We start from the raw sequence: 112733 nt of genomic DNA, 5'->3' as shown, positions 1-112733 counted from the left end.
CCTTCTGCGCCAGGCAGCCGCCGACGGCGATCTGCATGTCGGGGTCGGCCTGCTTGCGCGGTGCGAGGTGACTGAGGTTGCCGTACAGCTTGTTGTCGGCGTTTTCGCGAACCGCGCAAGTGTTGAACACCACGACGTCGGCATCAGTTCCGTCGGCCGCGCGCTCGTAACCTGCGGCTTCCAGCAACCCGGCCAGCCGTTCGGAGTCATGCACATTCATCTGGCAGCCGTAGGTGCGGACCTGATACGTGCGCGCCTGCTGGCGAACAGCGTCAGCCGCTGCCGCCTTCCGCGTCACCATCGAAGTCACGGCCCCATGGTACGGACGCACCAATTGCGCCACTCGAACGGATTCCCAAGTTCCGGGCAAGCTGAGCGTTCCCTGGGTAAGGTCTGCACCCATGGGGACGCCCGGTGGTGCGCCGATGATTTCAATGGAGGCGGTCAACAAACACTTCGGCGCCCTGCACGTACTCAAGGACATCAACCTGAAGGTGGACCGCGGGCAGGTGATCGTGGTGCTCGGTCCGTCGGGTTCGGGCAAGTCGACGTTATGCCGCACCATCAATCGACTCGAGACCATCGATTCGGGGACGATTGCGATTGACGGGGTGGTGCTCCCGTCCGAGGGACGCAAGCTCGCACAACTGCGCTCAGATGTCGGGATGGTCTTCCAGTCGTTCAATCTGTTCGCGCACAAGACAATTCTGCAGAACGTCATGCTCGCCCCGACGACAGTGCGCAAGGTGTCCAAGGACAAGGCCCGCGCAAGGGCGATGGAGCTACTCGAGCGGGTCGGCGTGGCCAACCAGGCCGACAAATATCCGGCGCAGCTGTCTGGTGGTCAACAGCAACGCGTGGCGATCGCCCGGTCGCTTGCGATGGACCCCAAGGTGATGTTGTTCGACGAACCGACCAGCGCGCTGGACCCGGAGATGATCAGCGAGGTGCTGAACGTCATGACCGGCCTCGCGAAGGACGGGATGACCATGGTGGTGGTCACCCACGAAATGGGTTTCGCGAGGGGTGCGGCGAACCGCGTCGTCTTCATGGCCGACGGCGCCATCGTCGAGGACGCCGAACCCCTTCAATTCTTCGACAACCCGCAGTCCGACCGCGCCAAAGACTTCCTCGGCAAGATTCTCCGTCACTAACGCTCCGGCGAAAGGAAACGACCAATGTCGTCCATGAAAGTGCGTGTCGTAGGTGCCATCGCGCTCGCCATCGCGCTGCCGTTCGCGGCGACCGCCTGCGGCGGCGGTGGCGGGGGTGGCGACACCATCGTCATCGGAACGAAGTTCGATCAGCCGGGCCTCGGCCTGAAGAATCCCGACGGGACCATGAGCGGCTTTGACGTCGACGTCGCAAAGTATGTCGCCAAGCAACTCGGTTACGCCGAAGACAAGATCGAATGGAAGGAATCGCCGTCCGGCCAGCGTGAGACGCTGATCCAAAACGACCAGGTGAAGTTCATCGCCGCGACGTATTCGATCACCGACACCCGCAAGCAGAAGGTCGACTTCGCCGGGCCGTATCTGATCACCGGACAAAGCCTGCTGGTCAAGGCGGACAACACCGACATCACCGGCCCCGATTCGCTGCAGAACAACAAGAAGTTGTGCTCGGTGTCGGGCTCGACGCCGGCGCAGCGCATCAAGGACAAGTATCCCGGCGTCCAGTTGCAGCAGTACGACACCTATTCGGCCTGCGTCGAGGCGCTGAAGAACGGTGCCATCGACGCGGTGACCACCGATGAGGTGATCCTGGCCGGTTACGCCGCCCAGTCCCCCGGTGCGTTCAAGATCGTTGGCAAGCCGTTCTCCGAAGAGCGTTACGGCATCGGCCTGAAGAAGGGCGACACCGACCTGCGGACCAAGATCAACGACGCGATCACCAAGATGGAGCAGGACGGCGCGTGGAAGGCCGCGTGGGACAAGAACCTTGGCCCCGCGGGCATTGCGGCACCGGCGCCGCCACCGGTCGACAAGTAACCGAGTCGCGCCGACGTGCTGCACTTTGGTGATAGGGCCTACGACGTCCTCGGGGCGTTCTGGACCACTATTCAGCTGACTGCGCTCTCGGCCGTCGGCGCACTCATCCTGGGCACGCTGCTGGCCGCGATGCGACTCTCGCCGGTGCCGATGCTGAACTGGATCGGGACGACCTACGTCAACGTGGTGCGCAACACCCCGTTGACACTGATCATCCTGTTCTGCTCGTTCGGACTGGCGCAGACGCTCGGCATCACGCTGGTGGATTCGAAGTCGTCGACCTCGATCGACGACAGCAACTTCCGGCTGGCGATACTCGGGTTCACCGTCTATACGGCGGCGTTCGTGTGCGAGACAGTGCGGTCAGGCGTCAACACGGTGCCGCTGGGCCAGGCGGAGGCGGCACGCTCCCTTGGCCTGACGTTCGCCCAAAACCTGCGCATCGTCCTGCTGCCCCAGGCATTTCGCGCTGTGATCAATCCGCTGGGTTCGGTGTTGATCGCGTTGACCAAGAACACCACGATCGCGTCGGCGATCGGTGTGTCGGAAGCGGCGCTGTTGATGAAGACGATGACCGAAAACGAGGCAGCGCTGATCTACATCGGCGCCATCTTCATGGCCGGGTTCGTCATCTTGACGCTGCCGATGGGGCTGTTCTTCGGGTGGCTCGGCAAGCGGCTGGCGGTGGCGCGGTAATGGCGGGTTCGGTTCTGTTCGACGCGCCGGGACCGCGGGCACTGGTGCGCAACCGCATCTTCAACGTCGTCACGGCACTCGTCATCGCGCTGGTGGCCTGGGTGGTGTACGCGCAGCTGAACGCGAAGGGTCAGTTGACCGCCGCGAAGTGGGAACCGTTCCTCACGGCCAACCTGTGGAAGACGTACATCCTGCCCGGTGTGCAGGGCACGCTGACCGCCGCTGCGGTATCGATCGTGCTGGCGCTGGCGCTGGGTTTCCTTCTCGGCGTCGGCAGGCTTTCCACCCACCCCGCGATCCGCTGGCCGTCCGCGGTGTTCGTCGAGTTCTTCCGCGCGGTGCCGGTGCTGATCATGATGATCTTCGCGTACTTCTTGTACGCGCTGTACGACGTCTTCCCGTCCAAGCACCTGGCGCTGGCGGGCGTCATCACCGCCTTGACTCTGTACAACGGTGCTGTCATCGCCGAGATCGTCCGCGCAGGCGTTCTTGCGCTGCCCCGCGGACAATCGGAAGCGGCGTCAGCGCTCGGTCTGCGGTGGGGCCAGACCATGCGGTCGATCCTGCTGCCGCAGGCCGTCACGTCGATGTTGCCGGTGCTGGTCTCGCAGATGGTGGTCGTTCTGAAGGACACCGCGATCGGCTACCAGATCACCTTCCTGGAGATGGTGCGCCAGGGCACCCAGGTCGGCGCGTCGTACGGCAACTACGTGCCCGCTCTGATCGTCATCGCGGTGTTGATGATCAGTGTGAACTTCACGCTGTCCTGGTTCGCGACGTGGCTGGAGGGCCGCATGCGTCGTTCCAGCCGCGGTCCCGAACCCATGCACATCCAACCCGTCACCCAGGGTTCGTTCGGCGCGGGTGCCGGCGGCTCGATCTAGCCGACCGGAGCCGAGAAGTGGTGGCGCCGAACTAGACCCGTCGACGTTCCCGCTCGCCGGCCAGTTCATTCTTGACGACGTCGAACGCCATCGACTGGCTGTAGCCCCTGCGGGCCAGCATCCCGACGAGCCGGCGCGCGACTTTGGTGTCGTCGTCGTCGTCGACAAACTTTTCGCGTCGCAGCTTGTCGCGGACCAACTCCTCAGCGCGCCGCCGCTCGGCCGCGACGTCGATGTCTGCGAGCACCGTGGTGATCACGTCGTTGTCGACGCCCTTGTTCCGAAGCTCAGCGGCCAAGGCGCGCTTGCCTTTTCCGGCGTTCGCCCGACGAGACTGCACCCACTGCTCGGCGAAGTCGACGTCGTCGATCAAACCAACCTGAGCCAACCGGTCGAGCACGCGACCGCTGACGTCTTCGGGATATCCCCGCTTGGTCAGCTGGCCTTCGAGTTCGGCACGGGTCCTGGCCCTTACGGTGAGCAGACGCAGGCACAGATCCCGCGCCTGCTCCTCGCGTTTGGGTTCAGCCGCCGGAGAAGACTCAGAAGTCGACGGGGGCGGGCAGGACTTCGTCATTGGCCACCTCAGCAGTCACCACGGCACCGATGCCGAGCTTCTCCTTGATCTTCTTCTCGATCTCGTTGGCCACGTCGGCGTTTTCCAGCAGGAAGTTGCGGGCGTTCTCCTTGCCCTGTCCCAGCTGTTCACCTTCGTAGGTGAACCAGGAACCGGACTTGCGGATGAAGCCCTGCTCGACACCCATGTCGATGAGCGAGCCTTCCTTGCTGATGCCCTTGCCGTAGAGGATGTCGAACTCGGCCTGCTTGAACGGCGGCGACACCTTGTTCTTGACGACCTTGACGCGGGTCCGGTTGCCGACCGCGTCGGTGCCGTCCTTGAGCGTCTCGATTCGCCTGACGTCCAAGCGAACCGAGGCGTAGAACTTCAATGCCTTTCCGCCCGTTGTGGTTTCGGGCGAGCCGAACATCACGCCGATCTTCTCGCGGAGCTGGTTGATGAAGATCGCGGTGGTGCCCGAATTGTTCAGTGCGCCAGTCATCTTCCGCAGCGCCTGGCTCATCAGCCGGGCCTGCAGGCCGACGTGGCTGTCCCCCATCTCGCCTTCGATCTCGGCGCGCGGCACCAGTGCGGCCACCGAGTCGATGACCAGGATGTCCAGCGCGCCGGAGCGGATCAGCATGTCGGCGATCTCCAGCGCCTGCTCCCCGGTGTCGGGCTGGGACACCAGCAGCGAATCGGTGTCCACACCGAGCTTCTGGGCGTAGTCCGGATCCAGCGCGTGCTCGGCGTCGATGAACGCCGCGATGCCGCCTGCGGCCTGAGCATTGGCGACCGCGTGCAACGCGACGGTGGTCTTACCGGAGGATTCCGGACCGTAGATCTCGACGACCCGGCCGCGCGGCAGTCCGCCGATGCCGAGCGCCACGTCCAGGGCGATCGAGCCCGTGGGGATGACGGAGATCGGCTGGCGCACCTCTTCGCCGAGCCGCATCACCGAGCCTTTGCCGAAGTTCTTGTCGATCTGTGCGAGCGCCAGCTCAAGGGCCTTCTCGCGGTCGGGTGCCTGACTCATGGGGTGGTCTCCGTCCTGGTGGGTGATCGGTTTTCGATCGGTTGGCCGTGACGCTAGCCAGAGGGTCTGACAAGTCGTGTCGCCCACAGTAGACGAACACCTGTTCGATTCAAGTAGACACGCCGTGCGATTCTTCCGCGCACCTTTTCCGCGCCACTCTGCGCGCGACTGCAAGACTGTTTTGACCGAGCGACAGGGAGGTACGTGATGTCAGGCGCCACCAGGGGAAGCCGGCTACGGGCGGCGGCAGTGGCATCGGTAGCGGGCTGGGTGTTGATGACGGGCGCAGGTCCCGCGCTGGCCGACCCGGCCCCCGGCGATCCCGGGATCGTCGCGGGTCCCGATGCCGGCCAGGACCCGACACCGTTCATCGGCACGGCGCCGTTCGGGCCGCCGAGGTTCTTTCCTGCCAATGGTGCGACGGTCGGTGTGGCCCAGCCGATCATCATCAACTTCCCCGGCCTCGTCGATGACTCTGCTGCGGCCGAAAGCGCCGTGCACGTTTCTTCGGTCCCGCCGGTTGCAGGCAAGTTCTATTGGATGACGCCCACGCAGCTGCGCTGGCGTCCGCTGAGCTTCTGGCCCGCGCACACGACGGTGACGATCGATGCCGGTGGCACGGTGTCCAGCTTCCAGACCGGTGATGCGTTGGTTGCCACGGCCGACGACGCCACACATCAGTTGACCGTCACGCGAAATGGCAACGTGGAGAAGACCATTCCGATGTCGATGGGTATGACCGCCGGCGGTCACCAAACCCCCAACGGCACTTACTACGTCCAGGAGAAGATGCCCTCGGTGGTGATGGACTCCTCGACCTACGGTGTCCCGGTCAACTCGCCGTACGGATATCGGACGACGGTGGAACTAGCCGTCCGCTTCGACGACAGCGGTGACTTCGTCCACAGCGCTCCGTGGTCGGTGGACGACCAGGGCAAGCGCGACGTCAGTCACGGTTGCATCAATATCAGCCCGAGCAATGCGAAATGGTTCTTCGACAACTTCAATGCCGGTGATCCGATCGTGGTGAAGAACTCCAGCGGCGGCACCTACTCCCGGCACGACGGCTCCAACGACTGGCAGCTCTGACCACAATCGCCAGAAACGGCGAGTGCCGATCTGCCTCTTCTCGGCCATCGCATGCGACGCCGACCTATCGTGGGATCCATCCGGCAGAACGGACCGACATGCACGAGATGGCGATCACGCAGAGCGTTGTCGACGCGGTGTGCGAACACGCCGCGGGCCGCCACGTGCAGAGCGTCAAGGTGGAGGTCGGTGCGCTGTGCGCCGTCGTACCCGACGCCATGCAGTTCTGTTTCGAGCTCGCCACCGAGGGCACGCTCGCTGACGGCGCTCGCCTCGACCTGAACGTGCAGCCCGGTTCGGCGCGCTGCCGCGGCTGCGGTGAGAACTTCGAACTGCTCGACCTGATCCTGTTATGCCCGTGCGGAAGCGCGGATGTCGAAGTGCTGACCGGACGGGACCTTCGGATCCTGTCGATGGAAGTGAGCTAGCGATGTGCGCGACCTGTGGATGCGGCGACAACACTACGACGATCACGGTCGCCGGTGACGACCATCCCCACTCGAAAAGCATCACGCTCGAACAGAAGGTGCTCGCGAAAAACGATCAGATCGCCGAGCACAACCGCCAGTCGTTGGTCGAGCGCGGCATCCTGGCTCTCAATGTGACGAGTTCGCCGGGAGCCGGGAAGACGACGCTGCTCGAGCGCACAATCCGCGAGCTCGGCGACGACCTGCCTGTCGCAGTCATCGAGGGCGACCAGGAAACACTGCTCGACGCCAAGCGAATCCAGGCGGCTGGGGCCCGCGCGGTGCAGGTGAACACCGGCGCCGGCTGCCATCTGGACGCGGATATGGTGCATCGCGCTCTTCACGCCTTGGATCCGGAGCCCAAGTCCGTGCTGTTCATCGAAAACGTCGGCAACCTGGTGTGCCCGGCGCTGTTCGATCTGGGTGAGCACACCAAAGTGGTGGTGATCTCGGTGACTGAGGGTCAGGACAAGCCCCTGAAGTACCCGCACATGTTCGCGGCAGCAGGGCTGGTGCTGATCAACAAGATCGATCTTGTTCCGTACGTAAACTTTGATCTTGAAACATGTTTCGGCTACGCGCGGTCGGTGAACCCCGGCGTTCGCATCCTGCCGATCTCGGCGACGCGTGGCGATGGACTTGAAGCATGGTACGACTGGATCCGCGCCGAAATCGGCATACCGGCAAACTCCGCCTAATGTCGCTAAGACTCGTTGACAAGACATATCGCCCGGAGTAAACCGAGAACCAGCGCTTAAGAAGCGGGCGCAAGCATATTCCTGCGAGAGGGGCTGCGAGCCCGGCCCCAGAGAGCTGTTACGCATGCCAAGCGAAGCAGCAGTCAAAGCGGAAGAGGCGTTGATCCATGTTCTTTGGATCAATGCGGGATTAAGTTGTGACGGCGATTCGGTGGCGTTGACTGCCGCTACCCAACCCAGCATCGAGGAGATCGCGCTTGGCGCGCTTCCCGGGCTGCCGAAAATCGCCGTCCACTGGCCCCTAATAGATTTCGAGTGCGGACCCAACGGGGGCGCAGACGATTTCCTGGAGTGGTTCTTCAAGGCCGAACGTGGGGAATTGGAGCCGTTCGTCCTCGTTGTCGAGGGGTCCATTCCAAACGAGCAGCTCAAGGATGAGGGCTATTGGTGCGGGTTCGGCAACAACCCCGCGACCGGGCAGCCGATGACCACGAGTGAATGGCTGGACCGGCTCACCCCGAAAGCCACCGCGGTCGTCGCGGTCGGAACATGCGCCACCTACGGCGGAATCCATGCGATGGCAGGCAACCCGACCGGCGCGATGGGCGTCCCCGACTACCTCGGCTGGGACTGGAAGAGCAAGGCGGGCATCCCGATTGTTTGTGTGCCCGGCTGTCCTATCCATCCGGACAATCTTGCCGAGACACTGACATATCTGCTCTACATGGCGACCGACCAGGCGCCGATGATTCCGCTTGATGACGCGTTGCGGCCCAAGTGGCTGTTCGGCGCGACTGTGCACGAGGGCTGCGATCGCGCTGGGTATTACGAGCAGGGTGACTTCGCTACCGAATACGGCTCACCGAAATGCATTGTGAAGCTTGGCTGTTGGGGCCCCGTTGTGAAATGCAACGTCCCCAAGCGGGGTTGGATCAACGGCATCGGCGGCTGCCCGAACGTCGGCGGCATCTGCATCGGCTGCACGATGCCCGGCTTCCCCGACAAGTTCATGCCGTTCATGGACGAGCCGCCCGGCGGCAAGGTCTCGACGACGGCCTCAGGCCTGTACGGCTCGGTCATCCGCAGCCTTCGCCACGTCACTGGGCGCACGGTGGACAAAGAACCGAAGTGGCGGCATCCCGGCACAAAACTCGAAACCGGAGCTACCCGCACCTGGTAGGTGCGGGCTCTTCGGCGCTGCTGGGCGTGCATTTCGCGATCGCCGAAATCCCTTGTGGCGCTGCCCACTAGACGAAAGAGAAGAGTTCGATGACAACGATCATCCCCGAGCCGTCACATGTGAAGCGAGATCCCGGTCAACTGGTGGAGATGGCGTGGGATCCCATCACCCGCATCGTCGGCAGCCTCGGTATCTACACGAAGATCGACTTCGAGAACAGAGAGGTCGTCGAGTGCCACAGCACCTCGTCGATCTTCCGTGGCTATTCGATCTTCATGAAGGGCAAGGATCCTCGCGACGCCCACTTCATCACCAGCCGCATCTGCGGCATCTGCGGCGACAACCACGCCACCTGTTCGTGCTACTGCCAGAACATGGCCTACGGGGTGAAGCCGCCGCATCTCGGAGAGTGGCTCATCAACCTTGGTGAGGCCGCGGAATACATGTTCGACCACAACATCTTCCAAGAGAATCTGGTCGGCGTGGATTACTGCGAGAAGATGGTGTCGGAAACCAATCCGAGTGTGCTGGCCAAGGCCGAGAACACCCAGGCGCCGCACGCCGACATGCACGGCTACCGGACGATCGCCGACATCATGCGGGCACTCAACCCGTTCACCGGTGAGTTCTACCGGGAGGCGCTACAGGTCAGCCGGTGGACGCGAGAGATGTTCTGCCTCATGGAAGGCCGCCATGTGCACCCGTCCACGCTCTACCCGGGCGGCATCGGCACCACCGCCACCGTGCAGCTGATGACGGACTACATGACCCGGCTGATGCGCTACGTGGAGTTCATGAAGTCCGTCCTGCCCATGCACGACGACCTCTTCGACTTCTTCTACGAGGCGCTGCCCGGCTACGACCAGGTGGGGTTGCGGCGTACGCTGCTGGGCTGCTGGGGTTCTTTCCAGGATCCCGAGGTGTGCAACTTCGAATACAAGGACATGGAGCGCTGGGGCGACGCCATGTTCGTCACGCCCGGCGTCGTGATCGACGGCAAGCTGCACACCCACTCGCTGGTCGACATCAACCTCGGCATCCGAATCCTGTTGGGCCACAGCTACTACGATGACTGGACCGACCAGGAGATGTTCGTCAAGACCGATCCGCTCGGCAACCCGGTCGACCGCAGGCATCCGTGGAATCAGCACACCAACCCGCGGCCGCAGAAGCGCGACTTCGAAGGCAATTACAGCTGGGTGATGGCGCCGCGGTGGTTCGACGGCACCGACCACTTGGCGCTGGACACCGGCGGCGGTCCGCTGGCCCGGCTGTGGTCGACCGCGCTCGCCGGCCTTGTCGACATCGGCTACGTGAAGGCCACCGGCACCAGCGTGCAGATCAACCTGCCCAAGACAGCCCTCAAGGGTCCGGTGTCGTTCGAGTGGAAAGTGCCGCACTACGGCAGCAACACGCTCGAACGCAATCGCGCCAGGACCTACTTCCAGGCCTACGCGGCGGCATGCGCGCTGCACTTCGCCGAGAAGGCGCTCGTGGAGATCCGCGCTGGCCGCACCAAGACCTGGGAGAAGTTCGAGGTGCCCGACGAAGGCATCGGCTGTGGCTTCACCGAGGCGGTGCGCGGAGTCCTGTCTCACCACATGGTGATTCGCGACGGCAAGATCGCGAACTATCACCCGTATCCGCCGACGCCGTGGAACGCCAATCCGCGCGACAGCTACGGCACGCCTGGTCCGTACGAGGATGCGGTACAGGGCCAACCGATCTTCGAGGAGAACGACAGGGAGCACTTCAAGGGCATCGACGTCATGCGCACGGTGCGCAGCTTCGATCCGTGTCTGCCCTGCGGGGTGCACATGTACCTCGGTAAGGGCAAGTCATTGGATCTGCTGCACTCCCCCACCCAATCGCTCACCGGGGAATAGCGTATGGCCCCGCCGACACTGCCAGGCCTTCCGGATTCCCAGGACGACGCGCAGTGGCGCACGGCGGGCGAGCGAATACAGAACCTGCTCGACGCGTCGTCATCGGGTGGCGCCGTCGCGAGGGAACGCGCCGAACTACTCGTCCGTGAGGTGACCGACCTCTACGGAGCGGCGCTGATGCGGATGATGCAGATGGCGTTGGCCGCGGATCCGGGTCTCGCCAACCGGTTCGCGGCCGACGACCTCGTCGCCAGCCTCCTGCTGGTGCACGGGTTGCATCCGCACGACGTCGAGCGACGGGTGTCGGACGCACTGGACAGCGTGCGGCCCTACCTCGGCTCGCACGGCGGAGACGTGTCGCTGCTCGGCGTCGTCGACGGTGTGGTCCGACTGCAGTTCCAGGGCAGTTGTAAGAGCTGTCCGTCGTCGTCGGTGACCTTGGAGTTGGCGGTCGAGGATGCGGTGCGGGCCGCGGCGCCGGAGATCGAATCGATCGAAGTGGTTGCGGCGGAGAATGTCTCGACGCCGAGTGTGATTCCCGCCGCGTCACTGATGCGTCGCGTGCACACCAACGGCCACCACTGGCAGCCGGTGCCGGAGCTCGCCGAATTGGCCGACGGTGAAGTCGGCGGGTTCCGCGTCGAAGGCGTCACCGCGCTGGTCTGCCGGGTGAGCGGCGAACTCTACGCGTACCGCGACAGATGCCCCAGTTGTCTTGGCACCTTGGCGGGTGCAGGGTTGCGCGGCACAGTGCTGCAGTGTCCGGCGTGCGGCGCCGGTTTCGACGCCGTGCACGCCGGTGCGGGCGTGGGCGGCGACAGCCACCTGGAGCCGCTACCGGTTCTGGTGCGCGACGGCGTGCTGTCGATGGCAGTCCCTGAGGAGGTGGCGTAGTGGAGGGTGCTTTCGACGTGCTGGCGCGCATACGTGCCAATCGCGGCGCGCCACAGCCGGCTGGCGAGCGCTGCGAGATGTGCGCGGAGGCCATTGCCGATGAGCACCAGCACGTGGTGAATCTCGAAGGCCGACAACTGATGTGTGTCTGCCGCGGGTGCTATCTGCTGTTCACCGACACCGATGCCCAGTTACGCTACCGCGCCGTTCCGGACCGCTACCTCGTCTTCAATGACTTCGCGTTGGATCGCCGTGCATGGGAGGGGCTGCAGATTCCGGTCGGACTGGCGTTCTTCTTCCACAACTCGAGCCTCGACCGCACCGTGGCCTTTTATCCCGGGCCGGCCGGCGCCACCGAGTCCGAACTGGACCTCGTGGCGTGGAACGACATCCGCACCGCCGATCCACGCGTTGACACCGTCGCCGCGGATACAGAGGCGCTGCTGGTTCGGGTGCCCGACGACGAAACAGCTTCTACCCGAGCATATTTGGTTCCGATCGACGCCTGTTACGAGTTCGTCGGCCGGCTGCGCATGATGTGGCGCGGATTCGACGGCGGCCAGGACGCCCGCACTTACATCGAGAGCTTCTTCGATCAGCTCGACAACCGGAGCAGACTGGTTGACCGCGCATGACCGACATCACGTTCGCCGTCCTCGATGTGGCACCGGAACCGTATGCGGTGACACCGATTCTGATGGCGCGGGTAGGCATCGCGTCGGTCGCCGAGGAACCGGTGCACGCCGTCGCACTGCGTTGTCAGGTGCGTATCGAGCCCTCGCGACGTCAGTATTCCGATGACGAAGCCGCCGCACTCGTCGATCTGTTCGGGCCGCGGGACCGCTGGGCGGCGACACAACACTCATTCCTGTGGCAGCACGCGACCGCCATGGTGCCGGGATTCACCGGGACCACGCAGGTGCACATGCCCTTGGAGTGCACCTATGACTTCGAGGTCGCGGCCGCGAAGTACCTGCAGGCGCTCGGTGACGGCACCATTCCCCTGCAGTTTCTGTTCAGCGGAACAGTTTTCGGCCGCGGTTCGAACGGCTTTACCGTCCAACAGGTGCCATGGGACCGCGAGGAGCGTTACGACATGCCGGTTTCGGTGTGGCGTGACCTGATCCAGCAGCACTTCCCTAACACCGGCTGGGTGCGACTAGACCGCGAAACCATCGACGCGCTGGCGGCGTACCGCTCCGCGCGCGGCCTACTCGGATTCGACCAGGCAATCACCGCACTGCTGGCGGAGATCTCGGCGACGCGGGAAAGCTCATGACCGCCCCCTGGGACCACGCCCGTGCCGTCGCCGACGCGGTGCTCTACGAGGGCTATCTGCTCTACCCGTATCGCGCCACCTCGGGAAAGAACCAGTCACGCTGGCAGTTCGGAGTGTTGGGTCCCCAGGGCGCTGCTGACGCGGGCATCGGTGAGCAGGACTCGCTGGCCGCGCAGGTGTTGGTTGCCTCGAATGCGGTTCCCTCGCTGTCTGGCGTAGTGCGTTTTCTGCAGTTGCAACACCGCGCGGCCGAGCGGGACGTCGGCGGTCGTTTTCAGCCGACCGAAGAACTGTCCACCGGCTCCGCCAGCTGGCTCACGTGGGACGAGGCCGTCGAGTGCGAGATCGCGATAGAACGGTTCGCTGTCACGAGTTTGCCACGCACACTTGATATCTCGGTGCCGGCGGGCAGCGACATCGAGATGCTGGACGGCGGCCGGCTGGTGCGCACGCGGCGCGGCCTGCACGGTCGACTCGACATCTCCGCCGAACGCGACGGTGACCACTTACGGGTGTCGTTCGAGGTACGCAATGTCGCCCCGCCCGCCGCGGACAAGGACGAGGCGATTGCCACCTCCCTGATCGGCACACATCTGTTGATCGAGGTCACCGACGGCGAATTCGTTTCGCTTCTGGAGCCGCCGGACGTCGCGGCGGCAGCGGTCGACCGGTGCTCGCACCACCGCTGCTTCCCGGTGCTCGCCGGCCCTCCCGGGGTCAATGATCTGGTGCTGGTGTCACCGATCATCCTCTACGACCATCCCGAGATCGCAGAACAGAGCAAGGGCGCGCTCTACGACTCCACCGAGATAGACGAAATCCTCACGCTACGGATCATGACGATGACCGACGAGGAGAAGGCGCAGGCCCGCGCCACCGACCCGTTGGCCGCCCAGATCATCGACCGCTGCGACACGATGTCGCCCGAGGCCATGCTCGATCTGCACGGTGTGCTGCGCAATCCGCATGCGCCGACAGCAGATCCGGGGTTGATACCGGAAGTCCCCGCCGACGTCGACTGGTGGGATCCGACTGCAGACACCGCAGTGCGGCCTGACGTCGATGCGATCCTCGTCAATGGCACCCGCGTGGCGCGCGGCACTCGGGTCCGCCTGCACCCGTCGCGCCGGGCCGACGCGCAGGACCTCTTCTACACCGACATGGTCGCGCGCGTCACGTCGGTGCACGAAGACGTCGACGGCGACCAGCACGTCGGCGTCGTCCTCGAGGATGATCCGGCGGCCGACCTGCACGACTGGTACGGCCGCTATTTGTATTTCGCACCCGACGAGGTCGAACCACTCATCGAAAGGGGTTAGAAGATGGAAATAGTGGGTTGGATTGCCGTGGTCATCGCAGCATTGGTCGCCCTCGTGGCGGTTGCGCTGGGGGTCAGGTCGGTTCCTGATGCCATGCGGTACATGAAGATTCGACGGATGTAGCGGGTGCGATCACGTCAACAATCCTGGTAGCCGGGATCGGCAACATCTTCCTCGGTGACGACGGCTTCGGCCCCGAGGTGATTCGCCATGCCCCACAGCGAGTCACCGATCCACGAGTTCGACTGGTGGACTACGGCATCCGGGGCATGCATCTGGCCTACGACCTGCTGGACGGCTGCGAGGCGCTGGTCCTGATCGACGCCATCCCCAGCCGCGGATCGCCGGGCGCTGTTCATGTCTTCGAGGCCGACCATGAAAGCTTGACCGCTGCAACCGGTCTGGATGCCCATGCGATGGACCCGACAGCGGTGTTCGCCAGCCTGAACGCCCTCGGCGGCACCCCGCCCTACACGGTGGTCATCGGCTGTGAGGCCGCCGACGTCGACGAAGGCATAGGGCTCTCGCCTGCGGTCGCCGCCGCGATACCCGAGGCGGTTCGCGCGCTCGAGGACGTCATCGCCCGGCTGCTCCAGCCGGTGAAGGGAGGCTGACCATGTGTCTTGGCATCCCCGGGCAAGTCATCCACATGCTGCAGGGCTACGGCGATCAGCTCGCGCTTGTCGACGTCGCGGGCGAACAGCGCAAGGTGAACGTCGGGATGCTGCCCGAGGAGACCTTTTCGCCCGGCGACTGGGTCATCATCCACATGGGCTTCGTCGTGGAGAAGACCGACAAGGCCGGCGCCGATGCGGCGATGGAAGGCCTCGAGCTAATGGGCCGAGGACGCGACACCGAGGCCTCACCATGACAGCCATGACGACACGGCGCAGATTGCGTGTCTGCGTACAGGGCGTGGTCCAAGGCGTTGGCTTTCGCCCGTTCGTCTACGCATGCGCGGCCGCATTCGGGTTGTCCGGGGCAGTACGCAATGACACTGCAGGCGCCCTCATCGAGGTCGAAGGCGATCCCGAAGAGCTCGATCGATTCCTCGCCCGCTTGCGTGAGCAGCCGCCACCGCTGGCAGTCATCGAATCTGTTGACACGCAGGACATCCCGGTTGTGGGCGGCACCGGATTTGTCATCGCGGACACGATGCGGTCCGACGGCGGTCGCACGCTGGCCTCCCCCGACGTGGCGATGTGCACGGAATGTGTTGCCGAACAACGCGACCCCTCGAACAGGCGCTACCGCCACGCGTTCGTCAACTGCACCAACTGCGGGCCGCGCTTCACGATCGTCGCCAGCCTGCCCTACGACCGCGCCTCGACCACGATGGCGGCGTTCCCGATGTGCGCCGATTGCGCCCGCGAATACGCCGACCCGGCCGACCGGCGCTTCCACGCCCAACCCGTGTGCTGCCCACGCTGCGGGCCAACGCTCAGTTATCGCGACGACGACGGCGCGACCGACGGCGACGATGCGCTGGCACTGGCCAGGCGGTTGCTGCGGGACGGTGGCATCCTCGCGGTCAAGGGCATCGGCGGCTACCACTTGGCGTGCGACGCCAGCAACGAGCGGGCCGTCAGCGAACTGCGCGACCGAAAGCGCCGGGGCGACAAGCCATTCGCGGTCATGGTGCCGGACCTGTCCACGGCATACGCAATCGCAAGAGTTGATGACCCGTCGGCTCGGCTCCTCACGGGTCCGCAGCGACCGATCGTGCTGATGCCTCGACGGGCCGATGCACGGATCGCCGACGCGGTGGCGCCGCACAACCCTGATCTCGGGGTCATGCTCGCCTACACGCCGCTGCATGCGTTGCTGTTCGGTCTGCCGGGCGATTCGCCGAGCCCGCCCGTGCTGGTGATGACGTCCGGCAACCTGGGCGGCGAACCCATCTGCTTCGCCGACGACGATGCGCTCGAACGGCTTTCGCACCTGGCCGATGGTTGGCTGATGCACGACCGCGACATCTTGGTGCCGTGTGACGACTCGGTGATCCGGATGGTCGATGACGTTGAGCTGCCGATCCGGCGGTCGCGCGGATACGCGCCGCTACCTATCGCGCTGCCGGTATCGGTGCCGCCGACGTTGGCGGTCGGCGCCGATCTGAAGAACACGATGGCGGTGGCGGACGGCAAGTACGCCTGGCTGAGCCAGCACATCGGCGACATGGACGACCTCGCAACGCTGTCGGCGTTCGACGCCGCCCAACAACACCTGTGCGAGTTGACTGCCGTAGCGCCCGAAGTACTCGTGGCCGACGCACATCCGCTGTACCGGTCGACGGCGTGGGCGCATCGCAATGCCCGTGGGCGGCCCGTCCGAGCCGTGCAGCACCACCACGCACACATCGCTGCGGTGATGGCCGAGCATGGCCTGGACGGGTCTCAGCAGGTGCTCGGTTTCGCGTTCGACGGGACGGGTTACGGATCCGACGAGGCGATCTGGGGTGGCGAGGTGCTGCTCGCGAACTACAAGGGCTACCAACGCCTCGCGCAATTGTCCTACGTGCCGCTCGCAGGCGGCGACATCAGCGTGCTTCGGCCGTACCGGATGGCGCTAGCGCACCTGTGGGCGGCCGGCATCGCATGGGAGCCCGATCTGCCGCCCGTGGCGGCGTGCCCCGCCGACGAACAACGGGTGTTGCGACGGCAACTCGAAACCGGGATCGGCTGTGTGCCAACGTCCAGCATGGGCCGGCTTTTCGATGCGGTGTCCGCGCTCGCCGGTGTCCGCCACGTGGTGGCTTACGAGGCGCAGGCCGCCATCGAGTTGGAGGGGCTGGCACGCAACGCCGACTGTGAGGATCTCGCCTACGCCTTCGGGGTGCAGGACGGACTGATCGATCCAACTCCGCTGATAGACAGCGTGGTCCGAGACCAGCGCGGTGGCGTGCCCTCAGGCACGATCGGCGCACGGTTCCACCAGGCGGTCGCCGATCTGATCGTCGACATTGCGGATCGAAGTCGCGACGCAGCCCAGCTCGTCGCGCTTTCGGGCGGCGTCTTCCAGAATGCGCTGCTGCTGCGTCTGACGCTGAAAGGCCTGCGCGCCAAAGGAATACCGGCGATCACGCATCGCGCGGTGCCGCCGAACGATGGTGGTGTCGCGTTGGGTCAGCTGATGGTGGGTAACTGCGGATGACCCTGTTCGATCAGTACGCCTATCCGCCGAACGAGCTCGGCTACTGCGGGCCGACCGATGGCGGGGGCGCGTTCGGACTTGCCGCCCACGCCAAGGAGTTCGACGGCGCATGGCCATATCTGGCAGCCATTGCCGAGGCGCTCGGCGCCTCGGATCCGCTGGACGAGGAGGTCGTCAGCAGCTACTGGGTGGGCGGGCCCGCGCTGGCCAAGGTCGATCCGGCCGCGCTACTAACCCGGCTGCGAACATCCTTCACCGGCCAGGTCACCGGACTGCTCGACGCGGTTGTCCCGGGCCCGGACGTTTTGGCCCACCACAGTTTCCACGTCTTCGTCGTCTACCCCTGGGTCCGCTTCCTCGACCGCGATGCGGCGACGGCGCTGGGCGTCATGCAGGACTGCCGGATCCGCTGGGGCACCGTCGAATCGATCGACGGCGAGCACGCCGTGATCACGTCACCCCCGCTGGGGCTCGCCGGTGGCGAGCTGATACTCGGCGACCCCCGGCCCGAGCGGGTGCAGTGGAAGAAGGGTGAACTCTCGCTGGCGCCCGCCCCGAGCCCGGGTTCCATCGTTGCGGCGCACTGGAACTGGGTGTGCGAGCAGTTGGAAGCCGATCAACTCACGGCACTCGAAGCCGCCACCCAGTCAACGCTCGATCTGGTCAATACCTTGAGGGGAGGTCGACTATGACGACCACCGCGCAACTCGGGGGCTCCTACATCGACGTGGAGTTGTCCGCCGATCTGGCTGCCGCCGCGCTGGACCTGGCTCGCAGATTCCACGACGGCGCCACGCTGTGGGTGATCTCCCCCCAGTGGGAGCCGCACGCGCACCACGTCGCCGTTGAGTTCGTCCATCCGGTGGTGATGGGGAAACGGGCGCTGCCCTCCGTCGCGCTCGTCGAACCGGATCCTGTCGCACAGGCGCGGGTCGCCAGTCAGCCCGGTGATCTGCTGATCGCCGTATCGTCCGCCGACGAGCCCGCCGTCGTCGAAGCCATGCGACGCGCGCCCGCCTGGGGGGTGCTGACGCTGTGGATCGGTTCCGGGCCGCGGCCGCCTGCCGGTGCGGCCAACCACATCCTGTGGATCGACTCCGACGACCCGATGGTGCCCGCCACCGGAACGTTCGTGCTGATGTATCACCTGCTGTGGGAACTCACCCACGTCTGCTTCGAACACCCCGGACTGCTCAAGCCGCCCGCCGAGGAATGCGCCGAGGACGTGTGCGTGACGTGTAGTGACGAGGGCCGCCTCGCTGAGGTCGTGCTCGAGCCGGCAGACGGTCAGGCGCTCGTGCGAACGGCCAGGGGCGAGGAATGGGTGGACACCACAATCCTCGACGACGTCGGCGTCAACGACTTGGTTCTGGTGCACGCCGGAGCGGCGATCACACGTCTGGAGGCGATGTCATGACAACCCGGCACGAACCCGAAAGCACCGGCTTCCTCTACCCGTTCATCGAATCCGAGGAGACGGACGCCACCAGTCTCCTCGATGATCTGGCCGCCTCGGCGCGCGGTAAGGCGACCGAAAGCGCACGGCTGCAACAAGAATCGCTCGACGAGTACGCGTCGGCCGTGACCGCGGCCGGAACCCAGATGGCCGAACGGTTCCTGCGCGGAGGCAGGCTCTACACGCTCGGCAACGGTGGCAGCTCGACCGACGCCGCCACCCTGGCGACGCTGTTCAGTCGGCCCGCGCGGGGAAGGCCGGTGGCGGCGTGGTCGCTGGCCGCCGACGAAGCGGTGGTGACCGCACTCGGCAACGACGTGGGGTTCGACCTGATCTTCAAACGCCAGATCATCGCTCACGCAAGGGATCGCGACGTCGCGATCGCGTTGTCGACATCGGGCAACTCCGAAGACCTGATGTCGGCGATCACCGAAGCCAAGCAGCGGGGTCTGCTCACCGTCGGGTTCTCAGGGCATGACGGGGGCAGGATGGCCGTCGCCGAGGATCTCGACTTCTGCTTCACTGTGCACTCGCAGAGCATCCACCGCATCCAGGAGAGCCACGCGATGCTCGGATACCGATTGTGGTCGGTGACGCAGGAACACATGGCACGGCCGATGTCTCAGGCCCGAGCATGAGCACCACCGCCGACCGCGAAGACCGGGTGCTGGAACGCATCGACAAGTTCCGGCAGCGCAGGCCGCGACTGCTCGACGACGTGGTGACGCTCGCGCACGGAGCGGGCGGCAAGTCTTCGGCGGCGCTCGTCGACGCGGTGTTCCTCGAGGCGTTCCGCAATGACGAACTCGAGCAACTCGGCGATGCCGCCGTACTGCGCACCGCATCGGGTGAACGGCTCGCGTTCTCGACCGACTCGTATGTCGTTTCGCCGCGCCGCTTTCCGGGCGGATCGATCGGCCACGTCGCAGTGCACGGGACCATCAACGACCTTGCCGTGTCAGGCGCCCGCCCGCAGTGGTTGTCGGCGGCGTTCGTCATCGAAGAGGGGTTCGGTATCGTCGAACTCCGCGAAATCGTCGCCGACATGAGCGAAGCCGCCGCCAACGCCGGCGTACAGATCGTCACCGGGGACACGAAGGTGGTTGGCAAGGGCGCCGCCGACGGCGTCTACATCTCGACCGCAGGCGTCGGTGTGATCCCCGAGGGCAGGCGGCTGTCCCGCGACCTCGTCCAGCCCGGCGACAAGGTGCTGTTGTCCGGCACCATCGGCGAGCACGGCATGGCCGTCATGCTGGCCCGCGGCGACCTGGCCATCGACGCGGACATCGAGTCGGACACGGCACCCGTGCACGAACTGGTCGAAATCCTGCTTGCCGCAGCGCCGTCGACGCGCTGGATGCGCGATGCCACCCGCGGCGGCGTCGGCACCGTCGCCAACGAACTCGTGAAGGACTCGCCGTTCGCACTGATCCTCGACGAGGCGCGGCTGCCGGTGCAGCCGCAGGTGCTCGGCGCCTGCGACATGCTGGGCATCGACCCGCTGTATGTGGCGAACGAGGGCAAGTTCGTCGCCATCGTCGCAGCCGACGAAGCCGATGCCGCCGTCGCGGCCCTGCACGAGCATCCACAAGGCGCCGATGCCGCCGTTGTCGGTGAGATCGTTCCCGAACCGCACGGAATCGTGGCGCTACGAACGTCATTCGGCGGCAGCCGGATTGTCGACATGCTCGTCGGTGACCCGCTGCCGCGGATCTGCTGAGAGGAGACCGACCATGTGTCTAGGGATACCGGGCCAAGTCGTCGAGATCGTCGACGCCGAACAGTCGCTGGCCAAGGTCGACGTCAACGGTGTTCGCAGGAACATCAGCGTGCGGCTGCTGGCCGACGACAACCTGCAAGTCGGTGACTGGGTGCTCGTGCACGTCGGCTTCGCGATGGCCAAGATCGACGAGCACGAGGCCGCCATGACGCTGAGCCAGGTCGAGAAGATGGGCGCCGACTACGTCAATGAGATCGAAGCATTCAACGCGTCCGAAATCGCCTGAGAGGCCAGACAAATGAAGTTCGTAGACGAATTCCGCGACCCGGCGGCCGCACGCGCGCTGGTCAAGTCCATCACCGAGCTGGCGGGTACCGACCATTTCAAATTCATGGAGGTCTGCGGCGGTCACACGCACACCATCTACCGGCACGGCATCGAGCACCTGCTGCCCGAGTCCGTCGAATTGGTGCACGGGCCGGGCTGTCCGGTGTGCGTGATACCGATGGGCCGAGTGGATGACGCGATGTGGCTGGCCGAGCAGCCAGGCGTCATCTTCACGACGTTCGGCGACATGATGCGGGTGCCGGGATCGAAGGGCAACCTGATAGAGGCGAAGGCCAGAGGCGCCGACGTGCGCTTCGTGTACTCCCCACTCGACGCGCTCAAGGTCGCGATCGACAATCCCGACCGCCACGTGGTGTTCTTCGCGGTCGGCTTCGAGACCACTGCGCCCTCCACCGCGGTGACGCTGGTGCGGGCACGCTCACTTGGCGTGCAGAACTTCAGCGTGTTCTGCAACCACGTCACGATCGTGCCGCCCATCAAGGCGATCCTCGAGTCACCGGATCTGCGGCTGTCAGGGTTCCTCGGCCCCGGCCACGTCTCCACGGTGGTCGGGATACGGCCCTACCGGTTCGTTTCGGAGGTTTACGGAAAGCCCATGGTGGTCGCGGGTTTCGAGCCGCTGGACATCCTCGCGTCGGTGCACATGCTGCTGCAGCAGATCCGCGAGGGTCGGTGCGAGATCGAGAATCAGTACACCCGGGTGGTGCGCCCAGAAGGAAACACCCAAGCGCTGAAGCTGATGTCCGAGACCTTCGAGCTGCGGCCGCACTTCGAGTGGCGCGGTTTGGGATTCATCTCGCAGAGCGCGTTGAAGGTGCATCCCGATTACGCCGAGTTCGACGCCGAGCGCAAGTTCGACATGCCGGGCGTACGGGTTGCCGATCCGAAGGCATGCCAATGCGGCGAGGTGCTCAAGGGCGTGATCAAGCCGTGGGAGTGCAAGGTGTTCGGGACCGCGTGCACCCCCGAGACGCCGATCGGCACCTGCATGGTGTCACCGGAGGGCGCCTGTGCGGCGTACTACAACTTCGGCAGGCTGCACCGCGAGACCGCACAGTTGTTGGGTCAGCGCTAGTCAGCGGGTTCAGATGGCCACGCGTTGGTTGGCTGTCCCGTGCCACGCGTCGACGGCATCCTGCAGAGGCAGGCCGAGCGCATTGCAGAGTCCTATGACGGTGCCGAAGCTCGGACTCGGCATCCTTCCGACCTCGAGTTTGCGCAGCGTCTCGGGTGAGATGCCGGCCTCACGCGCGACCAACTCGGGATCGCGGCCTGCACGAGTGGTCCTGATCAGCGCGCCGAGCCGTTGGCCTGCTTTCACCTGTTCCGGACTCAGCGGTACGCGCACCATGACGCTCAGCATAGCCGGTATTCAAATACCGGTGCTGGTAGGGTCGGTATAAAAATACCGATAGCCGATGGGTGTGCAAGATGATCGAACTCAAGACTGCCGGCGAGATCGACAAGATGGCGGTCACGGGTCAATTCGTGGCGGAAACACTGGCGACGTTGTCGATCGAGGCGCAGCCAGGCGTGAATTTGATGCAGCTCGAGCACCATGCCCGTGAGCTGATCGACGCTCGCGGGGCGACGTCGTGCTATTGGGATTACGCGCCGTCATTCGGTCGCGGTCCGTTTCGCAATGTCATCTGCCTGTCGGTCAATGATGCTGTGCTGCATGGCATGCCGCGCGACTACGTGCTCCGCGACGGCGACGTGTTGAGTCTGGACTTCGCGGTGTCGATCGACGGATGGGTGGCCGATTCTGCCGTGACGGTCATCGTCGGTCGGGCCGCCGACCCCGCTGACGAAGCGCTGATCGACTCGACGCAACGAGCGCTCGCCGCGGGTATCGCTGCCGCGGTGCCCGGTGGGCGACTCGGCGACATCTCGGCCGCCATCGGCGAAGTCGCCACCGAAGCCGGCTATCGCGTCAACACCGAATTCGGCGGGCATGGGCTGGGTCGCACCATGCACGAGGATCCGCACATCCCCAATCGCGGACGGCACGGCCGCGGGTTGCTTCTCCGGCCGGGCATGACGTTCGCGCTCGAGCCGTGGTGGGCACGCGGCAGCGATCGTCTGGTGATGGACGCCGACGGCTGGACGCTGCGCTCGGCGGACGGGTCGAGGACTGCGCATTCCGAGCACACCATCGCGATCACCGAAGCGGGCCCGCGGATCCTCACCCTGTCCGGGGTTGACAGGGTTGTGTCGGGGCCGCCGCGGGTAGCCAGCAACTAGCTTCGTCGCAGTGCGTGCGGCGGGCTGTGAGGAGTTGCCATGACCAAGCCAGACGAACGAGGCTCACGCGACACCGGATCGGATTTGCCCTCAGGCGGGCCCGCTGACCGGCCGTCCGGGGCGTACAAGGGCGACGAGTCCGTTCCCGAACATGGCGAAGCCGAGAAGCCCGACTTCGAAACGGGCTTCACGACAGAACCACCGCGCGACGTGAAACCCGAGGTGCCGCCTTACGAGGGTCGTCAGACGACGGCCAAGCCGGACAGCGGTCAGGGTGATGAGGGCGGCGCACGCACCGGCGGTGCGGTGAAACCGACGAGCGAGGCCAGCTCGAAGGACTCTTCGGCCAGCGGCGGAACCACCTCACCCGCGCAGGAACAGCCGGCGTCGCAGGCCCCGGAGACAGGTCGCAGCGACGACGGTGTCGATGCGCCTGCACATACGCCGGGGACCGGGCGCGCCGAGAACAAGCGTTAGCGATTAGTGCACGAAAGTCGGCGCTCAGCGCGGATTTTCGTGCACAAGTCACCACTGATCACGCGGGACGTCGAAGTCGGCGCACAGCGCCCGCCAGACGTCGCGGGGGTCAACGCCGTCCTCGATAGCCTGCGCGGCGGTCCGTCCGCCGAGCCCACTGAGCACGTGGTCGACGAGCAGGGAGGCGCCGCGCACCGAGCCGAACTGGCCGGCGACGAGTTCCTGGAATTCGGTCAGCCGCACGCACCCAACTTACGCTGAGCTCGCGAGCGCTTCATGGCACACCCGTACCGGATCTGCGACATCCGCGGCGCTGGCACCGGCGGCTCGGGCTGCCTCGCGATAGCTCGGCTTCGACAACACCTCGCCGACGGCAGCCGCCAGCGTTTCCGAAGTCAACGGTCGCACCAGCTGTGCACTGCCTTGTCGCACAAGGCGATTCGCGATCTCCCACTGATCCCCTCCGCCGGGCACCACCACCATCGGCACACCGGCGAGCAGCGCCTTGGCCACCAGCCCGTGCCCTCCGCCGCAAATCACCAGATCTGCATTGGTCAGCAGTTCGTCCTGTCGGCCAAGGCCGACCACGGCCCACGGCGGCACCGAGATGTCGGCCCAGCCAAGCCGGGACACCACCACGCGGGCGCCGTCGGGCAGCGTCTCCCCCGGCCGTAGCGCCTCGAGCGCCAACTCCGCCATGCCGACGGCGCCGGTCACTGCCGTCGACGGTGCGACGACCACGACCGGCCCCGACCCGGGCGGTATCTCCAGCACCGTCTCTGTCGGTTCGAAGTGCAGCGGACCGACGACCACCGCCTCCTGCGGCCAGTCGGGGCGCGGCACTTCGAGAGCGGGCAGCGTCGCGATGAGACGCCGTTGCGGCCCGGGATCGCTTGCGGGTAAACCGATTTCGACTCTGGCCGCCGACCGCTCGCGCAGCCCCTGCCGCCATGACCGACCCGACAGCGCCCGCAATGCAAAGTCACGCAGCCGGCCCCGCAGCCCGACACCCGGCGCCAGCCCGCTGCCAAGCGGCGGCAATCCCTTCGACGGCCGGTACAACGGGGAAGGGCTGAGCTCGACCCACGGCAGTCCCATCAACTCGGCCGCCAACCCGCCGCAGGCGGTGATCACATCGGAGACCACGAGGTCCGGCGCCAGCCCGCGCAGTCGCGGCACGTTGAGCACCGCCATGCGCGCTGCGCGTTGATGGATCTTCGCACCGGCGTCGGCGTCGTCGTCGGCGGCGGTGGGGTCGAGTCCGGCGAGCTCGACAGCGCCCAGCCCGGCCTGCCGCGCGGTGTCGAGCCATCGGGTTCCGGTCAGCAGCGTCGGGGTGTCCCCTGCAGCGAGAAACCGAAGACACAACGCAATGGCCGGAAGGGCGTGCCCGGGATCCGGCCCGGCAACCACGGCGACCCGCACTGGCCTACCCTGCCACAACCCCCGACGACTACTCTGGCGGCCATGACTGACCAGGTTTCCGCGGTTGGCTCGGACGTCGACAACGCCCGTACCGTCGAGAATTTTCTCTACGCCGTCCAGGACGAAGACTTCGATACAGCCGATTCCCTGCTTGCCGACCACATCGTGTGGCAGAACGTCGGTCTGCCGACCTTGAGGGGCCGTCAGCGGATCGTGAAGCTCATGCGCCAGGGACAAGGCCGACTCGGCTTCGAGGTGAAGATCCACCGCATCGCAGCACAGGGAAACGTCGTGCTGACTGAGCGCACGGACGCGTTGATCGTCGGGCCGGTCCGGCTCCAGTTCTGGGTCTGCGGAACCTTCGAAGTGCACGGCGGCCGAATCACGCTGTGGCGCGACTACTTCGATATGTTCGACATCTTCGTCAAGGCGCCACTGCGAGCGATCGCGGGATTGGTGGTGCCGTCATTGAAGCCGTCGTTCTAGTGGCCGAAAACCCTTCCCGCACCAAGCCGAACCTGTGGCAGTACATCGGCTACTGCTACGGCCGCCGCCTGCCGGATCCGATGCGGGACTGGGTACGCGAGGACCTTGCGGGCAAGGGCGCGACTGCCAGGACGATGGTGCGCGCGGCGATACCCGCGCTCATTGTGCTCTCGCCGTTCTGGTTCATCCCGATGTCGCTGTATCTCCATCTGAGCACGACGCTGCCGATCTTCATCCCGTTCGTGCTGTTCTCCCATGCGCTGAACAAGGTGTACCGCCGCCATCGGCTCCGTCAGCACGGCCTGGACCCTGCCCTCGCCGACGAGCTCAGGCGCAAGAAGGACGCGCACATCCACGACGCCTACATCGCGAAGTACGGTCCCCGGACAGGCCCGTCCAGTTCGCACGACGTCTAGGCGCCGCGCAGGTGGCCTAGTTCGTCGAAGGCCTGCGCCCAGCCCATCAGCCGGTCGGTGGCGTTGACCAACTCGTCGCGGTAGCGCTGCTGCGACATCGGCGAGCTGGCTGTCGACACCAATTGCGCTGCGGCGGTGACCATCTCGTTGTACTGCCGGGCACCGGAATCGAGCTGGGCACTGAACGCGGCGATCGTCGGGGTGAGGTGTGATCGCGACTGCGGCGCGGAACAGATCGCGCGCTCCATCGAAACCACTTCATTGGCGGTCGCCGCCATGGTGGCCGCGGTTTGGTTGGCCGCCGCGGTGAGCTCGCGCAGTTCGTCGGCGGGCAGCATCCGGCCGCGCTCCATCACGCCGAGCAGTGAGAAAAACCCGCGTTCGGAGGCGGCCAGGGCGGCCATCGGCTGCCGGGCCGCAGACCCCCAAGGCGGAAGCCGCCTGCCCTCACGCCGTGGTGGCGGCAGCGGTTCGCCTCGCAGCCAGCGATAGCGCAGGAAGGCCAGCGTCGCGAGGAACGCCGCGCCGACCGCGATCGGCGCCGGGATGAACAACGCCCACGCAGGCGTGCTCCACGACGCCAGCAGCGCCGTCACCCCCACCCAGAACACGCTCGAGACCGTGAGGAAAATCGCCAGCCGCAGCGCCCAGCGCCGCTTGCGCATCAACTTGGCCCGCGGATCCGCTGCCGCATTGAGCTTTTGAGCCAAGACATCCGACCAGTCCGCGGCGGTGTCGACCCCGCGTTGCACAAGCGTGCGCCATGCTTCTGGTCGACCCGCGCGTGTGTTCACTGCCCCGTCCTACGAAAGTTATTGCGACAGCGGGTTTTCCGGTGTCGCTTGGGTATCCGTCACTGGTGTTGCGGGTGCCGCCGCAGGAGCGCCACCGGCCGGCAGCTGTTCCCCGCGCATCGACGCCCGAATCTGTTCCAACCGGGAATGCCCGGCCATCTGAACGCTGGCCTGCTGCACCTCGAGCATGCGGCCCTGCACCGAGTTCTGCGCCAACTCCGCTGAGCCCATGGCGTTTGCGTAGCGCCGCTCGATCTTGTCGCGCACCTCGTCCAGGCTGGGCGTCGTGCCCGGCGCGGCGATCTCGCTCATCGACCGCAGTGACGCGCTGACCTGCTCCTGCATCTTGGCCTGCTCCAGCTGCGAGAGCAGCTTGGTGCGCTCGGCGATCTTCTGCTGCAACACCATCGCGTTCTGCTCGACGGCCTTCTTGGCCTGTCCGGCCGCCTGCAGCGCCTGATCGTGCAACGTCTTGAGGTCTTCGACGCTCTGCTCGGCCGTCACGAGTTGCGCGGCGAATGCCTCGGCGGCGTTGTTGTACTCGGTGGCCTTGGCGGCATCACCTGCAGAGGTGGCCTGATCGGCCAGCGTGAGCGCCTGACGGACGTTCACCTGAAGCTTCTCGATGTCGGCCAACTGACGGTTGAGCCGCATCTCCAGCTGGCGTTGATTGCCGATGACCTGCGCCGCCTGCGTGGACAACGCTTGGTGCTGGCGCTGAGCCTCCTCGATGGCCTGCTGAATCTGCACCTTCGGGTCGGCGTACTCGTCCACCTTGGAGCTGAACAGCGCCATCAAGTACTTCCACGCCTTGACGAACGGATTGGCCATCAGATCACTTCCGCCTTCGTGTCGTTGTGTGTGCTGTCTGCCAACTTATCGGTTCCGCGCAGATCGCTACACCGTGTGCGGCCGTTTTGCCGGTCAGGCCACAGCCATCGACACGACCTGCGGGATGACGACCTTCGTCGTGGCGTCGATGTTGGGGGTTCCGGCGCGCGGGAGGGCCGCGAGCTCTTCGCGGGCCATCTCCTCGCCCGCGTCGGTTAGCACCCGCGACAACGGGATGTCCAGAGCGCCACAGATGGCGCTGAGCAGTTCGCTCGACGCCTCCTTGCGGCCACGCTCCACTTCCGACAGGTAGCCCAGGCTGACCCGGGCGGTATCCGAGACTTCACGCAGGGTGCGGCCCTGGTCGGTGCGGGCACGACGAAGCACGTCGCCGATCACCTCGCGCAGCAATGCCGTCATCATGTCCTCCCTCACTGGGCGTTGATTATTACGGCAACGCTGCCCGGCACCGTGTTGGTTCCCGGACGGCTCAGATCGGTGTCATCTGTTCTTCGCGCAAGCGCTCATCACTGAGATTCGACGAGCGCGCGCAGCCTCGCGATCGCCTCATTCACCGCGGCAACCCTTATTTCCCAGCGTGAACCCGACAGCGCCAGCTCGACGACCTCGGTGTCGACCGGCCCGGCCAGGCCGAGAAACACCGTGCCAACGGGATGGCCGCCGTGCGGCTCGGGGCCCGCCACCCCGGTCAGCCCGACGCCCCAGGTGGCCGCGCAGCGCTGCCTGGCTCCCACCGCCATCGCGCGCGCCGTCGGAGCCGCGACGGGCCCGACCGCGTCCAACAGCTGCGGCGCCACCCCCGCCAACGCGATCTTGGTGTCCTCGATGTAGGTGATCAGGCCTCCGCGCAACACCACGCTGGCGCCCGCGACCCCCGCCAGGGTGGCGGCAAGCAGGCCCGCGGTCAGCGATTCGGCGGTCGCGACGCTCTGTCTGCGGACGGTCAGGTCGGCGATCAGCGCGCGAGCGTCCTCAGTGACCAGCGGGTCGTCCACGCGAATCCTTGACCGCCGACACGACGTAGTCCGCGCCCGTGAGCACCGTGAGCGCCACTGCGGCCCACATCACCACCCATGCGCCGGTCAGCCAGGGCCCGGAGAGCGGAAGCACGAACAGACCGATGGCGACGCCCTGGACGAGCGTTTTCAGCTTGCCGCCGCGGCTGGCCGGAATGACGCCGTGTCGCAGCACCGCGAATCGCAGGGCGGTGATGCCGATCTCACGGACCATGATCACCGCGGTCACCCACCACGGCACGTCGCCGAGCATCGACAGCCCGATCAGCGCCGCTCCGATGAGTGCCTTGTCGGCGATCGGGTCGGCCAGCTTGCCGAACTCTGTCACCATCCCGTAGCTGCGGGCCAGCGCGCCGTCTAATCGGTCGGTGATCACCGCGACCGCGAAGACGATGAATGCGGCTATCCGCCAAAATGTTTCATGCCCGTCGCCGACGAACAACAAGACAAGGAAGACGGGGACCAACACCATTCGCACGCCGGTGAGCATGTTGGCGATGTTCGCGACACGGGCGCGCGGAACCACCGGATCGATATCTGGCTGGCCCGACACCGCAACAGAATATCGGTTGCCGCGACAGTTACCCTCGCACGTGTGACTGGAGCGCCTGCGCGGGTTGTCGTCCGGCGTGCCCGCACGTCCGACGTCCCGGCCATGAAAGCACTCGTCGACATCTACTCCGGCAAGATCTTGCTCGAGAAAAACCTCGTGACGCTCTACGAAGCGGTCCAGGAATTCTGGATCGCCGAACTCGACGGCGAACTGATCGGCTGCGGCGCGCTGCACGTGCTGTGGTCGGACCTCGGCGAGATCCGCACCATCGCGGTGCACCCGAAGGTGCGGGGCCAAGGCGTCGGCCACGCGATTGTCGACCGACTACTGGACGTCGCCAGGGAACTCCATCTGTCGCGGATCTTCGTGCTCACCTTCGAGGTCGAATTCTTCTCCCGGCACGGCTTCGAGGAGATCGAGGGCACGCCGGTCACCGCGGAGGTCTATGAGGAGATGTGCCGCTCCTACGACACCGGCGTGGCAGAGTTCCTGGACCTGTCCTATGTGAAGCCCAACATCCTCGGAAATACCCGAATGCTGTTGACGCTCTGAGGCGTACCGTTTCAGGTGTGCGGCGTCGAATAGCGTTCTGTGTCGCGGCGGCCTCGATGGCTGCGGCGGGGTTGCTCGCGTCCGCACCCGCACAGGCCGGCCCACCGCAATGCGGCGACGGCCCGATCGTCATGGCCGGCTGCACGGGGCCTGGCGACTGCACCGCGGTGATCGACAATCAATGCGTCGGGGTCCAGCCGCCGCTGCTCCCGCCGCCGCCGGACGTCAGGGTCGGCCTCGAAGGCGGCATCGGCGTCGGGGCTTAGTCGCCGTCTTCGTCGTCGTCCCCGCCGTTGGCATCCGAGCCGCCACGGATCAACGCCAGCGTCCCGGCCAGTTCGTCGGGCTTGACCAACACCTCGCGTGCCTTGGAGCCTTCACTGGGGCCGACGATGTTGCGGGTCTCCATCAGGTCCATCAGCCTGCCCGCCTTGGCGAAGCCCACCCGCAGCTTGCGCTGCAGCATCGACGTCGAGCCGAACTGGCTGGACACCACCAACTCCACGGCCTGCAGGAACACGTCCATGTCGTCGCCGATATCGGGGTCGACGTCGGTGCGCTCGCTGTTGGGCTTGGCCTTGGTGACGCCCTCGGTGTACTCGGGCTCGGCCTGGTCCTTGCACGCCTGCACGACGTGGTGGATCTCGTCGTCGGTAATGTAGGCGCCCTGCAGTCGCAGCGGCTTGTTCGCGCCCATCGGCAGGAACAGCCCGTCGCCCATGCCGATCAGCTTCTCGGCGCCCTGCTGATCGAGGATGACGCGGCTGTCGGTCAGCGACGACGTCGCGAACGCCAACCGCGACGGCACGTTCGTCTTGATCAGACCCGTGACGACATCGACCGACGGTCGCTGCGTGGCCAGCACCAGATGGATGCCCGCGGCGCGCGCCTTCTGCGTGATCCGCACGATGGCGTCCTCGACGTCGCGGGGCGCGGTCATCATCAGGTCGGCCAACTCGTCGACGATCGCGACGATGTAGGGATACGGCCGGTATTCGCGCTGACTGCCCAGCGGCGCGGTGATCTCACCGGAGCGCACCTTCTTGTTGAAGTCGTCGATGTGACGCACGCGCGACGCCTGCATGTCCTGGTAGCGCTGCTCCATCTCCTCGACGAGCCACGCCAACGCCGCCGCGGCCTTCTTCGGCTGCGTGATGATCGGCGTGATCAGGTGCGGAATGCCTTCGTACGGCGTGAGTTCCACCATCTTCGGGTCGATCAGGATCATCCTGACCTCTTCGGGCGTCGCCCGCGCCAGCAGCGAGATCAGCATCGAGTTGACGAAACTGGACTTGCCCGAACCCGTCGAGCCGGCCACCAGCAGGTGCGGCATCTTCGCAAGGTTGGCCGAAATGTACTCGCCCTCAATGTCCTTGCCGAGGCCGATCACCAATGGGTGGTGATCGCCACGGGTGGCCGGGTCGGTGAGCACATCGGCCAGTCGCACCATTTCGCGGTCGACATTGGGAACCTCGATGCCCACCGCGGACTTTCCGGGGATCGGCGCCAGCATACGCACGCTCTCGGTCGCCACCGCATAGGCGATATTGCGTTGCAGCGCAGTGATTTTCTCGACCTTGACGCCGGGGCCGAGTTCGACCTCGTAACGGGTGACGGTCGGTCCGCGGGTGCAGCCGGTGACCGCTGCGTTGACCTTGAACTGATTGAGCACCTCGGTGATGGCCTCGATCATCCGGTCGTTGCCCGCACTGCGTCGCAACGGCGGATCGCCTGCGATCAATAGATCCAGCGACGGCAGCGTGTACGGGCCGTCGACCACCCGGTCCACCACGATCGCCTGCTTCTTGGCGGGTTTCTTCTTGCGGGTCTTGACCGTCGGCTCCGGAACCGTTGGCGCCTCGTCGTCGATCGGATAGTTCTCCATCGGCGTGCCGCCCGGCCACGGCTGCGCCTCGTCCTCCTTGTACGACGCCGGGTCGTCGTAGTAGCCGTCCGAGAAGTCTTCGGGCTCTTCGTCGTACGGCCCCTCGTCGTAGTCCTCGCCATAGACCTCACCGCGGAATGCGCGCGCGGAGAACATCCGCTGCAGTGTCGCGGGCACTTCGCGGATGGTCGTGCCGGTCACGAGCAGCAGTCCGAACAGCGCACCGATGAACAGCAGTGGCGCGGCAATCCAGGCGGTGAGCCCATCGGACAGCGGGCCGCCGATGGCGAACCCGAGGAACCCTGCGGCGTGTTGACGCTCGGCCGGGCCCATCGGCGAACCCGCCCACAGGTGCCACAGTCCGAGGAAGGGCAGCGTGATCATCGTCGCGCCGAGGATGAGTCGCGGCCGCGCGTCGGGGTCGGGCTCGGTACGCATCAACACGACGGCGATCCCGCCGAGCACGATCGGGACCAGCACGACTGCCGACCCGATCATCGTCCGCAGGACGCTGTCGATCCATCCGCCGACGGGACGGGCGGCGTCGAACCACGAACTGGCGGCGATCACCACGGCGATGCCCAGCAGCGCGAGCGCGATGCCGTCGCGGCGGTGGCCGGGCTCGAGGTCACGGGCGCGGCCGACGGACCGGGCGGTCGAACCGGCTCCCTTCGCCAGCATCAACCAGCCGGCGCGAACCCCGCGGCCGACCGTGGCACCCGCCGACGAAACGGCGGACGGGCTGCGCCGCGGTGCTGGCTTGCGACGGGCTGCCGGGCGGGCCCCACCCCGCGAGCCGGCCTTTGACCTGCTCGAACGGGCACCGGAGCGGGCGGCGGTCTTACTTGGCATGCCTCCCAGCCTAGTCGCAGCAGCCCCATATTCACCATCTGCCACACGGGTCACAGAAACGTATCAATTGGGCGGCTGTGAGGCCCTACGGTGCCGAGATGACCACAACCGAGCCGGCAACGGCCCTTCCCACGTCAAGCAAGGTGCTGTGCGCTGTCTACGCCGTCATCGCGGCGGTGGCCCTGATCGCCACGTGGAGTCAGAACGCCGCGTACTTCGACGACCCGGGAGGCTTCCTGCTCGACTTCCTCAACGACTCGAAGGTCACGCCCGCGTCGCGGTCATTGTCGGCCGACATTGTGCTGTTCTTCCTTTCTGCGGGGATTCTGATGGTGATCGAGGCACGCAAGCACGGGGTGAAGTACGTGTGGGCCTACATCGCCGGCGGTTTTGCCATCGCAATCAGCGTGACGTTCCCCCTGTTCCTGATCGCCAGGGAACTTCGCATCGGTAGGTCCCAAACCACTCGGTTGGGCGCTGCCGACCTTGTGTTGCTCGCGCTGCTCGCGGTGGTCGCGGTTGGCTCGACCATCTGGGTCGACATGGGCTGACCGAGACGGAAACCCGCTAGGTAGGCTAGGCAACTGTCCAGCACGTACTCAGCGAGGAGTCCCATGCCCATCACTGTCGTCGCCACCATGAAAGCCAAGCCCGAGTCGGTGGACGCGGTCCGCGACGCATGCAAGCAGGCCATCGAGGCGGTGCACTCCGAGCCCGGCTGCGACCTCTACTCGCTGCACGAGGCCGACGGCACCTTCGTTTTCGTCGAACAGTGGGCCGACGCTGACGCACTGAAGACCCACAGCACCGCGCCCGCGGTCGGCGCACTTTTCGGGACGGTCGGCGAACTGCTCGACGGCGCACCGGACATCAAGATGCTGCAACCCGTCGTTGCCGGTGATCCCGCCAAGGGCCAGCTGCGTCCCTAATGGCTTCTCTCGCAGGCAAAGTCGCGTTCATCACCGGCGCTGCCCGCGGTCAAGGCCGTGCCGAGGCGCTCCGGTTGGCTGCTGACGGCGCAGACATCATCGCCGTCGACATCTGCGACCAGATCTCTTCGGTGCCCTATCCGATGGCCACTGCCGACGACCTGGCCGCCACGGTCAAGCTCGTCGAGGACACCGGCGCGCGAATCATCGCGCGGGAGGCCGATGTTCGCGACGACGCGTCGTTGGCCTCTGCGTTGCAGGCCGGGATAAACGAGTTGGGCCGACTCGACATCGTGGTCGCCAACGCCGGAATCGCGCCGATGGAGTCTGGCGCGCAAGGCTGGCGAGACGTCATCGACGTCAACCTCACCGGCGTGCACAACACGGTCGAGGCGGCGATGCCGCGCATGGTCGAGCAGGGTGAGGGCGGATCGATCGTGCTGATCAGTTCCGCTGCGGGGCTGGTAGGGATCGGCGGTGGCGACCCCGGATCGCTTGGCTACACGGCAGCCAAGCACGGCGTGGTGGGACTCATGCGCGCCTATGCCAATCACCTCGCGCCGCACAGTATCCGCGTGAATTCGATTCACCCCAGCGGTGTTCTGACGCCGATGATCGACAACGATCACACCCGCCAGTGGCTGTCCAACATGCTCGCCCAGTCGAAGCAGCCACCGGACATGGGCAACGCGATGCCGGTGCAGGTGCTCGATCCGGAGGACATCGCGGCCGCGGTGGCGTGGCTTGTCTCTGACGAGGCCCGCTACATCACCGGTGTCACGTTGCCCGTCGACGCAGGTTACGCCAACAAACGCTGACCATGGCGCGAAATCCCGCTGCGCAGACCGCCTTCGGCCCGATGGTGCAGGTGGCCATCGAGCAGTACGAACCCGCCGCGCGCCGTCTGGTCACCGACGACCTTGCCCTGTCCTTCCTGCCAACCGGCCAACGCGCGTTGGTCCGCGCGATGCGGTGGCCGCTGTTGCGTGGGATGACGATATCGGCGGGCGAGCGGGCAGTGCCAGGGTCGTGGGCGCTGATCGCGTGCCGCAAACGGTTCATCGACGACAAGCTCGGCGAGGCGCTCGCGAGCATCGATGCCGTCGTCGATCTGGGCGCCGGCATGGACACCAGGGCTTACCGGCTAGCGCGACAGTCCGACGTCCCCGTCTTCGAGGTCGACCTGCCGATCAACATCGAGCGCAAGAAGTCCACCGTACAGCGAGCGATTGGCGCGGTTCCCGCGTCAGTTCACTTGGTGCCGTTGGATTTTGAGCGTGACGACCTGATGAAGACGCTGAGCGCGCGGGGCTACCGTGAAGACGCGCGCACGTTTTTCATCTGGGAGGGTGTGACGCAGTATCTGACGGAGGACGCGGCGCGGGCCACACTGGATGCGCTTCGAGCCGCGCCTGCGGGAAGCCGGCTGGCGTTCACCTATGTGCGCAGGGATTTCATCGAGGGTACGAACCTGTACGACGCCGCGATCCTCTACAAGAAGTTCCGGCAACGCCGGCAGGTGTGGCGCTTCGGATTGGATCCCGACGAGGTTTCGGGGTTGCTGGCCGAATACGGGTGGCACCTCCTCGAGCAGGCCGGGCCGGAGTACTTCCAGCAGCACTACATTCGGCCGTCCGGACGGAATCTGGGCGCCTCACAGCTGGAGTGGTCGGCCTACGCGGAGAAGCGCTAGCCGACCGCTCATGGCGTGTCTTGCCAATGCCTGGCCAACGGCGTGCCGCTGAACTTCTCCAGCATCACGCGAGAGAATGCAAGCAGCGCGCTGCGCGGCCGGTGGTTGACGACGATCTGCTGCGTCTGACCGGCGTCGTTGAAGTTCACCAGAACGATGACACGGGTGTGCGCGCCACGGATGTCGGTGGTGTAGATCTCCAGGAAACCGTCGTCGCCGCAAGGTCCGGCGTAGCTGAATTGCTGGTTGTCGTAGAGCTCTTTCGCCGCAACGACGATCGACCGGACATCCGCCGCTCCATGCGCAGCACCATCCATTGCCGCCGCCTCGAGAGTGGCGTCCTCGGCCAAATTGTCGAGCCACTCCGGGTAGTAAGGCTTGCCCATGTATGTCATGCCGCTCCTCCCTTAGATGACGATGTTGCGCTGGGCACCTTCAAGATAGTTCCCGGCCCGCGATGGCGTTTGGCATCTGCCCGGCAGCCCCCAATCCCCTAGCGGGACCGGCTTCTGAAATCCCTAACGGCATCCCGCGGACCTAGGCTCTGATCCCGTTTCGCCAGTTCAGCACTGCACGCCAATATTTCAATCATGTACTCCGAGCAAGAAACGGCGACCGCAGTGTTGCGGTCACGCGCGCCTCGGATCGTCACTGTCTACCGGGTGCGCATCGGGCACTCGTACGCGGCGTGCTCATGTGGTTGGTCGGCGCGCCCGCGGGTCTTGAAAGCCGCGGCATGCCAGGACGCATGGCTGCACGCGGCCGACAGTGACTGCGACGTCAACGTCCCGTTGGTGATTCCTGCGAATTGATGTCCCGCGATCGCCGCGGTCAGATTTCAATGACGGTCGGGACGATCATCGGCTGGCGGCGGTAGGTCTCCCCGACCCACTTGCCGACGACGCGACGCACCGCCTGCGCGATCCGCGTCACTTCGGTGATGTTCTCTGAGGCAAGGAATTCCAGCTCTTCTTCGACCTTGGCCGCCACCGGCTCCAACGCCTTCGGATCCTCGGAGAAACCTCGCGAGTGCAGATGCGCGGGGGCTGCCGGCTTACCGGTGCCGCGGCGCACCACGACCGTCACGGCGATGAATCCCGACGAGAGGACGAGGCGCTCACCCAGGGTTGCATCGCCCACGTCACCCGTGATCAAGCCATCGACGAACATCTTTCCAGTTGTCACCGCACCCGCGATCGACGCCCTGCCCGCCACCAGGTCGACGCTTACGCCGTTCTCCGCCAACATGATCGCGTCCGGCGACACGCCAGTGCGCTGCGCCAGCCTGGCATTAGCCCGCAGCATCCGCCACGTGCCGTGCACCGGCATCACGTTGCGCGGGCGCACCGCATTGTAGAGAAACAACAGCTCGCCGGCGTACGCGTGCCCCGAAACATGGATTCGCGCTTGAGCGTTGGTGACGACACGAACGCCGATCTTGGCCAAGGCATCCAGCACACCGAAAATCGCCTCTTCGTTACCCGGGATCTGCGACGACGACATGATGATGAGATCACCAGACGTCAGCGTGATGCTGCGGTGCTCACCACGCGACATCCGCGACAACGCGGCCATCGGCTCACCCTGCGTCCCGGTGGTGACCAGTGTGACCCGCTCGGGCGCCATCATCTCCGCCGCGCCGATGTCGATTACATCGTCGTCTGCGACCCGCAAATAGCCGAGTTCCTTCGCAATCCCCATGTTGCGCACCATCGACCGGCCCACGAACGCCACCTTGCGGCCTAGCGCCACTGACGCATCGATGATCTGTTGCACACGGGCGACATTGGAGGCGAAGCACGCGACGATGACCCGGCCCTCGGCGCCGCGGATCAGTCGGTGCATGTTCGGCCCGATCTCGCTCTCCGACGGACCGACGCCAGGAATCTCGGAATTCGTTGAGTCGCAAAGGAACAAGTCCACTCCGCTGTCGCCCAGCCGCGACATGCCAGGCAGGTCGGTCGGCAAGTCGTCCAGCGGCAACTGGTCGAGCTTGATGTCCCCCGTGTGCAAAACGGTGCCCGCGCCGGTGTGTATCGCGATCGCCAAGCAGCCCGGAATCGAGTGGTTGACGTGGAAGTATTCGCACTCGAACACGCCGTGCCGGGAGCTCTGCCCCTCACCTACCTCCACGAACACCGGCTTGATCCGGTGTTCGCGGCACTTCTCGGCCACCAGCGCGAGGGTGAACTTCGAGCCGACCACCGGAATGTCGGCTCTCAGCTTGAGCAGGAACGGAATCGCACCGATGTGGTCCTCGTGCGCATGCGTCAGCACCAGCGCCTCGATGTCGTCCAAACGGTCTTCGACATGTCGAAGATCGGGCAGGATCAAGTCGACCCCGGGCTCGTCGTGCGTCGGGAACAACACGCCGCAGTCGACGATCAACAACCGGCCGAGGTGCTCGAAAACCGTCATGTTGCGGCCGATTTCGCTGACTCCGCCCAGCGCGGTAACCCGCAACGCCCCTGGGGCCAAGGGCCCCGGCGGTTTGAGTTCTTCGTTCACTACCGCAACACCGCGGCGGCACGCATGTCGGCGGCCAGCGCTTCGACTTGGTCGGGAGTGGCCGGGATCTGAGGCAATCGAGGATCGCCGACCTCGATACCCTGCAGGCGCAGTCCAGCCTTGGACAGGGTGACGCCACCGAGGCGCGCCTGCGCATCACTTAGGGGCCCGAGCGTGACGTTGATCTTGCGGGCCGTCGCGACGTCTCCAGAGTTGAACGCGGACAACATGTCTCGCAGCTGACCGGCGGCCAGATGTCCCCATACGCTGACGAAGCCGACGGCACCCATCGCGAGCCAGGGCAGGTTCAGCGCGTCGTCACCCGAGTAGTACGCGAGTCCGGTCTCGGCGATGATCTGCCCGCCGCCGTGCAGATCGCCCTTCGCGTCCTTGACCGCGACGATATTGGGATGCTGCGCCAGCGTGCGCATGGTCTCCCACTCGATCGCGACGACCGACCGCGGCGGGATGTCGTACAGAATCACGGGCAGATCGGTGGCGTCGGCCACCGCGGTGAAGTGCGCGAGCAGCCCCGCCTGCGGCGGGCGCGAGTAATACGGCGTCACGACCAACAGGCCGTGTCCGCCCTCCGCGGCGCAGGCCTTCGCCAGATGCACACTGTGAGCGGTGTCGTAACTGCCCGCACCGAGGACGATCCGCGCCCGGTCACCGACCGCCTCCAGCACTGCCCGCAGCAGCGCGATCTTCTCGTCGTCGGTGGTGGTCGGCGACTCTCCCGTGGTGCCATTTAGCACCAGGCCGTCGCAGCCGGAGTCGACAAGGTGGGTCGCAAGGCGGGCGGCGGCGTCCGTGTCCAGCGACCCGTCGGGCTTGAACGGAGTGACCATAGCGGTTAGCACGGTGCCCAAACGGGCGGTCACGTCGAATCCGCTGGTACTCACGCGCCACAGATTACCCGCTCGACCTCACGGTTCCGTAGCTATATACGCCCGGCGGCGTCACGCCTCGGTCGCCAGCGGCGACGTGGCCACTTCGCTCCCGTCAGCCAGCGTGGATATCTCGAAGTCGGAGAAAACCTGGGGGGCGACAGCGATGAGCTGACGCAAACACTCGATCGCGAGGCGGCGAATCTCGACGTCGGCGTGCTCGCTGGCTCGCATCGCGATGAAATGCCGCCAGGCCCGGTAGTTTCCGGTCACCACGATGCGCGTCTCGGTCGCATTCGGCAGCACCGCGCGGGCCGCCTGCCGCGCCTGCTTGCGCCGCAGCACCGCGTTCGGCTGGTCGGCGAATTTCGCCTCCAGCCGGGACAGCAACTCGGTGTAGGTCGCCCGGCTGGCGTCGGCCGCCGCGGTGAAGATGTCCTGCAGCTCCTCGTCGTCCTCCATGCCGGGCGGCACCACCACCTGCGCGTCGTGCTCGGGGACAAATCGCTGCGAGAGCTGTGAATAGGAGAAGTGCCGGTGACGGATCAGCTCGTGGGTGCACGACCGCGAGATGCCGGTGATGTAGAAGGTGACCGAGGCGTGCTCGAGCACCGAGAAGTGCCCGACATCGATGATGTGGCGCAGGTACGCGGCGTTCGTCGCGGTCTTCGGATTCGGCTTTGACCAGCTCTGATAGCAGGCCCGCCCGGCGAACTCCACCAGCGCAGGGCCGCCGTCGGCATCGGTGCTCCACGGCACGTCCGGCGGCGCCAAGAACTCGGTCTTGGCGATCATTTGCACGCGTAGCGGCGCGGTCTCGGCCACGGGCACACCCTAACGTGACGCTTGCCGATGTGGATTCAGTCGGTGAGCACGCCGGCGCGGTGCATCGCCGTAGTGATGAGCTCGAAGTCGATCGCACCGTGATGGCGCGCCAGCTCGTCGGCGTCGTCCCCGCGGCCGTCGGCAATGGCCCGCACCAACTGCTCGTGTTCGTGCAGCGCCCGTAATTCCATGCCGCGCATGGTCGATGGCTCACCCCACAGATGCGCGGGGGAACCGATACTCACGGTGGCCTTGAGGTCGAGCAGCACCTGCTTGAGGACGTCGTTGTGGGCGGCGTCCATGATCGCGAGGTGGAACCGGCTATCGGCCTGCTGCGCCGCCAGACCGCTCTCGGCCGTCCGGTAGGCCTCGAATCTGGCTTGCAGCACAGACACATCGTCGTCAGATCGAGACTCCGCGGCCGCGCGACAAACCGTGCCCTGCAGTCGGCAGATCGCGTCGCAGCGGTCACGTAGGTCGTCGAGTCGCGCCCGCAGGGTGCGGCCCACCACATCGGTCGATGACTCCGGCCACTGGTCGAGCACATACGACCCGCCGCCGCGACCCCGGCGCGTTTCCAACAGGCCCCGCTCGACGAGGCGCGCCAGCGCGGCCCGGACCGTCATCCGCCCGGCGCCCAGCGACGCGGCGAGATCGCGTTCGACCGGCAGCCGGGCACCGGGCAGGTATTCACCGATCGCGATCGCGGTGATCAGCCGGTCGGTGACCTCGTCGACCCGGGACGAGGTGTCCAGCTGCTGTTGGAGCAGCCCCGGCAGTTCCCCGTCACCTGCGGGTGCTCCGTTGTGCGCCATCTGCAAATGTTAAATCTCGGTCAATGGTCTTGTCATGAGACCTTTACGGGTTCATGCTGAGCGCCATGGCTTCTACGACCAGGCTGGTCCCGTTCCGTGGCTACGAAACCTGGGTGCAGATCACCTCGCCCGACGATGCACGCAGCGGAGCCCTTCCCTTGTTCGTCCTGCACGGCGGCCCGGGAATGGCGCACAACTACGTGCGAAACATCGCCGAACTCGCAGGCGAGACGGGCCGCACCGTCATCCATTACGACCAGATCGGCTGCGGCAACAGCACGCACCTGCCTGACGCCCCCGCCGACTTCTGGACGCCCGACCTGTTCGTCGACGAGTTCCACACCGTGCGCGAAGCACTGGGCATCGACGAGTACCACCTGCTCGGCCAGTCGTGGGGCGGAATGCTCAGTGCGGAGATCGCGGTGCGGCAACCGCCCGGGCTTGCGTCGCTGTCGATCTGCAACTCCCCGGCTTCGATGGAACTGTGGATGGCCGGTTGCGCGGAGTTGCGAGCACAACTGCCTGCAGAGACGCAGGCCGCGTTGGACCGTCACGAGCAGGCTGACACCGTCACCGATCCGGAGTACCTGGAGGCGACCAACGAGTTCTACCGTCGCCACTTGTGCCGGGTCGACCCGATGCCGCAGGACCTGGTCGACACGATCACGCAGATGGAGGCCGAGCCGACGGTCTACCACACCATGAACGGCCCCAACGAGTTCTACGTCTGGGGCACCCTGCGTGGCTGGAGCATCATCGACCGGCTGGCCAAGATCACCGCACCGACATTGGTGATCGCAGGCGAGTTCGACGAAGCGACGCCAGCGGCCTGGCAGCCCTACGTCGATCACATCGCAGACGCGACAAGCCACGTGTTCAGCGACGCCAGTCACTGCTCACATCTGGAGAAGCCCGAGGAATTCCGCGCTGTGGTCGCCGACTTCCTCGCCAGCCACGACGCGGTAGCCCGCATCTAGCCCACCCCTCACATCCCGATAGGACGCTCATGGACGCTCAGCGCACGCTCGAATCCTTCGGCTACAAGCAGGAATTGCATCGCTCGGTGGCCACCGTCGACCTACTCGTCTACGGGCTCATCTTCATGGTGCCCATTGCGCCGTGGACGATCTTTGGTGTCGTCTACAACAGCGCCGGGGGCATGGTGCCGTTGGTGTACCTCATCGGCCTGATCGCCATGGTGTTCACGGCGATGGCGTACGCGCAGATGGCCAAGTCGTTCCCGTTGGCGGGGTCGGTGTTCTCGTATGTCGGCCGCGGAATCCATCCCGGCGCAGGCTTTTTCGCCGGGTGGGCGATCTTGCTGGACTACTTGCTGATACCGACGCTGCTGTACGTGTTGGCCGCCGAATCGATGATCGGTTTGTTCCCCGGGACGCCGAGATGGATGTGGGCGCTGGTGTTCGTCGCCGTCAACACCGTGATCAACCTGCTCGGGGTCGACTCGCTGAAGATCGCCAACCGGCTGTTCCTGGCGCTCGAACTGGTCTTCCTGGGGATCTTCGTGGTGATCGCGGTGCGCGCCATCAACGGCGACTCGCTGCCCAACGTGCACTGGAGCACCACGCCGATCTGGAACCCCGAAACTGTCAGTGCGCCCTTGATTGCCGCGGCCCTGTCGATCGCTGTGCTGAGTTTCCTTGGCTTCGACGGTATTTCGACACTCGCCGAGGAGTCCACCGGCGAGAAGAATCCAGCCGGCAAGGCGATGATCGGCGCGCTGTTCATCGTCGCGTTCTTCTTCATCGGTCAGACGTGGTTGGCCAGCCTGCTGGCGGGCGGACGGGAATCGTTCAGCGATGACGAGGCGGGCAATGCGTTCTTCAAACTGGTCGAGGCGGCGTCGAGCACCGGTTGGATGAATGCGTTCTTCGTCGTCAACGTGCTTGCCGTCGGTTTCGCCAATGCGATGGCCGCGCAGGCAGCCACCAGCCGGCTGCTGTACTCGATGAGCCGTGACCGCCAGCTGCCTGGCTTCCTGTCGAAGGTCAGCTCCCGCCAGGTGCCGATGGCCGCGATCCTGGTGGTGAGCGCGATCAGCGTCGTGCTCGTGCTGTTCTTCGTCGGGCAGATCGCGTTGATCTCGTCGCTGGTGAACTTCGGTGCGCTGTTTGCCTTCTGCCTGTTGCACGTGTCCGTCGTCTGGTACTACATCGGGCGCAAGAAGTCGAAGAACTACCTGCTGCACCTCGTTGTGCCGACGCTCGGTTTCCTGATCATCGGGTACGTGCTGTTCAACGCGGACTCCCTGGCGAAGATCGGCGGCCTCGTGTGGCTGGTTGTCGGCACGGTGGTGTTCATCGTCAACACGGTGCGCGGTCGAGGCGTGCCGGACCTCAGCGAGGAACGCACAGTGCGCGGCGAAGGCATCACCCCAGAGCCCGCGACAGCTGCGCCGTCAGATCACCCCGGTCCCCAACGGTGACATCAGAGAGCCCCAGCCACGACGCCATCGTTCGCAGTTCCGTAGCCATGGCCTTGGCGACCCGCGACTTGTCTTGACCGGGTTCGGCAAACGCTCCGACGACGTTCAGCGCGTCGCGGGTGCGCTCGGCCTTGAGGTCGACGCGGCCGACGAGTTGTCCGTCGAGCAGGAAAGGCCATACGTAGTAACCGAATTGGCGCTTGGGCGCGGGAACGTAGATCTCGATGCGGTAATGGAAATCGAACAGCCGCTCCACCCGGGGCCGAAAGAAGATCAACGGGTCGAACGGGCATAGCAGCGCCGTCCCGCGATCGCGTCTCGGAATGCTCTGACCCGCAGGCAGATACGCCGGCGCTGACCAGCCGTCGACCTCGACCGGCTCCAACTCCCCATCGGCCACGAGTTTGGCGATCGCAGGCTTCGACCGTTTCGGAGACAGCCGGAAGTAGTCGCGGATATCGGTCTCCGTTCCGACACCGAGCGCCGTGGCCGCCCTCAGCGTGAGCTCTCGCACCGCTTCCTCGTCGTCGACCTCGCGGGCCACCACTTCCGGCGGCAGCACGTTTTCGACGAGGTCGTAATGGCGGGCGAACCCGATGCGGGTCTCCGTCGTCAGCACTCCGGCCGAGAACAATGCCTCCGTCACCCATTTGGTGTCGCTGCGGTCCCACCATGGGCCCTTCTTGCCGGGGCGCTCTTCGCCGACGTACTGCTCGATCTGCCCGGCCGTCGACGGACCGTGCTTGGCGATCGCAGCGACGATGTCGTCGGCGAGCCGCTTCCGTTTCTTGACGACCTCGGTGCGCCACCGCCCGTGGGTGTACTCACGCATGCGCCATCGCAACAGCGGCCAGTCGTCGACGGCCATCAACGCGGCCTCGTGCGCCCAGTACTCGACGAGCAGCCGAGGCGAACGCGTGGTGTGGCTCCACGCGGCACGGTCCAGCACGTCACGGTCGTAGGGTCCGAGCCGGCTGAACACCGGCGCATAGTGGGCGCGCACCGCCACCGACACCGAGTCCAGCTGCAGCACCTGGATGCGTGAGATGAGCCGCCGCAGATGCGCGCGGGTGACCGGGCCACGCGGCTTCGGCTCGGCGAAGCCCTGGGCGGCGACGGCGATGCGACGCGCCTGGGCGCCCGTCAGAGTCGGCGGCATCTCGTCATCGTGCAGCACACCACCGACAAGTGCCTACCTGGACTCACGGTGGTAGCTGTCGAACCGATAGCGCAATCCGGAGCTGCTGGTGAGCCAGTCCCCAGTGGTACCGAGCCAGCTTTCGTCCAGCACCGGGGCGACGGCGTCGGCGTCTTGGCGCGGCAGATCGATCTCCACCTCGGTGACCTCACACCGCGTCGCGATCGGCAGCGCGAGGGCGTAGATCTGCGCGCCGCCGATCACCCAGATGTCGTCGTCGGTGAGCGCGTCGTCGAACGACGGGACGACCCGGGCCCCCTCGGCCCGGTAATCGGGTTGCCGCGTGACGACGACGTTCCGGCGCCCCGGCAGTGGCCGCACCTTGGCCGGCAGCGATTCCCACGTCAGCCTGCCCATCACCACGGTGTGGCCCATGGTCAGGTCTTTGAACCGCGCCTGGTCCTCGGGTAGCCGCCACGGGATGCCGCCGTCGCGGCCGATGACACCTGAGGTGGACTGAGCCCAGATCAGCCCGACTGTCATACCGCGACGGGGGCCTTGATCGCCGGGTGCGGGTCGTAGTTGACGATGGCGACGTCGTCGAAGGTGTAGTCGAAGATCGAATCACGCGGCGCCAGAACGAGTTCCGGGTATGGCCGCGGGTCGCGGGACAGCTGCTCGGTGACCTGCTCGACGTGGTTGTCGTAGATGTGGCAGTCGCCGCCGGTCCAGATGAAGTCGCCGACCTGCAGTCCGGCCTGCGCGGCCATCATGTGGGTGAGCAGCGCGTAGCTGGCGATGTTGAACGGCACACCGAGGAACAGATCGGCGCTGCGCTGGTAGAGCTGGCAGGACAGCCGCCCGTCGGCTACGTAGAACTGGAAGAACGCATGACACGGCGGCAACGCCATCTGCGGGATCTCGCCGACATTCCAGGCCGACACGATGTTGCGTCGCGAGTCCGGATCGGACTTGAGCAGCTCGAGTGCTGCGCTGATCTGGTCGATGTGCTCGCCCGACGGCGTCGGCCACGATCGCCACTGGACACCATAAACCGGGCCCAGATCGCCTGTGTCGCTTGCCCATTCATCCCAGATGGAGACGCCACGCTCCTGCAGCCACCGCACATTCGAGTCGCCGCGCAGGAACCACAGCAGCTCGTAGATCACGGACTTGGTGTGCACCTTCTTCGTGGTGATCAGCGGGAAGCCGGCCGAAAGGTCATAGCGCATCTGGTGGCCGAACAGGCTTCGAGTTCCGGTGCCGGTGCGGTCCGATTTCGGTGTGCCGCGCTCGAGCACGAGCCGCAGCAGATCCTCGTACGGCGTGGCAATGGGCACGTCGGTCAGCTTACTGTCGGCGCAGCGGGTAGAACGGATGCCATGCCGAGTATCTCTGCCACCGTCACCACGCCCGACGGCGCCTGCCCCGTCACCCTGCACACCCCGAACGGAACCGGCCCATGGTCGGCGGTCGTGATGTATCCCGACGCCGGCGGTGTCCGGCCGACCTTCCAGGAGATGGCCGCGCGGCTGGCCGGCTTCGGACACGCCGTGCTGCTGCCCGACGTGTACTACCGCGACGGTGACTGGGAGCCGTTCGACATGGAGACCGTGTTCGGCGACCCCGAGCAGCGCAAGCGGCTGATGACGATGGTGGGCAGCCTCACGCCCGACATGATCGCCTCCGACGCGACGGCATTCTTCGACTTCCTGGGGTCGCGGCCCGAGGTGAAGGGCGACGCGTTCGGCGTCTGCGGTTACTGCATGGGCGGGCGGACGTCGGTGATCGTCGCGGGCCGGGTGCCCGACCGGGTGGCGGCGGCCGGCTCGTTTCACGGCGGCGGCCTGGTCACCGACGACGCCGGCAGCCCGCACCTGCTCGCCGACCAGATGAAGGCGACGGTGTACGTCGCGGGCGCCGAGAACGATGCCAGCTTCACTCCCGAACAGGCCGAGACGCTCGACAAGGCGCTGACCGCCGCCGGCGTCACACACACGGTCGAGTTCTATCCGGCCGCCCACGGTTTCGCGGTGCCCGACAACCCGCCATACGACGAGGACGCCGCAGAGCGGCACTGGATCGCGCTGCAGCAGCTGTTCGGGTCAGCACTGCCGAATTGACGGTTTCGCTGCGGGCACTGAACCGGGCCACTCTCGCTCGACAGCTGCTGCTGCAGCGCTCACCGATGGGCGCGCTCGCCGCGATCGAACACCTGGTCGGCATGCAGGCGCAGGCACCGTTCGCGCCGTACTACGGCTTGTGGAGCCGGCTCGACGGCTTCACCGGCAATGAACTGTCCGGCCTGCTCACGGCCCGAAAAGCGGTCCGCATCGTGCTGATGCGCGGCACCATCCACCTCGTCTCGGCGAAAGACTGTCATCGGCTGCGTCCACTGCTCCAGCCGGCGCTCGATCGGATGCTGCGCAGCAACACCGCGCATGGCAAGGCGCTGGCCGAAATCGATGTCTCGGCAGTCGTCAAGGCCGCCCAGCGACTTCTTGACGCAGAACACCTGACCCCGGCGGAGGTCGGTGCGCGGCTCGCCGAGAGGTGGCCCCAGACGCCGCCGGGAGCACTGGCCGAGGCAGCACGCAGCAAGTTGCCGTTGGTGCAGGTCCCGCCGCGGGCGCTGTGGCAGCGCAGCGGACAAGTCCGGCTGACCACCGCGACTGCCTGGCTGGGCAAGCCGCGCGGCAAGCCAGTGACGATCGACGAACTGGTGATGCGGTATGTCAAGGCGTTCGGCCCAGCGAGCGCTGCCGACGTGCAGACGTGGAGCGGGCTCACCCGGCTGGGCGAGGTACTCGAGCGACTGAAGTTGATCCGACTGAAAAGCGAAGACGGGCAGACGCTTTACGACGCCCCAAACGCTCCGCGGCCCGATCCCGATGCACCGGCGCCCGTGCGGCTGGTCGCACCGTTCGACAACGTACTACTCTCACACGCCGATCGCTCGCGGGTGATCTCTGGCGAGGACCGCAAGCGGTTGTTCTCGGGAAAGAACGGGGTGTTTCCCGGCACCGTGCTGGTTGACGGATTCGTCTCGGGGACATGGGAACTCGTCGGCAAGGGTGATCAGACCAGCATGCAGGTGCGGCCGTACCGTCACATCGATGTTGTCGACGAAGTGATCGACGAGGGGAATCGCTTGCTGCAGTTGGCGTTCGGGGTAAGCCAGCCGCAGGTGGAGATTACTCGTCAGCGTCGTTTGAGCGTCGGAAACGGGTGACGGCGCGCAGTAGACCCCGGCCGGCGTAAATGCCTGCCACGATCGACACGATGATCATGACGATGAACATCACCAGCCAGTTGGCCCGGCTGTGGCTGACGTTCCACCAGACGATGGTGAAGAGGATCGCGCACAAGAACACCACGATGTCTCGCCAGTTACCGGTGTAGGACATCGCGGCGATCCGGATTTCACGACTGCGCTCATCGGCCTTGATAAGGCTCTCGATCCGTCGGTCGATGCTTTCCTTGAGCCGGGCTTTGAGTTCGGGGCGATCGTCCGGGATCCGCTCGAGCAGATCCATATCTTTGGCGATGTTGCCGCGTACATCTGGTGGTTTGAGGTTGCCGGCCGCAACGCCCAGCAGCGCCCCACCTGCGATCGGCGCTGCACCCAAGGCGAGTTCAGCAATACCGGGCATGTCTCCTCCGTTATCCCGTGGGCTCGCCGGTGGCCTGGAAGATGACCCGGCGTCCGATCTCGACGGCGTGGTCGGCGAACCGTTCGTAGTAGCGGCCGAGCAAGGTCACGTCGACGGCGGCAGCGACACCGTGTTTCCACTCCCGGTCCATCAGCACTGAGAACAGGTGCCGGTGCAGGTTGTCCATGTCGTCGTCATCGTCGTCGAGTTGTGCCGCTCGGTCTGGATCTCCAGACACCACAACGTCTTTGACGCTGTTACCGATGTCAACGGCGATGCGGCCCATCTCGGTGAAGTAGCCGTTGACCTCCTCAGGCAGCGCCTTGGCAGGATGGCGGCGACGGGTGAGCTTGGCGACGTGCAGCGCGAGAGCGCCCATTCGGTCGACGTCGGCGAGATTCGACAACGAGCTGATGACGAGGCGCAGATCACCGGCGACCGGAGCCTGCAAGGCAAGTAGCGTGATCACCGCTTCTTCGGTCTTCTTGATGCGTAGCGTGAACGCCTCGTGATCGGCGATCACCTCTTCGGCCAATACGAGGTCGGCCTGCAGCAAGGCCTGGGTAGCGCGTTCCATCGCCGCTCCGGCCAACCCACAGAGTTCGGCGATATCGGCGGTCAGGGCATGTAGCTGCTCTTGAAAAGCCGTTCGCATAGCGTCACTTTATGGCGTGGGCAGTCTGCGCAACCGCGCAGAGAGCCGCTTCGCCTCTTCGAGCTGCTCCCGCAAACGCAGCAACCTGGCCGGCGTGTCGACATCGTGGCGGCTGCGGCCGCGTCGGTCGTTCCACTGCTTCTCCGCCCTGCGTACCTGTGCACGCAGCGTCGCGACTTCGGCCGAAAGGATGTCGGCGAACAGCGCCGCCTGCGCGATGTCACACGCTCCCATCGCACCGCGCTTGGTGTGTACGGCCTTGTCCCCCATCGATCAATGCCTAACCGAAAAGTGTCTGCTTGACCAGAGAATTAACCGAACTGCCGACATCATGCATGCCGGCTCACTGACGATACCGCCAGGTGTGCAGGACCATCAGCAGAATCGTCGCCATGACAAGCGCGAGCCCGTTCAGCATCCGATCCCCAGTCACTCCATCAGCTGAGCGGCGACGGTCGCGCCGAGCTCCCAACAGGATTCAAGGTCGTCTTTGCCCGGCTTGCCCGACACCGCCACGTACTCAGCGGCTTTCACCCAACCTAGCCCGGTCGTGATCGCGGTGACTCCCTTTTCGGCCCCCTCGGTGCCCTCGTTGCCGTGCAGGTACAGGCCGAACGGTCGTCCTCGCGTCGCGTCGAGACACGGGTAGTAACAAACATCGAACGCGTGCTTGAGTGCGCCGCTCATGTACCCGAGGTTCGCCGGCGAGCCCAGGAGATAACCGTCAGCCTCCAGCATGTCGGCCGGTGAAACTGTGAGCGCCGGACGCCGCACCACCTCCACGCCCTGAATGTCGGGGTCGGTCGCACCCTTCAAAGCGGCCTCGAACATCTCCTGCATGTAGGGCGACGGGGTGTGGTGCACGATCAGCAGCGTCTTGCTCATTGCTGCCGCTCCTGCATATCGACGGCCTTGCGCATCGTCTCGCGAGCGCGGCCGCGATCACCCGCATAGTCATACGCACGTGCCAGCCGGTACCACCGCCGCCAGTTGTCGGGATCGGCTTCCAGTTCGCCGCGGACGGTCTCGAACAGCGCGTCGGCGGCGTTCCGCTCGATCCGCCCGGAGGGCATCCGCGGCAGGGAGCTGACGTCGAGCTCCATCCCCTCTTCCTTGGCCATGCGCGCCAGGCGCTGGTGCGCGAGGCCGGCTCTCAGCGTGCTGACCATCACCCAGATCCCGATCAACGGCAGGCCCATCAACGCAAGACCGAGGCCGATGGCGGCGGGCCGGCCCGACGTGACGAACGCCATCGCGATGCGGCCGAGCATGAGGAAGTACACGACCAGGGCCACGCACATGAAGCCGATCACCAGCTGAATGCGCAGTGCGCGCGCCCCATCGCTCATGTCAGGTCGAGGAAAGGCTCGAGACCCACTGTGAGACCGGGATGTCCGCCGACCTCTCGCACGGCCAGCAGGACGCCGGGCACGAACGAGGTGCGGTCCAGGCTGTCGTGCCGGATCGTCAGGGTCTCCCCCTGGGTGCCGAACAGCACCTCTTGATGAGCGACCAGCCCGGCCAGCCGCACGGAGTGGACCGGGATGCCGTCGACGTCGGCACCGCGGGCCCCCTCGATGCCGGTACTGGTGGCATCGGGATTGGGCGGCAAGCCTTTTCGAGCCTCTGCAATGAGGCGGGCGGTGCGAGCCGCGGTGCCCGACGGGGCATCGGCCTTGTGCGGGTGGTGCAGTTCAATGACTTCGGCAGACTCGAAGAAGCGGGCGGCCTGCTTGGCGAAATGCATTGAGAGCACCGCGCCGATGGCGAAGTTCGGTGCGATGAGCACCGCAACGCCGGGCTTGTCTTTGACCCAGCTCCCGACCTGGTTCAGGCGTTCGTCGGTGAATCCGGTGGTACCGACCACGGCGTGGATTCCGTTGTCGATCAAGAACTTCAGGTTGTCCATCACGACATCAGGGTGGGTGAAGTCGATGACGACCTCGGTCTGGCTGTCGGAGAACAGGCTCAACGAATCGCCGGCGTCGACCCCAACCGTGAAGGTGAGATCTTCCGCCGCCTCGACGGCCGCAACCATGGTCGCGCCGACCTTGCCTTTGGCCCCAAGCACTCCGACTCGCATGGGGCTACCCTAGCTTCCGGCAGCTTGGGTCGACCCCGCCAGAGTTCAGCACGCCAAGTCGACGTACACCGTCATCGCGGTGACGGTGGTGACGATGTCGTCCATCGCACCGGGTGCCCCGGAATCCATGCGGCTGAATGTCTGCCCTGGCCGTACCGCGCTGACCACACAGTGGTCGAGTGGTGCCGTATCGAGCTTGTTGACGATCACTTCGAATCCGCTGGCGCGCAACTGGCTGATCGTTTGAGATGCGTCAGCGGCTGCCGACGGCGCCGCGGTGGCGGTACCGGCGAAACCCGAGGCGGCGGCGCCGAGGGCGATGACCGACAGGATGAAGGACTTCATTGGTCTTCCTTTCGAAGTGGCTTTCCTGACTGTGGTGTGCCGACGCCCGCCATTCGTTACACCCACCGGCGCCGACGGCTGGTGCGCTACAGCAACAAGCTGAAGAGTTCCTGAAATGGCTGTGAACATTGCCGCCAGCGCTGCCTTTATTTGCGCTCACGTCGATTATTACAAATGGGAATTTTGCAAGCTGAACCTTCGCCCGGGCAAGCCGCCCGCATGCATTGCCCGTGGCGGCGCCGCACCGTGATGGGAAACGTAGCTGCTAGACCCCTAAGATTAGCCCACCAAACGCTCCCTCGACGCCAATGCCCAGGCAAAACTCGGCCGCACTCGACGCGCGTAAAAAAATCTTCCTGATTTTGCTCTGTCAACCAGACCATTAGTGGCATTATGTTGCTCGCTGATCTAGAACTATTAGCTGTCCGGCGTGCAGAACTGCATTCGGCAACGAAAGGTATCTCGGGGCGATGGCCAAACACAGCAAGACGAAAACTTCCAGGAAGCTCAAAGTAACGACCTACCTCGCTGCCGGCGTCATCGCCAGTGGTGGCGGCGCAGCCGCGCTGACGGCAGCGGTGACCCCTGCCCCGCAGCCAACCGGACCGCATGATGTGCAACTGACCAGCCTTGGTGGCCTACTCGGCTCGCTGGTGAAGAAAGTGGTGTCGCCGGTGGTGTCGACAGTCTCGAATGTCGTGTCGACGGCGGTGCCGGTCGTGACCGCGGTGCCGACAGTGGCGACGCCGGTCGTGGTGACGACCGTGGACACTCTTGTCGCGCCAACATCGCCGTTGGCGCCCTTGGCGCCGGTGGTGACGCCGCTGATCAGCAATGGCACCACTAACCCCGACGGCACCGCCACCAACGGAGGCCTGTTGATCGGCAACGGCGGCACGGCGACCGCCGCTGGGGCCGACGGTGGCGCCGGGGGCCTGGTCCTCGGCAACGGTGGCGGCTCGCTCACCGGTGACGGCGGCAACGCCGGCCTGGTGTTGGGCAACGGGGGTCTCTCGGGCACCGGCGACGGCGGCAACGGCGCGGTGCTCATCGGCAGCGGCGGCACCTCGCTCACGGGCAACGGCGGCGACTCCGGCATCGTGCTCGGCAACGGCGGTGACTCGATCGTTAGCACCGACACCGACCCGACCACCGGTAACGGCGGACATGCGGGCTTGATCGGTGATGGCGGCGACGGCGCAGGCGCGCTGCTCACGCCGGGCGCCGACGGTGGCAACGGCGGCGACGGCGGCATCCTGATCGGCAGCGGCGGCGACGGCGGAAACGGCACCAGCGCGCTGAGCGGCGCGGCCGGTGACGGTGGCGACGGCGGGAATTCCGGCATCGTCATCGGTGACGCCGGCTCTGGCGGCGACGGCGGCGCGGTTGTCGGCCTCGGCAACACCACTGGCGGCGACGGCGGCGACGGCGGCCACACCGTGCTGCTTGGCTCCGGCGGCGACGGCGGCGACGGCGGCAGCTCCTCTGTCCTGGCCGGCACCTCGACAGGTGGCGCCGGCGGCAGCGGCGGCGACGGCGGAATCGTGACGGGCACGGGCGGCTCCGGCGGCAGCGGCGGCGACGCCACGAGCACGTTGGGCACCGCGACCGGCGGCGCAGGCGGCAGCGGTGCCGACGGCGGTGTGCTCGGTGCCAGCGGCGACGGCGGCTCAGGCGGCGATGCCAAGGCGCTCGGCGCGACTACCGGTGGCGACGCCGGCGACGGCGGTCACACAACCGTGGTCGGTGACGGCGGCAGCGGCGGCACCGGCGGCTCCGCCACCAGCACCGGCACCGGGGGCAGCAGCGATGCCACGGCCGGCGACGGCGGAAGCGGCGGCAACGGCGGCAGCGTGCTCGGCGATGGCGGCACTGCCGGCAGCGGCGGCACGGCCACCTCCGGCAATACCACCCTTCACACCGGTTCGGGCGACGCCACTGGCGGGACCGGCGGCACGGGCGGCACCGGCGGCGGACTGGCAAGTAACGGTGGTGACGGCGGTTCCGGCGGCAGCGCGACAACTGGAACCAACAAGACCGGTGGAACGGCCACGGGCGGCGATGGTGGCGCAGGTGGCACGGCAGGCGTCGGTGGCACCGGCGGAACCGGCGGCACCGGTGGCACCGCAACTGGCAAGACCAGTTCGAGCGGCAGCGACGGCGCCAACGGCTGACACCGCAACAGTTGAAGAGTCGGCGCCCCTACCGAAATCGGTAGGGGCGCCTTCTCTTTGCCGTCACCGGGCCGCCAGTGCGCGGAAGGCCCGCCACGCCTTCGCGATTCCATACTCCGCGACGAGAAGCAACACCGCGCGCACCTGCTCGTCACCGGCACCCGCGGCGTATGCCAGGTCGATGTGCAGACTGAAGGATTCGTCGAGGGTCTGGTTCAACACATCGACCGCGATGCACGCCAGTGCCCGCTCACGCGGCGAAAGTTCACCGCTGCCCCACCGCTGGTGGTACTGATTGGCGACGAAAGTCGCGAACTCATCGTCCAAATCAGCAAGTGCGGCAAGGGTTTCGGTGGGGAGATCCCAATCGTGGACCGGCTGCGATTCCTTCGCCTCGCCCCGTGAACTCACCTGCTGCAGCGCCACCGCTGCGGTCGGATAACCCGCATACGGTGCCAGATGACGGATCGCCGCCACGCCCTCCGCGACGGAAACCCCGTTGGCTTCTGCCATTTGAACGTGCGTCAACAAGGGGAAGCCAACGTTGGCGGTACACAGGTCGGCGGCGAGGAACACGAACGCCTTCTCTCGCATGGTCAACTGCGGCAACGACCACGCGTGCATGCCGACCTCGGCGGCCATCCTGCCGAACGTCGGATCGAGTGCGGCTACCTGATCTTGGTTGGCGAGTTTCACCGTGAGGCCCCCTCGCGAGCCGAGACGACAGCCGATGAACCGGGCTGCGGGAGGTGGAAGATCCTGCGGCGCAACGCATCGAGTGTAGGTGTCGGAATGAACCGAACCAGATTCGCCAGCACTTGAGCGTCCTTGCCGACGAGGTAACGTGCACGCGGCCGACGCGCCGTCAGCGCCGTCTGCACCTTGCGAGCCACGACATCGGGCGGACTTCCCTTGCGTTCCCGCTTCAGCGCCGCGCTCACCATGCCGAGATAGGTCTCACCGTAGAGCTCTTTGCCTGCGGTCGAGAACTCTTCCACGGCGCTCTGCGAATCGTGCCGCAGCTTGTCGATCGCTTCGGTGTGAATGCTCGCCGGTTCCAGCAATACCACGTCGATGTCCCACGGCGCCAACTCTTGCCGGAACGCGTCGGCGATCGATGCGATCGCCGACTTCGACGCGGCGAGCGGACCGCCGAACGGCGGGGTGAACCGATCCCCGATCGAACCGATGATCACGAGCCGCCCCCTGGCCTGGCGAAGCAGCGGAAGGAATGCCTGGGTCACCGCGACCTGGCCGACCACGTTGACCTCGAGTTGCCACCGCAGCGATTCCAGCGGCACGAGTTCCATCGGAACCGCTACCCCGATTCCGGCGTTGTCCACCAACGCATTCAGTCCGGCTGCGCCGACGTGTTCGGTGACGGTCTCGACGGCGTCGCCGATCTGTCCGGCGTTGGTGACATCCATCAGCAACGGTGTGACCGTCTCGGCCATCGGCGCGTCCGCGAGCGCGCGTATCCCCGCATACACATGCCAACCCGCGGCGGCCAGGCGCACCGCGGTCGCCCGTCCGATACCGGTAGAGGCGCCGGTTACGACGACATGTCGAAGAGTGCACGTCATGCTTCCTCCAATTGATTCGCTCGGACAGGAATAAGCCAGCGCTGCAAGTGGTTTCGAAGTGTCTCGGCAGCCCACTCGTCATGGCGCAGTGCGAGGTAACCGTCGGGCCGGATCAGCAGCATCGCGCGCCGATGGATTTCGTACTTGCGCCGCAAGGTATTGCCTGCGTCAACCAGCGTGGTGACCCCGGTATGCAGCGAACCGTACACCGCATCGTCCGGCAGCAGCACGTACTGCTGGATCAGCGGGAATTCTGTGACCATTCGGGCGATCGGCGGGTAACCCACCGCGAAATCATCCGGTTCGCCAACCAAAACAAGCGAGAACTCGTCGCGCCTGATCACTTCGAACAGCCGGGTGACGGGTGCGGTCCGAGTCCGCGCGACACCGAATCGCCGCACCGGCGCGTCGGGCGCTCGATCACCGGTCACGATGGTTCCGGTCGCCACTGCCCCCGGTGCACGGTACGAGATGTCGAGCTGCGACAGCGCGCGTTCGATCGTGCTTCTGGCCCGGCGTCGCCCGAGCACCAGCGGGGCGACGTGCTGTCGCGCGAACACCGTCGGTGGGCGCCGCAACAACGTCATCCGCGTCGCGCGCCGGGTTCCCCTCACGGTTCGGCTCGCGGCAGGACGCCGCTCCGCTGCATAGGTGTCGAGCAATTCCGGCTTCGCTTGGCCTGATATCACCGCGGCGAGTTTCCACGAGAGGTTGAACGCATCCTGCACACCGATGTTCAAGCCTTGCGCACCGACCACCGAATGCACATGCGCTGCATCGCCTGCGAGAAATACCCGGCCGACGGACGGCCTTTCCACCGTCCGCTGGTGGATCACGAACCGGGACCGATCGCCGATCTCCACAGCGCGCGCACCGGTGGGGCCGCACGCATCGATCGCCGACTGAACCTCGGCGAGGGTGACCTCACCATCGGGCGCACGACGGGTGTTGTAGGCGATTGCAACGCGATGCCATCCGCCGACGAGTGGAAAGTACGCGACGAAGTCGCCTCTGTTGAGGTAGGCGTATAACTCGTCCATCGGCAGATGCCAATCAATGCGGACATCCACCGTGGCGAACTCTTCGCGGAATGCTCCACCTTCGAACTGCAGACCCAACAGATGGCGCACCGAGCTGTGCGCCCCGTCAGCACCGATCATCCAGTCCGCCCGGACGTGCTCGGATTGTCCATCAGCACAACGTAATACGACGTCGACGCCGGCGTGGTTCTGTGTGAAACCAACCAGCTGCACGCCGGATTCCACTGCTCCGCCAAACTCTTCCAACCGCTCCCGCAGAATCTCCTCCGTTTGGTTCTGCGGCAGCATCAACAGATAGGGATACGGGGTGTCAAGCCGGCCGAGGTCGAAATGCGCGATCGGACGTTCCTCACTCAGGATGTGAAACTTGCGCACCGGAAGCCCCCGTTCCACAGCAGCATCGACCACACCGAGCCGTTCGAAGAGTTCGAGTGTTTTGGCCTGGATGCCAGCGGCTTTGGTGCTGACGTTGTGGAAACGCTCCGCGTCCACGCATCGCACCGTTACACCGCGGCGCCGCAGTTCTGCGGCTGCGGTCAGACCGACCGGTCCAGCTCCTACGACGAGGACATCGACGTGATGGCGGTTCATGATGCGTCCGGGAAGGCGGGCAACACGTAATGCGCGAAAAGGCGCATCTGCTCCAGCATTTCGTCGACGGTGTCGGCGACGAACAGCGTCGCGAAGAAGCCGTCGAGACCGGCCTCCTCGAACGCCGCCACCTTCGCGCAGACCTCGTCCGGCGTGCCGATGAGGTTGTCGGCCAGGTACTTGTCGAGATCGACGCCCTTCATCATGGTGTCCTTCAGCGATCGCCGGAACAGATCGAACGTGGACCGCTCGAGGCGATCGCGCGCCTCTTGGGTCGTGTCCGCGATGCACACAACCGATTGCAGCCCGATCGTGACGGCTGCGGGGTCGCGGCCCGCCGCCCGCGCATAGCTCGACACCGTCGCCCGGCCCGCGGCGATCTCGGCGGGCCCGATCTTGGCGGGCAGCCAACCTTCGCAACGCTCACCGGCACGTCGAAGAGCGCCCTTGCCGTTGCCGCCGGAAAAGATCGGCAACGGATCCTGTACGGGTTTCGGATACGATTCGACGTCGAGGAACCGCCGATACTTACCTTCGTAGCTGGATCGCGGCTTTTCGAAGAGCTCGCGCAGCGACTCGATGCCCTCGGCCATCAGGTCGACTCGCGATGCGTCGGCGAGATCAGGTACGACGCTTTCGAATTCGTCGCGGTATCCGCCTGCCGCCACCGCGAGAGTGACGCGGCCACCGCTGATGTGGTCGAGCGTGGCCACCTGTTTGGCGAGCAGGACCGGCTCACGCATCGGCAGCACCAGAATGCCGGTGCCCAGCCGGACCACCGAAGTCTTCGCGGCGATGGTCGCCAACATCATCAACGGCTCGAAGTAATCCGGCGGCTGCGGCCACGCCTCCCGGACGAACCGTTGAGTGCTCAGATGATCGTTACCAGAAACCTCGTGGTATCCGAGCTGCTCGGCCTCGACCGCGATCCGGACCACCTCGTCGGCGGTGGCGAACGGGACCGGATACGCCATCCCGGCCAAGCAGGTGGGGACGTCGACTCCAAACTTCATGCCGCCCACGATGACGCGCGTACCGCAGCCACCGAATCTGTCGGATGACTGTATTCAGGGCAAGTCCAGACCCGCGAGTTCGTGCCGACCGGCCACCCCGAGCTTCGGAAACGCCTTGTACAGGTGATAGCCGGCGGTGCGCGGGCTGATGAACAGCTGTGCGCCGATGTCCCGGTTGGACAGGCCCGCGGCAGCCAGACGTACGACTTGCAGTTCCTGCGGCGTCAGCTGCGCGCCGCCCGTTTCAGCGGCCGCGGCGACGCTCTCCCCCGTCGCCCGTAGCTCGGCCCTTGCGCGTTCGGCCCACGAGCGGGCACCGATCCGTTCGAACACCCGCAGCGCACCCCGCAGCGGTTCCCGAGACTCGGATCGGCGCCGCATTCGTCGCAGCCATTCGCCGTAGAGCAGTTCGCTACGCGCCCGTGCCATTGGCCGATTGATGTCGTCGTACAGCCGAATGGCCGCCTGGTAGTGCGCTTCTGCTTCATCGTCGGTGCCCAGCAGCGCGCGACAGCGATGCAGGTGCGCCCTGACGACAGGGTTGTCACGGTGAGCAGCCCACCGCTCATAGATCGCGATCGTCTCCGCCGCGCGTTCCGGCTGTCCGCTGCGCGCGGCGGCCTCGGCCCACTCCGGCGGCGACAGGTAGGCAAACGTCGGATGCCGGCGCAGCCGCGGCGGCAACGACGCCAGCCGTTCGAGCGCGGCGGCATAACGTCCGAACCCGAGTTCGAGCACCGCCAGCGCGAGCACCGCTAGTCCGACGCTGGATGAATGTCGTTCCACGCCACGGTGTATCGCTTCGCCCGCCAGCGCGACGCAGGTTTCCTCGTCACCTGTCATCGCGGTGATCCTCGCGACAACGCCGCGCAGGTTCACCGCCGAGTGCAGCTGGCCGGTGTCCTCTGCGATCTGCACACCCTCGTTCGCGGTGCGCAGCGCCTCACGTAACCGGCCTGCCACCAGCGCCGCCTGCGAATGCTGCAGCAGGATGTGCGGCAGGCCACCGATCAGCCCGCGCTCCCGCGCCTCCACCAGCATCCGCTCGGTCTGTGCCCACGCTTCGTCGGCGTCACCGATGATCATCAACAGAAACGCACTGTGAATTGCGAGATTGCCGATCGTCATCCCTAGCTGCTCGGGGCGGATTGCCCGCACCGCGGGTGGCAACGGCGGAACCTTGTCCACATCCTCCCCGCACTGCAGCCTGGCGAGGATCGAACTGGCCGTCAGCATCGGACGCAGTGGATGATCCGGGGCCAGCGGCAACGAGTCGATGAGCTCAACGGTGCGCGCCAATTCCGGTGCGTCGTCGGCGAAGTACGCCATCCTCACCACTTCGATCAGCATCCTGGCGGCTTCTTCGCTGTCGCGGTCGCAGACCATCTCGGCGCCTGCGAGCACCATCTCCGAGGCGTGCCTGGGGGTGCCACGCTCGAACTCCAGCCGCGCACGGACCCAGGTGAGCTTCGCCAATGCCCGCGGGTCTTCGGTCAGCGCCGACGCATCCCGTGCGAGTCTGGCCGCCCTGTCCAACTGAGCCGCATCACGCGCGCTCATCGCCGCGGCCGCCAACCGTGCGCCGCGCACGATCGGATCCGCGGTCAGACGGGCCGCCCGCTCATGTGCCGCTGCACTGGCTGCGTATCCTCCCCGCGCGTCGGCACGCAGCGCAGCGGCCTCCATCGCATCTGCCGCGTTGTCGTCGAATCCGACGGCCGCGGCGGCGAGATGCCACGCCCGTCGATCAGGCTCCGGCAGCGAGTCTGCAAGCGCGCGATGGACGGTGATCCGATCGGCCGCGGTCGCCCGGCCGTACACCGCCGACCGGATCAACGGGTGCCGAAACGTGACCACACCCTCGTCGAGGCGAATCAGCCGGTTGCGTTCAGCTGGCTCAAAGTCGTTCAGCCCCAGCTCTATTCGCTGAGCCGCCGAAAGCACCACCCCCATCTCGCCGGTGTCCTCCGCAGCCGCGACAAGCAGCGCCAGCCTCGCCGCCGCCGGCAGCCGATCCACCTGCGAACCGAATGCGTCGAGCACCCTGCGCGCGGCAGAGGTGAGCCCGCCGCCCACGGTGGGTGGCACCCCGGCGGCTCGATCACCGGACCGCGCTGCCGCGGCCAATTCGAGCAGTGCCAAGGGATTGCCACCGGTCTCTTCGATCAACCGGGCCCGCAGATCGGGCGCGAGGTCGCCGGCCTGTTCGGCCAGCAGCGCGCCTGCCGCCGATTCGCTCAGGCCGCCCAGGTTCATCACCGGAAGCCCTCGAAGGTCGGCCGCGCTGTCGCGTACCGCCAGCAGCAGCACCACACCCTCTGCACCCAGTCGGCGAGCGGCGAACAGCAGCGCGTCTCGCGAGGCCCGGTCCAACCAGTGGGCATCGTCGACCAGACAGAGCAGCGGTCGGTCGCCGCCTGCTTCGGACAGCAGTGTCAACGTGGCGAGACCGGCCAGGAAACGGTCCACGCCAGGCGCTTCCGCTAAACCGAATGCCGCCTGCAACGCCGACGCCTGCGCCGAGGGCAGCGCGTCCAGCCGGTCGAGGCAGTTGTGAAGCAGCAGATGCAGTGCGGCGAACGGCAGTTCGGCCTCGGACTCGACGCCGGTGCACCGCAGTACCCGAAAGTCCTTGGCCTCGGCGGCAACATGCTCGAGCAAGGCCGTCTTTCCGCTGCCTGCCTCGCCGGCGAGCACGAGCACTGAGCTGCGACCGGTCCGCGCATCCGCGAGCAACTCACGGATGTCGCCCAGCTCCGCCGCCCGCCCGTGCAGCATGAAACCAACTTATAGCGGTGACGCTCCGCGGAGATGTTCGAAGATCAACGAGGTCTGAGTGCCTGCCACGTCGGCGTCGGCGTTGAGATTCTCCACCACGAACGCGCGAAGATCGTCGGTGTCACGTGCGGCAACGTGAAGGATGAAATCGTCCGCGCCCGCGAGGAAGTAGACATCCATCACCTGCGGCCTGGACCGGATGTGGGCGATGAAGTTGCGGATCTTGCCGCGGGCATTCGACTGCAGGCTCACCGAGATCATCGCCTGCAGCGTGAGACCGATAGCGGCGGGATCGATGTCGGCATAGAAGCCACGAATGACGCCGAGCTCCTGCAGTCGACGTACGCGGCCGTGGCATGTGGACGGTGCGACGCCGATGAGTTCGGCCAGGGCACTGTTGGACATCCGCGCATCGGCGTGCAGGGCGGTCAGGATGCGCCGGTCGACGTCATCGATCTCGACCGGCCGAACATCCTTCGACGGCCGGGCGAGCGCCGGCACCGTTTTCGTGACTCCTTCTGACATACCGCTACCTTATCGAAGAGTATTCGGAGTGATTGCCATTACATCGAAAGTTCTTCACACTTTGATAGGAAACCACGACTTTTAGGAGCCGTCATGCGCGTCGGAATCCCGACCGAGATCAAGAACAACGAGTACCGCGTCGCGATCACGCCCGCCGGGGTCGCCGAGTTGGTTCATCGCGGCCACGAGGTGATCATCCAGGCCGGCGCCGGCGAGGGGTCGGCCATCACCGATGCAGACTTCAAACGAGCGGGCGCCCAGCTGATCACCAGCGCCGACCAGGTGTGGGAAGAGGCCGACCTGCTGCTCAAGGTCAAGGAGCCGATCGAGGCCGAGTACGCCCGGCTGCGCAAGGGCCAGACCCTGTTCACCTACCTCCACCTCGCCGCGTCCAAGCCGTGCACCGATGCACTGCTCGCGTCGGGCACGACGTCGATCGCCTACGAGACGGTGCAGACCGCCGACGGTGCCCTGCCGCTGCTCGCCCCGATGAGCGAGGTCGCCGGACGGCTTGCCGCCCAGGTCGGTGCCTACCACCTGATGCGCACCCAGGGCGGCCGCGGCGTGCTGATGGGCGGCGTCCCCGGCGTCGCTCCTGCGAAGGTCGTTGTGATCGGCGGTGGCATGGCAGGCGACAACGCCGCCGCCGTCGCTTGGGGCATGGGCGCGCACGTCACCGTGTTCGACCTCAACATCAACATTCTGCGCAAGATCGACGCCGAATATGGCGGCGCCATCGAGACCCGTTACTCCTCGAGGCTGGATCTGGAAGATGCCGTCAAGCAGGCCGACCTGGTCATCGGTGCGGTTCTGGTGCCCGGCGCCAAGGCGCCCAAGCTGGTGACGAATTCGACTGTCGCGCATATGAAGTCGGGTGCGGTGTTGGTCGACATCGCGATCGATCAGGGCGGCTGCTTCGAGGATTCCCGGCCGACCACCCACGACGATCCGACCTTCGCCGTGCACGACACGCTGTTCTACTGCGTGGCCAATATGCCAGGCGCTGTGCCCCGCACGTCGACCTATGCGCTGACCAACGCGACGATGCCCTATGTGCTCAAGCTGGCCGACAAGGGTTGGCAGGCCGCCTGTCAGGCCGATGCGGCACTGGCCAAGGGCCTGTCCACGCATGAGGGCGCGCTGCTCTCCGGGCAGGTAGCAGCCGATCTCGACCTTCCGTTCACGGAGCCTGCCGCCGTGCTGGCCTGACGCTTCCCACCCCCGCGAACCCGGGCGCCGCAATCGAGCGGTGCCCGGGTTTGCTGTTGCGTGGGGTCAAGACGCGACAACCGTAGGGATTCGCCTGATTCCCACATCTGGGAATTGCCATACCGTCATGTCCCGTACCGAGAGACTCGACGAACAGGTGGCCACTGTGCAGGTTCAGCAAATTGTTGGAAGCGACAATTATAGTGCTGTCTCACTCTCGGCGATGATGCCACCCCAAGAACGGGCTTGCAGTCCCATTCATGGGAATGGGCGCCGCGTTTTTCCACGTCATCAGGTCGGCGGGGATGGCCGCGATGACACCGCCGTTACGAGCGCGGACCATCCACGGCTATTTGCTGCTGTCAGGGACTGAAAAATTCGACACAATCTCAGATTCAATGGAACTACGCGTGTGAATTTGGCGTGGAAGGGCATACGCTCTTAGCACGCATGGACGGTGCCAGGAGGGTGAAGCCCCACGGCAGGGAAGGAAAACAGGACATCCAACCGCCTCCAGCGCGCACGCAGCGGCGTTGAGCCAGGTGCCACGGGAGGCCCGGTCGCCCGGCCGCGAGGGGTTGTCGGGCGACCAGGTCACCCTTACAAGTGGAGTTGCTCAAATCGACGCTCCGGGGACGTGTCGAGCGATTCCGGTCGAGACTTCACCCACGCGGCGTGTGAATTGCCGCGAAAGACCGCCCCGTGGCTCACAGCTTGCCGGCACTGTCGGATTGCGAAAACGGCGTTTACCCGATTTCGCAATCTGACTAAGTTGAGTTCGGCCTGGCAAATGTTCAGCACAACCACTGAAACCGCCGAGTGTTCAGCGGATCCGCCCGCTGCCCTGCGAAGCGGCCTGTCAGGCGTGGCCAGATGGCTTACCCATCAACCAAAGCCACACTGGCAGCCCAGTCACGGTGCGATATCGATGGGCACGTCGAGACCAATTCCGAATAGCCACAAATTGAACCGACGTACGCCAGGGCTATCCGTGCATTTTTCGACATTGCGAGCGACGCATTTCATGCACGACGAAATGCGGCTGCCGCCTGTCACGGTATTGCCGACATTGGTCGAAATCGCTTTGGTGGTACGAACTTCCGCGTTTGGCGAACTCGGCGTACAGTGTGGCCGTGCCCACTTTGTCGTGTAGGTGTGGCCACGGGAGAAGTGCACATGAGCACTACCGCGCCGGGACTGACTGCGCGTTGTGCAGGGCAGGCCAGTGCACGCATTACCGATCGATGAATCAATTGCACCGCGTAGATGCCGCGCCGCGGCTGTCGCTGATCCGTCCGCAGTAGCTAGATATCGTCGACGTTGACGATGCCGTCCTGAATCGCCCTGGCCACCAGCGCCGCCTTGGTGGTGGCCGGCCGCCCTACCGCGGCGTACTTGGCACGGACCCGCTGTAGGTGAGTACGAACGGTTGTCGGCGCGATCTGCAGTTGGCGCGCAACGAGATCCTTGCTTTCGGTACGAAACCAGGCGACCAGCACTTCCTTTTCCCGCGGGGCAAGGTTCGCGCGACCGGTCTTGCTGTCGTTGAGCATCGCCAAGGCCATCCGCGGCCCGACATAGGGCCGGCCTGCGCCGGCGGCCCTGATCGCGTCGATCAGATGATCCTTACTCTCTGATTTCGTCAAATAGGTGACCGCGCCGCGCTCCAGCGCCGTCAGGATGACTTCGTCGGTTGCGATGTGCGAGTAAACGATTGCGCGGTGCCGGCGGGAGACAATGCGGTCCAACCCGCTGAAGTCCACACCGTTGCGCTGCTGCGGCAGTTCGAGCACGACCGGACCCATGTTCGACACGGATGGCGAAGGATGCTCGGCGAGAAACTGGTCGGCCGAAAAGTACGTACCTGCCAACGGAATCCGTGGTTGCGCCTTGCTGCACCACAGCTCGACGGCCGCGTGGGTCGCGTCGTGCTCGTCGACGACTGCCACAGCGCCAGTGCCGATATCCATTCCGTAGTGAATCGCAATCGTTTCGATCGCCACGTCTGCTGCTCCCTCCCCCCGCCGGTCCGCGATGCAGGCGCGGCTCGTCTGCTGGACAAGAACGTATTGCAGAAGGGGCGTCCGAGGAATCAGGTGTTTCCCTCGAACTGGGCCTAACCCATGAATTCGGCTACCAGCAGCGCGGTGAGCTCACCGATCAGCGTCCGCTGGTTCTGGGCCTCGGGGTTGCTGGCCTGCGAACGCGTCATCAGCGCGAGCAGCACGCGTTGACCTGCAGGGCCGTACGCGATGCCCACATCATTGGTGCTGCCGTAGTCGCCGCTGCCGGTCTTGTCGGCCGTGGTCCAGTCCGGTGGCAAGCCGGCCCGCATGCTCGACGTCTCGTTCGCTCGCATCCAATCCTCGAGCTGCTGGCGCTGTTGCGGGGCCAGCGCGTCCCCGGTGAGCAGACTGCGATACCCGCCGCCAAGGGCCTGTGGCGTGCTCGTGTCGCGAGGGTCGCCTGGAACCGCCGAATTCAGCTCGGTCTCCCAGCGATCGAGCCTCGTGCTCGGATCGCCGATGCTGCGGGCGAAGGCGGTGACGGCTGGCGGGCCGCCGATGGTTTTCAGCAGCATATTGCCGGCGGTGTTGTCGCTCACCTGTAATGCTGCCTGGCACAGCTCGTCGAGCGTCATCTCGCTTCCGGCGCGCGGCGCCGTCCTCGGCGAGTTCGCGACTATCCCGGCCGGATCGACGAACACTGTTTGGTCCAGCGTCAGCTCACCGTGTTCGACCATCTGCAGCACCCGTGCCGAGGCGTAGGCCTTGAACGTCGAGCAGATCGCGAACGCTTCTTGGCTGCGGTGCTCGATGGTGCGGGCGCCGTCGACATCAACGGCGAACACGCCTACGTACGCGTTGTAACGGCGCTCCAGCGCTGCGATGCGGTCCTGAATCGGCGGTGCTGGATCCATTGGATCCGCCACCGCGGGTTTGGTCGCATATGCAGAGGCCGCCAACATCAATCCGCCGAGCAGGGCCCGGCGCCGCGACAATCCAGTCATCGGCTCCAGGCTACCGGTCAGCCCGCGATATTCCGAAGCGGCTGTGGCAGCGACCTTTTCGATCTTTGCGGACCAAGGACAGCGGCGCCGTAGGGCCGGGTCAGCAACTGTTGTGCGACGGCGTTGACTTCGGCAAGTGTGACGGCTTCGATCTTGCCGAGGGTGTGCGCGATGCTGCGATGCTCGCCGTAGTTGAGCTCGCTGCGGCCGATACGGTTCATTCGCGAACCGGAGTCTTCCAGTCCGAGCACCAGCCCGCCCCGCAGCGAGCCCTTGGCGATGCGGCATTCCGCTTCGGTGATGCCGTCGCGCGCCACCTTCTCGAGCACTTCGGTGGTCACCCGGACCACTTCGTCGAATCGGTCGGGCTGACACCCCGCGTAGACGGATAGCGCCCCGCAGTCGGAGAACGTGTCGATGGTCGAGTACACCGAGTAGGCAAGGCCGCGCGTTTCCCGAATCTCTTGGAACAGCCGGGAACTCAGTCCGCCACCGAGTGCGTTGTTGAGCACCGACAGCGCCCACCGCTGTTCCCAGTGGCGTCCTGGCGTGCGCACACCGAGCATCAGATGCGTCTGCTCACCGTCACGGCGGACCAGTTGCAGCGTCGGCCTGCCGGTGACCCGGCCGGTGCCCTTGCGCGGTGCCACCGGAGTTCGACCGCGAATCAGCCTCGGCCCGAAGTGTTCTCGTGCCAGTGACACCACTTCGTTGTGGTCGACATTGCCGGCCACCGCCAGCACCATCCGCTCGGGGATGTAGCGGCGAAGGTGAAACGAGTGCAGTTGCGCGCGTGTCATCGCGGAGATCGAATCGACGCTGCCGATGACGGGACGGCCGACAGGGTGCTCGCCGAACATCGCCGAGAGGAAAACATCGCCGAGCGTGTCTTCCGGGTCGTCGTCGCGCATCGCGATCTCCTCGAGCACGACGTCCCGTTCGACCTCGACGTCCTCGGCAGCGCAACGCCCGCGCAGCACCACGTCGGCGACCAGGTCGACGGCCAATTCGAGGTCCGTGTCGAGCACATGCGCGTAGTAGCACGTGTGCTCCCTGGCGGTGAACGCGTTCAGCTCACCACCGACGGCGTCGACCGCCTGCGCGATCTCGACCGCCGTGCGGGACGGCGTCGACTTGAACAGCAGGTGTTCCAGGAAGTGCGCGGCGCCTGCCACGCTGTGTCCCTCGTCGCGCGATCCGACACCGACCCATACGCCCACCGATGCGGAATGCACCGACGGGATGAACTCGGTGACGACACGTAGGCCACCGGGCAAGGTGGTGCAGCGCACCGCGTCCGACGTTTCGTCGGCGCGGGCGCCGCGATGCAGTGCCCGGGACCTAGCTGCTGGCGGTTGCGGCATCGACAGGTGCGTCCGCGGGCGCCTCGGTGGCGGCTTCCGAAGTGTCCTCGTCGACGAGGACCAGCGAGATCTTGCCGCGGTTGTCGATGTCGGCGATCTCCACACGCAGCTTGTCGCCCACCTTGACCACGTCCTCGACCTTGGCGATCCGCTTGCCCCTGCCGAGCTTGCTGATGTGCACCAGGCCGTCGCGGCCGGGTAGCAGGGACACGAAAGCACCGAAATCGGTTGTCTTGACCACGGTTCCGAGGAACCGCTCACCGATCTTGGGCAGCTGCGGGTTGGCGATCGCGTTGATCTTGTCGATCGCGGCCTGCGCGGAAACGCCGTCGGAGGCACCGACGAACACCGTGCCGTCGTCCTCGATCGAGATCTGCGCCCCGGTCTCCTCGGTGATCGAGTTGATCATCTTGCCCTTGGGCCCGATGACCTCGCCGATCTTGTCGATGGGGACCTTGATGGTGGTGATCCGCGGCGCGTACGGGCTCATCTCGTCGGGGCTGTCGATGGCCTCGGCCATCACCTCGAGGATGGTCACCCGGGCGTCCTTGGCCTGGGCCAGCGCGCCTGCCAACACCTGCGAAGGGATGCCGTCGAGCTTGGTGTCCAACTGCAGCGCGGTGACGAAGTCCTTGGTGCCTGCGCACTTGAAGTCCATATCGCCGAACGCGTCCTCGGCGCCGAGGATGTCGGTGAGCGTGACGAAGCGCCGCTCGGTGTTGCCGTCGATCTCGACGTCGTCGGACACCAGGCCCATCGCGATGCCCGCCACCGGCGCCTTGAGCGGCACACCGGCGTTCAGCAGCGACAGCGTCGAAGCACACACCGAACCCATCGACGTGGAGCCATTGGAGCTGAGCGCCTCCGACACCTGCCTGATCGCGTACGGGAACTCCTCGATGCTGGGCAGCACCGGCATCAGCGCCCGCTCGGCCAGCGCGCCGTGGCCGATCTCGCGACGCTTGGGCGAACCGACGCGGCCGGTCTCGCCGGTCGAATACGGCGGGAAGTTGTAATGGTGCATGTAGCGCTTGGACGTCTCGGGTCCCAGCGAATCGATCTGCTGGGCCATCTTGATCATGTCCAGCGTGGTGACACCGAGGATCTGGGTCTCGCCACGCTCGAACAGCGCACTGCCGTGTGCGCGCGGCACCACGGCCACCTCGGCGGACAACGCGCGGATATCGGTGATGCCGCGGCCGTCGATGCGGAAGTGGTCGGTCAGGATACGTTGGCGCACAAGCTTTTTGGTCAGTGATCGGAACGCGGCGCCGATCTCTTTCTCGCGGCCCGCGAACTGCTCTGCCAACCGCTCGACCAACTCGGCCTTGATTTCGTTGGTCCGGTCGTCGCGCTCATGCTTGCCCGCGATGGTCAGCGCCTTGGACAGCTCGTCGGTGGCCACCGACGCGACCGAGTAGTACACGTCGTCGCCGTACTCGGGGAAGACGGGGTACTCGCCGGTCGGCTTGGCCGCACGATCGGCCAGCTCCTGCTGCGCGGCGCACAGCGCCTTGATGAACGGCTTGGCGGCCTCCAGGCCTTCTGCCACAACGGATTCCGTCGGCGCCTGGGCACCGCCGCCGATCAACTCGACGACGTTCTCGGTGGCTTCGGCCTCGACCATCATGATCGCGACGTCGCCGTCCTCGAGGACGCGGCCCGCGACGACCATGTCGAACACGGCCTTCTCGCCCTGCTCGACGGTCGGGAACGCGACCCAGGTGCCGTCGATCAGCGAGACCCGCACCCCGCCGATCGGACCCGAGAAGGGCAGACCGGCCAGCTGGGTGGACATCGAGGCGGCGTTGATCGCCACCACGTCGTAGAGCTCTTGAGGGTCGAGCGACATGACCGTCACCACGACCTGGATCTCGTTGCGCAGGCCGTCGACGAACGACGGCCGCAGCGGCCGGTCGATCAGCCGGCAGGTCAGGATCGCGTCGGTGGAGGGACGGCCCTCGCGGCGGAAGAACGAGCCGGGGATGCGCCCGGCGGCGTACATGCGCTCCTCCACGTCCACGGTCAACGGGAAGAAGTCGAAGTGGTCCTTGGGGCTCTTGCTGGCGGTGGTCGCCGACAGCAGCATCGTCTCGTCGTCGAGGTAAGCGACGGCGGAGCCGGCGGCCTGCTGAGCAAGCCGACCGGTTTCGAAGCGGATGGTGCGGGTGCCGAAGCTCCCGTTGTCGATCACGGCGGTGGATTCGTACACGCCGTCTTCAATTTCGACTACAGACATGGGCGTCCGTATGGCCTCTCTTGGTTCAGTGTTTCACTGTTCAGCTATTTCGCGTCGTCACAGCGTGTGAACCACCGGCCTTGATGCGGCTACGGCCATCGATCGAAGCTGTCGGGATTGCTACCCGGCAACCACTACCGAAGACCGCGCGATCAGGGCGGGTCCCGATATGAGACGCGGGAGCGGGCTCGCGGATATGCGAAACCGCACCCATTGTTCGAGCCGAAACGGCCGGCGAACGAAGCCATCCTACCTTGCCGCAGGTACGAGGCCGAAACCGCTCACTCAGGGACGTCGGCCCCACCCGCCGACCACGGTCGGCACCGTGAAGACCGCGTTCGCGGCCTGGATGGCATCGCCGAGTCGCTCGTCGAGCGTGTCGAGGTCCATCTCGTCCTCCGTCGCCCCGCCGGAGGCGACTACGGCGTCCTTCATCGCGCGCAGCACCCCGACCACATACGACGACGCGTCCCGCGCGTAGGGCGGCCAAAACGCCTGCAGCCCGAGTGACCCCACATCCGCGTACCCGGCTTGCTCAAAAAGGAGAGGTAGTCGCATCCCGACGAACGGATCCACCTTGGCGTGCGCGAAACCCGCTGCCAGCCAGTCTCTGATGCGGGAGTAGAGCTCGACCTCGGGTAGGGCTCGCGCTCCGCCCATGTCGTAATCGATGGCGATGAAGACCCCGCCCGGACGGAGGTTGCGCATCTGATGAGCCAGGACGTCGACCGCGTCGGGCAGGTGCATCAGCAACAGCCGGCAGACTGCGGCATCGAAAGCCTGCTCGTCGACGAAGCTGCGCGCGTCACCGTTGCGAAACTCGACGTTGGTCAGTCCCAGCCGGTCGCGACGCTGGTTGGCGACGCCGATCTGGGCGGTGTCCTGCTCGACGCCGACTACTGAGCCCTCGGCCCCAACCATCTCGGCGACTTGAAACGACACGTCGCCCGGGCCGCTGCCCAGGTCGAGAACGCGCATGCCGGGTCGGATGCCACCGCGCTGAAACAGCAGAGCTGTCGGCTCGGCAATGATCGCTGCCTGAGATTGCAACCGCGCGATTTCGGCGTCGTCGCTACCCAGAATGTATTCGGGCGTGCTCATTTCGCGACGGTAGCGCGATTTTCAGCAAACACGTCCCGAACAGGAAAGCTCAGCGGCGCAGGCCGAGCCGCTCGATCAGCGAGCGGTAGCGCTCGACGTCCACCTGAGCGACGTACTTGAGCAGTCGACGACGACGGCCGACGAGCAGCAGCAGCCCGCGCCGCGAGTGGTGGTCGTGCTTGTGCACCTTCAGGTGCTCGGTCAGGTCGGAGATGCGCTTGGTCAGCAGCGCGACCTGGGCTTCTGGGGATCCGGTGTCGGTGCCATGCAGGCCGTACTCGCCCAGAATGGTCTTCTTTTGTTCGGCAGTGAGCGCCACGAATCAACTCCATCAATCGGTCCGCGAACTAGGGCCAAAGGCCCGAATAAGCGTGGCCACCGCGAACTGCAGCACACGCCGGGTCGGCAGGGAGTCTAGCAGCGGGTCACGTGGCGGAAAGAATCGTGCGGGCGTGCTCGGTGTCTTCGCCCATGGTCGTGACCAGGTCCTCGACCCGGTCGAACTTCTCCTGACCGCGGATGCGGGCGACGAAATCGACCGCGACATGCTGGCCGTACAGGTCCGCGCTGGTGTCCAGAACGAACGCCTCCACGGTGCGCGTGCGGCCCGAAAACGTCGGGTTGGTGCCAACCGATACCGCGGCTTGATAACGCTCACCGGGCACCACGCTGCCGGTGATCGGGCCGTGCCCCAGCACGGTGAACCACGCGGCGTAGACACCGTCGGCCGGGATCGCCGAGTACATCGGCGGCGCCACGTTCGCGGTGGGGAAGCCAAGCACGGTTCCGCGTCCCTCGCCCCGCACCACCACGCCTTCGACGCGGTGCGGACGGCCGAGCGCCTCGGTGGCCGCCACCACATCCCCGGCGTCCACGCAGGAGCGGATGTACGTCGACGAGAACGTGATGTCCTCGTTCTGGTGGTGCTCGCTGACCAGCGACATGCCCTGCACGGCAAAGCCGAACCGATCGCCCGCCTTGCGCAGGGTGTCGACGTTGCCCGCGGCCTTCTTGCCGAACGTGAAGTTCTCCCCCACCACCACCTCGACGACATGCAGGTGTTCGACGAGCAATTCGTGGATGTAGCGGTCCGGGGTCAGCTTCATGAAGTCAGTCGTGAACGGCATCACCAGGAACACGTCGACACCCAGCTCCTCGACGAGTTCGGCACGCCGGGTCAGTGTCGTCAGCTGTGCCGGATGGCTGCCCGGGAACACGACCTCCATCGGGTGAGGGTCGAACGTCATCAGCACCGCAGGCACGCCGCGACTGCGGCCGGCCTTGACGGCGTGGTTGATCAGCTCCTGATGCCCCCGATGCACCCCGTCGAAGACGCCGATCGTCACCACGCATCGGCCCCAGTCCGTCGGGATGTCCTCTTGCCCCCGCCAGCGCTGCACAGCGCAAGCCTACGGCGCAGAGATACCGGTGGCTTCGCTGGATCACCAGATCAGGTGAAGATTGCCTAAACTTTCCAACTGTGAGTCCAGACGGCAACCCTCGCGACCTGAGCACGGTTGCCCAGGACTATCTCAAAGTCATCTGGACCGCCCAGGAGTGGTCACTGGAGAAGGTCAGCACCAAGCTGCTCGCCGACCGGATCGGCGTCTCTGCCAGCACCGCGTCCGAGTCCATCCGCAAGCTCGCCGATCAGGGCCTGGTCGATCACGAGAAGTACGGCGCGGTGACGCTGACCGAGGCGGGCAGGCGCGCCGCGCTCGGCATGGTGCGCAGGCATCGGCTGATGGAGACCTTCCTCGTTCGCGAACTGGGCTACAGCTGGGACGAGGTGCACGACGAGGCCGAGGTGCTCGAGCACGCCGTTTCGGAGCGGATGCTCGACCGGATCGACGCCAAGCTGGGCCACCCGACCCGCGACCCGCACGGCGATCCGATCCCGGCCAAGGACGGCCAGGTGCCGACCCCCGACGCGCGGCAGCTGTCGGTCTGCCAGAACGGTGAGACGGGAACCGTGGCCCGCATCTCCGACGCCGACCCCGAGATGCTGCGGTATTTCGACACCGTCGGCATCAGCCTGGACTCGCGGTTGCACGTGCTGGCGAGACGCGATTTCGCGGGCATGATCTCGGTGGCCATCAAGTCCGCCAACGCCAGGGAGGACGATCCCGGCACCACTGTCGATCTGGGAAGCCCTGCCGCCGAAGCGATCTGGGTGGTCGGCTAACGCATCCCGGCCGGGTCGGGTGCCGGCTGCTTCAGGCCGGCCGACAACACGAGGGTCGACAACACGATCGCGACCAGAAGCAACGCCGCGACATCTCCCCACAGATGGCCCATCTGGTGTTCGGTGAAGGATTGCACCGCCATGATCGCGGCATGCACGACGCTTGACCACACCGCGAACCAGATCACGCTCAGGTTGTTCGCCGGGTTGCGCGCCGCGAGCAGCAGAAACACTCCGAGCGTCGCGTAGATGCCGACGATCATCATGAAATACACCGAATCGTGCGGCGAGCCGTGGTGCCACGCCCAGCCCGACGGCCACACCCAGGCCAATGGATAGAGCAGCAGCATGATCACTCCGAACACAGCCAATGCGAGTTGAAGGAGTTTGTAGGGTGTTCCCATGTCGCCAGTATGCGGCTACAGCGTCGCCGGCCGTAGTACAACAACCGACTTCGTCCGTGACACTTGATCTTTCAGCAGCGCGATGACTCTTCCATCGGGTGCGGTGGCGGCGTAAACGCCTTCGATTCCAGCGGCCGTCAGCGGCCGCCCGTGCCGGGTGTCCTCGGCCTCCGCGTCGGTCAGATCGCGGCGCGGAAACGATTGCAGGCAGGCCTCGTCCAGTGAACAGCTCAGCCGGGGCCGCTCGGCGAGGTCGTCGAGCGTGGCAGCCTGCTCCAGCCCGAACCGTCCGACGCGGGTGCGTCGCAACGCGGTCAGGTGACCGCCCACACCGAGTGCCGCGCCGACATCTCGCGCCAGCGCCCGGATGTACGTGCCACTCGAACAGTCGACTTCGACGTCCACGTCGACGATTTCGTCGTGCCGGCGGATGGCCAGCACGTCGAACCGCTCGATGCGGACATTGCGCGGTGCGAGTTCGACCGGCTGGCCTTCACGGACCAGCTTGTAGGCCCGTTTGCCGTCGACTTTGATGGCGCTGACCGCCGACGGCACCTGCGCGATCTCGCCTCGCAGCACGCCGACCGCCTCACCGATCTGACCGTCGGACACGGCGCTGGCCGAAACAGATTTCAGGACTTCACCTTCCGCATCTTCGGTCGAGGTGGTCTGGCCGAGTCGGATGGTGGCGGCGTAGGACTTGTCGGTGGTGGTCAGCAGGCCGAGGATCTTGGTGGCCCGTTCGATGCCGACGACGAGCACACCGGTGGCCATCGGGTCCAACGTGCCCGCGTGTCCGACCTTGCGGGTGCCGAAGATGCGCCTGCAGCGGCCCACCACGTCATGGCTGGTGATGCCTGCGGGCTTGTCGACGACGACAATCCCGGCGTCGGTCATAACACGATCGCCGTCAACGCCAGGCCGTCGCGAACCGACCAACGTCCCGACAACGTGTCCAGCGGAGGGCCCGACTCGGCGGCCGGATCGATCAGGATGCGCGATTCGAACGTGCCAGCAGTGCCGCTGTCGTCGACGCCGAAGGTGATGTGGGCGTCTTCGAAGCCAAGCCAGCGATGCGTCAGCGGAAACCACGCCTTGTACGTCGCCTCCTTGGCACAGAACAGGATTCGATCCCAATACAGACCCACAGGCAGCTCCTGCAGTTGCGCACGTTCGATCGGCAGGCTCACCGCGTCGAGCACACCCTTGGGCAGCACGTCGTGCGGTTCAGCGTCGATGCCCACCGAGCGCACCGCGCCGATCCTGCCGACGGCCGCACCGCGAAACCCTGTGCAGTGGGTCAGGCTACCGGTCAGGCCGTCGGGCCAACAGGGTTCGCCCTTGTCCCCCTTGAGAATCGGCACCGGCGGCACACCCAGCTCCCCTAACGCCTGCCGCGCGCAATGCCGTACGGTGATGAATTCGTTGCGCCGCTTGGCCACCGATTTCGCGATCAGTGGCTCCTCTTCCGGCAGCGGCGCCAATCCCGGTGGGTCGTCATACAATTCGGCGGCCGCCAGGCTGTCGACGCCGGGCAGCACCGCGGCAAGCAGCGGGGCGGCCGTCATGACTGCCTGGACCTGATGCGCTCTTGCACCTTCTCCGCATGGTCGCGCATTTCCTGGGTGATCTGGAAGTGACCGCCGAACTCGTTGAGGTAGCCGGGTGCGTACTTCGGGTCGGGCAGGATCTGGCGCAACCATCGATATGGCTTGCGGCGCCGCCATTCTCGCGGATAACCGACCGACACCTCTTCGTGGCGGACCCCGTCGTACCAGGTGGTGCGTGGAATGTGCAGATGGCCGTACACCGAGCAGATCGCGTTGTAGCGGGTGTGCCAGTCGGCGGTCGCCGTTGTGCCGCACCACAACGAGAACTCCGGGTAGAACATCGCGTCGCAGGGTTCGCGGACCAGCGGGAAATGGTTCACCAAGACCGTCTGGTCCATCCAGTCGAGGTCTTCGAGTCGCTTACGGGTGTAGGCCACTCGCTCGCGGCACCACGCATCGCGAGTGGCATATGGCTCCGCGGAGAGCAGGAACTCGTCGGTGCCGACGACGTTGCGCTCGCGGGCGATCGCCAGCCCCTCCGCCTTGGTGGCCGCGCCATCCGGCAGAAACGTGTAGTCGTACAGCAGGAACATCGGCACGATGGTCGCCGGGCCGCCCTCCTCCGTCCACACCGGAAAAGGGTGTTCGGGGGTGATGATGCCCATCTCGTCGCACATGTTGACGAAGTAGTCGTAGCGGGCCTTGCCGAAGATCTGCATCGGATCGCGGTTGGTTGTCCACAGTTCGTGGTTGCCGGGCACCCAGATCACCTTGGCGAAGCGCTTGCGCAGAAGGTCGAGCGACCAGTGCACCTCGTCGGTTCGCTCCGCCACATCTCCCGCGACGATCAGCCAGTCGTCGGGCGTGGACGGATGCAGGGACTCCGTGACCGGCTTGTTGCCGGTGTGACCGGTGTGGAGGTCGCTGATCGCCCATAGCGTGGGTCGGCGGCCGTCTCGCGTCACAACCGACCAGCCTACTTGCGATACGGTGAGCACCCGGACCCGCAACTAGAACATGTTCCTGTTTCCCGTCCGGGCGGCAGCGGCGGGCCGCTACACTCCCCGCAGGGTCGGGACGAATGTGAGGGGTGTGATGGTCGCCAAACTTCGCCTGCTGTCTGCGCTGTGCGCGCTGGTCGCGGCGGTGATCATGGTCTGGCAGTCGAACCCGTCGGGCCCACTGCGGGTTGAGGCGACCGATATCCCGATGACCAATGTCACCACGTCCATCAAGTGGCCGGTGGTCGATACCGTCGACCCGAAGCCCTTCGATCCCTGTCAGGACATTCCGATCGACGTGATTCAGCGGATCGGCCTGGCCGCCACACCTCCCACGCCCGAGGAAGGTCTGCGCTGCCACTTCGACGCCGGGAACTACCAAATGGCGGTCGAGGCGTTCGTTTGGCGAACCTACGAGGAAACGATCCCGCCTGATGCCCTCGAGCTGGACATCAACGGGCACCGCGCGGCGCAGTACTGGATCATGAAGCCGACCGACTGGAACGACCGGTGGTGGATCACGTGCGCCATCGCCTACAAGACCAGCTACGGCGTCATCCAGCAGACACTGTTCTACTCCCCGATCTACGCCGCCGATGACGTCGACTGCCTGCAGACCAACCTGCAGCGCGGCCGCGAGCTGAGCAACTACTACAAGTTCTAGGGCGGTCCGCTTCCGTAGAATTTGTTAGGTGACCGCAGTAACCACCGCTCCTTCGTCGTCACCGCTTCGCTCCACAGTCAAGAAGTACGCGGGCCGCGCGGTCAGCACGCTGCTGAAGCTGCCGCCACACACCACCGACTACCGGGTTAACCGCGGCCTGCGAGTACCGATGCGCGATGGCATCGAGTTGATCGCCGACCACTACGAACCTCTGACGGCCGGCCCGGCAGGCACACTTCTGATCCGCGGGCCGTACGGTCGTGGCTGGCCGTTCTCGACGTTGTTCGCGCACATCTATGCGACACGTGGCTATCACGTCGTCTTCCAAAGCGTCAGAGGCACATTCGGCTCCGGTGGCGAGTTCGATCCGATGGTCAACGAGATCGCCGACGGCGCGGACACCGCAGCATGGCTGCGGGACCAACCGTGGTTCACCGGGTCATTCGCCACTGTGGGAGTCTCGTACCTCGGCTTCACCCAGTGGGCGCTGCTCACCGATCCGCCACCCGAGATGACGGCCGCGGTCATCACCGTCGGCCCGCACGACCTGAGCGGCCCACGCTGGGGTACCGGATCGTTCGGCCTCAACGACTTCCTCGGCTGGTCCGACATGGTCGCCCACCAGGAGGAGCCCCGCGGTATCCGCGCCCTCGTCCGCCAGGTACGCGCGCGACGTGCGCTGGCTCGAGCGACGGGCGCGCTGCCGGTCGGGGAATCGGGCCGCACGCTGTTGGGCACTGGCGCACCGTGGTTCGAGTCGTGGCTCGAGCATCCCGAGTACGACGACCCGCACTGGGCGCCGCTGCAGTTGCACCAGGCGCTGGAACGCACGCAGATCCCGGTGCTGCTGCTCAGCGGGTGGCAGGACGTGTTCCTCGAGCAGACGCTGGCGCAGTATCAACGCCTGCGCGAACGCCACGTGCCGGTCGCCGTCACGATCGGGCCGTGGACCCACACCCAGATGACGACCAAGGGCGCACCGACGGTCATCCGGGAATCGTTGGAGTGGTTGGACGCTCACCTGGCGGGCACCCGACAGGTGACGCGCAAGCCGCTGCGAATCCACATCAACGGCCACGGCTGGCAGGAGCTCGACGACTGGCCGCCCACGATGCCGGAGCAGGTGTTGTATCTGCGGCCTGCTGGCCACCTCGGCGCCGCCGCGCCCGATCAGGACACTCCCCCGTCGAGTTTCACCTACGACCCCGGCGACCCGACGCCGAGCGTCGGCGGTCGGCTGCTGTCGCCAGAAGGCGGCTACCGCAACGACACTCGACTTGCCCAGCGCGCGGACGTTTTGACGTTCACCACCGCCCCGCTGCTTGCGGACCTCTACGCCGTCGGAACTCCGTTGCTGCACCTGTCGCACTCGTGTGACAACCGCTACAACGACCTGTTCGTCCGGATCAGCGAGGTGGACGCACGCGGGCGGTCGCGCAATGTGAGCGATGGATATGTCTGCGGGACAACGGATTCGCGTAACATTCGGATCGAGCTCGACGCGATCGCCCACCGTTTCCGCGCAGGGACCCGCATCCGGGTGCTGATCGCGGGCGGATCTCATCCGAGGTTCGCCCGCAATCTCGGCACCGGGGAGCCGCTGAGCAGCGGACGACGTCTCGCGGCGGCAACGCACACCGTGCATCTCGGTGAGGGTGGTACCTCGCGACTGGTGCTGCCCGCCGGCCCGCGTCCACCGTCTGCTCAGTCGTTCAAAATGTAAGTGGGCGAGTCGTATTGGCCCCAGACAATCGGAGCCGAAACGGGTGCCGGTTCGACCTGGATCGCAATGTGGCCCGGATGCTCGATGGTGATCGTCATCGCGGGGTGCGGATCGAGGTTCGATGCCGCCTGCGCGGTCCCCGCCCCGATCAGCAGCGCGGGTGCCGCGACAATCGCAGCGCCGACGACGCCTGCCGCAAACCTGTTCCGAATCTTGGTGACGTTCATGGGTGCTCTCCTTGATGTGGCGCTGCCCCCGACGGGCTGCGTGTACAGGTAGGAGGAGCGACCCAGTGCGGGTCTGACACTTTTTCGAAAGACTTTTTCCGGCCGGGCAGAACGGGACCGGTCGTCAACCCACCGAACTACGCACTCGATCGGCGATTTCGGCCAGCGTCGCCGCGTCGTGCACCGGCGGCGCCCAGTCCGGGTCGAGCGGCAGCGGAACCCAACTCTTACAGCCTGCGTACTCGGGCGCGCGCTCCAGCCGAACGGGCTCGACCAGCGGACAGGCCTGCGCGACAAGCACGGTCAGCCGGTGCTTCGGCCGAAAGTCGAGCCGGTCTTCTTTGACGGATTCGGCTGTCCAGATGTGCAGCGACGCGATCTCGTCGAGCACCTCGGGCCGGTTGACTTCAACGGCGGCAACCACTTTCGCGCCTGCCCGCACCACCAGCGCATCGTCGGTGCTGTCTGCGGCCGCCACGGCCAGCAGGTCGCGGTGTTCGGGGCGCACCCGTTCGGCGTGGCTGTGGGCGACTGTCGGAAACAGCAGGAAGCGCGAAGCTGCGACATCGAAGCGCTTTTCGTGGATGCCGCCCTTGCGCAGCAGAATCGTCTGCCTGCCGTCGAGCAACGCGTGTACCGCAGCGCTCCACTCCTTGAGGGCCGCCGTCATGTGGCTGCGAGCCTGGCCCGCACCTCCGGCCGACGCAGTGGCGGAACGGTCTTCGGCGGCTGGCGTCGCGGCGCCAGGCCTGCCAACAGCCGGGTGGTGACCTCGGTGACTTCGGCGACCGCGGCCTCGAAGACCTCGACATTGGCGCCCGTCGGGCGGGTCATGCCGCTGACCTTGCGAACGTATTGGCGGGCCGCGGCCTCGATCTCCTCAGCCGTCGCCGCCGGTTCCAGGCCACGTAGCTCCGTGATGTTTCGGCACATGACCCCCACGATAGATTCCATCCATGACCAACAACACCGACGTACTGCGCATCGAAACGCAGGACCGGGTCCGGACGCTGACGCTGAACCGCCCGCAGTCCCGCAATGCGTTGTCTGCCGAACTGCGCACGCGTTTCTTCGGCGCGCTGCGCGATGCAGAGGCCGACGCGGACGTCGACGTCGTCATCGTCACCGGCGCCGACCCGGTGTTCTGCGCCGGCTTGGACCTCAAGGAATTGGGCGATACCAAGCAGTTGCCCGACATCTCGCCGCAGTGGCCGCCGATGGCCAAGCCGGTGATCGGCGCGATCAACGGTGCAGCCGTGACCGGCGGGCTGGAAATCGCGCTGTACTGCGACATCCTGATCGCCTCGGAGCAGGCCCGCTTCGCCGACACCCACGCCCGTGTCGGGCTGCTGCCCACCTGGGGGCTCAGCGTCCGGTTGCCGCAGAAAGTCGGCGTCGGGCTGGCCCGTCGGATGAGCTTGACCGGTGACTATCTGTCTGCGGCCGACGCGCTGCGAGCCGGGCTGGTGACCGAGGTGGTTCCGCACGACGAGTTGCTGCCGACGGCGCGAAAGGTCGCCGCGTCGATCGTCGGCAACAATCAGAACGCGGTGCGTGCGCTGCTCGCGTCGTATCACCGCATCGACGCGTCGCAGACCGACGCGGGCCTGTGGATCGAGGCGGCCTCGGCCAAGCAGTGGATGAGTTCGGCCACCGGTGACGACATCGCCGCCAACCGCGACGCGGTGCTGCAGCGGGGACGGGCGCAAGTGCGATGAACAAGGCACACGAGGCGTGCGGCAGCGACGAATGGCGGCAGGCGATCCGAGAGGTCATCCTGCCGTGGGCATTGGGCGAGACGGATCTCGGCGACAACGTGCTCGAGGTCGGCCCCGGTTACGGCGCGACGACCGATGTGTTGAGCCAGTCGGCGCAGCGGCTCACGTCGGTCGAGATCGACGACCAGCTCGCCGCGATGCTGACGGACCGGTTCGCCGACGTGCCGTCGGTGCATATCGTGCATGGCGACGCGACGTCGCTCGACTACGCCGACGACAGCTTCACCGGCGCGGCCTGCTTCACGATGCTGCATCACGTGCCGACCGTTGAGCTGCAGGACAAGCTGTTCGCCGAGGTGGCCCGGGTGCTGCGGCCCGGCGGTGCGCTGGTGGCCAGCGACAGCCTGGGCAGCGACGAGCTCGCGGCACATCACGAGGACGACACCTACAACCCGGTCGATCCGTCTTCGCTGCCATCCCGGCTGGCAGACGCCGGGTTTGAGCAGATAGACGTGCGCACCAACGAGTTCGGCTGGGCCGTGATCGCGCGCGCCAAGAAATAGTTCCGCAGAAAAGTGTGCGAGGAGCGCGTGGTCGACGCTCCTACCTGTAACCGCAGCCCAACCGGGGCGGCGAAAGCACACCGAGGAACCAGCCATGACCACCGCGTACGACACCGACCCGAATGCTCACACCGTTGCCGCCGCGTGGGCGTCGAGCCCGCTCGGCCGGCCCGATCACGAAGTCGACGACGGCTTCACGCCGGACGCGCCGCGCTCAAATGGCAAGCACGCCGTCCTCGCGTTCGCGTTGGCAGGCGGGATCGGTGTCGGCGCCGCACTGGCATTGACGTTCGTCGACCTGACACCGGCTGATGACGTGGTCGTCGTACCGGGTAGCACGGCCCCGCAACCCGCCGTGGTCGTCGCGCCGACCACGCAGGCGCCGCTGCCGACGATCGTTGCGACGGCTCCAGTCGCTGCGCCTGCCATCGTCACCCCGCCCGCGAACGTGCCCACTTCGCCCGCGGCGACCACGGTGGTCGAGATCCCGACCCCGGCGCCTGCCGATGAGCCCGAGATCAACGAACCCCTGCCCACATCGGTTTTTCCGAAACCCCTACCGCCAGGACCCGGCGACTTCGAACAGCCCGAGCCGCAGCCGCCGGTGGATTTTCCCGACCTGCCCAAGGCGCCGGTGCCGAAACCCGATCCGAAGCCGGAGCCGCCGTCGGGCATCGTCCCGGATCTCGGGCTGTCGTCGTGACGACGGCGGTAGCGCACTGGGACACGGTCGGCGCGTCCGAGAGCGACGCCGACCTGGCAAGGGCTTCCGCGGCAGGCGACAAGCGAGCATTCGCTGCGATATACGACCGCCACGCCGACCGGCTGCACGACTTCTGCGCAGGCATGCTCGCCGACCGGGACGGCGCCGCGGACTGCGTGCAGGACGTCTTCTGCATCGCAGCGACCGAGCTGCCAAAGCTGCGAGACCCGGACCGGCTGCGGCCCTGGCTGTATTCGATCGCCCGCAACGAAGCGTTGCGGCGAATCCGTCAGCGCCGCAGGGAAACTCCCTCCGAGGAGCTGCCCGAAACCGAGTCCGCTGAACCTGGTCCAGAGACGTTGGCAGCCCGCCTGGAACTCGGCGATCTGATCGCCGACGCCGCGGGCGGGTTGTCCGACCGCGACCGTGCCGTCCTGGAGTTGGCGTTCCGTCACGGTCTCAACGGGCCGTGCCTTGCCGAAGCGCTGGGGATCAGCCCCAGTAACGCGAACACAATCGTGCATCGGCTGCGCGAAACCATCCAGCGTTCGCTGGGGGCGCTGCTGGTGTCACGTCGTTGCCGAAACATCGGCGGCTGCGCCGAGCTGGCGGCGATGCTCGACGGTTGGGATGGACAGTTCAATGTCCTTATGCGCAAACGCATCTCACGCCACATCGAGTCGTGTGACGTCTGCGAAGAGGAACGGCGGCGGCTTGTCAGCCCGGTCGCGCTTCTCGGGGCCGCTCCGGCCTTCGTCCCGGCGCCCGCCTGGCTTCGCGAGCGCACGCTGAACGAGATTCAACTGACGTGCGAGGCGACACCCGTGGGCGGCAACAACAATGGCTGGTTGACCCCGGTCGTCGCGTTTGTCGCCGCCCTGCTCGCCGTGCTCGGGGTGACAGTCGTGTTCATGAATCAGCAGACGACGCCGCGGGGGTCGATCGAGGTCAGCCAAGTGGCTGCTCCTCCGAAGGCTGAGCCAAGCGTCGAAGCGCCACCGCCGCCACCGCCGGTGAGCGCCCAGCCGACTGCGGCCGCACCGGCAGCGCCCGCACCGCAGATCACAGTCATGCCGAAACCTACGGCCGAGCCGACAGTGGTTGCACCGCCGCCGGTTTCGCAACCGCCAGTGACGTCGCCACCTGCACTACCGCCGATGCCGCCGCTGCCTACGCTGCCACCATTGGCGCCGTGGCCGCAGTGGCCGGGCAGCGATCCCGGCGGCCCCGGTGGCCCTGCCGGTCAATTCAGCGGCCCGTCGGACATCGCGGTCAGCCCGCCCGCGCCGAGTGTGCCGTGAGGTTTGCTGCGAACAAGGCGGCATTGCCAGTAATCTCACAGGTTGCTGCACTGTCGAGAGTTGAGGCGATGAGGAGGCGTCGTGACTGCGGTACCGAATTTGGACACCGTCGACCCGCGCGACACTGACGCGGACCTGGTGCGCGGCAGCTTGGCCGGTGACCGCGCGGCATTCGCTGCGATCTACGACCGCTACGCCGACCGGTTGTACGACTTCTGCGTCGGAATGTTGCGTGATTACGACGCTGCCGCCGACTGCGTCCAGGAGACGTTCTGCGTGGCTGCCACTCGCCTGCCGCAGCTGCGGGACCCCGACAAACTGCGGCCGTGGCTGTATTCGATCGCCCGCAACGAAGCCCTTGGTCGACTGCGGGAGCTGCGCCGGGAGGCACCGTCGGAGGAGTTGCCCGATGTCCAGTCAGAGGATGCCGGCCCCGACACGCTTGCCGCCCGCACCGAACTCGCCGACCTGATCGCAGAGGCCGCAGGCGGGTTGACGGACCGCGACCGCGCGGTCTTTGATCTCGCTTTCCGCCAGGGCCTCGACGGCCCAGAGCTCGCCGAAGCTCTCGGGGTCAGCCACACCAACGCCAACACGCTGGTGCACCGGTTGCGGCAGACCGTCGAACGCTCGCTCGGCGCACTGCTCGTGTGCCGCGGACGACGGGCATCGGGCGGCTGCGACGAGCTCGGCCAGATCCTCGCGGGCTGGAACGGACAGTTCAGTGTGCTCATGCGCAAACGCGTTGCGCGCCACATCGAGTCGTGCCAAGAGTGCGACGACGAACGGCGTCGATTGGTCAGCCCCAGTGCCTTGCTGGCCGCTGCACCGGCGTTCATTCCAGCCCCGAAGTGGTTGCGCGACAAGACGATCAACGACATCCAACTCGTCTGTCACACCAGTGCCATCGCTGGGCAGTCGGGCATCGACGACAGCGACGCCGGCGCCTCTGAAACCGACGACCGCCGCCGACGGCTCCTGCTCGCCGCGGTTTTGGTCGTCGTGCTGGGTGCTGCCACCGCGCTACTGCTGGCGTGGCTGAACGGGAAACCCGTCTCGGTGCTGCCCACCGAGATCACCGAAAATCCAACCACCACCCAGGCCACGGTCCCCGCCGTCGCACCGCCGTCGCAGACCACCGCGCCGGCGCCGCCCCCGCCGCCCGTGGCTCCGATGTCACCGTCCGACGCACCCGTGCTGATCCCGACCGAACCGCCTCCTTCGGCGTCGGAGTCACCACCGCAGGTCGCACCGTCTTCGCAGGGTCGGCCGACCCCGGTGACCAGGAGCCCGTCGTCGTACGCGCCGACGGCGACCGCGAGCAATCCGGCCCCGCCGAGTGGCGGTGGCGGCGGATCCGGCAACCGAGGGACCGCTCCGTAACACCCGCCGCAAAATTCATCGAAAAAAGTGTGCGAGCACCCCGCGGTTGCGACTCCTACCACCATGAACAACGTTCGCAACTACCAGAAGGTCCTCGCCATCCTCGCCGCAAGCGCGGCCCTGACCGTCCCCCTGACCGCGTACAACGCCGCACAGCCCACCCCATTCAACGAATCGGCCACCGGCCGAACCGTTGCGGTCGGCGACGAAGCTGCCGGGTGCGCGCACGTCGACGCACCGATGGTGGACGTTCCGACCGCCAGTTAGACCGAACCGCGTATGACGCATCCCGCGGCCCCGGGCTGGCGGACGATCAACGGTTGCGATCGAGACCGATGCCGTTACCTACGGTGACAGCGAATGTGACCGTCAGCGCGTGCCCGGCACCAGCCAGTGTCCGGAGAACGCCCGCCAGCCCACGAACACCAGCCGCAGCACCATGAAAGTGCTCAGCCCTGACCAGATTCCGAGCAGCCCCCAGCCGAACGCCAACGACAACCAAATCAGCGGCAGGAACCCGACCAGTGCGCTGATCAATGTGGCGTTGCGCATGAACTTCGCATCGCCCGCACCGAGCAGCACCCCGTCGAGCGCGAAAACGATTCCCGCGATGGGCAATTGGGCCACCATGAACCACCACGGCACCCCGATCGCGTCGAGCACCGAGCGGTCGTCGGTGAAAACGCTCGGGAACACCGACGCGCCGACCGCGAAGACGACGGCCAGCACCCCCGAAGCCAGCGTCGAGAAGATCGTCACCCGCCACGCCACGGACTTCGCATGCGCGAGCTGCCCGGCCCCCAGCGCCGCGCCCACCAACGACTGCGCGGCGATCGCCAACGAATCAAGCACCAGCGCAAGGAAATTCCACAGCTGCAGCACCACCTGATGGGCGGCGACGGCGGCCGCACCGAACCGGGCAGCGACGGCCCCCGCCGATACGAAACACGCCTGGAATGCCACCGTGCGCAGCACCAGGTCACGACCCATCACGACCTGGGCTCGCAGCACCGCCGGATGAACCCGCAGCGGCACCCGCTCGGCGAGCAGCGAACGTAGAAAGAACGCCGCAGCCACCCACTGCCCCACCAGGTTGGCGACCGCCGAGCCCGCCAACTCCATCCGCGGCATGCCGAGCCAGCCGTACACCAGCAGTGGGCACAGCACCGCGGACACCGCGAACCCGCCGACCACGTAGCGCAGCGGCCGCGTGGTGTCCTGCACGCCGCGCATCCACCCGTTGCCCGCCGCGGACAACAGGATCGCGGGCACGCCGACAATCGCGATGCGCACCCACGGCAACGCGGCGTCCGCGATGCCGCCGCCTGCCGCCAACGCCGACACCAACGGCACCGCAGCGGCCTCGACCACGACGACGATCACGACGCCCAAGCCCAGCGCCAGCCAGGTGGCCTGGACTCCCTCGCCGACGGCAGCGGCGCGGTCGCCTGCCCCGAAGAAGCGGGCCGAGCGCGCGGTCGTGCCGTAGGACAAGAAGGTCATCTGCGAGCTCAGCGTGCTCAGAATGAGTCCGCCGATCGCCAGGCCGGCCAGCGCCAGCGCGCCCAACCGGCCGACGACGGCGATGTCGAAGAGCAGGTAGATCGGTTCTGCGGCCAGCACCCCCAACGCGGGGAACGCCAATGCGGCGATGCGACGGCCGGTGGCCGGGGCTACCGGGAGGTCACCCTCAGCCAAGAGCGGTGTACAGCGCCTGAACGACGTCGTCGATGGATCCGGTCGCCGAGTAGCCCGCGGCCAGGCGGTGCCCGCCGCCACCGAAGGCACTGGCGACCGCGGCGAGGTCGTAGGACTTCGCGCGCATCGACACCGACCAGTGCGCAGGCTCGATCTCCTTGAACACCGCAGACACCTCGGCCTGCTGCGTGGTGCGCACGATGTCGACGATGCTCTCGACTTCCTCCGGCCGCGCATTGGCCCATTCCCGGTGCGTCACAACGGCATACACCAGTCCAGCACCGCCTGCGGCATCGGGCAACAGCTGCGCCGACGACAGCACGCGCGACAACATCGGCAGCCACGCGAACGGGTGGCTGTCGAGCAGCGCGCGACTGATCGAAGTGTTGTCCACTCCGAGCTCCAGCAGCCGGGCGGCGAGCCGATGCGCGCGGGCGCTGGCCCACCGAAACGAACCGGTGTCGGTGATCAGCCCGGCATACAGGCAGTGGGCGACGCCCAGGTCGATCGGCTTGCCCCACGCATCGAGCAACTCGGCCACCAGCATCGTGGTGGAGTCCGCGGACGGATCGACGTAGTTGGCGGTGCCGAACATCAGGTTCGAGGCGTGGTGGTCGATCACCAACACCTCGCGTCCGACATCGGCGAGCTCAGCGAGCGCACCGAGCCGGTTGACGCTCGGGATGTCGACGGTGACGACGAGATCGGCGTCGCGGCGCATCGTGTCCGGACCGACCAGCAGGTGTCCGCCCGGCAGCGACTGCAGTGACTCGGGTAGCCGAGCGGGCGCGGCGAAACTCACCTCGACGGCCTTGCCCGCATGGTCGAGCACCAACGCAAGGGCCAGACCTGCGCCGATGGTATCCGCGTCGGGATAGACGTGGCACACGACGCTGACGGTGGCGGCCGCCTCCAGTAGATCGGCGGCCTGCCGCGCATCGACGCGCAGGCCTTCGATTACAGGCGCGTCAGTCATCTTGTCGATTGCGGTCACCGGTGTCCTCAGCGTCAAGCCCGTCATCTAGGTCCCCGCTCGAACCCTCAGCCCCGGTCTTACGGTACGGGTCTTCCTCGCCCGCATGCTTGGCACCCTGCCGAACTCTAGCCAAATCCTCATCTGCGGCCCGCGCGCGAGCGAGCAGATCTTCCATCCGATGCGCCGTGTCGGGCACGGTGTCGCGTTCGAACGCCAACGTCGGAGTGAACCGGACGCCGAGCGCGGCGCCCACCCTGGTGCGCAGGGTGCCCTTCGCGCTCTCCAGCGCCGCCGCCGCACCGGCGTAGTCCGGCTCGTCCTCGAGATTGCGCCCGAACACCGAGTAGAACAGCGTCGCGTCGTGCAGGTCACCGGTGACCTTGGCGTCGGTGATCGTCACGCCGGCCAGCCGCGGATCCTTGATCTCGAACTCGATCGCCGAAGCGACGATGGTCGCGATCCGTTTAGCCAGCCGGCGTGCACGCGCCGGATCAGGCACGTGCCTTCTCGACCAGCTCGTAGGTCTCGATCACGTCGCCCTCCTTGATGTCGGAGTACGTCAGCGTCAAACCACACTCGTAGCCGTCGCGCACCTCGGTCGCGTCATCCTTCTCGCGCTTGAGCGACGACACCGTGAGGTTCTCGGCGACCACGACACTGTCGCGGAGCAGACGCGCCTTGGCGTTGCGGCGCATGACGCCCGAGGTGACCAGGCAGCCGGCGATGTTGCCGACCTTCGAGCTCCGGAAGATCGCCCGGATCTCGGCGCGACCGAGTTCGCGCTCCTCGTAGATCGGCTTGAGCATGCCCTTGAGCGCGCTCTCGATCTCGTCGATGGCCTGGTAGATCACCGAGTAGTACCGGATCTCCACACCCTCGCGGTTGGCGAGTTCGGTGGCCTTGCCCTCGGCGCGGACGTTGAACCCGATGATGATCGCGTCCGAGGCCGACGCCAGGTTGACGTTGGTCTCGGTGACGCCGCCGACGCCGCGGTCGATGACGCGCAGTTCGACCTCGTCGTCGACCTGGATGCCCAGCAGCGCTTCCTCCAGCGCCTCGACGGTGCCCGCGTTGTCGCCCTTGAGGATCAGGTTCAGCTGGCTGGTTTCCTTCAGCGCCGAATCCAGGTCCTCCAGGCTGATCCGCTTGCGGGTACGCGCGGCCAGTGCGTTGCGCTTGCGCGCGCTGCGCCGGTCGGCGATCTGGCGGGCGATGCGGTCCTCGTCGACGACGAGGAAGTTGTCGCCTGCGCCCGGCACCGACGTGAAGCCGATGACCTGCACCGGCCGCGACGGCAGCGCCGCCTCGACGTCCTCGCCGTGCTCGTCGACCATGCGGCGCACGCGACCGTAGGCGTCGCCTGCCACCACCGAATCGCCGACGCGCAGCGTGCCGCGCTGAATCAGCACGGTCGCCACGGGACCGCGGCCACGGTCCAGGTGCGCCTCGATCGCAACACCCTGGGCTTCCATGTCGGGGTTTGCCCGCAGGTCCAGGGAGGCATCGGCGGTCAGCACGACCGCCTCGAGCAGGGCCTCGATGTTGGTGCCCTGCTTGGCGGAGATGTCGACGAACATCGTGTCACCGCCGAATTCCTCTGGCACCAAACCGTATTCGGTCAGCTGCCCGCGGATCTTCTGCGGATCGGCACCTTCCTTGTCGATCTTGTTGACCGCCACCACGATCGGCACGTCGGCCGCCTGCGCGTGGTTGACCGCCTCCACCGTCTGCGGCATCACACCGTCGTCGGCGGCGACCACCAGGATCGCGATGTCGGTGGCCTTCGCGCCGCGGGCACGCATGGCGGTGAACGCCTCGTGACCCGGGGTGTCGATGAAGGTGATCGGCCGGATCGTGCCGTCGAGGTCGACCTCGACCTGGTAGGCGCCGATGTGCTGGGTGATGCCGCCTGCCTCTTCCTCGCGGACGTTGGCCTGACGGATGGTGTCCAGCAGTCGGGTCTTGCCGTGGTCGACGTGACCCATGACGGTGACCACCGGCGGGCGGGTCTCGAGGTCTTCCTCGCCGCCTTCGTCCTCGCCGTAGGTGAGGTCGAACGACTCGAGCAGCTCGCGGTCCTCGTCTTCCGGAGACACGACCTGCACGACGTAGTTCATCTCGCTGCCGAGCAGCTCGAGCGTCTCGTCACCCACCGACTGGGTGGCGGTCACCATCTCGCCGAGGTTGAACAGCGCCTGCACCAGCGAGGCCGGGTTGGCGTCGATCTTCTCGGCGAAGTCGGACAGCGACGCGCCGCGGGCCAGCCGGATGGTCTCGCCGTTGCCGTGCGGCAGCCGCACGCCACCGACGACCGGCGCCTGCATGTTTTCGTACTCGGCGCGTTTCGCCCGCTTCGACTTGCGGCCACGCTTCGGCGCGCCGCCGGGACGACCGAATGCACCGGCCGCTCCGCCGCGCTGACCTGGGCGTCCGCCGCCACCGCCACCAGGACGACCGCGGTAGCCACCGCCGGCGCCCGCGGGAGCACCGCCACCGCCGCCTGCACCGCCGCCGCGGTAGTTACCGCCGCCGCCACCGCCAGGACGACCGGCGCCACCTGGCGCAGGACGACCGCCGGGGCCGGGACGCGGCCCGCCTGGACGACCACCGGCCGGCGGACGGGGTCCGCCGGGACGCGGGGGCATGTTGCCAGGCGACATGCCTGGCCGCGGCGCACCCGGCCGCGGCGCACCGGGACCGGGGCGCGGACCCTGCGGACGAGGAATCGGCCGGTCAACGGGCTGCGCGGAAGAGAACGGGTTGTTGCCGACGCGCGGCGTGCGCGCAGCGGGCTTGGGCGCCGGGCCTGGCCGCGGGCCAGGAGTGGCGCCGGGCGTTGCGCCTGGGGTGGGCGCGGCCGGAGCTGCGGGCGTCGGCGGCGCCGCCGGCGGGGCTGCTGGTGCAGCTGCCGCGGGAGGGGGCGCTGGCGCCGGTTCCACCGGAGCTGCGGGGGCCGCGGGCTTGGGGGCGGCCGGCTTCGCGGGCGCGGCCTTTGCCGCTGCCGGCTTGGCCGGCGAGCCGTTGCCGTCGGCCTTGACCTTCTCCGCTGCGGGCTTTGCGCCACCGAATGATTCGCGCAGTCGACGCGCGACGGGTGCCTCCACCGTGGAGGACGCGGATTTGACGAATTCGCCCTGTTCGCTCAGTCGGGCGAGAACTTCCTTACTAGTGACACCGAGTTCCTTGGCCAACTCGTGTACACGGGCCTTACCTGCCACTACATCTCCATCTCTAGAGGCGTCAGCGGTGGTAGGCGCCGCGCCTCGGGTTAGCTATGACGCATGGTCATCGGGACTTCACGGTGTGCTCATGTTCTTCGCTACCTGTTCTCTGAACCGGGGTGGTCGGGTGCTCCGATTGCTCGAAGTGCTCAACCACCGCGGTGGTGTCCGGTGAACCGGTGATCCGTAGCGCTCGTGCGAATGCTCGCCGCCGAATTGCTGCGTCTAGGCACGCTGGGTCGGGATGCAACCAGGCACCCCGCCCCGGCAGCTTTCTCGCTGGGTCAACGGTCACGGCGTACTCGCCATTCCCGTCGACGGCGACTACCCGAAGCAGTTCGACGGCCAGCTCTCGCTTCCGGCAGCCGACGCACGTCCGAACCGGTCCACCCGAGGGGGCGGTGGCGCTTTCGAACGTCCGAGCCGAAGTCTCGCGCTGGATCACAGCTGAGTCTACCGTCAGCCTGCTCACGAAAGACAAACGGTCGTGCTGGTCTGGGGACTATTGCCGGTCGCGCGCCGCCCCATGCGCCGCCCCGGAGTCCGGCTGCGGTGCGGCGTCGCTTCGAATATCGATCCGCCAGCCGGTCAACCGGGCCGCCAGCCGGGCGTTTTGGCCCTCCTTGCCGATCGCCAGCGACAGCTGAAAATCCGGGACCACGACCCTGGCCGCACGGGCGGACTCGTCGATGACACTGACCGACACCACCTTGGCCGGCGACAACGCATTGGCGACGAACCGAGCGGGGTCTTCGTCGTAGTCGATGATGTCGATCTTCTCGCCGGACAACTCGCTCATCACGTTGCGCACCCGCTGCCCCATCGGCCCTATGCAGGCGCCCTTGGCATTGAGGCCAGGCACCCGCGAGGTGACCGCGATCTTCGAGCGGTGGCCTGCTTCACGCGCCACCGCGACGATCTCGACTGACCCGTCGGCGATCTCCGGCACCTCCAGTGAGAACAGCTTGCGCACCAGGTTCGGGTGGGTGCGCGACAACGTGATCAGTGGTTCGCGGGCACCGCGGGTGACGCCGACGACGTAGCACCGCAACCGGTCGCCGTGCTCGTAGCGCTCACCGGGAACCTGCTCCGCGGCGGGAATGACACCCTCGGATCCCTTGGTCTCGCTGCCCATTCGGACGACGACCAGCCCGCGGGCGTTGGCGCGGGCGTCACGCTGGATGACGCCGCCGACGATGTCGCCCTCCCTCGCCGAGAACTCGCCATAGTTCTTCTCGTTCTCCGCATCGCGCAGGCGCTGCAGGATCACCTGACGCGCGGTGGTCGCCGCGATACGTCCGAATCCCTCTGGGGTGTCGTCCCATTCGTGGATGAGATTGCCGTCGGCGTCCGTCTCGCGTGCGAGCACCTTGACGACGCCGGTCTTGCGGTCGATGTCGATGCGGGCGTCGGCCTCGTGGCCTTCGGTATGGCGATAGGCGGTCAGCAACGCCGACTTGATGGTCTCGACGACCACGTCGACCGAGATGCCCTTGTCCGCCTCGATCGCGTGAAGTGCCGCCATGTCGATGTTCACGCTGAAGCCTCCTCCCCAGACTGGCCTGCCAGCTCCAGCTCACGCTGGTTTGGCGGCGAAAACTCAACCTGCACAACGGCTTTGGTGATGCCTTCCAAAGGCAATTCGCGGATCGAGAAGTTTGCCTTCGCGCCCTCGCGCACCACGAGTCGCACAGTGCCGCCACGGATTTCACCGAGCCGGCCGGTCAGCTGCGAGCCGTCGGACAGCGTGACCTCGACCTTGCGGCCGCGGGCGCGCCGGTAGTGCTTCTCGGTGGTCAGTGGGCGATCGACGCCTGGCGAGGTGACCTCGAGCACGTACGGCGGGGTATCGATTCGATCCAGCGCTTCGGACGCCGAGCGCGCAAGCTCGGCGATCGAGTCAAGATCAAGGGGTTCGTCGCCGTCGGCGATAACGGTGATCCGCGGCGGGCGCGTGGCGGTATCGATGATCACGTCTTCGATTTCATAGCCCGCGCGCGCGAACTCGCCGTCGAGTAGCTCGATCACCTGTTTCTGCGACGGTAATCCCGCAGACCGCTCCGTCACGGCGAGCTCCTCATCTTGAGTTGTCCTGACACGATTCCGCACAGCGCAACGTGGAACCGACTATCAACGATACGCCAGGGCGCCCGTGCCGAGCCCCAAACGCGCTGCGGCGTCCAGCGAATACACAGTCCGCGCGCAATGGCAGGATGTTGCACGTGCCGAGCTCGCCGCCGACCGTCAGCAGACGACAGATCTTGTTCTCAGCGGCAGCTTTGGCACTGGTCACCACCGCCGCCGCGTGCGGCGAGCCGCCGCCACCGCCGGGGGTCGACGAGCTCGCCGGGCAACTCGACCGGGCCCGCGCCGACAGCCAGCTGGCCTCCGACGCAGCGGCGGCGAAGCCTCCCCCACCGACTGCGCAGGCACTGACCGCGGTGGCAAACGAGCGTTCGGCACACGCACAGGCGCTGTCCGACGAGCTCGTGCGGATGGTCGGCAAGAAAGCGCCGACTGCCTCGCCGACGACGACCACGGTCCCGCCGGCGAAGGCGCCCACCACCGAGGACGTGATCGCTTCGCTGCGTCAGTCGGCCGATGCCGCTGCGCAATTGGCGGCCACGCAGTCGGGCTATCGCGCGGGTCTGCTCGGCTCGATCGCGGCGGCGTGCACCGCGGCCTACAGCGTCGCGTTGGTGCCGCCGAAGGCGGCGCAATGACCTCTCCGCAACCGACGCGGCCGCCGGACGCAGCCAACGGCGCGCTGTTCGACGCGATCGCCACCGAACACGCAACGATCTACGGGTACGGGCTGGTGTCAGCGCACTCGACGCCGGACGTCAACGAGCTGGTGTCGACCGCAATGGCCGAGCATCGGGAACGACGTGAGGGGGCCATCGCCCTGCTCGAGCCGCGCTCGGTTGACCCGCCGCTGCCTGCCGCCGGCTATCAGCTGCCGATGGCGGTCGACAACCCGACCGCTGCAGCCAACCTGGCCGTGCGGATGGAACAGGACGCCGCGGTCGCCTGGCGAGCAGTTCTCGAGCAGGCGACCGACGAGAAGGACAGGACCTTCGCGGTGACCGCGCTGAGCCAGTGCGCGGTGACTGCGGCGAAATGGAGCCGGGTACTTGGCATTTCGCCGATCACGGTCGCCTTCCCCGGCGGCTCCGAATAGCCGTTAGCTCCTTGCGGCCGCGGCAATGTCGGCCGCCGCGTTGTCGACAGCGATCTCGCGCGTCTCGCCGGTGAACCGGTTGCGCAGCTCGACGACACCGTCTGCCCAGCCGCGGCCAACCACGACTATCCAAGGCACACCGAGCAGTTCGGCATCCTTGAACTTCACGCCGGGTGAGGCCTTCCGGTCGTCGAGCAGCACCTCGATGCCCAACCGATCCAGCTCGTCGGCCAGCCCTGCGGCGCCCGCACGCGCGTCCTCGTCCTTGTTCGCGATCACCAGGTGCGCGTCGAACGGCGACACCGACGACGGCCACCGCAGGCCCAGCTCGTCGTGATGCTGTTCGGCGATCACAGCGACCAGCCGGGAAACGCCGATGCCGTAGGAACCCATGGTCAGCCGCACCGGCTTGCCGTCCTCACCGAGCACGTCGACGGAGAAGGCGTTGGTGTACTTGCGCCCGAGCTGGAAGATATGGCCGATCTCGATGCCGCGCGCGGAGACGAGCGGGCCTGCGCCGTCGGGCGACGGGTCGCCGTCGCGCACCTCGGCGGCCTCGATCGTGCCGTCGGCGACGAAGTCACGCCCCGCGACCAGCCCCACCACATGCCTGCCCGGCTCGTCGGCGCCGGTGATCCACGACGTCCCGTCCACCACCCGCGGGTCGACGAGATAGCGAACACCGTTGGCCAGCAATCCTTTTGGCCCGATATAGCCCTTTGCCAGAAACGGGTACTTCGGCCAGTCGGCATCCTCGAGCAACGCGTACTCGGCCGGATCGAGCGCGGCCCCCAACCGCTTCTCGTCGACCTCGCGGTCGCCCGGTACACCGACCGCGAGCAACTCCCAGTCCCCACCTGGCTGGCGCGTCTTGAGCACGACGTTCTTCAGTGTGTCCGCGGCGGTCACCTCGCGGTCCAGCGCGGAGTTGGCCCACTCGACGAGCGTGGCGATCGTCGGCGTGCCCGGCGTGTCGTACACCTTGGCCTCGGGCTGCCCCTCGATCGGCAGCGGCTCCGGCACCGCGGTCACGACCGCCTCGACATTGGCGGCATATCCCGATTCCAGGCACCGCACGAAGGTGTCCTCGCCGATCTCGCTTTCGGCAAGGAACTCTTCCGATGCACTGCCGCCCATCGCGCCGGACACCGCTGACACGATGACGTAACGGACGCCGAGTTCGGCGAATATCCGTTGGTATGCGTCGCGGTGCCGCAGGTAGACGGCCTCGAGACCCTTATCGTCGACGTCGAACGAATACGAGTCCTTCATCAGGAACTCGCGGCCCCGCAGGATGCCAGCGCGTGGCCTGGCCTCGTCGCGGTACTTCGTCTGGATTTGGTACAGCAGCACCGGAAAATCCTTGTAGCTGCTGTACTCCCCTTTGACCGTCAGCGTGAACAGCTCTTCGTGCGTCGGGCCGAGCAGGTAGTCGTTCTTGCGGCGGTCCTGCAGCCGGAACACCCCGTCGCCGTACTCGGTCCAGCGGTTGGTCACCTCGTAGGGCGCCTTGGGCAGCAGCGCGGGGAACAGAATCTCTTGTCCGCCAATGGCATTCATCTCATCGCGGACGACTTTCTCGATCTTGCGCAGCACCCGCAGGCCAAGGGGAAGCCAGCTGTAGAGCCCTGGCCCGACCGGGCGGACGTAGCCGGCCCGGATCAACAGCTTGTGGCTGGGCACCTCGGCGTCGGCGGGGTCGTCGCGCAGGGTGCGCAGGAACAGCTCGGACATGCGGGTGATCACAGCGGGCAAGCTTACTGACGTGCCCGCTTCCTGGTTGCCGAGGCTGCCAGCGTGAGCGCCACGCCGATGACGATCCACACCGTCAGCACGATGATCGGGTGCGCCACGCCGTGCGCCTCGAAGTAAATGATGCGCCGGACCGCTTCGGTGCCCGCGCCGTTGGGCAGAAAGCCGCTGATCGCCCGCCAGAACGGCGGCAACAGCGGCGCCTGGTAAGCGCCGCCTGCCGTGGGGTTGCCGAGGATCACGAAGATCACCACTGTCAGCCCGATGCCGATGACGCCGAACAACGTCTGCAGCGCGATCGTCACCGTCGCTGCCGAAAGTGTGACCAGCACGCCGATTCCCGCGACGGACCAGAAATGACCGCTGAGCGCGCCGAGCACCGGCTCTGCGATCACCGCGCCACCCAGACCGGACGCCAGCGCGTACGGCACCGTCGCGCCGAGCCGCCACACCGCCCGCGGCAGCGTGGCAGGCCGCGAGCCCTTCGCGACGCCGAGCATGGCCGCGAACAGATAGCCGCCAACGGCCCAGCCGATGACGAGGTAGAAGCCGGACAGCCCGCGGGCATCGCCGGGATCCAGCGGCACCGCGTCCTGGATCGACACCGTCCTGTCGTGCTGTTTGGCGGCGGCGTCGAACAGGTCCTCGACCGCGGTCGCCACCGACGTTCCTCCGCCGGAAGCGACGATGCCGAAGTCATGGGTGTCCGCGGCACTGACCACGTACACCCCCGAGGTCTCGCCTGCGCGCAGCGCCTGCAGCGCGACCCTGGTGTCGTCGGAGGCGCTGGCCTGTAGCGGCTGTCCCGGTATCGCGTTGAGTTGCTCGACGACTTGCTCAGCCACGCCGTCCTGCGCGACCACGATCACCGGAATCCGATGCGGCGACGGCGAATGGAAGGCGCCGATGTAGGACAGGATGAACGCGAACTGCAGCAACAACACGCCGACACCGAGTGCCAGCGTGCGCGGTGCGATCGCGTCGCGGAACCGGTCGCGCAGGGTGTCCGGCGGTTCCGGCGCCTCGTGTTTCGGTGTGGTCACGTCAGTCCCGTCCCTGCCATGTGCAGATGCACGCCTCGTTGCCCTCCGGATCGGCCAGCACCCAAAACGCGGGCGCCTCGGCGTCGGACAGCAGACGGCCGCCCGCCGCGATCGCCGCGTCGATCCGCGCCTTGGCCACGCCGTGCGGCACGTCGACGTCAATGTGAATCCGATTGCGTTGAGGCCGAGGCGCATCCATCTGCTGAAACCAGATCGCGGGGGCGCGGCCCGCGGGATCGATCAGCGCGGCGTTGAGCTCGGAGCCCGGTTCGTCGGCGTAGCCGGTGATCGCTTTCCAGAACGGCCGCACCAGCGGGATGTCGATGGCGTCGATCGCGATTTCGAGCGCCTGCACGGCACCCGGCCGCGGTTCAAATCCCTGCGCTGTCAGCGTTTGCGAGACGTCGCGCGCCAACCTGACGTCGCGCCCGGTGACCGCGGCGACCTCGGCTGACTGCAGTCGCAGCACCGCCCGGTCCGCGCGGATGTCGACCGTCAGATGGCCGTGCCCGTCGGCGCCGACCGACGCAACCGCAAGTGAGGCCGCCTCGGCCGCGTCGGCCAGCGTGGCCACCGGTATCTCCGCATAGATCGCGCCGAGGATCAGCGCCCAGCCTGAGGGATCGACGGCGTCGGAGATCTGCTGTCGCGTCGGTCGCGCGTCGTCATGCACCGCGACAGCGTATCTAGAGCTCGCCCGCCTCGACGGCTTCGCGGGTGTGCTGCGCGCTGGCGATCTGGCGCGCGGAGTAGCCGATCCAGAAGGCGGCGATGCCGACCAGAACCGCGATGCCCGCGACCCACAGCAGCGAGTAGGTGTAGCCATGGTCCAGCGCGTCGAGTTGGCTCGACGTCATGTCCTTGACCGGCCCGGTTGTGCCACCCAAGAACAGCGTGCGAGAGGTCAGCACCGCCTGGATCACCACCAGCACCACCGGGCCGCCGAGGTTCTGCACCATCAACGTGATCGCTGAAACCGGACCGATCTCGTTCGGGCCTGCCTCGGCGATCGCGCAGAGCGGCAGAACGACGGAAAGGACCCCAATTCCCAAGCCCCCCACCACAAGTGGGACCACGAGGTCGGGAAAGTACGGGATGTGCCGATTCAGGGTGGACCCGTAGAGCATGGCGCCGAACACCAACGCGCCGAACCCGATGATCAGCCAGCGCGGGGCGACGTACAGGGCGATGCGGGCGGCGATCACGTTTCCCGTTCCCATCGCGAGCGCGAACGGGATGAAGCAGATGCCTGCCCGCAGCGCCGAATACCCCATCACGTCCTGCACATACAGGCCGATGATCACCGTCGCCGTCAGCATCACGCCGCCCGCGAGGAACAGCGAGATGAACGTCATCACGCGATTGCGGTTGTCGAACACCGAGAACGGCACGATCGGGTGCTCGGCGGTGCGCTCGACGACGAAGAACGCGGCGAAGAACACGACGGTCGCGATCGCTGCGCCGATCACCCACGGGTCGACCCAGGCGCGCGGCGGTCCCTGGGTGAAGACCAGGACCGCGGATGCGCACCCGAGGGTGGCCAGCAGCGCACCGGTGATGTCGAGTTTGAGGCGCTCGTGGTGGGTTTCGCTGATCCGGTACACGGCGATGACGATGATGACGATGCCGATCGGCACGTTGATCAAGAACGCCAGTCGCCACGAGATGACGGTCAGCAGGCCGCCGAGCACCAGACCCAGGACCGACCCGATGCCCTGCATTGCGGCCGACACGGCCATCGCCTGGTTACGCGCCTGCCCGACCGCGTACGTCGTGGCGATCAGCGCCAGACCCGTCGGCGCTGCCACTGCTGCGCCGGTGCCCTGCACCGCCCTGGCGACGATCAGCGTGATGCCGTCGTTGGCCAGACCGCACACCAACGACGCGATCGTGAACACACCGACACCGGACAAAAAGGCCCGCTTGTGCCCGATCGCGTCACCGACGCGGCCACCCAGCAGCAGCAGCCCCCCGAACGTCAGCACATAGGCGGTGATGATCCAGGCCTTGGTGACGTCGGAAAGGTCGAGGTCGGCCTGCATCCGGGGCAGCGCGACGATGACGATGGTGCCGTCCAGCGTCGACATGAGCTGCATGCCGGTGATCGCGATGATCGCGATGCCGAGCACCGAGGAAGACAGCGGTGCGGTGGAGCGCTCAGTTGACTCCCCGGCAGACATGTCTTGCCAGACTACCGAGAGTCAAATCGATGGAGCTAAAGCTCTCCGGAATCGATCGCGTCCTTGACTTCCTGCGCATGCGCCACCTGCTCGGAGGTGTAGCCGATGAACAGCGCAACGGCGCCGACGATGACCGCGACCGCCGCGACCCACAGCAGGCCGTAGGTGTAGCCCTGGTCGAGCGCGTGCAGCTGAGAGGTGTCCATGTTCTTCACCGGCCCGGTGGTGCCGCCCAGATACAGCGTGCGCGACGTGATGACGGCCTGGATGACGGCCAGCACGACCGGCCCGCCGAGGTTCTGCAACATCAGCGCGATCGCGGATACCGGACCGATCTGGTCGAAGCCGACCCCGGCGATGGCCGACACCGTCAGCGGGACGACGATCATGCCGATGCCGAAGCCGCCGATGGTGATCGGCAGCACCAGGTTCGGGAAGTATGGGATGCCGCCGTTGAGCGTCGAGCCGTAGATCATCGCGCCCAGCACGAGAATCCCACCGGCGATGACAAGCACCCGCGGCGGGAACAGCGACACCAGATGCGACGACAGCCCGAGGCCGATGCCGAGCGCGATCACGAACGGGATGAAGCCGACGCCTGCGCGTAAAGCGCTGTAGCCCATGATGTCCTGCACGTACAGGCCGATCAGCACGGTCAGCGTGAACATCACGCCGCCTGCCAGGAAGACGGCCGCGAACGTCGCCACCCGGTTGCGGTCCTTGAACAACTCGAACGGCACGACGGGGTTGTCCGCAGTGCGCTCGACGATCAGGAATGCAATGAAGAAGCCCAGCGCGGCCACGCCCGAGCCGATCGTCAGGGGCTTGAGCCAGCCGTGCTCGGGACCCATCGAAAAGCCGAACACTCCGAAGGTGCAGGCCAGCGTCGCCAGGATCGCGCCCGTCGCGTCCAGCTTCAGCCGCTCGCGGTGCGTCTCCCGCAGCGTCGTGCGGGCCAGCTGGATCATCAGCAGCCCGATCGGGATGTTGATCAAGAACGCCCACCGCCAGGACACCTCGGTCAGCGCGCCACCGACGATCAGGCCCATCACCGAGCCGACGCCGGTCATCGCGGCGAAGATCGCGGTAGCCGCGTTGCGTGCCGGCCCCTTCGGGAACGTGGTCGCGATCAGCGCCAGCGCGGTCGGTGACGCGATCGCCGCGCCGACACCCTGCAGCAGCCGGGCGGTGACCAGCGTGGTCTCGTTCCACGCCAGACCGCACAGGATCGAGGCGATGGTGAACAGCGCGACGCCTGCGATGAAGGTGCGCTTGCGGCCGATCGTGTCGCCGAGGCGACCGCCCAGCAGCATCAGCCCGCCGAAGGTCAGCACATAGGCCGTGATCACCCAGCTACGGCCCGCGTCGGACAGGCTCAGCTCGTTCTGAATCTTAGGAAGCGCGACGATAGCTACGGTGCTGTCCATCGTGGCGAGCAACTGCATCCCGCCGATCGCGATGACCGCGGCCACGAACCGCCGCGACGGCAGCCAAGCCGGATACCTGCCTGTTTGCTCCAGTGGTGTGTGTTCCATATGCATAGGAGAAGACCTGTTAGCCCTACCTTCGGCGTCGCGCTGGATGGCAGCGCGCTCTGCGTCATTGAGAGCGGTCATAGCAGGTTACCTTACAGTAATCTTAAGAATCCTTTAACCGCCGAATGCCGCCACAGGGCCGATCACGATGATCGCGGGAGGCCTGATGCCCTCCTCTCGAATGCGCTCCGGGGCGTCAGAAAGCGTGGCACGCAAAGTTCGCTGGGCGGTCGTCGAGCCGTGCTGAACGACGATCACCGGCGTATCCGCAGGTCTGCCGCCTTCGAGCAACGCCTTGGCGAACAACTCGATGCGCTCGACGGCCATCAGCAACACGATCGTGCCCGAAAGCTTGGCCAGCGCATTCCAATTCACTAACGATTCGGGATGGTCGGGCGCTATATGGCCGCTGACCACCACAAACTCGTGCGTGACGTGCCGGTGGGTGACGGGAACGCCCGCGAGCGCAGGAACTGCTATGGCACTGGTCACACCCGGCACAACTGTGACGGGGATCCCAGCATCCGCACACGCGATCACCTCTTCGTAGCCGCGTGCGAATACGAATGGATCGCCGCCCTTGAGTCGGACGACGAACTTGCCCGCCTTGGCCCGGTCGATGAGCACTTCGTTGATCGCGTCCTGGGCCATCGCGCGGCCATACGGGATCTTGGCCGCGTCGATCACCTCGACGTGCGGCGGTAGCTCGGCCAGCAGCTCCTGCGGCGCCAGCCGGTCTGCCACGACGACGTCGGCGTGCGCGAGCAACCGCCTGCCGCGCACGGTGATCAGCTCCGGATCTCCAGGTCCGCCACCCACCAGCGCGACACCGCCGTGCACGACGCCCGGCGTGTCGGCCGTGATCAGCCCCTGCTGCAACGCCTCATGGATGGCGGACCGGATGGCCGCCGAGCGGCGGTGTTCGCCGCCGGCGAGCACGCCGACCGACAGCCCTTCGTACTCGAATGAGGCGGGGGTGACGGCGGTGCCCTCGCGCGCCACGTCGGCGCGCACGCAGAAGATGTGCAGGCGCTCAGCTTCGGCGACGACCGCGGCGTTGACGTCCGGGTCGTCGGTGGCCGCGATCGCATACCAGGCGCCCTCGAGGTCACCGGCGCGGAACTCCCTGAGCGTCAAGGTGATTCCGGGCATTCCTTCGACCGCCGGGGTGGCGCTGCGCGTGATGACGTGCACGTCGGCCCCGTTGGCGATCAGCAGCGGCAGGCGACGCTGCGCGACGGTGCCGCCGCCGACGACGACGACCTTCTTGCCGGTCAGGCGAAGGCCGACGAGGTAGGCGTTATCGGTCACCCGGCGAGCTTAGAGGTTGCGGCCGCTACGGCCACGAAGCGGGATATCGCGTGTGGATGCGCAGCCGGGTGGGTGTGCAGATACGACGCGTGCACGCCACCGTCGACGGCGCCGTCTTGCACACGACCTGCGAACATCCACGCGGGTTGGTAGCTGTGGGCGAATGTGACTGTGGTGCGGTGGAATTCGTGTCCCATGGTGCGATCACCGATGGTGTGCAGCGGGCTGTTGGCCACCGCGACGGCCTCCCGGTAACCGAGCGTGAGCCGGTCGCTGAACTGCGCCGAACCGGACAGCACCCCGCACATCGGAGACCCGTCGAGCTCGTCGACCAGATACGTCAGGCCCGCGCATTCGGCGTGTATCGGGGCGCCTGCCGCGGCCAGCTCATGGATCTGTTGACGCACAACATCGTTGGTTGACAGTTCGGCGCCGAATTGCTCGGGGAAGCCACCGGGCAGCACCAACGCTGCCGTGCCCGCTGGCAGCGGGTCGGTCAACGGGTCGAATTCGACGACCTCGGCGCCCGCGGCGCGCAGGAGTTCGCCGTGTTCGGTGTAGCCGAAGGTGAACGCCTTGCCTGCCGCAAGCGCGACCGTGATGCCGTGGGCGGCCGGCCCGGCGACGGCGGGACTCCACGGCTCGACGGTGACCCGGCTTGCCGCAGCCGCAGCGACGGCTGCCAGGTCGACGTGGCGGCCCACCAGTTCGATCATCGCGTCGACGGCTGCGCGTGCGCGTTCGCCGTGTTCGACAGCGGTGACAAGGCCGAGGTGCCGCGACGGCACGGACAGTTCGTCGGCGCGCGGAATCGCCCCGAGCACCGGCACGCCGGTGTGCTCGCATGCCTGCCGCAACACCTCTTCGTGCCGGGGTGAGCCGACCCGGTTGAGGATCACTCCCGCGAGGCGTACCGATTGGTCGAACGTCGAAAAGCCATGCAGCAGAGCGGCAATGCTGTGGCTTTGGCCGCGGGCGTCGACGACCAGGATGACGGGCGCGCCGAGCAGCGCCGCGACATGGGCCGTGGATCCCTGTGCGGTTCCTGCGGTGTCGTCGGTGATGCGCCCGTCGAACAGGCCCATCACACCCTCGACGACGGCGATGTCGGCACCTGCGCTGCCATGCCGGTACAGCGGGCCGATCAGCTGCTCCCCCACCAGCACGGGGTCGAGATTGCGGCCGGGGCGCGCCGACGCGAGTGCGTGGTAGCCCGGGTCGATGAAGTCGGGGCCGACCTTGAACGGCGCCACTCGTTTACCGGCCTGCCGCAGCGCACCCATCAAACCCGTTGCGACGGTGGTCTTTCCGCTGCCCGACGCCGGCGCGGCTATGACGACGCCGGGAACGCTCACCCCAACCCCCGCGAGCGGCCGTGTTTGTACGCCGACGCGCCGCAAAAGTTGTCATTTTGCGGTCGCTCGCGCGGATCGAGTGTCACCACTCGATGCCCTTCTGGCCCTTGCGGCCTGCGTCCATCGGGTGCTTGACCTTGGTCATCTCCGTCACCAGATCGGCCGCGTCAAGCAACTGCTGGGGGGCATCGCGGCCGGTGATCACCACATGCTGAGTGCCGGGCCGCGACGCCAGGGTCGCGATCACCTCATCGATGTCGACCCAGCCCCACTTCAGCGGATAGGTGAACTCGTCGAGCACATAGAAGTCGTGCCGTTCTTCGGCCAGCCTGCGCGAAATCTCGGCCCAGCCGTCGGCGGCGGCCGCCGCATGGTCGACCTCACTACCGTGCTTGCGCGACCACGACCAGCCCGACCCCATCTTGTGCCACTCGACGGGCCCGCCGACACCGTGCTCGTCGTGCACCCGGCCCAGTTCACGAAATGCGGCTTCCTCGCCCACCTTCCACTTCGCGCTCTTGACGAACTGGAACACCGCGACGGCGAACCCCTGGTTCCATGCCCGCAGCGCCATCCCGAAGGCCGCGGTCGACTTGCCCTTGCCTGCGCCGGTGTGCACGGCCAGCAGCGGCGCGTTGCGCCGGGCGCGTGTCGTCAGGCCGTCTTCTGGAACGGTGAGCGGTTGGCCCTGAGGCATTTTCGCGTCTCCTTATGCCGCCGTGCGCACGACGTCGGTGAGAGCGTCCGCGCGTAGCTGTGCCAACCGCACAGCAGGAGCGCCGAGATGGCCTGCCAGTTGCTCAGCCAAACCCAAACGGACGTACGAGGTTTCACAATCCACGACAACCGCGGCCGCACCTTCGGCCACGAGCAGCCGGGCAGCTGTCCGCGCCCGGCCCAGCGGATCCGGACCGCCGGTGGCGCGCCCATCGGTCAGCACGACGACGAGGCTGCGCCGCGCCCTGTCGCGCGCCTTCTCCCGCACCACCACATCGCGGGCGGCCAACAAGCCCTGCGCCAACGGCGTTTTCCCGCCGGTGTCGAACCGGGCCAGCCGCCTGCTCGCGATGTGCACCGACGACGTGGGCGGCAACAACACCTGGGCGTCCTGCTGCCGGAACGTGATCACTGCCACCTTGTCGCGGCGCTGATACGCATCGCGCAACAGCGACAATGTCGCCCCACCGACGGCAGACATCCGGTCCCGCGCTGCCATCGATCCCGAGGCGTCGACGACGAAAATGACGAGGTTGCCCTCGCGGCCTTCCCTGATCGCGCGGCGGACGTCATCGGGCTGCGGGCGAGGCCTGCCGGGGCGGCGCTGTCGGCCCGCGGCGGCCAGTAGCGTGCCGAACACGTGCACACCGTGGCCCGCTTGGCGGTCGTCGGTCGGCGAGATCGCCTTGCCCGTGCGGTTGCGCGCCCGTGACCGGCGGCCAGGCGCTCCCTCGCCGACGCCGGGCACCACCAGCGCACGCGTCCGGAACACCGCAGACGGCGCCGCATTCGGGCGCGACTGCGCGCTTGAATTACGTTGCGGCATAGAATTTTCCGAACCCGACCCGGTCTCCGAACCACCGCCCGGCGAATCGGGGTCGGGTTCGGGCTCCGGGTCGTCCGCAGACTCACCCGCCTGCGCCATCGCCTCGTCCAACTGATCCTGGTCCAGCCCCGGATCGTCGAATGGGTCGCGCCGACGCCGATGCGGCAGAGCGAGTTCCGCGGCCACTCGGATGTCGTCTTCGGTCACTACGTCCGCGCCTCGCCATGCCGCGTGCGCGACGGCGGTGCGAGCGACCACCAGATCGGCGCGCATCCCGTCGACATCGAAAGCGGCGCACAGCGCTGCGATGCGCCGTAACTCGTTGTCCGGCAACACAACCGCGCCAACAACCGATCGGGCGGCCGCAACCCGGCGCGCCAGCTCGGCATCCGCGGCCGCGTAGCGCTCGGCGAACGCCGCGGGATCGGCCTCGAACGCCATCCGTTGCCTGATCACGTCGGCGCGCACCTCGACGTCGCGCGAGGCGTGCACGTCCACGGTGAGCCCGAACCGATCGAGTAGCTGCGGACGCAGTTCGCCCTCTTCGGGATTCATCGTGCCGATCAACACGAAGCGCGCCTCGTGGCTGTGCGAAACGCCGTCACGCTCGACGTGGACGCGGCCCATCGCGGCGGCGTCGAGGATCACGTCGACCAAGTGATCGTGCAGCAGGTTGACCTCGTCGACGTACAGCACGCCGCCGTGTGCGCGGGCCAACAGGCCCGGCTGGAACGCGTGCTCGCCGTCGCGCAGCACCTTCTGCAGGTCCAGAGAGCCGACCACCCGGTCTTCGGTTGCGCCGATCGGCAATTCGACCAACGACGCACCGTCGATGTCGGCCAGCACATGCGCCAACGCCCGCACCGCCGTCGATTTCGCCGTGCCCTTCTCGCCGCGGATCAGCACACCGCCGATCTCGGGCCGCACCGCGCACAACAGCAGGGCCAACCGCAGTCGGTCGTGGCCGACGATCGCGCTGAACGGATAGCTCGGTGTCACGGCTGCCCGGCTCCGACCTTGATCATCGGCACGTGCGGGATGCCGTCGTCGAGGAATTCGTCGCCGTCACGCACGAATCCATGTCTGCCGTACATCTCGGCAAGGTAGGTCTGCGAATTGATGCGGCAGGGGTAGTCACCGACCTCGGCCAGTGCCGCCTGCAGCAGCCGGTTGGTGTGGCCATGTCCGCGGGCGCTGCGTTTGGTGCAGACCCGGCCGATCCGGAAACCCTTCTGCCCGCCGGGGTGTTCCTCCATCAACCGCAGCGTCGAGATGACTTCGCCGTCGGGGCCTTCCAGCCAGAAGTGCCGGGTTTCGGCATCCAGGTCGCGGCCGTCGAGTTCCGGGTACGGGGTCGCCTGTTCGACAACGAACACCTCGACCCGCAACTTGAGCAGCTCGTACAGCGTCGCGGCGTCGAGATCCTTGGCCCAGCTGCGGCGTAACGCGACAGTCATTCGCCCGCCGCCGTCATGACGGGTTTATCCAACTTGAGCACCTTCGTCCCCCACGACCAGACCTCCTCGAACAACGCCGGTTCGTTCGACAGTTCAGTGCCAAGCGAAGGCACCATCTCTTTGAGCTTGGGCAACCATGCCGGGTAGCGATCGGCGAAACAGCGTGCCATGACGTCGAGCATCGCAGGCACCGCGGTCGAGGCTCCCGGCGAGGCTCCCAACAGACCGGCGATGGTGCCGTCGGCCGACGACAGCACCGTCGTGCCGAAGTCCAACACCCCGCCTTTGCCCTTGACGGGCCGGATCACCTGCACCCGCTGCCCCGCAGCGGCAAGGTGCCAATCGGAATCGACTGCGCCAGGCGCGAATTCGCGCAACGTCTGCATCCTTTCAGCGTCGGACTGCAGTAGCTGGCCGATCAGATATCTCACGAAACCCGCCTGAGTGGCACCGACCTTGAGGATCGCTGACACATTGTTCGGATTCACCGAGAACGGCAGATCGGTCAGGCGGCCCTGTTTCAAGAATTTGGGCGACCAACTCCCGAAAGGACCGAACACCAGCCACGGCTTGCCGTTGATCACCCGGGTGTCCAGGTGCGAACCCGCCATCGGGGGCGCACCCGGCGGCGGCTGGCCGTACACCTTGGCCCGGTGCGCGGTGGCCAGATCGGGCCGGTTCGCGCGCAGGAACGCGCCGCCAACCGGAAACCCGCCGAACCCCTTGGCCTCGCCCGCCTTCTGCAGCAGCGGCACCGTCCCGCCTCCGGCGCCGACAAACACGAACTTGGCGTTGAGCTTTCGCTTGCTGCCCGTTCGTCGGTTGATGACGGACAACGTCCAGCCGCCGCCGGATCGCCGGCTGAGAGCGCGGACCTCGTGACCGAACAGGGTGGTCATGCCGCGTTTGGCCGCGTGGCCGATCAACTGTCGCGACAGTGCCCCGAAGTCGACATCCGTCCCGTCTTGCGCCCAGGCAAGCGCAATCGGTTCGCGAAGGTCACGGCCCGCGGCCATCAGCGGCAGCCGCCTGGCGAATTCGTCTGTGTCGTCGATGAATTCCATCGATGCGAACAACGGATTGCCGACCAGCGCGTCGTGGCGGCGTTTCAGGTAGCCGACGGCCCCCGCACCGCGCACGAAGCTGACGTGCGGGATCGGGTTCAGGAACGTTCGCACGTCGGGCAGCAGCCCGTTGTCGACCGCGTACGCCCAGAATTGCCGCGTGACCTGGAACTGCTCGTTGACCTGAATCGCCTTGCTGGTCTCGATCGAGCCGTCGGGCCGCTGCGGCGTGTAGTTCAGTTCGCAGAGGCCTGCGTGGCCGGTTCCCGCGTTGTGCCACGCGTAGCTGCTTTCAGCGCCCGCGCCGTCGAGACGTTCGACCAACGTGATCGACCAGTTCGGTTCCACCTGCCGCAGCAGGACGCCGAGTGTGGCGCTCATGATGCCGGCGCCCACCAACACGACGTCGGCCTCTGCGGTCCTCGGGTCGGTCATCGCTGTTCAGGCTATCCCGCCGGGGTTGGTTACTCATGGGGCCGGGTCGGTCGACGTGCGCCATTAAGGTGGCTGTTGTGCCTGGATGGGAGCCCGACGTGCTGCCTGGCTATTGGCAGCAGACCTTCGACCTCGGCCCGGACCCCGACGGCGAGGGCGAGTTGGCCGCCACGCTGGTGCGCCGCGGCGAGGCCGAGCCGTCAGCCAACCGCGCGGTGCTGCTGGTGCACGGCTTCACCGACTACTTCTTCAACACCGAACAGGCCGACCATTTCGCGGGCCGCGGCTTCGCCGTCTACGCCCTGGATCAGCACAAATGTGGGCGATCCTGGCGCGAGGGCCAGACGCCGCACTTCACCACCGATCTGGCCCGCTATGACGCCGAGCTCGAGCGGGCGCTGGACGCCATCGCCGCTGATGCGCCGTCAGCCGATGTTCTGGTCTGCGCGCATTCCACCGGAGCGCTGATCGTGGCGCTGTGGCTGGACCGGGTGCGGCGCCGCGGCGAGACGGCACGGCGGCGCATCAGGGGCCTTGTGCTCAACAGCCCGTGGCTGGATCTGCAGGGCCCGGCGATTCTGCGCACCGCCCCGACACGGGCGGCGATCGGCGCGATGTCGCGCATCAGCAAGAAGCGCGTGCTGCGCTCGCCCACAGAGGGCGGATACGGCGCGACGCTGCACAAGGAATACGGCGGCGAGTTCGACTACAACCTCACCTGGAAGCCGATCGGCGGCTTCCCCGTGACGTTCGGCTGGCTGCACGCGGTTCGCCGTGCGCAGACCAAGCTGCACCGCGGGCTCGACGTCGGGGTGCCCAACCTGATCCTGCGCTCCGACCGCAGTGTCCGTGAGGTGACCGACCCCGCCAAGGTTGAGTTGATCCAGCGCGGTGACGCGGTGCTCGACGTCAAGCAGATCGCCCGGTGGGCGGGCTGCATCGGCAATCGCTCGACGATCGTGCCGATCGTCGACGCCAAGCACGACGTGTTCCTGTCACTGCCCCAGCCGCGGCAGGCGGCGTATCGGGCCGTGGACCAGTGGCTGGACTGGTATCTGGCCGAAACCTCAGATGCGACAACTAAATCCGAGCGAGGGTGAGCACATGAGCCATTTCGACATCGCGGTCATCGGTACCGGCTCCGGCAACTCGATTCTCGACGAGCGCTACGCCGACAGGCGGGTGGCGATCTGCGAGCAGGGCGTGTTCGGTGGCACCTGTCTCAACGTCGGCTGCATCCCGACCAAGATGTTCGTCTACGCCGCCGATGTCGCCCAAAATGCACGTGAGTCAGCGCAATACGGGGTCGACGCCCACGTCGACGGCGTGCGGTGGAGCGACATCGTCTCCCGGGTGTTCGGCCGCATCGATCCGATCGCCATGGGTGGTGAGAACTATCGGCGGTCCTCTCCGAACGTGGAGGTGTTCGCCAGCCATACGCGATTTCGGCCACCGCTTGCCGACGGCCGGTACCGACTGCGCACCGATGAGGGCGACGAGTTCACCGCCGACCAGGTGGTGATCGCGGCCGGTTCCCGCGCAGTCGCACCCGAGGCCGTGACCGAATGCGGCGTGCCGTATCACACCAGCGACACCATCATGCGCATCGCCGACGTACCCGAGCACTTGATCATCATCGGCGGCGGGTTCGTGGCATGCGAGTTCGCCCATATCTTTTCGTCGCTCGGCAGCCGAGTCACCCTGTTGATCCGGGGTAGCACGCTGCTGCGCGGCCACGACGACGAGATCACCATGCGGTTCACCGACATCGCCAGCAAGAAGTGGGAAGTCCGCAGCCACCACGAATTGGCCGATGCGCGTGCCGTCGGCGACGGAGTCGAAATCCGGTGCACGGACGGAACGAAGCTCCGTGGCGACACCTTGCTGGTCGCGACGGGCCGAGTGCCCAACGGCGACCTACTTGACGCTGAGCAGGCAGGCATCAAGGTCACCGCCGGCGGCCAGGTCGTCGTCGACCAATACCAACGCACCTCGGCGCGTGGCGTTTTCGCGCTCGGCGACGTGTCATCGGACTATCAGCTCAAACACGTCGCCAACCACGAAGCCCGCGTCGTCAAGCACAACCTGCTGCAGGACTGGGACGACACCGAAGCATTGATGCCGGCCAGTCACCGGCACGTGCCATCGGCGGTGTTCACCGACCCGCAGATCGCCAGCGTCGGCCTGACCGAAAACCAGGCCCGGGCAAAGGGTTTCAACATCAGAGTCAAGGTCCAGGACTTCGCCGACGTCGCCTACGGCTGGGCGATGGAAGACACCACCGGCATCGCGAAGCTCATCGTCGACGACGACAGCGGGCTGATTCTCGGTGCACACATCATGGGTCACCAGGCGTCGTCGTTGATTCAGCCGCTGATCCAGGCGATGTCCTTCGATCTGCCCGCGCAGGAGATGGCGCGCGGCCAGTACTGGATTCATCCCGCGCTGCCCGAAGTGGTCGAGAACGCACTACTGGCGCTGTGCGGCGAGCCGCCGTGGCCGCCGTCGAAGCGGCACTAGGGGGCGTCGAGCGTTGGGGCCCAGCGCCTCTCGACATGCCCGAAGCGCCAGACCGCCAGCGCGATCAACCAGGCCGCGATGAACAGCCCGACGATCAGGAAGCCGACGAACTCCAGGTTCGCCGATCCGATCGCGGCCAATGGCCCCGACTCGATGCCGAGACGATCGGCCACGAGTCCCGACAGCACGATGACCCCGATGACCATGGCGACGACCACCGACAGCACCGTCACGGTCAGGTTGTAGTACACCTTGCGGATCGGCTGTAGGAACGCCCATCCGTAGGCACGTGACATCAGGATGCCGTCGAGCGCGTCGAACAGGCTCATCCCCGCGGCGAACAGCACAGGCAGCACCAGAATGGCGTACCAGGGCAGCGTGAACGCTGCTGTTCCCGCCGCCAGCACCAGCAGAGCGACCTGGGTGGCGGTGTCGAAGCCGAGCCCCATCAGCAGCCCGACCGGGTAGAGGTGCCACGGCTTGCTCACCCGGCGCATGACCCGGCTGAACACTCGCGCGAGGAAACCGCGGTTCTCGAGTTGCCGCTCGAGTTCGGCCTCATCGAAGTCGCCGCTGCGCATCCGGCGAAAGACCTTGGCGATGCCGACCGCGGCGAACAGGTTCGACAGCCCGATCAGGATCAGGAAGGTGCCTGCGACAAGCGAACCCACCAATCCCAGCGTCTGAAGCATCGGCGAACCCTGGTCCTGCACGGGCTCGACGATCGCACGCACACCGATGGCCAGCAGGAACGCCAGCCCGAACACCACACTGGAATGGCCGAGTGAGAACCAGAATCCGGCCGACAGCGAGCGGGTGCGCTCGCCGACAAGCTTGCGGGTGGTGTTGTCGATCACGGCGATGTGGTCGGCGTCGAACGCGTGCCGCACCCCGAGGAGGTAGGCGGTCACACCGAGACCGACACCGAACACGCCCGCCGAGCCGAGCGTGATGTGCTGCGGTGCCACCCCGAGCACAAGCACTCCCCAGCCGAAGAGGTGCAGCGCCACGATCACGCCGCCCATCGCGGCGATCGTCGTCCAGTCGGTGCGGTCGAATCTCCTCGAAACGGTCGCTTCCGGCTGATCGACGACGGTCATGGGTCGACCCTATGCCCGCGCCACGTCACCTGTCTAGATGAACAGATGTTCATGTGGATGGGGCATGCCTTATCGGCGGATTCGGGCGTTGCCCGGATCGTAAAGCGACTTCAGCGATACCGCGATCGGGTACCACTGCCCGCCGACGTTCACCTGGTAGCTGCCCGCGTTGACCCATTCGGCGTTGATGACGGAGCCGTCCGACGCGCGCACGTAGGCGAGCCCGACGCATGCACCCGTGGTCTCCCCCCACGCCGCCGAGGTCACCTGACCTGCGACCGCACCGTCGCGCATGATCAGCTCACCACCCCACAGCATCGCCTCCGGCGAATCGACCTTGAACCCGACGAGTTTCTTGCGCGGCCCCTCTGCCTTGGCCTTCTCGACGGCTTCGCGCCCGAGGAACGCGATGTCGGTCTTGAGCTTGCACGCGAACAGCAGACCGGCCTCGACGGGGTTCTCGCTCGGAGTCAGCTCCCTGCCGAAGGCACGGTAGCCCTTCTCCAGCCGAAGCGAGTCGATCGCGTAATAACCACCGCGCCTCGCACCCGCCGCTATGAGATCCTCGTAGACGCCTACCGCGAACTCGGTGGGAACGTAGAGCTCCCAACCTAGTTCACCGACATAGGTGATGCGGGTGGCGCGCACGGTGGCGTGGCCCAGCGAGATCTGTTGGCTCGTGGCGAATGGGAACGCTTCGTCGGACAGGTCGGCGGTTGTCAGCGTGGCCAACAGGTCGCGTGACTTCGGTCCCATCACGCCGAATACCGCGTACGCCGACGTCACGTCGACGAGTGATGCGCCGGCGCCGTCGGGCAGGTTCTTGCGGATGTGGTCCTTGTCGCGTTCGGTGGTGGCCGCGCTGCTGACGATCAGGAACTCCTCGCGCCCTGTGCGGGTGACCGTGACGTCGGACTCGTACGTGCCGCGCTCGTTGAGCATTCCGGTGTAGACCGACGTGCCGATGTCGACGCCGACGTCGGCGGTGCACAACCACTGCAGCGCCGCCTCGGCGTCTCGACCGACGACGAGATATTTGGAGAACGAGGTTTGGTCGAACACGGTGACGTTGGTGCGCGTGTTGGTCTGCTCGGCTGCCGACCACCCCAGCCAGTTCGGCTTGCCCCAGGTGTACTCGATCGTGGGTGCGACACCCTCTGGCGCGAAGAAATTCGCCCGCTCCCAGCCCATCTTGCTGCCGAAGTTGGCCCCCGCCGCGTCCAGCAGATGGTGCACCGGTGACCGGCGGAACGGTCGCGCGGTCGTCATTTCCCGGTTGGGCCAAGGGATTTCGTAGTGGATGCCGAGCACCTCGGCCACCCGGTCGCGCAGCCACCGGTTGTTGCCGTTGAACGGTGCGAACCGGCGGATGTCGACGCCCGTCATGTCGCTGGTCGCTGCCCCGTTGACGATCCACTCGGCGAGCGCACGCCCGGCGCCGCCTGCGGTGGCGATGCCGACCGAATTGAAGCCGGCGCCGACGAAGAAGTTGGCGACTTCGGGGGCCTCGCCGAGGATGAACTGGTTGTCGGGGGTGAAGCTCTCTGGCCCGTTGTAGAACTTCTTGATGCCGGTCGCCTCTAGTGCGGGGATGCGCAGCAGCGCGTTGTTCATCAGGATCTCGAAGTGGTCCCAATCTTCGTCAAGGAGTTGGAATTCGAACGGATACGGAATCGCGTCGGGCGCCACCCACGGTTTGGCTTCTGGCTCGAAGCCACCGATGACGAGACCGCCGACCTCCTCCTTGAAGTACGTGTAGCCGTCGGGATCGCGAAGGATCGGCAGGTCCGGATGCATACCCTCGATGCGTTCGCTGACCACATAGAAGTGTTCGGCCGAGTGCAACGGCACGTTGACACCTGCCATCGCGCCGACCTGTTTGGCCCATTGGCCTGCGCAGTTGACGACGATCTCGGCCTCGAGGTCGCCCTGGTCCGTGCGCACCCCGACGGCCTGGCCATCGCGGGTGAGAACGTCTGTCACCCTGATCTTTTCGATGATGCGGGCGCCTCGCATCCTGGCGCCTTTGGCCAGCGCGAAGGTGAGGTCGGTGGGGTTGGCCTTGCCGTCGCCGGGCAACCAGATCGCGCCGACGAGATCGTCGACGCGCATCACGGGGTAGTGCTCGAGCGCCTGCTCACCGGTGAGCAGCTCGCACTCCATGTCAAACGCGGCGGCGTTGGCTGCGGTGCGACGCAGCTGGATCATCCGGTCCTCGGTCCGCGCGACCGTCACTCCCCCACATTGTTTGTAGCCTGCGGACAGTCCGGTCTCGGCCTCGAGTTCGGCATAGAGTTGCGTCGAGTACTGCACCAGGCGGGTGGCGCTTTCGGAGGCCCGCAGCTGGCCGACCAGGCCGGCGGCGTGCCACGTTGTGCCGCAGGACAATTGGCCCTGTTCGAGCAGCACCACGTCGGCGATGCCGAGCTTGGTCAGATGATAGGCGACGCTGGTGCCGATGACGCCGCCGCCGACGATCACGACATGGGCCCGGTCGGGAAGTGATGTGGTGGCCATGATGGTCCTCAGTCTCCTGCGTGAACGTCGGCTAGAAGGCGATCGAAGTGCGGGCCGTTGAACTCTGCGACGGCGGCTTCGTAGCGCTGCATCGCCCAGCTCCAGAAGTCGAATTCGAGTGCACTGGATGCGCTTTGGATGCAGCCCCACAACGTCCAGCCGTATTTGGCGACAATTCCCTGCAGGTGCGCCCTCGCCGTCTTGTGTCTCAGCGCGCGGCCGTAGTAGGCGGTGACGAGTTCGTCGAGCTGCTCGGTGGACAGGCCGCATTCGCTCCAGATGTTGCCGAGCTCGAAACACGGATCGTTGTTGCCGGAGTATTCGTAGTCGATGATCCAGACGCGGTCGCCGTCTTCGATGAAGTTCTCTGCCAGCAGGTCGTTGTTGCACGGCACTGTCGTCTGATCGGCACTCAGCGCAGTGCGGATCCGACCGAAGGTGTCGGCGTAATGGAGGTAGTCGGACGGCAGCTTGAACCCGTTGTCCAACACGGTTTTCAGATATCGGGGCTGGCGTTCGAACATGTCGAACCGGCCGCGGAATCTCGGCCCGGCGTGCAGCGCCCGACAGCCCGCGGCCACCTTGGCGATTACCCCGGGGCGCTGAAAGTCGGCGTTGCACAGCGTCTTTCCGGGCAGATAGCCCAGCAGCAGGATGCCGAGATCGGGGCGGAAGTCGATCACCGGCGCGCCGACACCGGCGCGTTCGGCTGCCACGGAGTTTTGGTATTCCGCGTCGCGGTCGATGGCCAGGAGATTCGTCGCGGCGCCGGTGCACCGCGCGACATAGATCGCGTCCGGCGTGGTGATTTTGACATTGCGGTTCGTCAGGCCGCCCGACAGTTCCTCCAGTTGCCGCGGCCGTCCCGCCAGGGCCGGAATATGCTCCAGCGCCGCATCGAGCTGGGCGTCGGTCGACGGAAACGGCATCGGTTCACTGTAACCCTCGCCTGGTTAAAGGTCTAGACTATTGATCATGTCGTCAGCGACCGATGTGATCGAAGAGTGGTTAAGCAGCCAACGCCCCGCCGTCGTCTTCGACTTCAACGGCACGCTGTCGGACGACGAGCACATCCTGTTCGACATCTTCAGCGACCTGTTCCGTGTCCATCTCGGGTGGGCGATGACCGCCCGGGACTACCGCACCGACCTGTTGGGCCGCAGCGACCGCGAGATCATCGAGCATGCGGTGACGCACCACGGCGGCGGCACCGAAGAAGAAGTCCTCGAACTGCTGCGGTTACGACAAGGCATCTATCAGCAACGGGTCGCCGACCACAATCCGATCGGCCCGGCCGCTGCACAGCTGGTGAAGTTGTTGGCGGACAACCAGATTCCCGTCGGCATCGTGACCGGAGCCCAGCGCGACGATGTGCTTGCCGTCCTGAACGGCAGTCCCACCGGCGAGTTGGTCGGCTTCCTGATCGCCGAGGAGGACGTCAACGACGGCAAGCCGCACCCGGAGGGCTTTCTCAGCGCAGCGGCCAAACTGGACTGCGACCCCAGCGACGTGCTCGTCTTCGAGGATTCGGTTCCCGGTGTGCAGGCCGCGGTGGCCGCAGGCATGCACTGCATCGCGGTCTGTGCCGACGAGCCGTCCCCCGAACTGCGCGCCGTGG

The 112733-nt window shown here is 66.3% G+C and carries 121 protein-coding genes (2 of these 121 running past the window's edge); 53 read left to right on the top strand and 68 right to left on the bottom strand.

Going from position 1 to position 112733, the window contains the following annotated elements; all coding sequences use genetic code 11:
• Positions 1 to 301, bottom strand: the start of a protein-coding gene (gene miaB / locus J3E61_RS22120) for a tRNA (N6-isopentenyl adenosine(37)-C2)-methylthiotransferase MiaB (RefSeq protein ID WP_210085658.1). It extends 1220 nt beyond the left edge of the window; only the first 301 of its 1521 coding nucleotides appear in the window; it begins with the start codon at positions 299 to 301; its stop codon lies beyond the left edge, outside the window.
• Between the two features lie 124 nt (positions 302 to 425).
• On the opposite strand from miaB, the gene J3E61_RS22115 reads away from it, so the two are divergent.
• Genes J3E61_RS22115 through J3E61_RS22100 form a run of 4 tightly spaced genes read left to right on the top strand, consistent with a single transcriptional unit; the run spans position 426 to position 3571 of the window.
• The gene (locus J3E61_RS22115; RefSeq protein ID WP_210085657.1) at positions 426 to 1154 is read left to right on the top strand and encodes an amino acid ABC transporter ATP-binding protein; all 729 of its coding nucleotides are present in this window, start codon (positions 426 to 428) and stop codon (positions 1152 to 1154) included.
• A gap of 24 nt (positions 1155 to 1178) precedes the next feature.
• Positions 1179 to 1991 carry a glutamate ABC transporter substrate-binding protein gene (locus J3E61_RS22110; protein WP_210084981.1) on the top strand — a complete coding sequence of 271 codons (813 nt, stop codon included), beginning with the start codon at positions 1179 to 1181 and terminating at the stop codon, positions 1989 to 1991.
• A gap of 15 nt (positions 1992 to 2006) precedes the next feature.
• Complete coding sequence (locus tag J3E61_RS22105; protein WP_192720927.1) at positions 2007 to 2687, top strand: ABC transporter permease subunit; 681 nt, start codon at positions 2007 to 2009, stop codon at positions 2685 to 2687.
• Positions 2687 to 3571, top strand: coding sequence for an ABC transporter permease subunit (locus J3E61_RS22100; RefSeq protein WP_192720928.1), 885 nt, complete (start codon positions 2687 to 2689; stop codon positions 3569 to 3571). Before J3E61_RS22105 ends, J3E61_RS22100 begins: the two co-directional genes overlap by 1 nt.
• Positions 3572 to 3602: 31 nt before the next feature.
• On the opposite strand, the gene recX is transcribed toward J3E61_RS22100, so the two are convergent.
• A complete protein-coding gene (recX, locus tag J3E61_RS22095) occupies positions 3603 to 4148 on the bottom strand; it encodes a recombination regulator RecX (RefSeq protein WP_210084980.1) in 546 nt (181 codons plus the stop codon).
• Positions 4114 to 5166, bottom strand: a complete 1053-nt coding sequence (recA, locus tag J3E61_RS22090) for a recombinase RecA (RefSeq protein ID WP_210084979.1) — start codon at positions 5164 to 5166, stop codon at positions 4114 to 4116. The genes recX and recA overlap by 35 nt, the downstream gene beginning before the upstream one ends.
• 207 nt (positions 5167 to 5373) lie before the next feature.
• On the opposite strand from recA, the gene J3E61_RS22085 reads away from it, so the two are divergent.
• The 18 genes from J3E61_RS22085 to hypD all read left to right on the top strand — a co-directional run bounded on the left by J3E61_RS22085 (position 5374) and on the right by hypD (position 21727).
• Complete coding sequence (locus J3E61_RS22085) at positions 5374 to 6255, top strand: L,D-transpeptidase family protein (RefSeq protein WP_192720931.1); 882 nt, start codon at positions 5374 to 5376, stop codon at positions 6253 to 6255.
• Between the two features lie 98 nt (positions 6256 to 6353).
• A complete protein-coding gene (locus tag J3E61_RS22080) occupies positions 6354 to 6683 on the top strand; it encodes a hydrogenase maturation nickel metallochaperone HypA (RefSeq protein WP_210084978.1) in 330 nt (109 codons plus the stop codon).
• A 2-nt stretch (positions 6684 to 6685) separates the two neighbouring features.
• A complete protein-coding gene (gene hypB, locus J3E61_RS22075) occupies positions 6686 to 7420 on the top strand; it encodes a hydrogenase nickel incorporation protein HypB (RefSeq protein ID WP_210084977.1) in 735 nt (244 codons plus the stop codon).
• A 124-nt stretch (positions 7421 to 7544) separates the two neighbouring features.
• Positions 7545 to 8600, top strand: a complete 1056-nt coding sequence (locus J3E61_RS22070; RefSeq protein ID WP_192720933.1) for a hydrogenase expression protein HypE — start codon at positions 7545 to 7547, stop codon at positions 8598 to 8600.
• 89 nt (positions 8601 to 8689) lie between these two features.
• Complete coding sequence (locus tag J3E61_RS22065; RefSeq protein ID WP_210084976.1) at positions 8690 to 10486, top strand: nickel-dependent hydrogenase large subunit; 1797 nt, start codon at positions 8690 to 8692, stop codon at positions 10484 to 10486.
• A gap of 3 nt (positions 10487 to 10489) precedes the next feature.
• Positions 10490 to 11380, top strand: a complete 891-nt coding sequence (locus J3E61_RS22060; RefSeq protein ID WP_210084975.1) for a NifU family protein — start codon at positions 10490 to 10492, stop codon at positions 11378 to 11380.
• Positions 11380 to 12015 carry a hypothetical protein gene (locus J3E61_RS22055; RefSeq protein ID WP_210084974.1) on the top strand — a complete coding sequence of 212 codons (636 nt, stop codon included), beginning with the start codon at positions 11380 to 11382 and terminating at the stop codon, positions 12013 to 12015. The genes J3E61_RS22060 and J3E61_RS22055 overlap by 1 nt, the downstream gene beginning before the upstream one ends.
• On the top strand, positions 12012 to 12659 hold the full coding sequence (locus J3E61_RS22050) for a hypothetical protein (protein WP_210084973.1): 648 nt from the start codon (positions 12012 to 12014) through the stop codon (positions 12657 to 12659). Before J3E61_RS22055 ends, J3E61_RS22050 begins: the two co-directional genes overlap by 4 nt.
• Positions 12656 to 13978 (top strand): hypothetical protein, encoded by a 1323-nt coding sequence (locus J3E61_RS22045; RefSeq protein WP_210084972.1) that lies wholly within the window; start codon positions 12656 to 12658, stop codon positions 13976 to 13978. The genes J3E61_RS22050 and J3E61_RS22045 overlap by 4 nt, the downstream gene beginning before the upstream one ends.
• Positions 13979 to 14109: 131 nt before the next feature.
• Positions 14110 to 14592, top strand: coding sequence for a hydrogenase maturation protease (locus J3E61_RS22040; protein ID WP_210085656.1), 483 nt, complete (start codon positions 14110 to 14112; stop codon positions 14590 to 14592).
• A 2-nt stretch (positions 14593 to 14594) separates the two neighbouring features.
• On the top strand, positions 14595 to 14849 hold the full coding sequence (locus J3E61_RS22035) for a HypC/HybG/HupF family hydrogenase formation chaperone (protein WP_192720939.1): 255 nt from the start codon (positions 14595 to 14597) through the stop codon (positions 14847 to 14849).
• A gap of 5 nt (positions 14850 to 14854) precedes the next feature.
• Complete coding sequence (gene hypF, locus J3E61_RS22030) at positions 14855 to 17128, top strand: carbamoyltransferase HypF (RefSeq protein ID WP_210084971.1); 2274 nt, start codon at positions 14855 to 14857, stop codon at positions 17126 to 17128.
• Positions 17125 to 17820, top strand: coding sequence for a hypothetical protein (locus tag J3E61_RS22025; protein WP_210084970.1), 696 nt, complete (start codon positions 17125 to 17127; stop codon positions 17818 to 17820). Before hypF ends, J3E61_RS22025 begins: the two co-directional genes overlap by 4 nt.
• Positions 17817 to 18545, top strand: coding sequence for a hydrogenase assembly protein HupF (locus tag J3E61_RS22020; RefSeq protein ID WP_210084969.1), 729 nt, complete (start codon positions 17817 to 17819; stop codon positions 18543 to 18545). The genes J3E61_RS22025 and J3E61_RS22020 overlap by 4 nt, the downstream gene beginning before the upstream one ends.
• Positions 18542 to 19222, top strand: coding sequence for an SIS domain-containing protein (locus J3E61_RS22015; RefSeq protein ID WP_210084968.1), 681 nt, complete (start codon positions 18542 to 18544; stop codon positions 19220 to 19222). The genes J3E61_RS22020 and J3E61_RS22015 overlap by 4 nt, the downstream gene beginning before the upstream one ends.
• On the top strand, positions 19219 to 20304 hold the full coding sequence (gene hypE, locus J3E61_RS22010) for a hydrogenase expression/formation protein HypE (protein WP_210084967.1): 1086 nt from the start codon (positions 19219 to 19221) through the stop codon (positions 20302 to 20304). Before J3E61_RS22015 ends, hypE begins: the two co-directional genes overlap by 4 nt.
• Positions 20305 to 20317: 13 nt before the next feature.
• Positions 20318 to 20590 (top strand): HypC/HybG/HupF family hydrogenase formation chaperone, encoded by a 273-nt coding sequence (locus J3E61_RS22005; RefSeq protein WP_210084966.1) that lies wholly within the window; start codon positions 20318 to 20320, stop codon positions 20588 to 20590.
• Positions 20591 to 20602: 12 nt separating this feature from the next.
• The gene (gene hypD, locus J3E61_RS22000) at positions 20603 to 21727 is read left to right on the top strand and encodes a hydrogenase formation protein HypD (protein WP_192720946.1); all 1125 of its coding nucleotides are present in this window, start codon (positions 20603 to 20605) and stop codon (positions 21725 to 21727) included.
• A 9-nt stretch (positions 21728 to 21736) separates the two neighbouring features.
• Here hypD and J3E61_RS21995 read toward each other — a convergent pair whose 3' ends face one another.
• Complete coding sequence (locus tag J3E61_RS21995; protein WP_192720947.1) at positions 21737 to 22003, bottom strand: helix-turn-helix domain-containing protein; 267 nt, start codon at positions 22001 to 22003, stop codon at positions 21737 to 21739.
• Positions 22004 to 22083: 80 nt separating this feature from the next.
• On the opposite strand from J3E61_RS21995, the gene map reads away from it, so the two are divergent.
• Entirely contained in the window at positions 22084 to 22896 is an 813-nt protein-coding gene (gene map, locus J3E61_RS21990) for a type I methionyl aminopeptidase (protein ID WP_210084965.1), read from the top strand.
• Positions 22897 to 22935: 39 nt separating this feature from the next.
• Positions 22936 to 23373, top strand: a complete 438-nt coding sequence (locus tag J3E61_RS21985) for a hypothetical protein (RefSeq protein ID WP_210084964.1) — start codon at positions 22936 to 22938, stop codon at positions 23371 to 23373.
• Between the two features lie 48 nt (positions 23374 to 23421).
• Here J3E61_RS21985 and J3E61_RS21980 read toward each other — a convergent pair whose 3' ends face one another.
• Together J3E61_RS21980 and J3E61_RS21975 are read right to left on the bottom strand one after the other, a co-directional pair.
• Positions 23422 to 23616, bottom strand: a complete 195-nt coding sequence (locus tag J3E61_RS21980; RefSeq protein WP_192720950.1) for a DUF3046 domain-containing protein — start codon at positions 23614 to 23616, stop codon at positions 23422 to 23424.
• 9 nt (positions 23617 to 23625) lie between these two features.
• Positions 23626 to 24798, bottom strand: coding sequence for a glycosyl transferase (locus tag J3E61_RS21975; protein ID WP_210084963.1), 1173 nt, complete (start codon positions 24796 to 24798; stop codon positions 23626 to 23628).
• A 42-nt stretch (positions 24799 to 24840) separates the two neighbouring features.
• Here J3E61_RS21975 and J3E61_RS21970 point away from each other — a divergent pair, with 42 nt between their 5' ends.
• Together J3E61_RS21970 and J3E61_RS21965 are read left to right on the top strand one after the other, a co-directional pair.
• The gene (locus J3E61_RS21970; protein WP_210084962.1) at positions 24841 to 25284 is read left to right on the top strand and encodes a nuclear transport factor 2 family protein; all 444 of its coding nucleotides are present in this window, start codon (positions 24841 to 24843) and stop codon (positions 25282 to 25284) included.
• On the top strand, positions 25284 to 25700 hold the full coding sequence (locus J3E61_RS21965) for a DUF5313 domain-containing protein (protein ID WP_210084961.1): 417 nt from the start codon (positions 25284 to 25286) through the stop codon (positions 25698 to 25700). Before J3E61_RS21970 ends, J3E61_RS21965 begins: the two co-directional genes overlap by 1 nt.
• Here J3E61_RS21965 and J3E61_RS21960 read toward each other — a convergent pair.
• The 5 genes from J3E61_RS21960 to pgsA form a co-directional block, all read right to left on the bottom strand.
• Complete coding sequence (locus J3E61_RS21960) at positions 25697 to 26494, bottom strand: hypothetical protein (RefSeq protein WP_210084960.1); 798 nt, start codon at positions 26492 to 26494, stop codon at positions 25697 to 25699. The two genes, J3E61_RS21965 and J3E61_RS21960, sit on opposite strands and share 4 nt — an antisense overlap.
• Positions 26495 to 26512: 18 nt before the next feature.
• Positions 26513 to 27325: a PspA/IM30 family protein gene (locus tag J3E61_RS21955; protein WP_192720955.1), complete on the bottom strand. Its 813-nt coding sequence runs from the start codon at positions 27323 to 27325 to the stop codon at positions 26513 to 26515.
• 93 nt (positions 27326 to 27418) lie between these two features.
• Complete coding sequence (locus J3E61_RS21950; protein WP_210084959.1) at positions 27419 to 27745, bottom strand: helix-turn-helix transcriptional regulator; 327 nt, start codon at positions 27743 to 27745, stop codon at positions 27419 to 27421.
• Positions 27746 to 27852: 107 nt separating this feature from the next.
• On the bottom strand, positions 27853 to 28341 hold the full coding sequence (locus tag J3E61_RS21945; protein WP_210084958.1) for a nicotinamide-nucleotide amidohydrolase family protein: 489 nt from the start codon (positions 28339 to 28341) through the stop codon (positions 27853 to 27855).
• Entirely contained in the window at positions 28319 to 28915 is a 597-nt protein-coding gene (gene pgsA, locus J3E61_RS21940) for a CDP-diacylglycerol--glycerol-3-phosphate 3-phosphatidyltransferase (RefSeq protein ID WP_210084957.1), read from the bottom strand. The genes J3E61_RS21945 and pgsA overlap by 23 nt, the downstream gene beginning before the upstream one ends.
• Positions 28916 to 28957: 42 nt before the next feature.
• Here pgsA and J3E61_RS21935 point away from each other — a divergent pair, with 42 nt between their 5' ends.
• Both J3E61_RS21935 and J3E61_RS21930 read left to right on the top strand, forming a co-directional pair.
• Positions 28958 to 29467 carry an amino-acid N-acetyltransferase gene (locus J3E61_RS21935; protein WP_192720959.1) on the top strand — a complete coding sequence of 170 codons (510 nt, stop codon included), beginning with the start codon at positions 28958 to 28960 and terminating at the stop codon, positions 29465 to 29467.
• Between the two features lie 17 nt (positions 29468 to 29484).
• Positions 29485 to 29733 (top strand): hypothetical protein, encoded by a 249-nt coding sequence (locus J3E61_RS21930; protein WP_192720960.1) that lies wholly within the window; start codon positions 29485 to 29487, stop codon positions 29731 to 29733.
• Here J3E61_RS21930 and J3E61_RS21925 read toward each other — a convergent pair.
• A complete protein-coding gene (locus J3E61_RS21925; protein ID WP_210084956.1) occupies positions 29730 to 32204 on the bottom strand; it encodes a DNA translocase FtsK in 2475 nt (824 codons plus the stop codon). The two genes, J3E61_RS21930 and J3E61_RS21925, sit on opposite strands and share 4 nt — an antisense overlap.
• Before the next feature lie 98 nt (positions 32205 to 32302).
• On the opposite strand from J3E61_RS21925, the gene J3E61_RS21920 reads away from it, so the two are divergent.
• The 4 genes from J3E61_RS21920 to J3E61_RS21905 all read left to right on the top strand — a co-directional run bounded on the left by J3E61_RS21920 (position 32303) and on the right by J3E61_RS21905 (position 34826).
• The gene (locus J3E61_RS21920) at positions 32303 to 32755 is read left to right on the top strand and encodes a DUF2834 domain-containing protein (protein WP_210084955.1); all 453 of its coding nucleotides are present in this window, start codon (positions 32303 to 32305) and stop codon (positions 32753 to 32755) included.
• Positions 32756 to 32818: 63 nt separating this feature from the next.
• The gene (locus tag J3E61_RS21915) at positions 32819 to 33133 is read left to right on the top strand and encodes an antibiotic biosynthesis monooxygenase (protein WP_192720963.1); all 315 of its coding nucleotides are present in this window, start codon (positions 32819 to 32821) and stop codon (positions 33131 to 33133) included.
• Entirely contained in the window at positions 33133 to 33951 is an 819-nt protein-coding gene (locus J3E61_RS21910; RefSeq protein WP_210084954.1) for a mycofactocin-coupled SDR family oxidoreductase, read from the top strand. The genes J3E61_RS21915 and J3E61_RS21910 overlap by 1 nt, the downstream gene beginning before the upstream one ends.
• Before the next feature lie 2 nt (positions 33952 to 33953).
• Positions 33954 to 34826 (top strand): SAM-dependent methyltransferase, encoded by an 873-nt coding sequence (locus J3E61_RS21905; protein ID WP_192720965.1) that lies wholly within the window; start codon positions 33954 to 33956, stop codon positions 34824 to 34826.
• An 8-nt stretch (positions 34827 to 34834) separates the two neighbouring features.
• Here the strand turns inward: J3E61_RS21905 and J3E61_RS21900 are convergent, their stop codons facing one another.
• Positions 34835 to 35221, bottom strand: a complete 387-nt coding sequence (locus J3E61_RS21900; RefSeq protein WP_210084953.1) for a hypothetical protein — start codon at positions 35219 to 35221, stop codon at positions 34835 to 34837.
• 195 nt (positions 35222 to 35416) lie between these two features.
• Here J3E61_RS21900 and J3E61_RS21895 point away from each other — a divergent pair, with 195 nt between their 5' ends.
• Positions 35417 to 35638, top strand: a complete 222-nt coding sequence (locus J3E61_RS21895; protein ID WP_192720967.1) for a hypothetical protein — start codon at positions 35417 to 35419, stop codon at positions 35636 to 35638.
• Between the two features lie 19 nt (positions 35639 to 35657).
• Here the strand turns inward: J3E61_RS21895 and J3E61_RS21890 are convergent, their stop codons facing one another.
• The 4 genes from J3E61_RS21890 to J3E61_RS21875 are packed head-to-tail and all read right to left on the bottom strand — an operon-like array spanning position 35658 to position 39861.
• Positions 35658 to 37334, bottom strand: a complete 1677-nt coding sequence (locus tag J3E61_RS21890; RefSeq protein WP_192720968.1) for an RNase J family beta-CASP ribonuclease — start codon at positions 37332 to 37334, stop codon at positions 35658 to 35660.
• Positions 37334 to 38236, bottom strand: coding sequence for a 4-hydroxy-tetrahydrodipicolinate synthase (gene dapA / locus J3E61_RS21885; protein WP_192720969.1), 903 nt, complete (start codon positions 38234 to 38236; stop codon positions 37334 to 37336). The genes J3E61_RS21890 and dapA overlap by 1 nt, the downstream gene beginning before the upstream one ends.
• Before the next feature lie 57 nt (positions 38237 to 38293).
• Entirely contained in the window at positions 38294 to 39046 is a 753-nt protein-coding gene (locus tag J3E61_RS21880; protein ID WP_210084952.1) for an FAD-dependent thymidylate synthase, read from the bottom strand.
• 35 nt (positions 39047 to 39081) lie between these two features.
• Positions 39082 to 39861: a FadR family transcriptional regulator gene (locus J3E61_RS21875; protein ID WP_210084951.1), complete on the bottom strand. Its 780-nt coding sequence runs from the start codon at positions 39859 to 39861 to the stop codon at positions 39082 to 39084.
• Between the two features lie 53 nt (positions 39862 to 39914).
• Between J3E61_RS21875 and J3E61_RS21870 the strand changes: the two genes are divergently transcribed.
• Positions 39915 to 40838 (top strand): proline iminopeptidase-family hydrolase, encoded by a 924-nt coding sequence (locus tag J3E61_RS21870; RefSeq protein WP_210084950.1) that lies wholly within the window; start codon positions 39915 to 39917, stop codon positions 40836 to 40838.
• A gap of 29 nt (positions 40839 to 40867) precedes the next feature.
• The gene (locus J3E61_RS21865) at positions 40868 to 42304 is read left to right on the top strand and encodes an APC family permease (RefSeq protein WP_210084949.1); all 1437 of its coding nucleotides are present in this window, start codon (positions 40868 to 40870) and stop codon (positions 42302 to 42304) included.
• Here the strand turns inward: J3E61_RS21865 and J3E61_RS21860 are convergent.
• The 3 genes from J3E61_RS21860 to J3E61_RS21850 are packed head-to-tail and all read right to left on the bottom strand — an operon-like array spanning position 42249 to position 44782.
• Positions 42249 to 43463, bottom strand: a complete 1215-nt coding sequence (locus J3E61_RS21860) for a YcaQ family DNA glycosylase (protein WP_210084948.1) — start codon at positions 43461 to 43463, stop codon at positions 42249 to 42251. The genes J3E61_RS21865 and J3E61_RS21860 overlap by 56 nt on opposite strands.
• A gap of 33 nt (positions 43464 to 43496) precedes the next feature.
• A complete protein-coding gene (locus J3E61_RS21855; RefSeq protein ID WP_210084947.1) occupies positions 43497 to 43985 on the bottom strand; it encodes a dihydrofolate reductase in 489 nt (162 codons plus the stop codon).
• Complete coding sequence (locus tag J3E61_RS21850) at positions 43982 to 44782, bottom strand: thymidylate synthase (protein WP_210084946.1); 801 nt, start codon at positions 44780 to 44782, stop codon at positions 43982 to 43984. Before J3E61_RS21850 ends, J3E61_RS21855 begins: the two co-directional genes overlap by 4 nt.
• Before the next feature lie 42 nt (positions 44783 to 44824).
• Between J3E61_RS21850 and J3E61_RS21845 the strand changes: the two genes are divergently transcribed.
• Positions 44825 to 45565, top strand: a complete 741-nt coding sequence (locus J3E61_RS21845; protein ID WP_192720977.1) for a dienelactone hydrolase family protein — start codon at positions 44825 to 44827, stop codon at positions 45563 to 45565.
• Complete coding sequence (locus J3E61_RS21840; RefSeq protein WP_210084945.1) at positions 45562 to 46674, top strand: AlkZ family DNA glycosylase; 1113 nt, start codon at positions 45562 to 45564, stop codon at positions 46672 to 46674. Before J3E61_RS21845 ends, J3E61_RS21840 begins: the two co-directional genes overlap by 4 nt.
• Here J3E61_RS21840 and J3E61_RS21835 read toward each other — a convergent pair.
• The 7 genes from J3E61_RS21835 to J3E61_RS21805 form a co-directional block, all read right to left on the bottom strand.
• Positions 46637 to 47095 carry a hypothetical protein gene (locus tag J3E61_RS21835; RefSeq protein WP_192720979.1) on the bottom strand — a complete coding sequence of 153 codons (459 nt, stop codon included), beginning with the start codon at positions 47093 to 47095 and terminating at the stop codon, positions 46637 to 46639. The genes J3E61_RS21840 and J3E61_RS21835 overlap by 38 nt on opposite strands.
• Positions 47096 to 47105: 10 nt before the next feature.
• Entirely contained in the window at positions 47106 to 47750 is a 645-nt protein-coding gene (phoU, locus tag J3E61_RS21830; RefSeq protein ID WP_192720980.1) for a phosphate signaling complex protein PhoU, read from the bottom strand.
• Positions 47751 to 47759: 9 nt separating this feature from the next.
• The gene (locus tag J3E61_RS21825) at positions 47760 to 48020 is read right to left on the bottom strand and encodes a hypothetical protein (RefSeq protein WP_210084944.1); all 261 of its coding nucleotides are present in this window, start codon (positions 48018 to 48020) and stop codon (positions 47760 to 47762) included.
• Positions 48021 to 48179: 159 nt separating this feature from the next.
• On the bottom strand, positions 48180 to 48635 hold the full coding sequence (locus J3E61_RS21820) for a flavodoxin family protein (RefSeq protein ID WP_210084943.1): 456 nt from the start codon (positions 48633 to 48635) through the stop codon (positions 48180 to 48182).
• Positions 48632 to 49099, bottom strand: a complete 468-nt coding sequence (locus J3E61_RS21815) for a hypothetical protein (RefSeq protein WP_192720983.1) — start codon at positions 49097 to 49099, stop codon at positions 48632 to 48634. Before J3E61_RS21815 ends, J3E61_RS21820 begins: the two co-directional genes overlap by 4 nt.
• Positions 49096 to 49833 (bottom strand): 4-hydroxy-tetrahydrodipicolinate reductase, encoded by a 738-nt coding sequence (locus J3E61_RS21810; RefSeq protein WP_192720984.1) that lies wholly within the window; start codon positions 49831 to 49833, stop codon positions 49096 to 49098. The genes J3E61_RS21815 and J3E61_RS21810 overlap by 4 nt, the downstream gene beginning before the upstream one ends.
• A gap of 45 nt (positions 49834 to 49878) precedes the next feature.
• Complete coding sequence (locus tag J3E61_RS21805; protein WP_210084942.1) at positions 49879 to 50178, bottom strand: hypothetical protein; 300 nt, start codon at positions 50176 to 50178, stop codon at positions 49879 to 49881.
• A 470-nt stretch (positions 50179 to 50648) separates the two neighbouring features.
• On the opposite strand from J3E61_RS21805, the gene J3E61_RS21800 reads away from it, so the two are divergent.
• Positions 50649 to 52352, top strand: a complete 1704-nt coding sequence (locus tag J3E61_RS21800; protein WP_192720986.1) for a hypothetical protein — start codon at positions 50649 to 50651, stop codon at positions 52350 to 52352.
• A 63-nt stretch (positions 52353 to 52415) separates the two neighbouring features.
• Here J3E61_RS21800 and J3E61_RS21795 read toward each other — a convergent pair whose 3' ends face one another.
• Genes J3E61_RS21795 through J3E61_RS21770 form a run of 6 tightly spaced genes read right to left on the bottom strand, consistent with a single transcriptional unit; the run spans position 52416 to position 59882 of the window.
• Entirely contained in the window at positions 52416 to 52994 is a 579-nt protein-coding gene (locus J3E61_RS21795) for a carboxymuconolactone decarboxylase family protein (RefSeq protein ID WP_210085655.1), read from the bottom strand.
• A gap of 50 nt (positions 52995 to 53044) precedes the next feature.
• Complete coding sequence (locus J3E61_RS21790; protein ID WP_210084941.1) at positions 53045 to 53935, bottom strand: SDR family NAD(P)-dependent oxidoreductase; 891 nt, start codon at positions 53933 to 53935, stop codon at positions 53045 to 53047.
• Positions 53932 to 55566: an FAD-dependent monooxygenase gene (locus tag J3E61_RS21785; protein ID WP_210084940.1), complete on the bottom strand. Its 1635-nt coding sequence runs from the start codon at positions 55564 to 55566 to the stop codon at positions 53932 to 53934. The genes J3E61_RS21790 and J3E61_RS21785 overlap by 4 nt, the downstream gene beginning before the upstream one ends.
• Positions 55563 to 56579, bottom strand: a complete 1017-nt coding sequence (locus tag J3E61_RS21780; RefSeq protein ID WP_210084939.1) for an LLM class flavin-dependent oxidoreductase — start codon at positions 56577 to 56579, stop codon at positions 55563 to 55565. Before J3E61_RS21780 ends, J3E61_RS21785 begins: the two co-directional genes overlap by 4 nt.
• A gap of 54 nt (positions 56580 to 56633) precedes the next feature.
• On the bottom strand, positions 56634 to 59357 hold the full coding sequence (locus J3E61_RS21775) for an AAA family ATPase (RefSeq protein WP_210084938.1): 2724 nt from the start codon (positions 59355 to 59357) through the stop codon (positions 56634 to 56636).
• Between the two features lie 9 nt (positions 59358 to 59366).
• The gene (locus tag J3E61_RS21770) at positions 59367 to 59882 is read right to left on the bottom strand and encodes an Lrp/AsnC family transcriptional regulator (RefSeq protein WP_210084937.1); all 516 of its coding nucleotides are present in this window, start codon (positions 59880 to 59882) and stop codon (positions 59367 to 59369) included.
• Positions 59883 to 59975: 93 nt separating this feature from the next.
• Here J3E61_RS21770 and ald point away from each other — a divergent pair, with 93 nt between their 5' ends.
• Positions 59976 to 61091 (top strand): alanine dehydrogenase, encoded by a 1116-nt coding sequence (ald, locus tag J3E61_RS21765; protein WP_192720992.1) that lies wholly within the window; start codon positions 59976 to 59978, stop codon positions 61089 to 61091.
• 1304 nt (positions 61092 to 62395) lie between these two features.
• On the opposite strand, the gene J3E61_RS21760 is transcribed toward ald, so the two are convergent.
• The 7 genes from J3E61_RS21760 to J3E61_RS21730 all read right to left on the bottom strand — a co-directional run bounded on the left by J3E61_RS21760 (position 62396) and on the right by J3E61_RS21730 (position 70205).
• Positions 62396 to 63061, bottom strand: coding sequence for a response regulator transcription factor (locus J3E61_RS21760; RefSeq protein WP_210085654.1), 666 nt, complete (start codon positions 63059 to 63061; stop codon positions 62396 to 62398).
• Between the two features lie 146 nt (positions 63062 to 63207).
• Entirely contained in the window at positions 63208 to 64101 is an 894-nt protein-coding gene (gene bla / locus J3E61_RS21755; RefSeq protein ID WP_210084936.1) for a class A beta-lactamase, read from the bottom strand.
• A 17-nt stretch (positions 64102 to 64118) separates the two neighbouring features.
• Positions 64119 to 65432: an insulinase family protein gene (locus tag J3E61_RS21750; protein ID WP_210085653.1), complete on the bottom strand. Its 1314-nt coding sequence runs from the start codon at positions 65430 to 65432 to the stop codon at positions 64119 to 64121.
• Positions 65433 to 65442: 10 nt separating this feature from the next.
• On the bottom strand, positions 65443 to 67704 hold the full coding sequence (locus tag J3E61_RS21745; protein WP_192720994.1) for a polyribonucleotide nucleotidyltransferase: 2262 nt from the start codon (positions 67702 to 67704) through the stop codon (positions 65443 to 65445).
• Positions 67705 to 67989: 285 nt separating this feature from the next.
• A complete protein-coding gene (locus J3E61_RS21740) occupies positions 67990 to 68805 on the bottom strand; it encodes a methyltransferase domain-containing protein (RefSeq protein WP_192720995.1) in 816 nt (271 codons plus the stop codon).
• 49 nt (positions 68806 to 68854) lie between these two features.
• Positions 68855 to 69124 carry a 30S ribosomal protein S15 gene (gene rpsO, locus J3E61_RS21735; RefSeq protein WP_192720996.1) on the bottom strand — a complete coding sequence of 90 codons (270 nt, stop codon included), beginning with the start codon at positions 69122 to 69124 and terminating at the stop codon, positions 68855 to 68857.
• Between the two features lie 106 nt (positions 69125 to 69230).
• Positions 69231 to 70205, bottom strand: a complete 975-nt coding sequence (locus J3E61_RS21730; protein WP_210084935.1) for a bifunctional riboflavin kinase/FAD synthetase — start codon at positions 70203 to 70205, stop codon at positions 69231 to 69233.
• Between the two features lie 80 nt (positions 70206 to 70285).
• Between J3E61_RS21730 and mntR the strand changes: the two genes are divergently transcribed.
• Positions 70286 to 70990 carry a manganese-binding transcriptional regulator MntR gene (mntR, locus tag J3E61_RS21725; protein ID WP_192720998.1) on the top strand — a complete coding sequence of 235 codons (705 nt, stop codon included), beginning with the start codon at positions 70286 to 70288 and terminating at the stop codon, positions 70988 to 70990.
• Here the strand turns inward: mntR and J3E61_RS21720 are convergent.
• From J3E61_RS21720 to J3E61_RS21705, 4 genes are read right to left on the bottom strand one after another with little or no spacing between them, the layout of a single operon-like run.
• On the bottom strand, positions 70987 to 71394 hold the full coding sequence (locus J3E61_RS21720) for a hypothetical protein (protein ID WP_192720999.1): 408 nt from the start codon (positions 71392 to 71394) through the stop codon (positions 70987 to 70989). The two genes, mntR and J3E61_RS21720, sit on opposite strands and share 4 nt — an antisense overlap.
• Before the next feature lie 15 nt (positions 71395 to 71409).
• Positions 71410 to 72291 carry a tRNA pseudouridine(55) synthase TruB gene (gene truB, locus J3E61_RS21715; RefSeq protein ID WP_210084934.1) on the bottom strand — a complete coding sequence of 294 codons (882 nt, stop codon included), beginning with the start codon at positions 72289 to 72291 and terminating at the stop codon, positions 71410 to 71412.
• The gene (locus tag J3E61_RS21710) at positions 72288 to 72962 is read right to left on the bottom strand and encodes a 4'-phosphopantetheinyl transferase (protein ID WP_210084933.1); all 675 of its coding nucleotides are present in this window, start codon (positions 72960 to 72962) and stop codon (positions 72288 to 72290) included. The genes truB and J3E61_RS21710 overlap by 4 nt, the downstream gene beginning before the upstream one ends.
• Positions 72959 to 73909, bottom strand: coding sequence for a metallophosphoesterase (locus tag J3E61_RS21705; protein ID WP_192721002.1), 951 nt, complete (start codon positions 73907 to 73909; stop codon positions 72959 to 72961). Before J3E61_RS21705 ends, J3E61_RS21710 begins: the two co-directional genes overlap by 4 nt.
• Positions 73910 to 74039: 130 nt before the next feature.
• Between J3E61_RS21705 and J3E61_RS21700 the strand changes: the two genes are divergently transcribed.
• Complete coding sequence (locus J3E61_RS21700) at positions 74040 to 74609, top strand: DUF3558 domain-containing protein (protein ID WP_210084932.1); 570 nt, start codon at positions 74040 to 74042, stop codon at positions 74607 to 74609.
• Between the two features lie 28 nt (positions 74610 to 74637).
• Positions 74638 to 76332: a CocE/NonD family hydrolase gene (locus J3E61_RS21695; protein ID WP_210084931.1), complete on the top strand. Its 1695-nt coding sequence runs from the start codon at positions 74638 to 74640 to the stop codon at positions 76330 to 76332.
• Here J3E61_RS21695 and J3E61_RS21690 read toward each other — a convergent pair.
• The 3 genes from J3E61_RS21690 to J3E61_RS21680 form a co-directional block, all read right to left on the bottom strand.
• Entirely contained in the window at positions 76314 to 76559 is a 246-nt protein-coding gene (locus J3E61_RS21690) for a hypothetical protein (protein WP_210084930.1), read from the bottom strand. The genes J3E61_RS21695 and J3E61_RS21690 overlap by 19 nt on opposite strands.
• Before the next feature lie 124 nt (positions 76560 to 76683).
• The gene (locus J3E61_RS21685) at positions 76684 to 77229 is read right to left on the bottom strand and encodes a DUF1802 family protein (protein WP_210084929.1); all 546 of its coding nucleotides are present in this window, start codon (positions 77227 to 77229) and stop codon (positions 76684 to 76686) included.
• Positions 77226 to 77492: a DUF2277 family protein gene (locus J3E61_RS21680; RefSeq protein ID WP_210084928.1), complete on the bottom strand. Its 267-nt coding sequence runs from the start codon at positions 77490 to 77492 to the stop codon at positions 77226 to 77228. Before J3E61_RS21680 ends, J3E61_RS21685 begins: the two co-directional genes overlap by 4 nt.
• 23 nt (positions 77493 to 77515) lie before the next feature.
• Here J3E61_RS21680 and J3E61_RS21675 point away from each other — a divergent pair, with 23 nt between their 5' ends.
• The 6 genes from J3E61_RS21675 (at position 77516) to J3E61_RS21650 (ending at position 82494) form a co-directional block, all read left to right on the top strand.
• A complete protein-coding gene (locus J3E61_RS21675) occupies positions 77516 to 78277 on the top strand; it encodes an enoyl-CoA hydratase (RefSeq protein WP_192721008.1) in 762 nt (253 codons plus the stop codon).
• Positions 78274 to 78840 carry a methyltransferase domain-containing protein gene (locus J3E61_RS21670; protein WP_192721009.1) on the top strand — a complete coding sequence of 189 codons (567 nt, stop codon included), beginning with the start codon at positions 78274 to 78276 and terminating at the stop codon, positions 78838 to 78840. The genes J3E61_RS21675 and J3E61_RS21670 overlap by 4 nt, the downstream gene beginning before the upstream one ends.
• 94 nt (positions 78841 to 78934) lie before the next feature.
• Entirely contained in the window at positions 78935 to 79543 is a 609-nt protein-coding gene (locus J3E61_RS21665; RefSeq protein ID WP_210084927.1) for a hypothetical protein, read from the top strand.
• On the top strand, positions 79540 to 80844 hold the full coding sequence (locus J3E61_RS21660) for a sigma-70 family RNA polymerase sigma factor (protein WP_210084926.1): 1305 nt from the start codon (positions 79540 to 79542) through the stop codon (positions 80842 to 80844). Before J3E61_RS21665 ends, J3E61_RS21660 begins: the two co-directional genes overlap by 4 nt.
• Before the next feature lie 81 nt (positions 80845 to 80925).
• Positions 80926 to 82227, top strand: a complete 1302-nt coding sequence (locus J3E61_RS21655; protein WP_210084925.1) for a sigma-70 family RNA polymerase sigma factor — start codon at positions 80926 to 80928, stop codon at positions 82225 to 82227.
• Positions 82228 to 82290: 63 nt separating this feature from the next.
• The gene (locus J3E61_RS21650) at positions 82291 to 82494 is read left to right on the top strand and encodes a hypothetical protein (protein WP_192721011.1); all 204 of its coding nucleotides are present in this window, start codon (positions 82291 to 82293) and stop codon (positions 82492 to 82494) included.
• A 102-nt stretch (positions 82495 to 82596) separates the two neighbouring features.
• On the opposite strand, the gene J3E61_RS21645 is transcribed toward J3E61_RS21650, so the two are convergent.
• The 7 genes from J3E61_RS21645 to rimP all read right to left on the bottom strand — a co-directional run bounded on the left by J3E61_RS21645 (position 82597) and on the right by rimP (position 90189).
• Entirely contained in the window at positions 82597 to 83925 is a 1329-nt protein-coding gene (locus tag J3E61_RS21645) for an MATE family efflux transporter (protein ID WP_210084924.1), read from the bottom strand.
• Positions 83918 to 84901, bottom strand: a complete 984-nt coding sequence (locus J3E61_RS21640; protein ID WP_210085652.1) for a bifunctional oligoribonuclease/PAP phosphatase NrnA — start codon at positions 84899 to 84901, stop codon at positions 83918 to 83920. The genes J3E61_RS21645 and J3E61_RS21640 overlap by 8 nt, the downstream gene beginning before the upstream one ends.
• Positions 84894 to 85400, bottom strand: coding sequence for a 30S ribosome-binding factor RbfA (gene rbfA / locus J3E61_RS21635; protein ID WP_192721013.1), 507 nt, complete (start codon positions 85398 to 85400; stop codon positions 84894 to 84896). Before rbfA ends, J3E61_RS21640 begins: the two co-directional genes overlap by 8 nt.
• On the bottom strand, positions 85393 to 88119 hold the full coding sequence (gene infB, locus J3E61_RS21630; protein WP_192721014.1) for a translation initiation factor IF-2: 2727 nt from the start codon (positions 88117 to 88119) through the stop codon (positions 85393 to 85395). The genes rbfA and infB overlap by 8 nt, the downstream gene beginning before the upstream one ends.
• 67 nt (positions 88120 to 88186) lie before the next feature.
• Complete coding sequence (locus J3E61_RS21625) at positions 88187 to 88567, bottom strand: YlxR family protein (RefSeq protein WP_210084923.1); 381 nt, start codon at positions 88565 to 88567, stop codon at positions 88187 to 88189.
• Positions 88568 to 88624: 57 nt separating this feature from the next.
• The gene (gene nusA, locus J3E61_RS21620; RefSeq protein WP_192721016.1) at positions 88625 to 89659 is read right to left on the bottom strand and encodes a transcription termination/antitermination protein NusA; all 1035 of its coding nucleotides are present in this window, start codon (positions 89657 to 89659) and stop codon (positions 88625 to 88627) included.
• Positions 89656 to 90189 carry a ribosome maturation factor RimP gene (gene rimP, locus J3E61_RS21615; RefSeq protein WP_192721017.1) on the bottom strand — a complete coding sequence of 178 codons (534 nt, stop codon included), beginning with the start codon at positions 90187 to 90189 and terminating at the stop codon, positions 89656 to 89658. Before rimP ends, nusA begins: the two co-directional genes overlap by 4 nt.
• A gap of 146 nt (positions 90190 to 90335) precedes the next feature.
• Here rimP and J3E61_RS21610 point away from each other — a divergent pair, with 146 nt between their 5' ends.
• The gene (locus tag J3E61_RS21610) at positions 90336 to 90845 is read left to right on the top strand and encodes a hypothetical protein (RefSeq protein WP_210084922.1); all 510 of its coding nucleotides are present in this window, start codon (positions 90336 to 90338) and stop codon (positions 90843 to 90845) included.
• Entirely contained in the window at positions 90842 to 91303 is a 462-nt protein-coding gene (locus J3E61_RS21605; protein ID WP_210084921.1) for a ferritin-like domain-containing protein, read from the top strand. Before J3E61_RS21610 ends, J3E61_RS21605 begins: the two co-directional genes overlap by 4 nt.
• Before the next feature lie 3 nt (positions 91304 to 91306).
• On the opposite strand, the gene J3E61_RS21600 is transcribed toward J3E61_RS21605, so the two are convergent.
• From J3E61_RS21600 to mqo, 11 genes are all read right to left on the bottom strand, one after another.
• On the bottom strand, positions 91307 to 93049 hold the full coding sequence (locus J3E61_RS21600; protein WP_192721020.1) for a proline--tRNA ligase: 1743 nt from the start codon (positions 93047 to 93049) through the stop codon (positions 91307 to 91309).
• Positions 93050 to 93060: 11 nt separating this feature from the next.
• Positions 93061 to 94098: an ABC transporter permease gene (locus tag J3E61_RS21595; RefSeq protein WP_192721021.1), complete on the bottom strand. Its 1038-nt coding sequence runs from the start codon at positions 94096 to 94098 to the stop codon at positions 93061 to 93063.
• A 1-nt stretch (position 94099) separates the two neighbouring features.
• Positions 94100 to 94771: a 4a-hydroxytetrahydrobiopterin dehydratase gene (locus J3E61_RS21590; RefSeq protein ID WP_210084920.1), complete on the bottom strand. Its 672-nt coding sequence runs from the start codon at positions 94769 to 94771 to the stop codon at positions 94100 to 94102.
• Between the two features lie 13 nt (positions 94772 to 94784).
• Complete coding sequence (locus J3E61_RS21585; RefSeq protein ID WP_192721023.1) at positions 94785 to 96278, bottom strand: MFS transporter; 1494 nt, start codon at positions 96276 to 96278, stop codon at positions 94785 to 94787.
• A 35-nt stretch (positions 96279 to 96313) separates the two neighbouring features.
• On the bottom strand, positions 96314 to 97894 hold the full coding sequence (locus tag J3E61_RS21580; RefSeq protein ID WP_210084919.1) for an MFS transporter: 1581 nt from the start codon (positions 97892 to 97894) through the stop codon (positions 96314 to 96316).
• Between the two features lie 33 nt (positions 97895 to 97927).
• The gene (gene cobA / locus J3E61_RS21575) at positions 97928 to 99124 is read right to left on the bottom strand and encodes a uroporphyrinogen-III C-methyltransferase (protein ID WP_192721025.1); all 1197 of its coding nucleotides are present in this window, start codon (positions 99122 to 99124) and stop codon (positions 97928 to 97930) included.
• The gene (locus J3E61_RS21570; protein WP_210084918.1) at positions 99121 to 100479 is read right to left on the bottom strand and encodes a cobyrinate a,c-diamide synthase; all 1359 of its coding nucleotides are present in this window, start codon (positions 100477 to 100479) and stop codon (positions 99121 to 99123) included. The genes cobA and J3E61_RS21570 overlap by 4 nt, the downstream gene beginning before the upstream one ends.
• An 82-nt stretch (positions 100480 to 100561) precedes the next feature.
• Positions 100562 to 101176, bottom strand: coding sequence for a cob(I)yrinic acid a,c-diamide adenosyltransferase (cobO, locus tag J3E61_RS21565; RefSeq protein ID WP_210084917.1), 615 nt, complete (start codon positions 101174 to 101176; stop codon positions 100562 to 100564).
• Positions 101177 to 101188: 12 nt separating this feature from the next.
• A complete protein-coding gene (locus J3E61_RS21560; RefSeq protein ID WP_210084916.1) occupies positions 101189 to 103021 on the bottom strand; it encodes a magnesium chelatase subunit D family protein in 1833 nt (610 codons plus the stop codon).
• Positions 103018 to 103479, bottom strand: coding sequence for a GNAT family N-acetyltransferase (locus J3E61_RS21555; protein WP_192721029.1), 462 nt, complete (start codon positions 103477 to 103479; stop codon positions 103018 to 103020). The genes J3E61_RS21560 and J3E61_RS21555 overlap by 4 nt, the downstream gene beginning before the upstream one ends.
• On the bottom strand, positions 103476 to 104978 hold the full coding sequence (gene mqo / locus J3E61_RS21550) for a malate dehydrogenase (quinone) (RefSeq protein WP_210084915.1): 1503 nt from the start codon (positions 104976 to 104978) through the stop codon (positions 103476 to 103478). The genes J3E61_RS21555 and mqo overlap by 4 nt, the downstream gene beginning before the upstream one ends.
• Positions 104979 to 105055: 77 nt before the next feature.
• On the opposite strand from mqo, the gene J3E61_RS21545 reads away from it, so the two are divergent.
• Complete coding sequence (locus tag J3E61_RS21545) at positions 105056 to 106078, top strand: alpha/beta hydrolase (protein ID WP_210084914.1); 1023 nt, start codon at positions 105056 to 105058, stop codon at positions 106076 to 106078.
• Positions 106079 to 106082: 4 nt separating this feature from the next.
• Positions 106083 to 107498 carry a mycothione reductase gene (mtr, locus tag J3E61_RS21540; RefSeq protein WP_210084913.1) on the top strand — a complete coding sequence of 472 codons (1416 nt, stop codon included), beginning with the start codon at positions 106083 to 106085 and terminating at the stop codon, positions 107496 to 107498.
• Here the strand turns inward: mtr and J3E61_RS21535 are convergent.
• From J3E61_RS21535 to J3E61_RS21525, 3 genes are all read right to left on the bottom strand, one after another.
• On the bottom strand, positions 107495 to 108598 hold the full coding sequence (locus J3E61_RS21535; RefSeq protein ID WP_210084912.1) for a HoxN/HupN/NixA family nickel/cobalt transporter: 1104 nt from the start codon (positions 108596 to 108598) through the stop codon (positions 107495 to 107497). The genes mtr and J3E61_RS21535 overlap by 4 nt on opposite strands.
• 69 nt (positions 108599 to 108667) lie before the next feature.
• Complete coding sequence (locus tag J3E61_RS21530) at positions 108668 to 111115, bottom strand: FAD-dependent oxidoreductase (protein ID WP_210084911.1); 2448 nt, start codon at positions 111113 to 111115, stop codon at positions 108668 to 108670.
• A gap of 8 nt (positions 111116 to 111123) precedes the next feature.
• Entirely contained in the window at positions 111124 to 112044 is a 921-nt protein-coding gene (locus J3E61_RS21525; RefSeq protein WP_210084910.1) for a phosphotransferase, read from the bottom strand.
• Positions 112045 to 112090: 46 nt separating this feature from the next.
• On the opposite strand from J3E61_RS21525, the gene J3E61_RS21520 reads away from it, so the two are divergent.
• A protein-coding gene (locus J3E61_RS21520; RefSeq protein WP_210084909.1) for an HAD family phosphatase crosses the window boundary here: on the top strand, positions 112091 to 112733 show its 5' portion. The gene runs 98 nt beyond the window's last position; only the first 643 of its 741 coding nucleotides appear in the window; its start codon is at positions 112091 to 112093; its stop codon lies off the right edge, out of view.

The organism is Mycobacterium sp. OAE908, from assembly GCF_017872775.1.
GTDB lineage: Bacteria > Actinomycetota > Actinomycetes > Mycobacteriales > Mycobacteriaceae > Mycobacterium.
This window is presented reverse-complemented; position numbering and strand designations above follow the sequence as displayed.

Bases quoted from the DNA above. Each gene is read 5' to 3' on its own strand.
- J3E61_RS22115 (WP_210085657.1), top strand. From the start codon at position 426: ATGATTTCAATGGAGGCGGTCAACAAACACTTCGGCGCCCTGCACGTA.
- J3E61_RS22110 (WP_210084981.1), top strand. From the start codon at position 1,179: ATGTCGTCCATGAAAGTGCGTGTCGTAGGTGCCATCGCGCTCGCCATC.
- J3E61_RS22100 (WP_192720928.1), top strand. From the start codon at position 2,687: ATGGCGGGTTCGGTTCTGTTCGACGCGCCGGGACCGCGGGCACTGGTG.
- recX (WP_210084980.1), bottom strand. From the start codon at position 4,148: ATGACGAAGTCCTGCCCGCCCCCGTCGACTTCTGAGTCTTCTCCGGCG.
- recA (WP_210084979.1), bottom strand. From the start codon at position 5,166: ATGAGTCAGGCACCCGACCGCGAGAAGGCCCTTGAGCTGGCGCTCGCA.
- J3E61_RS22085 (WP_192720931.1), top strand. From the start codon at position 5,374: ATGTCAGGCGCCACCAGGGGAAGCCGGCTACGGGCGGCGGCAGTGGCA.
- J3E61_RS22080 (WP_210084978.1), top strand. From the start codon at position 6,354: ATGCACGAGATGGCGATCACGCAGAGCGTTGTCGACGCGGTGTGCGAA.
- hypB (WP_210084977.1), top strand. From the start codon at position 6,686: ATGTGCGCGACCTGTGGATGCGGCGACAACACTACGACGATCACGGTC.
- J3E61_RS22070 (WP_192720933.1), top strand. From the start codon at position 7,545: ATGCCAAGCGAAGCAGCAGTCAAAGCGGAAGAGGCGTTGATCCATGTT.
- J3E61_RS22065 (WP_210084976.1), top strand. From the start codon at position 8,690: ATGACAACGATCATCCCCGAGCCGTCACATGTGAAGCGAGATCCCGGT.
- J3E61_RS22060 (WP_210084975.1), top strand. From the start codon at position 10,490: ATGGCCCCGCCGACACTGCCAGGCCTTCCGGATTCCCAGGACGACGCG.
- J3E61_RS22050 (WP_210084973.1), top strand. From the start codon at position 12,012: ATGACCGACATCACGTTCGCCGTCCTCGATGTGGCACCGGAACCGTAT.
- J3E61_RS22045 (WP_210084972.1), top strand. From the start codon at position 12,656: ATGACCGCCCCCTGGGACCACGCCCGTGCCGTCGCCGACGCGGTGCTC.
- J3E61_RS22035 (WP_192720939.1), top strand. From the start codon at position 14,595: ATGTGTCTTGGCATCCCCGGGCAAGTCATCCACATGCTGCAGGGCTAC.
- hypF (WP_210084971.1), top strand. From the start codon at position 14,855: ATGACGACACGGCGCAGATTGCGTGTCTGCGTACAGGGCGTGGTCCAA.
- J3E61_RS22025 (WP_210084970.1), top strand. From the start codon at position 17,125: ATGACCCTGTTCGATCAGTACGCCTATCCGCCGAACGAGCTCGGCTAC.
- J3E61_RS22020 (WP_210084969.1), top strand. From the start codon at position 17,817: ATGACGACCACCGCGCAACTCGGGGGCTCCTACATCGACGTGGAGTTG.
- J3E61_RS22015 (WP_210084968.1), top strand. From the start codon at position 18,542: ATGACAACCCGGCACGAACCCGAAAGCACCGGCTTCCTCTACCCGTTC.
- hypE (WP_210084967.1), top strand. From the start codon at position 19,219: ATGAGCACCACCGCCGACCGCGAAGACCGGGTGCTGGAACGCATCGAC.
- J3E61_RS22005 (WP_210084966.1), top strand. From the start codon at position 20,318: ATGTGTCTAGGGATACCGGGCCAAGTCGTCGAGATCGTCGACGCCGAA.
- hypD (WP_192720946.1), top strand. From the start codon at position 20,603: ATGAAGTTCGTAGACGAATTCCGCGACCCGGCGGCCGCACGCGCGCTG.
- J3E61_RS21995 (WP_192720947.1), bottom strand. From the start codon at position 22,003: ATGGTGCGCGTACCGCTGAGTCCGGAACAGGTGAAAGCAGGCCAACGG.
- map (WP_210084965.1), top strand. From the start codon at position 22,084: ATGATCGAACTCAAGACTGCCGGCGAGATCGACAAGATGGCGGTCACG.
- J3E61_RS21985 (WP_210084964.1), top strand. From the start codon at position 22,936: ATGACCAAGCCAGACGAACGAGGCTCACGCGACACCGGATCGGATTTG.
- J3E61_RS21970 (WP_210084962.1), top strand. From the start codon at position 24,841: ATGACTGACCAGGTTTCCGCGGTTGGCTCGGACGTCGACAACGCCCGT.
- J3E61_RS21955 (WP_192720955.1), bottom strand. From the start codon at position 27,325: ATGGCCAATCCGTTCGTCAAGGCGTGGAAGTACTTGATGGCGCTGTTC.
- J3E61_RS21950 (WP_210084959.1), bottom strand. From the start codon at position 27,745: ATGACGGCATTGCTGCGCGAGGTGATCGGCGACGTGCTTCGTCGTGCC.
- J3E61_RS21925 (WP_210084956.1), bottom strand. From the start codon at position 32,204: ATGCCAAGTAAGACCGCCGCCCGCTCCGGTGCCCGTTCGAGCAGGTCA.
- J3E61_RS21920 (WP_210084955.1), top strand. From the start codon at position 32,303: ATGACCACAACCGAGCCGGCAACGGCCCTTCCCACGTCAAGCAAGGTG.
- J3E61_RS21915 (WP_192720963.1), top strand. From the start codon at position 32,819: ATGCCCATCACTGTCGTCGCCACCATGAAAGCCAAGCCCGAGTCGGTG.
- J3E61_RS21910 (WP_210084954.1), top strand. From the start codon at position 33,133: ATGGCTTCTCTCGCAGGCAAAGTCGCGTTCATCACCGGCGCTGCCCGC.
- J3E61_RS21905 (WP_192720965.1), top strand. From the start codon at position 33,954: ATGGCGCGAAATCCCGCTGCGCAGACCGCCTTCGGCCCGATGGTGCAG.
- J3E61_RS21900 (WP_210084953.1), bottom strand. From the start codon at position 35,221: ATGACATACATGGGCAAGCCTTACTACCCGGAGTGGCTCGACAATTTG.
- J3E61_RS21895 (WP_192720967.1), top strand. From the start codon at position 35,417: ATGTACTCCGAGCAAGAAACGGCGACCGCAGTGTTGCGGTCACGCGCG.
- J3E61_RS21875 (WP_210084951.1), bottom strand. From the start codon at position 39,861: ATGGCGCACAACGGAGCACCCGCAGGTGACGGGGAACTGCCGGGGCTG.
- J3E61_RS21870 (WP_210084950.1), top strand. From the start codon at position 39,915: ATGCTGAGCGCCATGGCTTCTACGACCAGGCTGGTCCCGTTCCGTGGC.
- J3E61_RS21865 (WP_210084949.1), top strand. From the start codon at position 40,868: ATGGACGCTCAGCGCACGCTCGAATCCTTCGGCTACAAGCAGGAATTG.
- J3E61_RS21860 (WP_210084948.1), bottom strand. From the start codon at position 43,463: ATGCCGCCGACTCTGACGGGCGCCCAGGCGCGTCGCATCGCCGTCGCC.
- J3E61_RS21855 (WP_210084947.1), bottom strand. From the start codon at position 43,985: ATGACAGTCGGGCTGATCTGGGCTCAGTCCACCTCAGGTGTCATCGGC.
- J3E61_RS21845 (WP_192720977.1), top strand. From the start codon at position 44,825: ATGCCGAGTATCTCTGCCACCGTCACCACGCCCGACGGCGCCTGCCCC.
- J3E61_RS21835 (WP_192720979.1), bottom strand. From the start codon at position 47,095: ATGCCCGGTATTGCTGAACTCGCCTTGGGTGCAGCGCCGATCGCAGGT.
- phoU (WP_192720980.1), bottom strand. From the start codon at position 47,750: ATGCGAACGGCTTTTCAAGAGCAGCTACATGCCCTGACCGCCGATATC.
- J3E61_RS21825 (WP_210084944.1), bottom strand. From the start codon at position 48,020: ATGGGGGACAAGGCCGTACACACCAAGCGCGGTGCGATGGGAGCGTGT.
- J3E61_RS21820 (WP_210084943.1), bottom strand. From the start codon at position 48,635: ATGAGCAAGACGCTGCTGATCGTGCACCACACCCCGTCGCCCTACATG.
- J3E61_RS21815 (WP_192720983.1), bottom strand. From the start codon at position 49,099: ATGAGCGATGGGGCGCGCGCACTGCGCATTCAGCTGGTGATCGGCTTC.
- J3E61_RS21810 (WP_192720984.1), bottom strand. From the start codon at position 49,833: ATGCGAGTCGGAGTGCTTGGGGCCAAAGGCAAGGTCGGCGCGACCATG.
- J3E61_RS21805 (WP_210084942.1), bottom strand. From the start codon at position 50,178: ATGAAGTCCTTCATCCTGTCGGTCATCGCCCTCGGCGCCGCCGCCTCG.
- J3E61_RS21800 (WP_192720986.1), top strand. From the start codon at position 50,649: ATGGCCAAACACAGCAAGACGAAAACTTCCAGGAAGCTCAAAGTAACG.
- J3E61_RS21795 (WP_210085655.1), bottom strand. From the start codon at position 52,994: ATGGCCGCCGAGGTCGGCATGCACGCGTGGTCGTTGCCGCAGTTGACC.
- J3E61_RS21790 (WP_210084941.1), bottom strand. From the start codon at position 53,935: ATGACGTGCACTCTTCGACATGTCGTCGTAACCGGCGCCTCTACCGGT.
- J3E61_RS21785 (WP_210084940.1), bottom strand. From the start codon at position 55,566: ATGAACCGCCATCACGTCGATGTCCTCGTCGTAGGAGCTGGACCGGTC.
- J3E61_RS21780 (WP_210084939.1), bottom strand. From the start codon at position 56,579: ATGAAGTTTGGAGTCGACGTCCCCACCTGCTTGGCCGGGATGGCGTAT.
- J3E61_RS21775 (WP_210084938.1), bottom strand. From the start codon at position 59,357: ATGCTGCACGGGCGGGCGGCGGAGCTGGGCGACATCCGTGAGTTGCTC.
- J3E61_RS21770 (WP_210084937.1), bottom strand. From the start codon at position 59,882: ATGTCAGAAGGAGTCACGAAAACGGTGCCGGCGCTCGCCCGGCCGTCG.
- ald (WP_192720992.1), top strand. From the start codon at position 59,976: ATGCGCGTCGGAATCCCGACCGAGATCAAGAACAACGAGTACCGCGTC.
- J3E61_RS21760 (WP_210085654.1), bottom strand. From the start codon at position 63,061: ATGGATATCGGCACTGGCGCTGTGGCAGTCGTCGACGAGCACGACGCG.
- bla (WP_210084936.1), bottom strand. From the start codon at position 64,101: ATGACTGGATTGTCGCGGCGCCGGGCCCTGCTCGGCGGATTGATGTTG.
- J3E61_RS21745 (WP_192720994.1), bottom strand. From the start codon at position 67,704: ATGTCTGTAGTCGAAATTGAAGACGGCGTGTACGAATCCACCGCCGTG.
- J3E61_RS21740 (WP_192720995.1), bottom strand. From the start codon at position 68,805: ATGAGCACGCCCGAATACATTCTGGGTAGCGACGACGCCGAAATCGCG.
- J3E61_RS21720 (WP_192720999.1), bottom strand. From the start codon at position 71,394: ATGGGAACACCCTACAAACTCCTTCAACTCGCATTGGCTGTGTTCGGA.
- truB (WP_210084934.1), bottom strand. From the start codon at position 72,291: ATGACCGACGCCGGGATTGTCGTCGTCGACAAGCCCGCAGGCATCACC.
- J3E61_RS21710 (WP_210084933.1), bottom strand. From the start codon at position 72,962: ATGACGGCCGCCCCGCTGCTTGCCGCGGTGCTGCCCGGCGTCGACAGC.
- J3E61_RS21700 (WP_210084932.1), top strand. From the start codon at position 74,040: ATGGTCGCCAAACTTCGCCTGCTGTCTGCGCTGTGCGCGCTGGTCGCG.
- J3E61_RS21690 (WP_210084930.1), bottom strand. From the start codon at position 76,559: ATGAACGTCACCAAGATTCGGAACAGGTTTGCGGCAGGCGTCGTCGGC.
- J3E61_RS21685 (WP_210084929.1), bottom strand. From the start codon at position 77,229: ATGACGGCGGCCCTCAAGGAGTGGAGCGCTGCGGTACACGCGTTGCTC.
- J3E61_RS21680 (WP_210084928.1), bottom strand. From the start codon at position 77,492: ATGTGCCGAAACATCACGGAGCTACGTGGCCTGGAACCGGCGGCGACG.
- J3E61_RS21675 (WP_192721008.1), top strand. From the start codon at position 77,516: ATGACCAACAACACCGACGTACTGCGCATCGAAACGCAGGACCGGGTC.
- J3E61_RS21670 (WP_192721009.1), top strand. From the start codon at position 78,274: ATGAACAAGGCACACGAGGCGTGCGGCAGCGACGAATGGCGGCAGGCG.
- J3E61_RS21665 (WP_210084927.1), top strand. From the start codon at position 78,935: ATGACCACCGCGTACGACACCGACCCGAATGCTCACACCGTTGCCGCC.
- J3E61_RS21650 (WP_192721011.1), top strand. From the start codon at position 82,291: ATGAACAACGTTCGCAACTACCAGAAGGTCCTCGCCATCCTCGCCGCA.
- J3E61_RS21640 (WP_210085652.1), bottom strand. From the start codon at position 84,901: ATGACTGACGCGCCTGTAATCGAAGGCCTGCGCGTCGATGCGCGGCAG.
- J3E61_RS21610 (WP_210084922.1), top strand. From the start codon at position 90,336: ATGTTGCACGTGCCGAGCTCGCCGCCGACCGTCAGCAGACGACAGATC.
- J3E61_RS21605 (WP_210084921.1), top strand. From the start codon at position 90,842: ATGACCTCTCCGCAACCGACGCGGCCGCCGGACGCAGCCAACGGCGCG.
- J3E61_RS21585 (WP_192721023.1), bottom strand. From the start codon at position 96,278: ATGTCTGCCGGGGAGTCAACTGAGCGCTCCACCGCACCGCTGTCTTCC.
- J3E61_RS21580 (WP_210084919.1), bottom strand. From the start codon at position 97,894: ATGACCGCTCTCAATGACGCAGAGCGCGCTGCCATCCAGCGCGACGCC.
- cobO (WP_210084917.1), bottom strand. From the start codon at position 101,176: ATGCCTCAGGGCCAACCGCTCACCGTTCCAGAAGACGGCCTGACGACA.
- J3E61_RS21555 (WP_192721029.1), bottom strand. From the start codon at position 103,479: ATGACTGTCGCGTTACGCCGCAGCTGGGCCAAGGATCTCGACGCCGCG.
- mqo (WP_210084915.1), bottom strand. From the start codon at position 104,978: ATGACCGACCCGAGGACCGCAGAGGCCGACGTCGTGTTGGTGGGCGCC.
- mtr (WP_210084913.1), top strand. From the start codon at position 106,083: ATGAGCCATTTCGACATCGCGGTCATCGGTACCGGCTCCGGCAACTCG.
- J3E61_RS21535 (WP_210084912.1), bottom strand. From the start codon at position 108,598: ATGACCGTCGTCGATCAGCCGGAAGCGACCGTTTCGAGGAGATTCGAC.
- J3E61_RS21530 (WP_210084911.1), bottom strand. From the start codon at position 111,115: ATGGCCACCACATCACTTCCCGACCGGGCCCATGTCGTGATCGTCGGC.
- J3E61_RS21525 (WP_210084910.1), bottom strand. From the start codon at position 112,044: ATGCCGTTTCCGTCGACCGACGCCCAGCTCGATGCGGCGCTGGAGCAT.